A 102271-nucleotide genomic window follows, 5' to 3' on the forward strand; every position below is an offset into this window, starting at 1 on the left:
AAGGAACCCGCCCACCCCGGCACCAGCTATGTGCGGCGCGGCGGTTTCCTGCACGACGCCGCCGAATTCGACGCCGGCTTCTTCGGCATCAGCCCGCGCGAAGCGCTCGCCACCGACCCGCAGCAGCGACTGTTGCTGGAAACCACGTGGGAAGCCGTGGAACGGGCGGGGATCGATCCGGCGGCGCTGCGTGGCACGGCGACCGGCGTGTTCGCGGGCATCATGTACAACGACTACGCCTCCCGAATCCGGCGCGCGCCCAAGGATCTCGAAGGGTTCCTGGTCAGCGGCAGCGCGGGCAGTGTGGCCTCGGGCAGGATCGCCTACAGCTTCGGCTTCGAAGGCCCGGCGGTCACCGTCGACACCGCGTGCTCGTCGTCGCTGGTGAGCATGCACCTCGCCGCGCAGGCACTGCGTGCGGGGGAGTGTGAGCTGGCGGTCGCGGGCGGGGTCACGGTGATGGCCACGCCGGCGTCGTTCGTCGAGTTCAGCCGCCAGCGCGGGTTGTCCCCCGACGGCCGGTGCAAATCGTTCTCCGCGGCGGCCGACGGCGCCGCCTGGGCGGAGGGCGCCGGAATGGTCCTGCTCGAACGGTTGTCCGACGCCCGGGCGAACGGTCACCAGGTGCTCGCGGTCATCCGCGGCTCGGCGGTCAACCAGGACGGTGCCTCCAACGGGCTCACCGCCCCCAACGGCCCGGCACAGGAACGGGTGATCCGCCGCGCGCTGGCGGGCGCCGGCCTGCGTCCGTCCGAAGTGGACGTGGTCGAGGCGCACGGCACGGGCACCTCGCTCGGCGATCCGATCGAGGCGCAGGCGCTGCTGGCGACCTACGGCCAGGACCGCGGCGACCTGCCGCTGCTCATCGGCTCGATCAAAGCCAACATCGGGCACGCCCAGGCCGCCGCGGGCGTGGCCGGCGTGATCAAGATGGTCGAGGCGATGCGGCACGGGCTGGCGCCCAGGACGCTGCACACCGACGAAGTCACGCCGCACGTGGATTGGTCCGGTGGTGGGGTCCGGGTGCTGACCGAGGCCGAGGCATGGCCGGAGACCGGTCGGCCGCGGCGGGCCGCGGTCTCCTCGTTCGGCATCAGCGGCACCAACGCACATCTCGTCCTCGAAGAAGGGGACATCGCCGCCCCGCCGAGCGCGGAGCCGGAGCGTCCGGTGCCCTGGCTGCTGTCGGCCCGCGACGAGACGGGCTTGCGATCCCAGGCCGCCCGCCTGCTCGATGCGCTCGCCGATGACGTCTCCTCGGCCGACATCGGGCACTCGCTGCGGGCCCGGACCCCGATGCCGCATCGGGCCGTCGTCGTCGGCGCCGACCGCGCCGAGCTGACCGGCGGGCTGCGCGCGATCGCCGCCGGCGAGGCGACGAGGGCGGTGGTCACCGGCCACGAGGACGATCCGGGACGGATCGCGTTCGTGTTTCCGGGTCAGGGTTGGCAGTGGGCGGGGATGGCGGTGGAGTTGCTGGATTCGTCGCCGGTGTTCGCGGAGCGGTTCGCCGAGTGTGGTGTGGCGTTGAGTGGGTTTGTGGAGTGGTCGTTGGTGGATGTGGTGCGGTCGGGTGTTTTTGATCGTGTTGATGTGGTGCAGCCGGTGTTGTGGGCGGTGATGGTGTCGTTGGCGGAGTTGTGGCGGTTTTATGGTGTGGAGCCGGATGCGGTGGTGGGGCATTCGCAGGGGGAGATCGCGGCGGCGACTGTCGCGGGTGCACTGTCGCTTGAGGACGGTGCCCGGGTGGTTGCCTTGCGCAGCAAGGCTTTGGTGGAACTGGCGGACACCGGCGGAATGGTGTCCGTGCCACTCCCGGTCGCGGAGACCACCGCATTACTGTCCACTTGGGACGGACGAGTGGACGTGGCCGCGGTCAACGGGCCCGAGGCCACCGTGGTGTCGGGCGACCTGGACGCGCTCACCGAGCTGCTGGCCCAATGCGAGGAAATCGGCGTGCGCGCCAAGAGAGTCGCGACAAACTACGCCTCGCACTCGCCGCATGTCGAGCGGGTCGAAGCCGACCTCGCCGAGAAGCTCGACGGCATCACGCCACGGCAACCGCAGGTGCCCTTCTACTCCACGCTGACCGGCCGCCTGCTCGATCGTGAGCTGGACGCCCGGTACTGGTACGACAACCTGCGCAACACCGTGCGCCTGACCGACGCCCTGCACGCCCTCTCCGAGGACGGGCACCGCACCTTCCTCGAGATCAGCGCCCATCCAGTGCTGACCACCGCGGTGAGCGAGACCGTCGAAGGCGCCATCGTCGGCGGCACACTCCGCAAGCAGCAGGGCGATCTGAGCCGCTTCCTCCGTGCCGCGGCGGAGGCGTACGTCAACGGCGTCCGGATAAATTGGGCCGCGGCCTACTCCGACGTCGACGCGCACCACACGCCGTTGCCCACCTACCCCTTCGAACGACGCCGCTACTGGCTCGACGCGCCTGCCGATGCCGGCACGGGCGCCGGCCACCCGCTGCTGGGCGCCGTGGTGGAGCTGGCCGACGACCAGGGGCTGGTGCTCACCGGCAGGGTGTCGCCGGAAACCCATCCGTGGCTGGCGGACCACACCGTCGCCGGCCGGATGATCCTGCCCGGCGCGGCCTTCGCGGAGCTGGCGCTGCACGCGGCCGACCACGCCGGTTTCGCCGGTGTCGAAGAGCTGATCGTCGAGGCGCCATTGGAGGTGGCCGCGGGCGCCATGACCCAGCTGCGCCTCACCGTCGGCGCGGACGGTTCCCTCGCTCTGCACTCGCGGCTCGACGGCGACCCGGGTCCCTGGCTCCGCCACGCGGCGGGCAAGCTGGCGCGGCAGGCGCCGGACGTGCCGGCGGGCGCCCTCACGGTCTGGCCCCCGGACGGCGCCGTACCGGTGGAACTGCCCGATCCCTACGGTGAACTCGCCGGGTACGAGCTCGGCTACGGCCCCGCATTCCAAGGCCTGCGGCGGGTGTGGCACGCGGGCGAGGACACCTACGCCGAGATCGAGCTCGGCGACGGCGCCGATCCGGACGGCTTCGGCATCCACCCCGCGCTGCTCGACGCCGCGCTGCACGCCGCCGCGCTGCGAACGCTCGCGGCGGGCGGGGGCGAACTGCGGCTGCCGTTCTCGTGGGCCGGCGTCCGTCTCCACGCCACCGACGCGACCGCACTGCGCGTGCGGCTCTCCCCGGCCGGGCCGGACAGCTACACGCTGCTGCTGACCGATCCGGCCGGCAGCCCCGTCGCGTCCGTGCTGGCCATGAGCACCCGGCCGGTGGATGTCAAGCAGCTCACCGGGGCACGCCTGCCCGCGGACGCGCTGACCACGCTGCGCTGGACCGAGCGGCCCGGCCTGGCCATGCGCCAGGCGGTGGTACTCGGCGACGAGGGCCTCGACGGGCTCGCCGACGTGCCACCCTGCGTCGTGCTCCCGGTGCCCGCCGGCGCCGACCCGCACGCCGCCACCCGCCGCGTGCTCGAAACGGTCCAGCACTGGCTGTCCGAAGAGCGGTTCGCGGACGCCACTCTCGTGGTGGCCACCAGCGGCGCGGTCGCCGTGGCGGCCGAACCGATCACCGATCTCGGCGGCGCCGCCGTGTGGGGACTCGTCCGCACGGTGCAGCGCGAGGAACCGGACCGTGTCCTGCTGCTCGACACCGACCGCCTGGACCCCGGGGCCGTCCCTGCCTCGGCACCGGAGACGGCGATGCGCGGCGGAGCGTGTTACGAGCCGCGCCTCGTCCCGGTCGCCCCGGTCGTCACGGAACAGCGGACGCCGATGGGCGCCGCGCTGGTGACCGGCGCGGGTGGGGCGCTCGGGCGGCTCGTGGCCCGGCACCTGGTCACCGTCCACGGGGTGCGCGACCTGCTGTTGCTCGGCCGTCGCGTCGCGGACGACCTGGTGACCGAGCTGACCGGTCTCGGCGCGCGGGTGCGCATGCTCTCCTGCGATGTCGGCGATCGCGAGGCGCTGGCCGCCGCGCTGGCCGGAGAGCGGTTCGACATGATCGTGCATGCCGCCGGCGTCCTCGACGACGCGACGGTCGCCTCGCTCACCCCCGAACGCATCGGGAATGTGCTGCGCCCCAAGGCCGACGCGGCCCGTTACCTGCACGAGCTGACGGCGGACAGGGGAGTGCGGTCGTTCGTCCTGTTCTCGTCTGCCGCGGGCACCCTGGGCAACCCGGGGCAAGCGGGTTACGCCGCCGCCAACGCCTACCTCGACGCGCTCGCCACTGCCCGCGTCACCGCAGGACTGCCAGGGTTGTCGCTGGCTTGGGGGCTGTGGGACTCCGACAGTGCGATGACCGGCGATGCCGACCGCGACCGGATGGCGCGGGCGGGAATCACCGCGATGACCCCCGAGCAGGGGCTCGCGCTGTTCGACCGCGCGCTCGGGCTGGCCGAGCCGACCGCTGTGGCGGCGAGGTTCGATGCGGCTGCCCTGCACGCACGTGCCGCCGACGGGAGCCTGCCGCCGGTGCTGGCCGGGCTGGTGCGCGGCAACGCCCGGCGGGCCGCGAGCACCACAGGGCAGCCCGCGCCGGGGCAGTTGTCCGAGCAGCTGGCCCACCTGCCGGAGGCGGAGCGGAAGACGAAGCTGCTGACACTGGTCCGGCAGCAGGCGGCGGCCGTGCTGGCACATCCGGCACCCGAGTCGCTGGAAAGCCGGCGCGGCCTGCTGGAGCTCGGTTTCGACTCGCTCACCGCGGTCGAGCTGCGCAACCGCCTGACCAGGGCCACCGGCCTGGCGCTGCCCAACACCCTGCTGTTCGACCATCCCACGATCACCGCACTCGCCGAGCACCTTGGCGAGCGGCTCGCCGCCGGCCGGCCCGCCACGGGCGGGGCGCTCGCCGAACTCGATCGCATCGGGACGGTGCTGGCGGCCATCACCCCGGACAGTCCCGGCGCGGACGAGATCGGGCGGCGGCTGGAAGCGCTGCTGCGCACGTGGCGTGCCGCGGGAACGGGGGGCGAGGACCTGTCGGCGGCGACCGACGACGAGCTGTTCTCCGTGCTCGATGACGAGTTCGGCATCTCCTGACCGGCCAACGAGGAAGAGGCGGATCGTGACCTCCACAGAAGACAAGCTTCGCGACTACCTCAAGCGCGCCACGGCCGAGCTGCGCACCGCACACCGGCAACTGGCCAGGACGACCGAGCCGATCGCGATCCTCGGCATGGCCTGCCGCTATCCCGGCGGCGCCGACACACCCGAAGCACTCTGGCGGCTGGTCGAAAACGAGACCGACGCGATCACGTCGTTCCCGGACAACCGGGGCTGGGACCTGGCCGGCCTGCACGACCCTGACCCGGACCACCCTGGCACCACCTATGTCACCGAGGGCGGCTTCCTCCACGAAGCCGCCGGGTTCGACGCGGCCTTCTTCGGGATGAGTCCCCGTGAAGCGCTCGCCACCGACCCGCAGCAGCGGCTGCTGCTGCAGATCGGCTGGGAGGCGCTGGAACGGGCGGGGATCGATCCGGAACCCTTGCGCGGGACGGAAACCGGGGTGTTCACGGGGCTGATGTACGCGGACTATGCCGAGCAGGCCCGGCCCGCGCCCGCCGAACTCGAGGGGTTCCTCGGCATCGGCAGCGCCGGCAGCGTCGCCTCCGGGCGCATCGCCTATGTGCTCGGCCTGCAGGGGCCCACGGTCACCGTCGACACCGCCTGTTCGTCTTCGCTCGTGTCGGTGCACCTCGCGATGCGTGCCCTGCGTAATGGCGAATGCGGGCTCGCGCTGGCCGGCGGCGTCACGGTGATGGCGACGCCGCAGCCGTTCATCGAATTCAGCCGGCAGCACGGGCTGTCGCACAGTGGCCGCTGCCGGTCCTTCGCCGACGCCGCGGACGGCGCCGCCTGGGCGGAGGGCGCCGGGATGCTCGTGCTGGAACGGCTTTCCGACGCACAGGCCAACGGGCATCCGGTGCTCGCCGTGCTGCGGGGCTCCGCGGTGAACTCCGACGGCGCCAGCAGTCAGCTCACCGCGCCCAACGGGCCCTCACAGCAGCGGGTGATCCGGGCCGCGCTGGCCGACGCCCGCCTTTCCACGGCGGACGTGGGCGTCGTCGAAGCGCACGGCACCGGCACCCGGCTCGGCGACCCGATCGAGGTGCAGGCGCTGATGGCGACCTACGGCCGGGACCGGCCCGCGGACCGCCCGCTGCTGCTCGGCTCCGTCAAATCCAACCTGGGCCACACGCAGGCGGCCGCGGGTGTGGCGGGAATCATCAAGGTCGTCGAGTCGCTGCGGCACGGGGTCGTACCCGCGACCCTGCACGTCGACCGGCCCTCCACCCAGGTCGACTGGTCCGAGGGCACGGTCAGCCTGCTCACCGAGGCCCGCCCGTGGCCGGCGGGCGTGCGCCGCGCGGCGGTGTCGTCGTTCGGGCTCAGCGGCACCAATGCGCACGTGATCGTGGAAGAGGCCCCCGCGACTGCCGGTGCGCAGTCCCCGGGGGAGGCCGAACCGGACGGCCGGATCCTGCCCTGGCTGGTCACCGCACGAACCGAGACCGCACTACGGGCGCAGGCCGCGAGGCTGGCCGAGGCCGCCCCAGATGCGGACCCCGCCCAGGTCGGCCGCGCGTTGATGAAGACCCGGACCCGCTTCGAGCAGCGCGCTTTCGTGCTCGGCGCCGATCGCGCGGAGCTGCGCGCGGGCCTGCTGGCCCTGTCCCGCGGCGAGCCGGCGCCCACGGTGGTGACCGGACCGGCGGGTAGCGGTGGCAGCACGGCGTTCGTGTTCACCGGTCAGGGCGCACAGCGCGCGGGCATGGGACGCGAGCTGTACGAAACGTTCGCGGTGTTCGCCGCGGCCTTCGATGAGGTCGCCGACGAGCTCGGGCTGCCGCTGCGGGACGTGGTGTTCGGCGGTTCACCGCTGCTGGACCGCACTGAATACACCCAGCCCGCGCTGTTCACGCACGGCGTCGCGCTGTACCGGCTGCTGGAGAGCTTCGGCGTCGTCCCGGACGCCGTCGCGGGCCACTCCATCGGAGAACTGACCGCCGCGCACGTCGCCGGCGTGCTGACCCTCCAGGACGCCTGCCGGCTCGTCGCTGCCCGGGGACGGCTCATGGGGCAGCTCCCGGCCGGCGGCGCGATGATCTCCGTGCAGGCCGCCGAGGACGAGGTCATCGACCTACTCGGGGAAACCGGGCAGGCGAGCATCGCCGCCGTCAACGGGCCGTCGTCGATCGTGCTTTCCGGCGCGGAGGACGTCGTGGAGGACGTCGCCGCGCAGCTGCGCGCACGCGGCCACCGGACCAAGCGACTGACCGTGAGCCATGCTTTCCACTCGCCGCTGATGGAGCCGATGCTGGCCGAGTTCGGCGCGGTGGCCGAGACGATCCGCTACGCGGAGCCCAAGATCCCGGTCGTGTCCGCGCTCGTGTCGCCGGCCCCCGCCACGGCCGGCCACTGGGTGCGCCACGTCCGTGAAGCCGTCCGGTTCGGTGACTGCGTGGACGAGCTGATCGCACAGGGCACGGCCCAGTTCGCCGAGATCGGTCCGGACGCGGTCCTCACGGCGATGGTCGCCGAACGTGGTGGGCGCTGCGTGCCGACCGCGCGCCGCGGTGACACCGGTCCTCGGCCGCTGGTGGCCGCGCTCGCCGCCCTGCACATCCGCGGGCTCGAGGTCGACTTCACCCCGCTGCTCGGCAGCGGTGATCAGCACGTCGACCTGCCGACCTACCCGTTCGAACTGCACGACTACTGGCTCACCGGCCCGCGGCGGCCGGCCGACGCCGGCGGCCTGGGACAGAACGCGGCGCCGCATCCCCTGCTCGCCTCGTCGATCGAGGTCGCCGAGGCCGGTCCGACTGTGCTGACCGGCCGGCTCGACGCGCGTACGCACCCGTGGCTGGCCGACCACGTCGTCGCAGGCCAGGTGCTGCTGCCCGGCACCGCGTTCGCCGACATGCTGCTGTCGGTCGGCGACCGTATCGAGGACGTCATCCTCGAGGCGCCACTGGTGTTGCCGGCCGATGTGCAGGTCGTGGCTGGTTCCGCCGGCGACGACGGCAGACAGGAGATCTCGGTGTACGGGCGGACCGGCGGTAGCTGGACCCGGCACGCCGTCGCGACGGTCGGCCCGGGCGCCGCCGAGCCTGTCACGACGCCGAAGCAGTGGCCCCCGGCCGGCTCGGTCGAGCTGGACACCGGCGGCGTCTACGACTTCCTCGCCTCGCTCGGCCTCGGCTACGGCCCCGCCTTCCGCGGACTACAGGCATGCTGGCGCGAAGGCGAGTCGCTGCACGCGGAAGTCGCGTTGCCGTCCGATGTGGACACCGAGGGCTACGGGCTGCACCCCGCGTTGTTCGATGCGGCGCTGCATGCACTGATCCTTCGCGATGAGGGACACGAACTACGGGTGCCGTACGAATGGCGGGGGATCGAACTGCACTCGACGGGCGCGACCGCCGCACGCGTCACGCTGGCCCCGGCCGGCGGCCGGGACGAGTTCTCACTGACACTGTCGGATCATTCGGGCGCACTCATCGCGTCGGTGGAAACGTTGGTGCTGCGACCTTTCTCCGCGCCGGTCCGGCCGAAGACCGGCGTGCCCGTCTACCAGCCGGACTGGTCACCGGTGACCGGGCGGCCGGACGGCGAAGTGCCGGACACCGAGGTCGTGCACCTGACACCCGGCGGTGGTGAAGTGCCGGCGGACGTCCATCGCGTCGTGCGCGACCTTCTCGAGCGCGTCGCCGGCGGCGCCGGGCGGGTCGCGGTGCTGACCGAGGGTGCGGTCGCCGTGCTTCCCGGGGAAGACGTGACCGACCTGGCAGGCGCCGCGGCCTGGGGGCTGCTGCGCACAGCCCAGCTGGAACAACCGGACCGGATCGTGCTCGTGGACGGCACGACCACGGACCTGCCCGCCGCGCTGGCCAGTGGCCTGCCCCAGGTCGCGGTCCGGGAGAACCGGCTGTTCCGGCCCACGCTGGCGCCCGTGGGCGGGCACTCCGTCGTGCCATCAGCGGGGGAGTGGCGCCTCGAGACCACGACCCCCGGGAACCTGGACTCGCTCGTCGCGGTGGCGGATCCGGCGCAGGCGAGGCCGCTCGCCGACGGCGAGGTGCGGATCGAGGTGCGGGCCGCGGGACTGAATTTCCGCGATGTGCTGGTCGCTCTGGGCATGTATCCCGGTGAAGCCGTCCTGGGCGGAGAGGGCGCCGGCGTGGTCGTCGAGGCCGGGCCCGGGGTGCGGGACCTCGTCCCCGGCGACCGTGTCCTGGGATTGTTCGCGCCCGCTTTCGGGGCCACCGCCATCGCCGACCGCCGGCATGTCGCGCTGATCCCCGAAGGCTGGGATTTCGACCAGGCCGCCGCCGTGCCCACGGTCTACCTCACTGCCTGGTACGGCCTGGTGCACCTGGCCGGCCTGCGGGCAGGGGAACGGGTGCTCGTGCATGCGGCGACCGGTGGCGTCGGCACGGCGGCGGTGCAGGTGGCCCGGTATCTCGGCGCGGAGGTCTTCACCACGGCCAGCACGGGCAAACAGCCCATTCTGCGTGCGCTCGGCTTCGACGACGACCACATCGGGGACTCCCGCACATTGGAGTTCGGCGCGAAGTTCCTCGACGGCACCGGGGGCGCGGGCATGGACGTGGTGCTCAACTCACTGTCCGGTGAGTTCCTGGACGCGTCGCTGCGGCTGCTGCCCCGCGGCGGCCGGTTCGCCGAGATGGGCAAGACCGACGTGCGGGACCCTGCGCGGGTCCGCGCCGATCACCCCGGGGTCGAGTACACCGCTTTCGACCTCGCCACCATCGACCCCGCGCTGATCGCCACGATGCTCGGTGAGGTGCTGGAGCTGTTGGCGACGGGGGCGTTCGCGCCGATGCCGCTCACCGTCCGGCCGATCGAACAGGCGACGTCCGCGTTCCGGCATCTGCAGCAGGCCAAACACGTCGGCAAGGTCGTCCTGCGGTTGCCGCGCCGATGGCAGCCGTCGGGCACGGTGCTCGTCACCGGCGGGACGGGTGCGCTGGGTTCGGCCGTGGCCCGTCGTCTGGTGACGAACCACGGCATGCGCAACCTGCTGCTGCTCAGCAGGCGCGGCCCGGACGCCACCGGCGCCGATGAGCTCGTGTCGGAGCTGCGCGCTCTCGGCGCGAGCGCGACCGTGGTGGCCTGCGACGCCGCCGATCGGGAGGCCCTTGCCGCCACGCTCGCGGCCATTCCGCCCGAACGCCCGCTGACCGCGGTCGTGCACGCGGCCGGGATCACGCGGGACTCGCTGCTGGAAAGCATGTCCGCCGACGACTGCGACGCGGTGCTGCGCCCGAAGGTCGACGGCGCATGGAACCTGCACGAGCTGGCGGGCGACGTCGCCGGGTTCGTCTTGTTCTCGTCACTGGCCGGGACGGCGGGCAATCCCGGGCAGGGCAACTACTCCGCGGCCAACGCCTTCCTAGACGCGCTTGCCGTCCATCGACAGGCGGCGGGTGCCCCCGCGTCCTCGCTGGTGTGGGGTTTGTGGGAGGGCGAAAGTGCCATCACGGGATCGCTCGGCGACGCCGATCGCGCGCGCATGAGCCGCGGTGGCGTGCTCCCGTTGGCTGCCACCAGCGCGCTCGAGTTGTTCGACGACGCGGTGCGCGCCGCCCGCCCGGTGACCGTGCTGGCGCGGTTCGACGATGTCGCACTGCGGAAACGCGCGGAGGACGGGACGCTGCCGGCCCCGCTGAGCACACTGGTGACGGGCCCCCGGCGCCGCGCCGTCGCCGCCCTCGGCGGTCCGTCGCTGGCCGACCGGATCGCCCAGCTGCCGGTGTCCGAGCAGGACGAGACGCTCTCCGGCTTCATCCGCGGCGAGGTTGCTGCCGTGCTGGCCTACGGCGCCGGCGAAGACATCGACGGTGACCGGGCGTTCAAGGACCTCGGTTTCGATTCGCTGACAGCCGTCGAGCTCCGGAACCGGCTCGGCGCCGCGACCGGCCTGCGGCTGGCGCCCACCCTGGCCTTCGACCACCCCACGATCAACGAGCTGGCCCGGTTCCTGCGGGCGGAACTGGCGCCCGAGCAGATTCCCGACGGCTCGCGGCTGCTGGCCGAGTTGCGAGATCTCAAATCCAGGCTCGTGGAGGCGTCGCCGTCCGCCGACGAGTCCGCGCAGATCGGACGATTGTTGCGAGAACTGTCGTCCGAGTGGCGCACGGGTCGGGCCGCCGATGACGAGCAGGAGCTGGCGTCCGCGAGTGTCGCCGAAATATTCTCCATTATTGACAGAGAGCTCGACAGGTAATGCAAACGAGTGAATGAACAGTCCTATCGTGCCGTGTTCGATGTGTCTTCACGCATTGTTCGGGAAAGGCGAAACCTCACCGAACCTTCACCAGTAGTGTTGCTTCGAAAGCAACCTCCGAGCCACGGCGTGGTGGCACAACTCGTTGTGAGCTATAGGGGATCTGGCAGTGAGGTATGAGTTGCTCGGGTGCTTGCGGGTGATTGACGGAAACGATGTCAAGATGCTCACGGCACCCAAGGTCGAAAAACTTCTGGCCGTATTGTTAGTCAGGTCGGGGCGACCGACCTCGATAAGTCAGCTCATCGACGAAATCTGGCTCTCGGAGCCGCCCAGGCGGGCGGTTCCGGCTTTGCATGTCTACATTTCACAACTGCGAAAATTCCTGGCGCGTGCGGGAGCCGCCGAAACTCCGGTGGTGACGAGGTCGCCGGGATATCTGTTCGAGCCCGCGGACGAGGACGACAGCGATTTCCGCGAGTTCGAACGCCTGGCGGCCAAGGGAAGTGAGCTGGCGAAGGCCGGGTTCCCGGCCGGTGCCGTCGACGCCTACCGTCGTGCGCTCGCCCTGTGGCGGGGGCCCGTACTCGGTGACGCGGGGGGAGGTCCGATCCTGCGGGGTTTCGGCACGTGGCTCAACGAGCTGCGGCTGCAGTGCATCGCGACGATGGTGACCTGCGGGATGGAGTTGGGGCAGCATCTCGAACTGGTGCCGTTGCTGCGGCAGACGACGCTGGAGAACCCGCTCAACGAAATCTATTACCAGCAGCTGATGCTCGTGCTGTATCGCTGCGGCCGTCGGGCGGAAGCGCTGGAGGTGTACCGGGAACTGCACCGGACCCTTCGGATGGAACTGGGCATCGAACCCGGCCGCGCGGTGGCCGAACTCCACCAACGGATCATGCTTGCCGAGTCCGGCGAGGTTTCGCCAGACATGGACTGCGAGCTCCTGTGGACCGCGACAGCCGGAATCGGAGTCTCGATCAGCCAGTCGGCTGCGAATCCTGACCCAGCTCGACCAGGCCGCTACTGATGCAGCTGCTCGGGCCTTCAGCCGACCAAGAAACCATTCGTACTTCACGGATAAATGGTGGGCTACGGGTGCTGGCAATTGATCGAACCTTGTGGGGACACCCAACAAGTCAGTGTACGAACCCAAGCCTGCTGGTCGGTGCTTCCGATGGGACTGTCCGTGATCGGGCGCTGTCGCACTTTCGGTGGTGGTGAGGCCGTGCTGGTGACGGCAAGATCATTTGGCGCGCATGGTGAAAGTGCCTGCTGCCGTGGTGTTTCGGGGTTATCGCTGCCGTCACGGCTTCAGCACGGCCACACCGCGGCCGGACCATGCGCCGCGCAACATCTACGTTCGCGAGGAACACCTCCTTGATACCTCGGCTGGTCTGCTCCGCCAGGACGGGCAGGCGACCACCGCGTTCCGCTCCCACCCACTGCCCGAAGGCAAACGCCAGGACCTCTCGCTGGTTGACAGCATCGACACAGCGCTCGGACAACTCCAAGACCACCTCGACACCGCCAACGGCTACGTCCTGCTGGTTTCCGGCGACACTTCCCGCGCACCAGCTCCCCGGCACCGATCCACCTCGCGGCCAAGATGGACAAGGATCACCCTGACTTCGCCGAACCGTCGACCCCGACGAAGAAGCCGAACTCGGCTAGCTCAAGGGCGGGGGACTGTGTCGCGAGCGGTGTTTTCGGTCCGGCACGCTGGGCTGAGGTCCGGCGAGACGACGGCTGGGCCGGTGCCCGCTCCTACTCCTCAGACCCCGACCGCCGAACCGCACTCCGCTGCTGGCTCTACGCTCAGGTCCGCGCGGATTTTAGTTCCCGCTCGGGAATTATCGATGCGCCAGAAGGAGCGATCCGCCGCTGGCTGCTACTCGTTCAGAGGTGGTGAAGCTTCGGCAGTGAGCGCTTCGACGCCGCGGATGTAGATCTCGATCGAGATTTCGAGCTGACGCGCATCGTAGGTGTAGATCTGCGACTCCACGGCTTCACCGAGGTAGCGCGGGTGCTGCTCGGGAAGATCGCGTAGCACCTCACGAAGCCACAGATCGCGTTTCCCTGCGCCGTCTTGGGCCATGCCGACGACGCCGTGCGCGTACGCCTCGCAAATGTCGCTGAGCATCGAGAGCGCCCGGAGTCCCGTCTCGAGGTCGAAACCGGCTTGCACGTAGCGTGCGAGCACTGCCTCGGTCACGGTGAGCAAAAGCGCGTCGGCCGAAGCGCCGACCCGGACGTGTCTCGCCAGGGGGCCGAGCGCGATCACTGCCGATGCGATGCCATGTCCGTAGATGCGGCTCGCCTCGCGCCAGTCGCAGTCCGCCGGAATCGACACCGCGGCGAAACTGCGGGTGTAGGCGTCCACCGCGACCAGTCGCAGCAGGGTTTCGCGGTCGGATACATGGTGGTTGACGGCTTTGCGGTCGACGCCGAGCCGGTCGGCGACGGCCTGCATCGTGAGCTCGTCGGGAGCAATGGCCGAGGCTGCGCTGAGGATCTGCGGCAGATCCAGGCCGGCCTTGATGCCCTGCCGGCGCCGCCTGGTGTTCGGGGCGCTCGCGCTGTTGACCATGAACTTTCTTTCGCCGTTTCGATCGCGCCGGTTGACGCCTTCTTCGAACAGAGCTTACGCTCAGGGCTACCAGTTCCCGCCCGGGAACTGAGCTGGTAAGCTCAGCGAAGTCACCTAGGCGAGTCCGGCGGCCCGTGAAGGGCTCCGTCGCGGAGCCGGTTCCGGATCGAGACAGACCGGGCGGATCTGCCCACCGATAGAAGGAAGAGTTCCGATGCGCGATGTCTTGAGAATCCGGCCGGCCGGGACGGACGTCCCGTTCGGCCGGCACGGCTCCACGGTCAAGGACGTGTCGGCATGACAGCCGTGCCCACGGAGACGCTTGCGGCGGTGCTGCGAAGCGCGGACGGACAGTTCGACGTGGAGAAGGTTGCGATCGACGCGCCTGCCGCGAACGAGGTGCTCGTGCGAGTTGTCGCCGCCGGCATGTGCCACACCGACTCACTCGCTCGGGCCATCGGCAACTTTCCGATCGTTCCGGGTCACGAGGGGGCGGGTGTCGTCGAGGCGATCGGGTCGGCGGTCACCAGCTTGCGGCCGGGCGACCACGTCGTCATGAGCTTCGATTCGTGCGGCATCTGCGCGGCATGCCACAGCGGCCGGCCGTATCACTGCGCCGAGTTCGAGCTCTTGAACTTCGGCAATCGGCGGGCGGCGGCCCACCTCGCCGACGGCAAGGGTGTCGCCAATCGCTGGTTCGGTCAGTCGTCGTTCGCCGGATACGCACTGGCCGGCGAGCGGAACGCGGTGAAGATTCCGGACCACGTCGACTTACGGCTGGCCGGGCCGCTCGGTTGCGGCATCATGACCGGCGCCGGATCCGTCATGAACGTCATGCAGTTGCGCTCCGGCGACTCGATCGCGGTGTTCGGTGCCGGGGCGGTCGGTCTGGCCGCGGTCATGGCGGCCAAACTTTCCGGCGCCGGCGAGATCGTCGCCGTCGACATCCACGAGAACCGCCGGGCCCTCGCGCTCGAACTCGGCGCCGACCGTGTCGTCGATCCCGCCGCCGGGGACGAACTTGCGGTCCAGGTCGTCGGCAACGGCGCGCCTTTTGACTTTTCCCTCGATACGACGGCGCGAGCGGAGGTCATGTCCGCGGCAACCGAGGTGATCGGCCGGCCAGGGTTGGCGGTGCTGGTGGGAGCAGGCTTCGAGCCCCTGACATTGGCCCCCGCGTCACTGGCGGGAAAGGCCGTGGCCTACGCCTACCTGGGCCACGCGAACCCGCAAGTGTTTCTCCCACGGCTGATCTCGTTGTGGCAACGCGGAATGTTTCCGTTCGACCGCCTGGTCACATCGTTCCCGCTGGCCGACATCAATCAGGCGGAGGTGGCCTCGGCGGCCGGATCTGCCATCAAGCCCGTTCTCATGATGGAGGGACAGTAGTGATGACCAGCACCGATGCGGCCACCCGGGACTTACCACCCCTCGCTGCTGCGCAGGGCGCGCGCAAGGCCTTCACGTCCGGGCGCACGGCCACGATGCAATGGCGACGCGAACAGCTGCGGGCGCTCGACCGCCTGCTCGCCGAAAACGGCCCGGAGATCGAGGCCGTGCTGAAGTCGGATCTGGGTAAGCATCCGCTCGAGACCCACACCGTCGAGATCGGTTCGGTCCGGTCCGAGATCGCCCTGACCCTCAAGAAGCTCACCGCATGGACCAAGCCGCGCCGCGTGCCAGTGCCGCTGTTCCTGCGCCCCGCCCGTGCATCGGTGATCCTGCAACCACGCGGGACGGTCCTGATCATCTCGCCGTGGAACTATCCGATCCACCTGCTCCTGATGCCGCTCATCGGTGCGATCGCCGCCGGAAACGCTGTTGTCGTCAAGCCCAGCGAACTGGCGCCGCACACCTCGCACCTCATGGCGAAGCTGTTCACGGCATATCTTGACGCCGACGCCATCCGGCTGGTCGAGGGTGCGGTGGAGGAAACCACGGAGTTGCTCGAGTTCGCGTGGGACCACATCTTCTACACCGGAAACGGCACTGTCGGCAAGATCATCCTTACCGCCGCGGCGAAACATCTGACCCCGGTCACACTCGAACTCGGCGGCAAGTCACCGGTGTGGGTCGACGAATCGGCCGACCTCGACGCTGCTGCTCGCTCGCTGGTGTGGGCCAAATTCCTCAACGCGGGGCAGACCTGTATCGCGCCAGACTATGTACTCGCGCCGCCGGCCGTCGTCGACCGGCTCATCGCTGCGCTCCGGCAGCAGCTCACCGAGATGTACGGCGCCGATCCGCAAGCGTCGGCCGACTTCGGGCGCATCGTCAGTGTTCGCCATGTCGACCGCCTGGCGAATCTGCTCGGTTCGGGTGTGACCGTCGTCGGCGGACAGGTCAACCGAGAGCAGCGGTTCGTCGCCCCGACGATCCTGCGGGACGTGAGTCTCGACGATCCGGTGATGGGGGAGGAGATCTTCGGACCGATCCTGCCGATTGTCACGGTCGCGGGACCGGAGGAGGCGATCGCGATCATCAACAATCGTGACAAGCCGCTGGCCCTGTATTGCTTCACCGGTCGCGCGAACATCCGTGCCGCGTTCCTGCAGCGCACGACCTCCGGTGGGATCGCTCTCAATGCCGCCATGATGCAGCTCGCTGTTCCCGGACTGCCGTTCGGCGGGGTCGGGGCCAGCGGGATGGGGGCCTATCACGGCGAGCACGGCCTCCGCACGTTCAGCCACCAGCGATCGGTGGCCCGCAAGCTGCGTGGCCCCGACCTGACACGGCTCGGCCGGGCGCCCTACACCGCGCGGAAGGAACGCATGCTCCGGGGACGGGGCGCCGTCGCGAATTGACCCTCGATCCCCGCCCGACTTCGAAATGCCTGGAGACTCTGATGCTTTTGCATGCCAACCACCACGAGCCGACGACGGCCTACGACATCTCCAGCCGGGAGTTCTGGTCGAAGACACCGGAGGAACGCGACGAGACGTTCCGCCGGCTGCGCGCCGAGGCCCCGGTCAGCTGGCACCTGCCGATCGAATCGAACCTGCCACCGGAGGTGCACGGGCAGGCCGGATTCTGGGCGGTCACCAAGGCCGAGGACATCACCTACATCAGTCAGCACCACGACCTGTTCAGCTCGGCCCTCGCCTCGACGGCGCTGCACCCGTACCAGCCGCACAACGACCAGCTCTCGATCATTCTCGATATGGACCCGCCGGTCCACACTGCCTACCGCAAGGTCATCAGTTCGGCGTTCACGCCGAAGGCGGTCGCGAAATTGAGCGCACAGATCGAGGCCCGCGCACAGCACATCGTTGATCGTGTCGTCGGGGCGGGAGGCATTGACTTCGTCACCGAGGTCTCGGCGAAGCTGCCGATGATGACCGTCGCCGACCTCATGGGCATCCCCGAACACCAGGTCGAGGCCTTCGCCGCGGCCGGCAACCAGGTCGCGCTCCTGCAGGACTCACTCGCCCAGAATCCGGAGGCCAACTTCACCGACCTCTTCGCCGAGGTCATCGGCGCCCTCAGTGAGATCGGTTTTGCCCTGGCCGAAGAACGCCGGAAAAACCCGAAGGACGACATCATGTCGGCGATCGTCCATGCCGACGTCGACGGCGTGACCTTCGACCAGGACGCCATCCTCAGCACGATGATCCTGCTGAGCGTCGCAGGCAACGACACCACCAAGCAGACCACCACCCACACGGTCATCCAGCTCGCCAGGAACCCAGATCAAGCGGCGTGGCTGCGCGAGGACTTCGATGGCCGGATCGCCGGTGCGGTCGAGGAGTTCGTCCGTCACGCGTCACCGGTCATCTCCTTCGCGCGCACCGCAACCCAGGATCTCGACCTCGGCGGCCGGCGCATCCTCGCCGGTGACAAGGTCGGCATGTTGTACGCCTCCGGCAACCGCGACGAGTCGGTGTTCGACAACCCACACCGCTTCGACCTGTCCCGCAAGCGCAGCCCGCACGTCGGTTTCGGCGGCGGCGGCGTCCACTACTGCCTCGGCAACAGCGTCGCCAAGGCGCAACTGCGGGCCCTGTTCCGGCAAATCCTCACCAAGCTGCCCGTCATGGAGGTAGGCGAACCGGAACGGCTCACGAGCGACTTCATCAACGGATACCGGCACCTGCCGGTGGTCATCGGATAACGGAGTTCACCCCATGACGACCCTGCGTATCGATGTCGACCGGCGCCGCTGCACCGGCATCGGCATCTGCGAATCGCTTGTCCCCGAACGATTCGAAGTCGACGACGACGGCACCCTCATCGTGCACGACGACCTCGTCACCCCGGATATCCGTGACGGTATCGAGGATGCGGTGCGCTCATGCCCCGCATCCGCCCTGTCGCTGACCGAGCGGAACGAACAATGAGCACCCTGGTCGTCGTCGGAAGCTCACTCGCCGGCCTGCGCGCCGTCGAAGCCGCCCGACGAGCGAAGTTCGACGGAAACATCGTGCTCATCGGCGCGGAGAAGCACCTCGCCTACGACCGGCCCGCCCTATCGAAGGCAAGTCTCGTCGGCACCGCGCCGGTCGAACACCTGCAGTCCGTCGACGCGCTCCGCAGCGAACTGCATATCGACGTCCGCCTCGAGACGACGGCGACAGGGTTGCAACCCGAGACGAGAACGGTGCAGACGTCGACGGGCGAGGTTGCCTACGACAGCCTGATCATCGCGTCCGGAGCCGCACCGCGGATACCCTCCGGAATTCCCGCTCTCGACGGCATCGTCACGCTGCGGACCATTGAGGATTCGGCGCAGCTGCGCACACGGCTGCGGCCCGGTGCTCACGTCGTCATCCTGGGAGCGGGCTTTATCGGCGCCGAGGTCGCGTCGTCTTCCCGGCTCCTCGGAGCGATGCCGACCATCATCGACGCCGCCCCGGTCCCCCTGGTCCGAGCGGTGGGCGCGGAGATCGGGCGGGCACTGGCGTCGCTGCACGGCCGTCACGGCACGCCGCTGCACCTGGCGACGAGGGTCGAGGAATACCTCGGGCGCGACCGGGTCGAGGCGGTCAGGCTCACGACCGGTGAGGTCCTGCCGGCCGATGTGGTGGTGGTGGGCGTTGGCGCCGCGCCGGCGACCGGTTGGCTGCTGGGGTCCGGGATTTCCTTGCACCCGGATGACCAGGGCATCGTCTGCGACGAGTTTCTCCGCACCTCACTTCCCGGGGTCTTCGCGGCGGGAGACGTCGCGCATTGGCCCAACGCCGGCCTGGACGCGACGATGCGGCTGGAGAACTGGACCAACGCGGCCGACCAGGGCGTGCGAGCCGGGACCAACGCCGTCACCCCGCAGGCGATGGCGCCATACCGCACCGTCCCCTACTTCTGGAGCGACTGGTACGGCCAGCGCATCCAGTTCGTCGGAACCGCGGCAACTGAAGACGTCGAATTCGTCTCCGGCGCACCCCAGGAAGACCGGTTCGTCGCCGCTGTCTGGCAAGGCGACCGCCTGGTCGGGGCGGCCACCCTCAACGAGCCACGCAAGGTGATGAAACTACGGCGTCTCATCGCCCAGCGCGGAAGCCGGCACCATGTTCGCGACCTTCTCACACCGGTCCCGCAGCCATGACGACTCCAGCCGCCGCATTCGGACCGCACTATGGCGACCTCGTGTGGGGAGTGCTCGAAACCTTCGTCAACTACGTCCGGGCGGTACAGGGAAATGTCATCCTCATCGCCCCGGCGGCGGAAACCGTTGACGGTCGCTTCCGGTTCCCGCTGCTGGGCGTCGAGGGCCGGACCGCGAAGTTCGGCGGAGGCGTCCGCTTCGTGGCGCACGGCGGAGCACTCACGCTCGCGATCGAGCAACCCTGGATCACCACCACGCCAGGTTCACCGCACCGCAGACTGCTGTCCGTCCAAGGAACGCGCGCGACGAACTCCGAGGGCAGCCGCCTCGTTTTCGCCGACCTGCACCCCGACAACAGCGCCGTCCTCACCCCGGAAGCAACCGTCGCGTTCGACTTCCGCTACCAGGCCGGCATCGCGCTCGCGCCGGTCGATCTCGCACACAGACACGAAGACGGAAGGAACCCATGATGGAGCTGAACCTCGACCGCGACAAAATCTTCGACGACGCCTACCTCCGGGCGGACGCATTGCTCGACGCGGCTGAATTCAACAAGACCAACCCTTACAACGTCCCCGGCTACAAGCCGGTCCGTCAGGAACACCGCCATGTCCCTCTCAAGGTAGAAGGAGACCTTCCCGAGGACCTCGAGGGCGTCTATCTGCGCACCGGGACGAACTCGCAATTCGACGACGACAACGTCCGCATGCACGCTTTCAACGGCGCCGGCATGATCCACCAGGTCCAGATCAAAGACGGACAGGCTACGTACTCCAATGCGTACGTACGCACACCCAAGTTCGAAGTCGAAGAGCACCTGGGCCGACAGTTCTACATCGAGTTCGGTGAGGTCTCCACCGGAGGCCGGGATGTCGTGCCCAAAGTCGAGGTTGTCCAGTCCAAAATCGACGCAGGACTCGTTCCGTTGCCTACGCTGCTGGAGCGTGGCACCGGCGGGACTTCGGTGCGCTACCACCACGGACGGCTCTACTGCCTTACCGAGTCCGGATACGCCTTCGTGCTCAACACCCGAGAAGAGAGCGGGCTGCTCGTCATCGACGGCACCGGGCACAACGAGACCTGGGACGGTGAGTGGGATGGACCCTTCTCGGCGCACCCGACAGTCGATCCGGCCAACGACGACCTCTACAACCTCGGCGTCACCCCGGACGGCCGCATCATCGCCGCGCATATTCATGAAGGTGAACTGATCAAGCAGCACACGGTCCACCATCAAGGCAACGCGCCCGGCGAAAACATGGCCTGGCTTCACGATTTCTTCCTGACGAAGAACTACATCGTCTTTCCCGACGTCTCCATGCGAACCGACGGCACGGCGCTGTTCACCGAGCACGCCAGCGTGATCCGCTTCGACCCGGACCGGCCGCTGCGCTGGGGCGTCCTGCCCCGCGGGTTCGACGACAACACGCCCGTCACGTGGTTCGAGACATCGGTGGCCGGCACGGTCTGGCACGTGATCAACGCCTGGGAGCGGACCGGCGCCGACGAAAGTGAGGAAATCGTCCTCTACGGGCCGGTATTCGCGAGCTACCCCTCCAGCGTCCCCATCCACACGCCACTCGAGCCCGCCGCCGACGTCAAGACCTGGACCCTCAACCTCGGGACCGGCACGGTCACGGACGAGCGTCTGCTCAACGATCATGGCTACGAGCGGCCCAGCATGAACCTCGAATTCACCGGACGTGAGAACCGGTACGCCTACTTGCTCGACGAGCACGGCGACGGTTACATGGGCGTCGGCGTCTGCAAATACGACTTGCTCGACGAACGCGAGGCCGCCTATCTCCACTACGGCGGAATGTATGGCGGGGAGGCGCTCTTCGTGCCGCGCAAGGACGCGACCGCCGAGGACGACGGGTATCTCGTCGACCTGCTCATGGCCGAAGACCATGCCGAACTCGTCATCGTCGACGCCAAGGACATGCACGAGCTCGCCCGCCTCAGGCTGCCCCAGCGCGTACCTTTCGGTGTGCACGGCTGCTGGATCGGCACGAAAGAAGTCGAGGAGATCCGCTTCCGCCGCGGAAACCGCTGACCATCTTTTCGGCCGCTCACCCGGATCGTCTCAGGGAAGGGATCGATGGACAGGGCTCCATGCTCAGCTGCTGTCCATCGGTCCACGTCTCTGCCTCGGAATTGAAGGCAGGCAGTCGAATCAACCCACGGAGTGGGCGCAAAGGCGGACTGCCGCTACTTCCGCGGGGCGCGCGGGCAGGCCCCGCGAAGCGATCCCGGTTTCAGGCGGGTTTCGCGTCCAGGAGCCGGGCCAGCCATCCGATACGGGTGGCGCGGGCCGCCGCGGACAGGGCAGCGGTAGGGAACAGGGCGTCGAAGCCGTGGAAACCGCCTGCCCAGATGTGCAAGTCGGAGTGGCCGCCCGCGGCCCAAATGCGGGTGGCGTAGTCGACGCTCTCGTCGCGGAAGACCTCCTCCGAGCCGCCGTCGATGTACGTCGGCGGCAGGGCGGACAGGTCGCCGGCGAGCGACGGGGAGACATACGGGGAAATGTCGTCGTCGAGGCCGCCCAGCAGACAGCGCCAGCCGAACTCGTTCATCTCGCGGGTCCACACGCCCTGGCCGGAGAACTGGCGGCTGGACGTGGTGCTGTTGCGGTGGTCGAGCATGGGGCCGATCAGCACCTGCCCCGCGATCGGGACCGTGCCGCGGTCGCGAGCCATCAGCGTGACGCCCGCGGCCAGGCCGCCGCCCGCGCTGACGCCGGCCACGATGATGAGGGACGGGTCGATGCCCAGTTCGGCCGCGTGTTCGGCGATCCACACCAAACCGGTGTAGCAGTCGTCGACGGGAGCCGTGCCCTGAGCCTCGGGGGCCAGCCGGTACTCGACCGAGACCACGACCGCGCCGAACTTGTCGAGCCATTCCAAGGGAATGTCGATCTCCGAGAAGCGGTTGCCCATGATCATGCCGCCGCCGTGGATCCAGTAGACGCACGGCGCGTTCGCCGGGCGCGGGCCGGTGGGCCGCAGGACCGTCAACGGAACCTGACCGTCCGAGCCGTCAATGCTCAGCTCCTCCCGCTCGACCGCGCGGCCCTCGAGCAGCGGCTCGATCGTGGGGGCAGCGAACGGGCGGATCTGAGCCAGCGTTTCGACGGTGAGCGGCGGTATCGTTGGCAGGTCGGCCAGGTGTGCGTGAAGCTCAGGGTCGAGACTCATCGATCGAATTCTCCTGTCTGCGATCCTCTGAGGATGAGCTCTGAGTAGTCAGAGGGAATGAGACGCCGGTCAGCTTTTCGGACGCCTCCCACAACTGCCGCGCCGCCGAAGCATCGCGCGCCCGCGCTGCGCGGCCGGCCGGTTTGGGGGCCCCGCGAACTCCTAGGAAGCCGCCAGGGCCGGCGTAGCTGTTACCCGAAATGTCAGCGGTGGCGGCGTAAAGGGTGGGAAGAGCACCGTCTTCTGCGCCCTGCGTGATCAGGGAGAGAAGGGCCTTTTCGGTACGAAAACGAAGGTTCGGATTGTCGGACCTCATCAGATTCGTGGCCGAGAGTCCAGGATGCGCAGCTGTCGATATCACCGCCGATCCGGCCACGCTGAGCAGGCGCTGAAGCTCAGCGGTGAACAGAAGGTTGGCGAGCTTGGACTGGCCATAGGCCGGAGTTGGCCGGTACCGCCTGCGCTCCCAGTTCAGGTCGGTGAAGTCGATTGTGCCGATCACGTGAACGAGGGAGGCTACCGTGACGACGCGTTGTCTGATCTGGGGCAAGAGCAAATTGGTGAGCGCGAAGTGACCGAGGTGATTGGTCCCGAACTGCAGCTCGAATCCATCGGCGGTGCGCGAAAATGGCGGGAGCGATATTCCCGCGTTGTTGATGAGCAGGTCGATTGGCTCGGTCAGGTCGTGGGCAAAGCTGCGGATCGACGCCAGGTCGGCGAGGTCGAGCTCACGAACCTCGGTGTCACCGTCTATCGCCGTAGCGGCAGCAAGCCCTTTCTCACGGTTGCGTACCGCCAGCACAACTCGTGCGCCTCGCTCGGCGAGCACTCGGGCAGTGACATGACCGATCCCGCTGTTAGCGCCGGTGACAACGACCATGCGGCCCGACATGGGCGGAACATCCGAAGCGGCGAAACGCGACCTGGCCGCTGAAATCCTCATGCAGACATAGTGACAATATATGTATCTGATGTCAACATGTCAGAAGCGCTGGTGGAGAGCGTCACCTGTCAGCGTCGGGTGCATGCCTGCGGTAGTCGCCGAAGTGCTCGTGACCAATCTTGACCGTCATGAAATCGCCTCTTGGACTCGCTCCATCACTCAGTTCCCGGACGGGAACTTAACGCCGCGTCGACAGGAAACTGATGACAGGTATGACTGCCAACTCCTCGCCCGTAATTGACAAGATCGTGACGGAAGAGCGCCTGCTGGGCTCCGAGCGTCGATGGCGACGTTTCGGCGAACCGGCTCCCGCCGGGAAATCGCTGAACGGCGACGGAACGCCTGACTACGGGGTCTTCGGGCCGGGCAGCATGGTCTGGGAGGTCCTGCTGCATCCCGCGACCGTGGTCTTCGAGACTGTCGCCCAAGGCACCCTGCAGCTGCATGCGCCGTTATGGTTCGGTGACACGCCCACCGCGACACGAATGGCCGGTCACCTCCGCAATATCCACCGGCGCGTCAAGGGCGACGTCATCGACGTCGGCATGCCTGAGCTCGGTGGGTACGCGGCAACCGAGCCGCGTGATGCGATGTGGGCTGCCCTTACCGAATTGCACCCGGTCCTCTGGATGTATGAAAGCTTCGCCTACCACGGAGACGGCGGACCCCGGCAACTGACGGAGGAACAGCGCGACCAGTACGTGCGCGAGCTGGGTGTGTACCTGCGCCTGACGGGCGCCTCCGCGGAAGACATCCCGGGATCCATGGCTGAGCTCGACGCCCTCTACGACAAGTACTGGGACTTCTTCGGGCATAGCGACACCATGAATATCGTTCCCGAGACTGGCGAGGACAACCAAGAACTCATGGTAAAGGCGATGCAGCGGAACTGGCACCCGTCGCAGCAGCTTGCCGCAGATATGCTCCATGAGGTCTACGAGCAGTTCCGAACTCCGATCTTGGCGAGCTTCCCGGAGCGGATCCAGATCAAGGCGGGCCTCAGCCAAGTGCAGCGGACGGAAGCAGTGAAGGCGCTCGACGACGCGCAGCCCTTGATTCGCGAGCTGCAGCAGCCTGAGTCAGAGCGCCGCATCATGCGGATGATGTGGGGTCCCGATGCCATCATGCTTATCGAAAGCGCGCGGGAACTTCACCGGCGGGCGCTTCCCTGGCTTCCTACGAGCTGATGGGCGGCGCGAAGCGAGACGCGAGAAGCCGCGCCCGCCGCTCCAGCACCTCCGACGAGGGGTGGTCCGCGAACAATCCGTCAAGGGCCAGGAGGAACACTTCGGCGCTTGAATCGTCGCCCAGGACAGTGGCCACGCATTCGAACGCCACCTTGCGATACAGTGCCAGACTTTCGGGGTCAATTTGTTCGCACACGTCCAGAAACGAGTCACCCATGGGCGCGTCGACCATTTCCGCCCAAGGTTCCAGCACCAATAGCCGGCAGACGCCGACCAAGCGTTCATGGGCACTGCCGGCGCCGTTGGCCATCTCGTTCGCGGCGGGGCGCCGAGAAATCAGCCAGTCGACAAAAACGGCCCGGTAAATGTCTTCCTTGTCCTCGAAGATCCGATAGAGAAGCGTGCGCGAGAGGCCGGCCCGCTGACCGATGTCCGCGAATGTCGTCTTGGCGAAGCCAAAGTTCAGGAAGCACCAGTGCGCTGCGCTAAGGACCTTGGTGCGGCGAGCGGCCGCCTCTTCGTCGGTGATCGTTCGCACCAATGCACTGTGACAAATTCGAGTCAGAATGTCAACATGCTGCCGCTATGGCGGATCCGCCGAGCCGATCACTCACTACGGCCTTCGCCGAGACGCCGGTGTGAGCCGCGCCTGACCAACGCGACCGGGATTCTTTGGATTTCGGCAAATCGCTCGCCGCCGAGTGCCCGCATGAGCATTGCGACGGTCTCGGCAGCAAGAACCGGCAGATCACAACGGACGGTCGTCAGATTCACGAAAGGCCACGAGGACAGGGCTATGTCGTCGTACCCGATGACGGTGAGGTCGGCGGGAACAGCGATGTTCAAGCTGCGCGCGGCTGAGAGCGCTCCCATCGCCAGGACGTCGTTGCCGCAGGCGATCGCCGTCGGCCGATCGGGTCCGGTGAGCAGGTCGCGTGCGAGGTTGTAGCCGGCGTCGTGGCTGAAGACCGGAGCACGTCGAGTCCTGGTTCGTTTCAGGGGGGCGCCCAGCGACCGCAGGGCCGCTCGCAGACTGGCGGCGCGCTCGCTACCGGTGGAGGTAGTGATGGGGCCGTGAATCGCGGCAATGGATTCGTGCCCGAGATCAACGAGAAGCTGAGCGACTTGGGCTGCGCCGCTGGTGTTGTCGAAGGTGCAGCCAGGAGACTCCGCATGATCGAGCACGCGGTTCATGAGGACGTGGGGAATGCCGCGCTCGCTGAGGTCACGTGGCAGTCTGGAACCACGGATCGTCGTCGTGAGAACGACGCCGTCGTAGGAGCCGTCCGCCAGCTGTGGTAGCTGGGCGCGAGGTTCGCCCTCGCCGCGGTCGCTGACCAGGACGGTCCGCAGCCCCCGAGTGAGAAGTGCCTGCTGAAGTGGCTCGATCAGCTCGGGATAGAAGGGGTTGGTCATCTCCTCCACCACCACCGCCACCCGTCGGGTGCTGCGGGTGGACAAGACTCGCCCCGAATCGCTGGGGAGGTAGTCGAGCTCGGCGGCGGCAGCGAGTACGGCAGCGCGGGTCTCGGGGGCGGTTCCCGGAAGGTTCCGGATCGCCCGGGAGACCGTCGCTTGAGACACACCAGCCAGACGGGCCACATCGTGTCCTGTGACGACCTTTGTCATCGCACACTCCGCAGATTGACATGTATACGTATACAACCCAGAGTAGTCGGTCGACGAGAGGAGTCGGCGAATGGCGACATACCTGAAGCGCGCGTCCGAGGGCGGAACAGGCCGCGCAAGGCGAGATGACACAGTCGGCAAGATCGTCGCGGATGTCATTGCCGAGATCCGTAAGCGCGGCGACGAGGCGGTGCGCGAGTACTCCGAAAAGTTCGACAACTGGTCCCCGGAGAGCTTCCGGCTCTCGGCCGCGGAGATCGAGCGGATCGTGTCCGGTGTCCCTGCTCAGGTGATCGATGACATCCTGGCCGTTCAGCGGCGGGTGCGCACGTTCGCACAGCACCAGAAGGAGTCACTGACCGACTTCGAGGTCGAGACCGAGCCCGGTGTCTTCCTTGGGCAGAAGCACATTCCGGTGGGAAGGGCCGGCGCGTACGTGCCGGGTGGCCGCTATCCGCTGGTGGCCTCGGCGCACATGACCGTGGTCACCGCCAAGGTGGCCGGCGTCGAGCACGTCACCGCCTGCACGCCCCCGATCAGGGGCGAGATTCCGGCGGCGACGGTCGCAGCGATGCATCTGGCGGGCGCCGATGAGATTTTCCTGCTGGGAGGTACGCAGGCGGTGGCCGCGATGGCGGTGGGTACCGAGACGATCGGCAAGGTGGACATGTTGGCGGGTCCGGGTAACGCCTACGTGGCCGAGGCCAAGCGTCAGTTGTTCGGCGAGGTGGGAATTGACCTTTTCGCGGGTCCGACCGAGACGCTCGTGGTCGCCGACGATGAGGCGGACCCGTTCGTGGTCGCAGTCGATCTGCTCAGCCAGGCCGAGCACGGTCCCGATTCGCCCGCGGTGTTGGTGACGACGAGCCGTCCACTCGCCGAGCGCGTGATGTCGCTGGTCGAGGAGATCCTCGTCGAGATGCCTACGGCGGACTTCGCGGCGCCGGCCTGGCGCGATCATGGCGAGGTCGTGGTGACCGAGACGGTCGAGGAGGCGTTTGCCGTCGCCGACAGCTACGCCTCCGAGCATGTGCAGATCTTGACCCGCGAGCCGCGACTGGCGCTGCAGAAGATGCGGAACTTCGGTGCCCTTTTCCTGGGGGAGGGCACCTGCGTGTCCTATGGCGACAAGGTGATCGGCACCAATCACACACTTCCCACGCGGGGCGCGGCGCGTTACACCGGCGGTTTGTGGGTCGGGAAGTATCTGAAGACGGTCACCTATCAAGAAGTTGCCAACAGGCAGGCGAGCGCCACCCTGGGCGAGCTCTGCGGCCGGGCGGCGCGGATCGAACAGTTCGAGGGCCATGCGCGTTCGGGCGATGTCCGGGCGTGGAAATACAGTGGCGCGGAGCTGCCGTGGGCTCCGGCGAGCGTGGTCCGATGATGACCATCGACCCTCGAGACCGGCGGCAGCGCGATTACCCTGTGCTGCGCCCGATCCCATTGCGGTGGGCCGACATTGACACCTACGGGCACGTGAACAACGCCGTCAACTATGTCCTCATGGACACTCTCGTGAACGGCTGGCTCGGTGAACAGACCGGGGTCGACATCCGCACCGACTTGTCCGGATTCGCCGTCGTCGCTGAGACCAGCTGTCGTTACTTCCGCGAGATGCAGTTCACTATGACGCCCCTGCTGGGGCTCCGGCTCGAGGGCGCTTCCCGCTCGAGCGTGCGATACGAGATCGGCTTTTTCATCGACGACGCCGCGCCGGCCGCAGTCGGTCGCTTCGTGCACGTCTACATCGATCCGCAGTCCCGGCGTCCCGTGGAGATCCCCGGACGAGTACGTCAAGCACTGGAGCTGCTCGAAGACTGATCCATCACTACGAAGGGAGCTGGACCATGCGGGTGGTCGGCAAAGTCGCTCTGGTCACCGGCGGCATGGGAGGGATCGGTGCCGCCTGCGCCGCGCTCCTGGCCCGGGAGGGCGCGACCGTCTACGTTTCGGACATCTCCGCGCAGGAGGCGACCGACGACGCGGTGACGACCTTGCCGCATGATGTGACCAAGTCCGGTGATTGGGATCGGATCGTTTCGCGGATCCTCGACGAGCGCGGACGTCTCGATGTGCTCGTCAACTGCGCCGGGATCGAGGGCAGCCACCAGCGGGGCCTCGCCACGACCGAGGACGATTGGAACCGGGTGCTGGCAGTCAACCTGACCGGCACGTTCCTGGCCTGCAAGGCGGTGTTTCCCCCGATGCTCGACCAGGGGCAGGGGTCGGTGATCCTCACGTCGTCGGTGGTGTCGGGAATGGCCACTTCCGGGGCGCTGGCCTACGGGGCGAGCAAGGCCGGGGTGGCCCACCTGGCCAAGTCCTTCGCGACGATCGGCGCGGAAAGCGGTGCGCGGGTCCGGTGCAACTCGGTGCACCCCGGATCGATCGTCAGCCGGATGAGCGACAGCATGTTCACCGCCATCGCCGCGACCAATCAGGTGAGCTTTGCAGAGATCGAAGATCGGGTGAAGGCGGCGATCCCGTTCGGTGCCCGCGGGTTACCGGAGGACATCGCGAACCTGGTGCTGTACCTGGCATCGGATGAATCCAGCTACGCTACGGGCAGCGAGTTCAAGGTCGACGGCGGCTGGTCGCTCAAGAGCGCGGGCTGACCGTGGGATCGACTGCCACGGTGGCTGGAAGCTCCAAGCGGCGCTCTACCTGGATGATGTGATTGACGATGAGGAGAGTTCCGTCGCCGGATTCGCGGAGGACGTTGCGGTACACCCCGTAGGTGATACGCGTCCCGGACGCGCCAAATACCGTGGCTTCGAAGTGGGCGTGGGTGCGAATGTCCACGCCGTCCTGTTCGGCCAGTACGCCGCTGATCACGTGCCGGGTGGCTACCCGGGGGTCGTGGGCGCGGTACAGGTCCAGGAAAGCCTCGATCCCGTGGCCGTGTTTGACGACGGGGCCGGTGATGGAGAACTGCACGTCGTCGACGGCAAGCGCACGAAGGGCTTCCAGGTCGTGGTTGTCGCACGCCCGGCCGTAGCGGTGGTAGGCGTACGCGCAGCGAGCCGGCAGGAACGCCCGATTCGTCATTGCCGTCCTTGTGGGTCGAGAAGATTGTGAGACACCTGGTCCAGCCTGTCATCGATGCTGACAGAGCGGAACTCGCGTGCTCGTCATCGCAGGTATCGTTCTGATCGATGCAGCCCGCGTGGTGGGAAGGAATGGTCAGATGTCCAGTGATCGCGAGATGCTCCGGCGGCTGGATCTGAACCTGCTGTTGGCCTTCGACGTGCTCATCGCGGAGAAGAATGTGACGCGAGCGGCTGAGCGGATGTCGGTCGGGCAACCCGCGATGAGCGCTTCCCTTGCGCGGCTTCGCAAGTTCTTCGACGACCCGTTGCTGGTTCGCCAGGGACGATCCCTGGAACCGACGACCCGCGCTTTGATGCTGGTGGAACCCATCCGTGAGTCGCTGGACACCATCCAGGCCACGCTCAACGCTGGTCGTCACTTCGACCCGCAGACCAGCATCCGTACCTTCCGGTTGATGGCCAGTGACTACGTGCTCCTGCTGCTACTGGGGCCGTTGCTGGCCGAGTTGAGCACCGAAGCGCCCCACGTTCGGTTCCAGGTCCACCCGCTCGCTGCGGACTACGCCCAACGCGTCGCACGCTCTCAACTGGATCTGCTGATCTATCCCGATGAACTGATCGGCGAAGACCTACCGCTCCGGTCGGCAAACCTCTTCTCGGACCGCCTTGTCTGCGCCGTCGCCGGCGACCACCCCGACGTGGGGGAGGAGATGACCGAGGAACAGTTCCGGACGCTGCCGTGTGTGTCCTTCGGCGGCAGCCCGACCGACACCATCAGCGATCTGCGGTTCCGCGAACTCGGTATCGATCGTCCGGTCGAAATCCTCGCCCAGAGCTTCGTGGTGCAGCCGTTGCTGCTGCCGGGCACCAGGCTGATGACACCGCTGCCGGAACGTCTGGGCCGCTACCTCGCCGCCCGTATCGGTGTGCGGCTGCTCGAGCCTCCGGTGGAGTTCAGTCCGCTGCGGGAGGCAATGTTCTGGTCCCCCCGCGCCGATGCGGACCCCGCGCATCAGTGGCTACGCGCCCGCCTGACCACCGCGGCAGCACAACTCGACTGAACTATCATCTGCGGTGATGGAAATCATCGAAAACCATCGCTAACAGGCAAGTCGTTCTTCGCCATATCGTCGGCACTGGCGTGATCATCGCCAACCCACGGCACCCATCGTGTGCGGACCCGCGGAGAGGACGGCTGGAAATGAACGTCCTTGTTGTCGGCGCTGGAATTGCCGGACTGGCGACGGCCATCGCGCTGGCTGAACAGGGAATGGACGTGGAGCTCGTCGAGCGGCGGGCTCAGATCCAAGCCCTGGGCAGTGGCATCACCCTGATCGGTCCGGCCCTGCGTGCGCTGGAGCGGCTCGGTGTGGTGGAGCAGTGCGTCGCCGCCGGTTACGGAATCAGGACCTTCCAGACGCTCAACGTGGACGGCACGCCGGCGAGCAAATTCGACCTTCCGTCGCCGGCCGGGTCCGAGTTGCCGGGAATGCTCGGCATGATGCGCCCCGCCTTGCACGCTATTCTGCTGGACCGCGCAGCGGCTCTTGGCGTGACCGCCCGCGGCGGCACGGAGCTTGCCTCTGTCCACACGGGGGACCGGGCCGCCGAGGTCACACTCACCGACGGCTCCGGCGGCCGATATGACCTCGTCGTCGGCGCCGACGGCGTACGTTCCGCGACGCGCGACCAGCTTTTCGGCCCCGTGCCGCTCGTCTTCCGGGGACAGGGCTGCATTCGTGCCGTGGTCCCGCGACCTGCGCAGGTGACCGGTGAAATTCAATATCGGCCGTTCGGCGATGTCTTCATCGGCTTCACGCCCACCGGCGAGGACAGCATGTACATGTTCTGCTCCTACCCGGTCGAAGAGGACGGCTGGCCGACGCCGCCGGAGTTGGTCGACCTCGTGCTCCGGCTCACCGAGCCTTTCGGTGGCTTCGTGCCGGCCGCGCGGGCCGAGATCCTCGACCCGGATCAGGTCAACTTGGCCAAGTTCTCCACCGTCCTCGCCCCGGAGCCCTGGACAGTCGGCCGTGCGGTCATCCTCGGCGATGCTGCCCACTGCCCGACTCCGCAGCTCGCGGCTGGAGCCGCCATGTGCCTGGAGGATGCGGTCGCGCTGGCCGAGGAGCTCGACACCGGCGGGTCAGTAGAGGCGGCACTCGTCCGCTTCTCCCAGCGACGCTACGACCGATGCCGCTTCGTGGTGGAGACCTCCTGCCAGCTCGCCCACTGGCAGACCTATCCGAACAACCCCGACGCCGACCACGAGCGGGTCACCGCTGAGGCGTTCGAGCGACTTGCCCGGCCATTCTGACCACCCCCACAACCCACCCAACTCGCCGAACTGATGAGTTCGCGTCAACCGACAAGGGAGCGTCGCGGTGCCCGCAGCAGCCAGTGATCAGCAAACCCAGTTACTGCACGAGTACATCGCGTCGTGCTCGAACTGGGGCCGCTGGGGTACCGACGACGAAGTCGGCGCGCTCAACCTGGTTGGGCCCGCAGAAGTGATGCGGGCCGCAGGGCTGGTCAAGAAGGGGACACCGATATCGCTCACGCTGCCCTATGACCAGGCCGGCCCGCAGCCCGGTGGCTTCCGGAACAATCCGCAACTGCTGCTGACCGCCACCGGGACCGACCACGTCGGAGGCGCCCAAGATCCGCTCCCCGGCGGCTTCGGCCCGTCTCGTGGGTTCGGCTTTTCCGACGACGTCCTGGTCATGCCCACCCAGAGTGGCACGCAGTGGGATTCCCTTTCCCACATTTTCTGGGAAGGCCGGATGTTCAACGGCCGACCGGCAGATCAGGTCAACTCCCGCGGCGCGGCGGCCAACGGAATCGAAAACTACACGGGGCGGATTGTCATGCCCGGCGTTTTGATCGATATGCCCGCTCATCGCGGGGTCGACGCGCTCGAGCCGGGCGACGCAATCGAGGCCGCTGAGATAGCCGAATTCCTGGCCGACCACGATCTGACGGTCCAGCCCGGCGACGCGCTGCTGGTTCGGACCGGATTCATGGCGGCCCGCCGCGGGAACTGGGGAGACTACGCCGGCGGCGCCGCCCCCGGCCTGTCGCTGCACCTGGCGCCATGGCTGCACTCCCATGACATCGCCGCCGTCGCGACCGACACCTGGGGCGTCGAGGTCCGTCCCAATCAAATCGACTACTTCCAGCCCCTGCACATCGTGTCGCTCGTCCACGGCGGCATCGCCTTCGGTGAAATGTTCGACCTCGACGCGCTCGCAGCAGACTGCGCCCAGGACGGCGTCTACACGTTCATGTTCGTCGCATCCCCCTTGCCCATCACCGGCGCTTCGGGGGCTCCCGTCAGCGCTCTGGCCATCAAGTGAGGAAGTAGATCCATCGTGTTCGAACCCTTTCCTGGCAAATACGTCTGGAACATGTCCGTGTGCCTGTGCCTGGCCGTCGGCGGCCTGATCGGCGAGGTCGACCGTGCCTGCCGCTCCCTGCGCGAGCTGCCCCCCGGTTCCGAAGACGACCAGACCCAGGCCTTCTTCGATACCTGGTGCGCCTTGGCCGATGACCTCGTCGCCCTGGCCCAAGACGATGAGAAACATGACCGGCCACGCAGCGCCGGCTTCAAATATCAACGGGCATCGGTCTACTACCAGACCGCTGAGCGCATGCAGGCACACTCCTTCGAACCCCGCAAAGTCGCCTACCGCAACGCGCTGGACTACTTCTCTCGCTACCTTCACCTGACCGGCCAGCCCGCGGAACGCGTCGAGGTCCCCTACGGGTCGAGCACTCTGCCCGCGATCCTCGTTCGGCCCGAGTCGGCCGAGCCCGCTCCCTGCGTCATTTTCTGGAACGGTCTGGACAGCACCAAGGAGCAGATTTACGGCACGGGCACCGCCCAGGAACTCCGCAATCGCGGGATCGCGACGCTCATCGTCGACACTCCCGGCTCCGGTGAGGCGCTGCGGCTCCAAGGGCTGACGGCGACCCCGAACACCGAGATGTGGGCGGCGGCGTGTATCGACTTCCTCACCGATCTTCCCGACATCGACGAGAGCCTGGTCGGCATGCTGGCCTGGTCGCTCGGCGGGTACTACGGCCCCCGGGCCAACGCCTTCGAATCGCGCCTGAAATTCGGGGTCGCGTGGGGATCCAACTATGACTGGGGGCAGGTCCAGTTCGACCGGCTCAAGAACCAGGGCGACCGCCCGGTACCCCACTACTGGGAACACGTGCGGTGGGTATGGGGCTGCCGGGACCAGGCCGAGTTCCTCGAGCTGGCCCCTCACATCACCCTGCGGGGCGTCGCCGACCGCATCACCGTGCCGTTTCTGGTCGCCCACGGCGAACACGACCGCCAAATCCCGCTGCGCTACGCCTACGACCTGTACCACGACCTGATCAACAGCCCGGCTCGCGAACTCAAGATCTTCGGCGACGAGGAGGGCGGCGTCGAGCACTGCAGCGTGGACAACCAGCCTGTGGCGCGCGACTACATCTGCGAATGGATCGACCACACCGTCACGGCACTGAAACACACGCCGTGACGAACCGCGCCGCCCTCACCAGGTCGCGCCCGTGTTGGGCACGATATCTGACCTTGGAGCCAGTCATGCACAACCGACTCTTCCACAGCCTGGGATACCTGGGTGTGACATCGCCGCGGGCCGCGGAATGGCCCGAGTTCGCCACCGACGTGCTCGGCATGGAAGTCGTCACCGGCGAAGACGGAACGCAACGCATGCGCTGGGACGATCGGGCCTATCGGCTTGCGGTACACCCCGGCGACCAGGACGCGATCGCGTACGTGGGCTGGGAGGTCGCCGACTCCGCCACCCTGGCGACAGTCTGCAACGACCTCACCGGCCTCGGGGTACCAGTGCTGGTTGAATCCCGCGACGTTGCGCAGTCCCGCATGGTTCGCGAACTCGCCTCCTTCCACGATCCCTTCGGCATCCGGCACGAGGTCTACGCCGGGGCGGTCGAGTTCGACCGGACCTTCCGTGGGGCCCGCCCGACCACATCATTCCGGACCGGCGCCCAAGGCCTGGGCCATGCCGTCCTGGTCGTCCCGGATCTCGCGGTCGGCATGACGTTCTACCAGGACACCCTCGGGCTGCGCTGCACCGACATCGTCGAGCACGGCCCCGAACTCGGGACTATGGCCTTCTTGCGGTGCAACACCCGGCACCACAGCATCGCCCTGTGGGCGATGCCGGGACAGCTGCTGGGGCTGCAGCACATCATGGTCGAATCCCAGGACGTCAACGAGGTCGGTCGAGCCTACGATGTGGTGCTGCGCGGAAAATGGGAGATCAGCGCCACCCTGGGCCGTCATGTGGGCGATGAACAGATGTCGTTCTACACCCGCTCACCCAGCGGATTCGACGTCGAGCTGGGGTGCGACTCCATCGACATCGACGACACGACGTGGTCCATGCGCTACATCGACCGGACTGCCGGCGCGGCCAACGAAGTGTGGGGCCACCACTGGCAAAAGCTTGCCCCTCAGAGCTCGCTGCGACCCACCGGGAAACCGGCATGATCGACCTCCACGCCCATTTGTTCTTCGATGAACTTCTCGGCCAGGCCGGCGCCTGCGGACCCCGTATCGAGGACACCCCGGCCGGCTGCAGCCTGGTCACCGGGGGGATGAGCTGGCCACTCGCGAGCCGGTCCGCGCTCACCGTTTCGCCGGGCGAGCGCGTACACGATCTGGACCAAGCCGGGATCGACCTCCAGATCGTCACGATGTCCCCGCTCTGGCTCTTCCACCACGCGCCGGCGGAAATAGCCGTACCGTTCGCGACCCGAGCGAATGATCTCCTCGGCCAGTGGTGCGAGAAGACCGACGGCCGAACCCGGCCGCTTGTCCAGCTCCCCACCCAAGACCCGGAAGCGGCGGCAGCGGAACTGCACCGAGGCGTCGGAGAACTCGGCGCGCTCGGCGGGTTCATCGGATCAGATGCACGGCCGCACTTGGACAGTACCGACCTTGACCCCATCTACTCCGCCTGCGAACAGCTCGATGTGCCGCTATTCATCCATTCCGCCATGCCCGGTCTCGACGGCCCGCCAGGAGACCCGCGGCTGGACCGCTGGATCGGGCACGCCGTCCTCGGGTACCCGCTGGAAGACACCGTCGCCGTCAGCAGCTTTCTGCTCGGCGATGTGCTGGACCGGCATCCGGACCTTGACGTCTGCTTCAGCCACGGCGGCGGCGCAATCCCGCTGCTCTGGGGCCGGCTGACCGCCTTCGCGCAGACCGCCCGGTCCCCGGTCGATTCCGAAACGTTGCACCACCACCTGCACCGACTGTGGTTCGACCAACATCTGCACTTCGACGCCGGAGTCCGGTTGCTCCGCGAAGTGGCCAACCCCGCTCATCTCGTGTTCGGGTCGAATTTCGGTGGCTGGGACGCCGAACACGGACACTCCCATCCGGACCACGCTCTGGTCACCAACGCACGAAGGCTGCTTCGCTTATGAGCCGACCCGCCTTCCGGCTGGCCGATTTCGCCGGCTTCGCCTCCCGACGCACCAGCCTCGACCTGAACGACTACCAGCGCCTGTGGGCGTGGTCGGTCTCGGACCTCACTGCGTTCTGGGGTTCGGTCTGGGACTTTTTCGGATTGCCGGCCCGATCCCCGGGCGAACCGGTGCTGGCCGACGACCGCATGCCGGGTGCGGTCTGGTTCCCTGACACTGCCCTGAACTTCACCACCGAAGTCTTTCGGAACCGCCGGCCCACAGACGTTGCGCTGATCGCCGTCAGCGAGACCGGCCCGGACACCACGCTGACGTGGGCAGAGCTGGAAACCCAGGTCGCCGCTGCGGCCACCGGACTGGCCGAACTGGGTGTCGGGCACAACGACACGGTGGTCGCTTACCTTCCGAATGGTGTTGAGGCCGTCGTGGCGTTCCTTGCCGCGGCCAGCCTCGGGGCCATCTGGGGTCTGTGCGGTACCGACTACGCACCCGGTGCCGCCGCGGCGCGACTTGCTCAGCTGCGCCCGAAGGTCCTGATCGCCGCTACCGGGCACACCCACGCGGGGCGTGCGCACGACGACTCGGCCGGTGTGGACGAACTCCGTGCCGCGCTGCCTGGCCTGGAGCATCTCGTGCTCGTGGGTGAGACCAGCGCGGCATTCGACGGACATGTCATCACGTGGTCGGATCTCACCGCCGATCGGACCGGGACGCTCGAACCGGTCCTGCTTCCCTTCGATCATCCGCTGTGGGTGCTGTTTTCCTCCGGCACCACCGGGATCCCGAAAGGCATCATGCACGGGCACGGCGGCGTCGTGCTCGAGCATCTCAAACTCAACGCTCTGCACCTGGACCTCGGCCCCGGCGACCGCATGCTCTGGTACACGACTCCGAGCTGGATGATGTGGAACGCGCTGGTGTCCTGCCTGCTCGTCGGAGCCGCGATCATCTGTGTCGACGGAAGCCCGGCCCACCCCCGAGTAGATCAATTGTGGGCGATCGCCGCGCGGACGGAGGCGACGGTATTGGGGACCAGTCCGGCGTACCTGTCCGCGTGTCGCAGGGCAGAAGTGAATGTGCGAGGCCATCACCTCGCCGCGCTGCGGACGGTGGGGGTGACCGGCTCGACATTCTCCGCAGGGCTCTTTTCGTGGCTGGCCAACCAGATTGCCCCAGCTGCGAGGATCGCGGTGACCAGCGGCGGCACCGATGTCGTCACGGCATTCGCCGGCCCTTCGCCCTGGTTGGAAGTGCGGCCAGGTGAGCTGTCAGGGCCCTGCCTGGGCGTTGCCCTGGAAGCCGTCGACCCGGACGGTGCGCCGGTGCGCGACACAGTGGGGGAGCTGGTCGTCACGCGTCCGATGCCGTCGATGCCGCTCGGGTTCTGGGACGACCCGGGTGGCGGGCGGCTCCATGCGGCCTACTTCTCCACCTATCCAGGCATCTGGCGACACGGTGACTGGATCACGGTGACCGGGCGTGGTTCCGTGGTCATCCACGGTCGCTCCGATGCCACCTTGAACAGGCGCGGCATCCGGATCGGCAGCGCCGACATCTACGCGATCGTCGAGGCACTGCCGTATGTACGCGAGGCACTCGTCGTCGGGGTGGAAGAGCCCCATGACGGCTATTGGATGCCGATGTTCGTCGCCACCGCAGACGATGTCGAGCTGACCGATCACTGGAAGGCCGAGATCCGCTCGGCAATTGCCACGGGCGCGTCCCCCCGCCATGTTCCGGACGACATCGTTCAGGTGCCGGCCATCCCGCACACCCGGACCGGCAAGAAGCTCGAAGTGCCGATCAAACGGATCCTCGGCGGCGAATCCCCAGAGTCGGTTCTCGACCCCACCAGTGTCGACGCGGCAGAGTCGCTGACCTTCTTCCACGACCTCGGCATCGCTCGCGCCCATCATCGATCGGACTGATAGCAACCATGAAGATGGAGTGGCTTCCGCAATACCGCCAGGCCTGACACCTTGGTGACGTCGATCACGCGGTCGATATTTGTCGGTTCAACTGCAACTCACCGTGGGCGCCGGCCCGCGTTCACTATACGAAAGGAGAGCCAATGAAGGCCTCGATCTCACCGCCGCGATCGACCCGCCTCGCGCGTTCACGCGCCGGCTCCGCTGCCGCTTTGGCCGTCGCATCGCTTCTACTCCTGCCGGCCTGTGCCAGCTCCAGCGGCGGCGCCGGCAGCGATAGCGCAGCGTCGGCCGGCGGCACGGCGTCCACGACGTCCGCGGGCACCACGGCCAAGGCCGCCCTTGCCGAGCAAGCCAAGCCACTCACGACCGTCGCGGACGCCGGCAAGGCGTTCGATACGAAGGCGCTGGCCGGGAAGACGGTCTACTACGTCCCCCTCGTGCTCAAGGCCGACTACTTCCAAACCGTCAACACGCTGCTGCAGTCGATCTTCGCCTCCGTCGGCGTGCACCTGCAGTCGTGCGATGCCAACGCGAACCCTTCCGGTATCGCTTCCTGCCTCGATCAAGCCGTCGCCGGACACGCCGGCGCGATTTTGACCGACTACATCCCCTACGAGTTGGCGCCCACGTCCTTCAGCGCGGTTCAAAAGGCCGGCATACCCGTCTACATCGGAGGCGAGTCCGCACCGGCCGACGTCACGGCAACCCCGACGTTGCGGTTCGACAATCCCGACACCTACCAGTTCGCGACAATGCGCGGCATCATGAACACGGCGATCGCCGACTCCAACGGCAAGGGCCACATCCTGTTCCTCTCCACCCATGACGACCCGGCAGTGACACGGGCAGGCGAGTACGCCCAAACCTATGTCGCGACGGCCTGCCCGGACTGCGTGCTGACCACCAAACTCGTCTCGATTTCCCAGATTCGGACGCTGCCGTCACTGGTCAGCAGCGAACTGGTCAAGGATCCGTCGATCACCTATGTGATCCCGCAGTACGACTCCTACCTGGCCCCCGCGATCTCCGGAATCCAGTCCGCAGGCAAAACCGGCACCATCAAACTTGCCAGCGCAAACGCGTCCCTGGCGAATCTCCCCGCGGTCAAGACCAACCCGCAGGTGATGGCCGCGGTCGGCCATGACACGGCTTACTCCGCGTGGAGCATGGCCGACGCCGCGCTGCGGCTGCTGGCCGGCCAGACTCCGCCGGACTCCTATCCGGTGCCGGTCCGTGCGTTCGCCAAGGACAACGTCACCGGTCTCGATCTGACGACCGCGGGCGAAGCGAGCGGCAAGTGGTTCGGCGACGCCGCGGCGTACCAGGCCTCGTTCAAGAAGTTGTGGGGCTTGTCGTCATGACCGATGCTGCGCCGCTGGAAGTCGTGGGCCTGTCGAAGTCCTTCGGCTCCGTGAAAGCTCTACGCGACGTCGACCTCACCGTTCGTCGTGGCGAGGTGCACGGGCTGGTGGGCCAGAACGGATCGGGCAAGTCGACCCTGGTCAAGGTCCTCGCCGGCTATCACGCGCCCGACCGGGGGAGCGTCATCAAGGTCGAGGGCAAAGACCTGGGCGCGCAACCCAAGCTCCGGCACATGCGGGAGGCGGGCATCGCCATCGTGCACCAGGACTTCGGGCTGGTGCTGAACAAGTCGGTCGCCGAGAACATCGCGGTCGGCAGCTTCGTCCCGGCCCGGTGGAGCCGGCGGGTGAACTGGCGGCGCGAGGAGCAGGTCGCGGCCGATCTGTTGTCCCGCCTCGAATCACACATCGATCCGCGCGCGATGATCGAGGACCTGTCACCGGCAGATCGCTCGATCGTCGCGATTGCGCGGGCACTGCGCAATCAGCGTCCCGGCAGCGGGGTCATCGTGTTGGACGAGTCCACGCGGGCGCTACCGAAGGATGCGCTGGAGGACTTCTACCGCACCCTGCGGGGAGTGGTGGCCGCGGGCGGCTCGGCGCTGATGATCTCGCACAATCTCGAGGAGATCATGCAGGTCACCGACCGGGTGACGGTGCTGCGCGACGGAGCCAAGTCCGGTCCGACGATGACGACCCGCGACAGCTCCGAAGCAGAGATCGCCCTGCTGATGCTCGGCAAGATCGTCACTCAGGACGTCCATACCCGGGTCAACGAGTCACCGCGCGCACCCATCCAGGTGCGGGGCCTGTCCGGGCGTCTGCTGACGGGTGCCGATCTCACCGTCCGCCCGGGTGAGGTCCTCGGGGTGAGCGGGGTGGCCGGCTCCGGCTGGGACGAGTTGCCCTATCTGCTGACGGGGGCACGCCGAGCGTCCTCGGGGACGGTGGAGATCGACGGCCGCGTCATCGATCTGTCCACGGCAGGGCCGGCTCGCTGCATTGCCGCCGGTCTTGCATTGCTGCCCGAACACCGCATCGATCACGGCCTGGCCATGACCCTGACCGTGGCTGAGAACATCACGCTTCCCCGGGTGCGTCGCCGGGGCAGCCCGTGGCATATCGGTCGCCGGTGGCAGCGTCGGGAGACTGACGCCGTCCTGGACGGGCTCGACGTCCGGCCCCGCCGGGCCGACATCCCGGTCGGCCAGCTCAGCGGAGGAAATCAGCAGAAAGTGATGCTCGGAAAGTGGCTTGAGGGTCAACCGGAGTTGCTCGTTCTCCACGAACCCACGCAGGCGGTCGATGTCGGTGCCCGCGAGGACATCCTGAAGGCCATCGCCGCGATCGCCGGCCGGGGCGTCGCCGTTGTCGTCGCCTCGATCCAGCCGGCCGATCTCGCAGCGGTCTGTAACCGCGTCCTGATCTTTCATTCCGGTCGAGTAACCCACGAACTGTTCGCACCGGCTCCCGATGACATCGTTGATGCCGTGTATGGCGGTCATCTCGAGCTGCAGGAAGGCTGACCCATGACACAGACCCGCCGCGCCGATGAGACCACCGGCCCGGACGTCATCGAGACCGGCCAAGCCGACGCCCGCCCTCGCGTGCCGGACAGGCGTCGCGCCGTCGACCCGAGGCGTTTCGTGAGCCGCTACGCCATCGTCGGCATTTGGGCACTGATGACCCTGCTGTATGCCGGGCTCATGCCCCACACCTTCTTGCAGGTGGCTACCTTCCGGACCATCTTCTCATCCCAGCAACCGCTCGTTTTCCTTGCCGTCAGCGCCTTGCTCACGTTCGTCGTCGGGGAATTCGACCTGTCCATCGCATCGACCCTCGGTCTGTCCGCGACCATCGTGCCGGTGCTGGTAACCCAGCAGGGCTGGAGCTTGGGCCTGGCCTGCGTGGTGGCGATCTTGGCGAGCTCGCTCGTCGGCCTGATCAACGGGCTGCTCGTGGTGAAAGTCGGCGTCCAAGCGCTCATCGTGACCCTCGGCAGCTCCACCCTGTTGCTCGGCCTGGCCTCCTTGATCTCCCACCAGGCCACGGTGTCGGGCCTGCCGGTCAGTTTCGGCGACATCGCCCTGCATCAGGTGGCTGGTCTGCCCATCAGCTTCTTCTACGGCGTCGCTCTGGCCCTCGGTGTCGGGTATCTGCTCATCTTCACCCCGCTGGGCCGGCACATGACCTTCGTCGGCGCCAACCGTGAGGTTGCCCGTCTCGCCGGTGTCGGCGTCGACCGGATCCGAATCGGCGCGTTCGTCGCGGGCAGCACCGTCGCCGGGGTCGGCGGCGTGCTCCTCGTCGCGGCGGCGGGCGGGTTCGACTCGACGACCTCGCCGACCTATCTGCTGCCCGCCTTCGCCTCGGTCTTTTTGGGCACGGCGGTGATTCGTCCCGGGCGGTTCAACCCGATCGGCACCCTGGTCGCCATCTACTTCCTCGCCACCGGCATCCTCGGGCTCCAGCTGCTGGGACAAAGCGGCTGGATTGAGAACGCCTTCTACGGAGCTGCGCTGATCATCGCCGTGTCGATTGCGACGATCGTGCGCCGGCGCACCGCCTCCAGTTGAGAGAGAAGACGAGAGTAATCACATGGGTTACGTCGCACTGGAAGAAGCCTTCGCCATACCGGAACTGGCGGCGCGGCAACCGCCCACCGAGATGCGCATCCGCGCCAAGCAGGAATACGCCGGACTGTGGGCCGAGCGCCTCGCCGACTTCGAGCGGTACCGCATCCCTGACATGGATGAGCACGGAATCGACATCCAGGTGCTCTCCCTCAGCGTGCCCGGGATCCAGGCCGACACCGATCCGGCGAACGCCGTCGAGAACGCCGTCTTCGCCAATGACTACCTCGCGGAGGTGATCACGCGTTTCCCCGATCGCTTCCGGGGCTTCGCCGCGTTGCCGCTGCAGGATCCCGACGCGGCCGTCCGTGAGCTGCAGCGGTGCGTGACCGACCTCGGCTTCGTCGGAGCCTTCGTCAACGACCACACCGACGGCCGGTACCTCGACGATCCAGTCCACGACGAGCTGTGGGGTGCACTGGAAGAATTGGCCGTGCCGCTGTACTTGCATCCCGGATCGATTCCCGTCGACGACTGGGCGGTGCTCCAGGGCCGGCCCGAACTGTACGGGGCGAGCTGGAGCTGGCAGGCGGAAACCGGTGGCCATGCGATGCGGCTGGTGTACGGGGGCGTCTTCGACCGTCACCCGGCAGCGACACTGATCCTGGGTCACCTCGGCGAGTTTCTGCCGTTCCAGCGGAGCCGCTTCGACTCCAGATATCGCACATTGCAGGTCCAGACCCCGCTCGAACTGCCCCCGTCGGCGTATTTCGGCCGCAACATCGTGATCACCACGACCGGTGTTTTCGCACCCGAGGCCATCCAGGCCGCCGTGCTCAATATCGGCCCGGACGCGGTGTTGTTCTCGGTGGACTACCCCTATGAGGACACCGCGGCGGCTGTGGCCGCCGTAGCCGACGCCGACCTGCCGGAGCCGGTGAAGCAGCAGATTTTCCACGAGAACGCCCGTCGCCTACTACGTCTCCACCAGTAATCGATCAGCGACCCCGGGCAGTAGACGAAGGAGCCACGAGCCATGAACCATCCCACGCATGCCGGCCGCGTCGCAGTGGTCACCGGCGGAGCCCGCGGGTTCGGGCGCGCGATCGCAGCCGGCCTGGCCGGCCGGGGCGCCGATGTCGCGATCCTCGATCTGGTCGACGCCGCCGAGACGGTCGGTGACGTCACCGCTGCCGGCGCCAAGGCGTCGTCGGTGGTCACCGATATTTCCGATCCCGAGCAGGTCGCCCAAGCCGCGCGGGCGGTCCTGGACATGTTCGGCAAGGTCGACATCCTGGTGAACAACGCCGGTGTGATCGCCGTGAACGACTTCTGGGAGACCGACTATCCGACCTGGCGCCGGATTCACGCAATCAACCTGGATTCCCAGTTCCTGCTGGCCAAGGAGTTCGCGGGCGCCATGCGCGAAAACGGGTGGGGCCGGATCGTCAACATCGCCTCGAACACGCTCGGGGTCGTCGCCCCCCAACTCACGCCCTACATGGCGAGCAAAGGGGGCGTCGTCGGGTTCACCCGAGGTTTGGCCACCGACCTGGCCGGATACGGCATCACTGTCAACGCGGTCGCTCCCACCGCGTCCTCGACGCCCGGCGGGAAGGAGCTCATCTCCCCGGAGGCGTTGGAGTATTCCGCGCGCATGCAGGCAATCAAACGAGTCGGGACGGCCGACGACATCGTGGGCACCGTCTGCTTCCTGACCAGTGACGATGCGGCATTCATGACCGGCCAGACCCTGGTCACCGACGGCGGCTGGATGCGCGTGTGATCCGCAAGGCAACAGCGCCGCCAAGCACGAGAAATCAGGAGGACATCATCATGGCAACGACTACCCAATCACCGTTGAGCGAGGACCAGATCGACCGCCTCATCGAATCGATGGCCGATTCCTATGGACAGCAGGCCCGCTCACCGATCCTCCAATCCCCAGCCGAGCAGGGCCTGGATTTCGAAGAGATCTCCTTCCAAGCCACCGACGGGGTGCCGATCGAGGGCTGGTTCATTCCTGCCGCCGGGTCGGACAAGTTGATCATCGCCAACCACCCCCGCGGCTTCAGCCGAGCCGGAATGCCGTCGCACCTGGAACCCTGGAAGTCGGTGTGGGAACGCAGCGGTAACGGGTTCGAGATCGACTTCCTGCCGGACTACAAGATCCTGCACGACGCCGGGTACAACGTGTTGACCTACGACCTGCGCAACCACGGACACAGCAGCGCGGCCAACGGTGGCATCGTCTCCAGTGGCCTGTTCGAGTCTCGCGATGTCCTCGGCTCGCTGCGATATGCCCGCGAACGGCAGGACACCTCGGCGATGACCGTGGGCCTGTTCAGCCGTTGTCTCGGCGCGAACTCCACAATGTATGCAATGGCGCGAGAACCGCGCGCGTTCGACTCGGTGCGATGCCTGGTCGCCTGCCAGCCCCTTACTCCGTCCTCGATCGCACGACGCCTGCTGATCCTGGCCGGCGTGCCGGACGAGCGTGTCGCTGATTCCCTCGCCGAGCTCGACCGGCGGATGGTGCTCCGGACGAGTATCAGCTTCGCGCAACGGGACGTGAAGGAGTGGGCAAAAACCATCCGAACGCCGACCTTCATCTACCAGGTACGCGATGACATCCTCACCACCCGGGATGACGTCCAGACGATCTTCGACAATCTGAGCGCCGCCGACAAGGATCTGCTGTGGATCGAGAACAGTACGGCCCGCTGGGACGGATACGCCGAGTTCCAGCGCCGTCCCACACCGATGCTGCAATGGTTCGCCACTCACCTGGGCTGAGCGGGGAACGCCAATGAATACAGACGCGGACATCCTCGTCGTCGGGGCCGGACACAACTCGCTCATCGCCGCCGCCTACCTCGCCACCGCCGGCAAGAAGGTCCTGGTCCTGGAACGCAACGACTACCCCGGCGGCGGGGTGGCCAGCGCCGAGCTCGCCGAGCCCGGCTTCCTGGACGAACTCCACAGCCTCATCCATGTCCGGATCCTGCCCAACCCGGTCATCGCCGATGACGAGCTGGGACTGCTGAGCCGCTACGGCCTGGAATACATCCCCATCGAAACCCCCCACGCCGCGATATTCGAGGACGGAACGTTCATCCCCATCTGCCGCGACCGTGCGCAGACGATGGAGCGGATCCGTCAGATCTCACCGCGCGACGCCGACGCCTACGACCGGTTCATGGACCTCGCGGTAGGCATCGTCGAGCACGTCACACCGGGCTTCTTCGTCCCACCGATACCTCGAAGCCAACAGGTCGCCGGACTCGAGAAGACCCATATCGGGCAGGAAATCCTGCGCGTGACCGGCATGAGCGTCACCGACGTGCTCGCTGAATGGTTCGTTGATCATCGCGTGCGGATTGCGCTGGCCCGGATGGCGTCCGAACTCACGCTGGCCCACCCGGATGACCTGAACACCGGCATGATCACATTCCTCGCACCCGGACTGAACGAGCTGTACGGCATGGCGTTACCGCGCGGGGGCGGGTCGGCCTTCACCGCCGCTTGCGTCCGCTGCATCGAGGACCACGGCGGGGAAGTCCGCACGTCCGTGCACGTCGAGAAGGTCCTCAGCCGGGATGGCCGCGCGGTCGGCGTACGCACAGGCGAAGGTTCCGAGCTGACCGCGAAGGATGCGGTGCTGGCCTCGATCCATCCGTACCGCTTGGGTGACATGGTCGAGGGCCTGGACGTGAAGACGGCCCGCCGAGCCGCGCGGACCACCCTCGCCCCGTACAGCGCCTTCGTGGTGCATGCGTCCTTGGAAGAGCCCCTACGGTTCAAAGCCGACCCAGAGGCTGACAACGTCATCTGGAACACCGTCAGCCCGACCAGCCTGGACAGCGTCACCGAGTCGTTCGACGACATGCGCCGAGGTCGGCTACCACGTGTACCGATGCTCGAGGCGGGCTGCCCGTCCGTCGCCGACCCGAGCCGCGCCCCGGAGGGCATGGCCAACCTGCACATGCTGTCGCTGACCTCCCTGAATCTGGCCGATGGCGGTCCGGCTCGATGGCGGGCGATCCAGGAAGAATATTGCCGGCGGCTGTTCGACCGGCTCGCCGGCTTCACGAACAACCTGCGACCAGGCTTGGTGCGCGCGCAGGCGTTCATCACCCCGCTGGACCACGAACTGAACAGCCTCAGCTTCGCCGGGGGCGACTACACCGGCGTCGCCTCGTTCGGGCACCAGATGGGCGACGCCCGGCCGACACGGGAGTTGAGCGGCTACGCAGTACCGGGGGTAAAGGGTCTGTACCTGACTGGTCCGTTCATGCATCCCGGCGGCGGTGTTGTCGGCGGCGGACGGCCAACCGCTATCAGAATGTTCGCCGATCTCGACATCCCGTTCGGGCCGTTCCGGCGCTCGGCCACCGCCACCCCAAGCCCGGCCCCGGCCGGCTCAACAGCAGAAAGGTGACGACATGGAACTCACTCTGTCGCGGACCCGCGAGGCGTCGACCCAGCTCAGCCGGCAGCGTGTGTACGGGCAGTTCATCGGTGGAGAGTGGGTCGAGAGCGACAGCGGACAGACCATTCCCCTGCACAATCCCGCCACGGGAGCGGTGCTCGCCTACGTTCAGGCCGGTAACGCCAAAGACGCGGAGAGGGCCGTGGAAGCCGCGGCCACGGCGTTCTCGAAATGGGCTCTCTCCTCGTCGAGGCAGCGGCAGGCATTGCTGCTCGCCATAGCCGACCGACTCCGAGCGCGTCATTTCGAATACGCGATGATGGAAACCTTGAACAACGGCAAGCCGATCTCCGAATCGTTCCACATGGACATCAACTGGGCCATCGATCAGTTTGAATACTTCGCCGGCAGCGCCTGGCACATCCGCGGTGAAACCTTCGACTTCGAAGACGCGACCATGCTGGTACACCGAGAGCCCGTCGGGGTCGTTGCCCAGATCATTCCGTGGAACGTGCCGCTGACAATGGCCGCCATGAAGCTGGCCCCCGCACTGGCGGCCGGCTGCACAGTGGTGCTCAAACCGGCCGAAGTGGCGTGCTGGTCTGTCATGGAGTTCATCAACGACATCGCCGACCTGGTGCCCCCCGGTGTCATCAACGTGATCACCGGTTACGGCTCGGACGTCGGCGAGGCACTCGTCCAACATCGGAAGGTCCGAAAAGTAGCCTTCACCGGTTCTCGGCCCACCGCGCAGAAAATCATGACCTACGCGTCGGCGAACATCATCCCGCAGACGATGGAACTTGGCGGGAAGTCGGCGAACATCGTCTGCGACGATGCCGATATCGACGCCGCAGCCATGTCCGCTGTCATCTCGACGTACTTCAACAAGGGCGAGGTCTGCCACGCGGGAACTCGCACCTTCGTGCACGAGGCAGTCGAGGATCAATTCCTGGAGGCGTTCACCGCCAAGCTCGCCGCCATCCGGCAGGGTGACCCTCTCGATCCCGCGACCCAGCTGGGCGCGATGGCCTCCCGGGCACAGTTCGACAAGGTCAATCGCTATCTACAACTCGGTCGAGACGAGGGGGCCACAATCCACGTCGGTGGCAAGGCGGCCACCGTCGCCGGCCTGGACAACGGCTTCTTCATCGAACCGACCATCTTTACCGACGTGCGTAACGACATGCGCATCGCCCAAGACGAAATCTTCGGACCAGTCAACTGCGTCATTCGCTGGAACGACGAACAGGACATGCTGAGGCAAGTCAATGACGTCGAGTACGGACTCGGTGGAGGTATCTGGACCAATAATTTGCGCCGCGCTCACCTGCTCGTCCGCGGCATGGAAACCGGGATGATCTGGATCAACCGCTACTACAACTTCAAGCCGGGAATGCCGACGGGCGGATACAAGCAGAGTGGTTTCGGTCGTGAGCAGTGCTTGGAGACGTTGGCGCACTACACCCTCACGAAATCGGTGGTGATCAATCTGGAGGAGTGACTTGCAAATCTTGCATAGTCGGGTGGCGGCCGGGTTGGTGTGGTCCTCGGCCGGACGCATCCGTATGACATCGCTCTGGAGTGGTGTTGGGAGTTGCCGGCCGAACTGGACGCGGAACTCGCGATGGACCTGTTGGTGGCTACGGCTGGGACTTCGCATGCTGGTCATGGGTGGCCGGGCGGACGATGTTGCGCGTCAGACTTTGTGGCTCAGGGGTTAGGTAGGTTTCCGAGCAGGAGGTATGACGATGAGCCGTCCTCCGGTGTTTCCGGCGGAGGATAAGATTCGGATCGTATTGAGCGTGCTGTCCGGCGAGATGACGATCGCCGAGGCTGCTCGGCCGAATACGGTGTCTGAGCAGTCGATCGGCCGGTGGAAGCCCAGTTCTTGGAGGGCGGCCTTGCCGGGATCGCCGAGGGCGGAAAGGCCGGTCCCTCGAGGCGTGGGGTGCAGTTGCAGTCCCAGATCGACGAGCTGACCACGGCGTTGGGTGAGGCGTATGGACTCGGGCTCGCATCTCGGCACCGTGCTCGTGCCCGGCCATTCGGTCACGAACTTCACCTTCGGCGGAGGCGATCTGAAGACGTTGTTCTTCACCACCTACACCGACTTCGGCCGCATCCGGCTCCGGGTCCCGGGTGTCGCCGTCCCGCGGTCCGGCGACGCCGGGAATCCTTCCTGAACTTGCCGCCTCCAGCCTGCTCATCGTCCTGGCGTCCGAGATGTGTCGAACCATGCTGAGACGCGGTCGATTGCCGTCCGGTCAGGGGTGAGTTCGAAGACGTCGGCGCCGGGGAAGTCCACCGCGGTTCCGTCGTGGGTTCGACCATGGAGCGCCACTTCGACGTACGCCAATGAGCCGTCGACCACGACGCGAGTGATCTCGTCGCGGTGCTCGGCGAACCGATCGAACACTGCTCGCAGATGGTCGGCGATCCCCGTCGGCCCGTGCGCCACGACGACGCCGAGGTTGAGGCAGTCCGCCTGTGCGGTGAAGCACTGCGCGACCGTTGTCCAGTCTCGTGCATTGGCGGCGGCGAGGTAGCGGTCGATCACGGGAGGCATGTCCTGGTTCGTCACAACAACGAAAGTAGGAAAGGCAGATCGCTTCGCACAACGCAGGCGTTCCGCTATGCGGTACACCGAGAGTCGTGACCATGGCCGAATACTGCTATCCGATATAGGATGTAGCAAGTAGGTTCACGAGCTCGGAGAAATGGGGATTCATGTCGTTGGACATCGCGATCAGGAACGGCACCCTGGCCACGGCCGACGCGACCTTCGAGTCCGATATCGGCATCTCCGACGGCAAGGTGGTGCTCATCTCGCAGAACCTGCCGGAGGCCAAGCGCGAAATCGACGCGACCGGCCGCATCGTCGTGCCGGGCGCGATCGACGTGCACACTCATTTCGACCGGGTGCACAGCTGGCACGGCAAGAAGAACACCGACGACTACGAGACCGGCACCCGTGCGGCCGCGATCGGCGGTATCACCACCGTCGTCAACTTCGCATTCCAGGAGCCGGGCTGGGATCTGCGGCAGGGCATCGACCACGAACTCGCCCTCGCAGACGGCAACGCGCACATCGACTTCGGGCTGCACACCGTCGTCGCCGACCTGAGTGTCGACGGCACGCTGTCGGCGATCAAGTCGGTCGCCGACGAAGGCTACGCCAGCGTCAAGATCTTCACCGCGGTGCCGCATGTCGGGCTCACCGACCCCGAGATCCTCAAGGTGCTCGAGGTCTGTCGTGACGATGGCGTGCTGGTCAGTGTGCACGCCGAGGACGACCCGCTGTGCAACCACCTCGTGAACCACTACCTCGAAGCCGGCAAGACACACGTCAGGTACTTCCCGAAGGCTCGTCCGCCGGTCGCCGAGGCGCTGGCCACCGGCCGTGTTGCCGCCTACGCACGTGAGCTGGGCGCGCCGGTGTATTTCGTGCACCTGTCGTCGCGCAAGGCACTGCAGGAGGTGCGACGTTCGCGCGAGGAGGGCGGCGAAGTCTATGTCGAGACACGTCCGGTCTACCTGTATCTGGACGAGTCGCGTTACGAACTTCCCGACAACCAGGGCAATCTCTACGTGTGCCTGCCGCCGCTACGGTCCAAAATGGACCAGGAGACGCTCTGGCAGGGCATGCGCAACGGCGAGATCCAGACCTACGCCACCGACCACGCACCATGGACGTCAAGTCAGAAGCTGGACGCCCCGAACTTCTCGCGGATCCCGGCCGGCGTCGCCAATGTCCAGACCAGCATCGGCATGCTGTACTCCGACGGCGTGACGCGAGGCAAGATCTCGCTCCAGCAGTTCGTCGCCGTCACCTCCACGAACCCGGCAAAGCTGTTCGGCATGTGGCCGCGCAAGGGCACGCTCACGCCCGGTGCCGACGCCGACATCGTGCTCATCGACCCGAGACGCGCCGTCGAGCTGCAGAACGGCGGCCTGGCCTCGAATGTCGACTATGACCCGTACGCCGGCTACCAGGGCGTGGGCTGGCCGGTCATGACCATTTCTCGCGGCGAAATCGTCGCCGAGGAGGGCCGCATCCTGAGTAAGCCGGGTCGCGGCCGCGTGGTCAAACGCTCCCGGTTCCAGTCGCTGTGACGGCCGCGGACGGCGGGTCCGTCTACGACTCGCATATGCACTACGTGCCGCGCGCAGCGCTGGCGCAACTCGACGTGCCGGGCATGGAACGGCTCGGCGTGCGTTACGACGCCGAGCTGGACCGATTCGTCCGCATCGGCGAGACGCACCAGGGTATCCCGTCGTCACTCCTCGACTTGCAGGATCCGGTCGACGGCGGCGGGCATCCCGTGATTCAGGTGCTCAGCCCGTGGAGCGACCTGATCCGGGACGACGTGCCGGAACGCGAAGGCGCCGACTGGTGCCGCGTCCTGAACGACGCGGTGTGGCGCGACATCGAGCAGCGCGCCGGCTTCCGGGCCTATGCGGCGATCCCGATCTCCTCGCCCGAGGTCGCGGCCGAGGAGTTCGAGCGGGCGGTGTCGCTCGGCTTCGTCGGCGGGATGATCCCCACGCAGGTCGGCGGTCGGAACCTCGACGATTGGGGCATCGACCCGCTGCTGGAGGTGTCGGAGCGCCTGGGCGCGCCGATCTTCGTGCACCCGGCTAAGACTTTCGGCCGGGAGCGGTTCATGAAGCACTTCCTGCGGAACATGTGCGGGTACCCGTTCGAGACGACGGTCGCGGCGTTCAGCCTCTTTTTCTCCGCCGCGTTCGAGCGTTATCCCGGAGCCCGGGTGCTCCTGTCGCACTGTGGCGGCACGCTGCCGTTCCTGGCCGGCCGCGCGGTGCACGCCACCTCCGCGGTGCCCGATTTCGGCCGGGCCGGGCTGTCGGTGCGCGACATCGTCGAGCCGTTCTTTTTCGACTGCGTGGTCGCGGACCCGGACGCGCTCGCTTTCGGGCTGGCCGTGGTCGGTCCCGAGCGGATGGTGCTGGGCTCCGACGGTCCGTTCTCGATGGGGCTCGCCGACCCGGTTTCGCAGGTCCGGGAGGCGGCCCGGATCGCGGGGCTGGATCCGGAGGCGGTGTTCCGGGCGGTGGCGATCCAGACGCCGGAACGGATGTACGGGGCGGCGGGATGAACTCCGGCGTGGCCGGACTCACGGCCGGCGAGCTGGGCCGCGCCTATCGCGACGGCCAACTTTCGCCGGCGGAGGCGGTGGGTCTCCTCGCGACCAGGATCGAGGAGACCGGCCCCGTTCTCGGTGCGTTCGCGGCACTGCGTCTGGACCAGGCGATCGACGAGGCGCGGCAACGGTCGGACGAACTCGCCCGAGGCGAGGACCGCGGCCCGTTGCACGGCATTCCCCTCGGGGTCAAGGAACTCTTCGACGTCGCGGGACTGCCCACGTGCTACGGCTCGGCCGTGTTCGGCAGCCGGGTGCCGGACACCGATGCGAGCGCCGTGGCCCGGCTGCGGGCGGCCGGCGCCGTGGTCGTGGGCTCGACTCGGTCACACGAGTTCGGGTGGGGGATCACCTCCCAGCACCCGACGCTCGGAGGTGTCCGCAACCCGTGGGATCTCTCCCGCGTGCCGGGCGGGTCCAGTGGCGGCTCGGCGGCGGCCGTCGCCGCCGGGCTGGTGCCACTGGCCATCGGCACGGACACGGGCGGGTCGGTGCGCATTCCGGCGGCCTTCTGCGGCGTCATCGGCTTCAAGCCGACGTTCGGTCGGATCGGACGCCGCGGAGCGATGCCGTTGGCTCCGTCGCTCGATCATGTCGGCGTCCTCGCGCGTGACGCCAGGGATGCCGCGTTGTGCGCCGGTGCGATGACCGGCGATCCCGGCGAATGCGTGGCCGGGCAGCCGGCCGCGGTAAGGCTCCGATTCCTGCACCCGCCGGACAGCGAACTCGAAGAACTCGACAGCGATTACCGTTTCGCGCTGACCCGGACGCTGGCGGTCCTTTCGGATGCCGGCGCCACGCTGCATCCCTACCCGCCGGCGGGCGGACCAGCGCGTGCTGCGTTCGGGCCGATACAGCTGGCCGAGGCGTACCACCACCATTCCGAAATCCTGCGAACCTACCCGGTCCTGGCGGCCGCATATGGCGAGGATGTCCGGCAGCGTCTCGTGCTCGGTGCCCGCGTGACACTGCGGGAATACGTCAACGCGACTTACGAACGACAGCGCCTCACCCGCCGCATCGAAAGGAATCTGGACGGGGTGGACGCCATGATCTCGCCGGTCTCGAGCCGAGGGCCGGCCTCGGTGCGCGAACCCGATGTGGTCGTCCATCGCGGCAGGCCGGTTGCCTTGCGGGATGTCGTGCTCGGTCACACCGTGCCACAGAACCTGTCCGGGCTGCCGGCCATCGCCATCTGCGTCGGCGTTGACCGCGCCGGCTTGCCGATCGGTGTTCAGCTGACCGGGGCGAGAGGGCGTGACGAGGCGCTTGTCCTGCTCGCGCAGCGAGTGGTCGAACTGCTGGCCGCCGCGGGAGGGCAAGGATTCACGGCCCCTACCCTGCCCACAACATAGACGAAATTTTGTACATCATATATGATGGTAAGAGTTCCGTCGAAAAGAGGGTTCGTCATGGGGTACATCGACATCGACAGCCACGTTCTCGAATGTGACGACACATGGGAGTACTTCGACCCCGCCGAACGTGAGCATCGCCCGTTCCAGTTGCGGATGGACACGCAGAAGGTCGGCGGGGCCGGTACTTCGTTCGGCGCGCTTTGGCGCTTGGGCGACGCATGGTCCGGAGTTTTCCCGCCGGACGCGATGTTGCATGACGGGGCTGGTAACCGGTATGACCCCGATACGGTGACGATGCGGGACCCGTCCCGGCGAATCGCCGAACTCGACACCCTCGGCATCGACGTGCAGATGTTGTACACCACGACCTTCCTCACCGCCGGAATGCGACACCCGGTCGCCGAAGCCGCGATCAAGCGCAGCTGGAACCGGTGGATGGCCGAACGGGTCGCCGACTCCGGCGGGCGGTTCTCCTGGGCAGCGGAAATACCCGTGCGGATGCTCGACCGTGCCGTCCAGGAGGCGGAGTTCGCCGCTGAGCACGGTGCGAAGGCGGTGCATCTGCATGCCGTCGAAAGCGGTTGCTACCTCGACGATCCCTACTTCGATCACCTGTTCACGCGGCTGCAGGCCCTCGATCTCACGATCGTCGTGCACATCGCGGCGCCGTTGGCCAGCAGCCGTGCCGTGTTCTCGATAGGGACCGCGTTCCGGAGCATGGCACCGTACATGGACCACCTCGCGTCGCCTCTGTCGGCATTCTGGACGGTGCTGGCAACCGATCTCCACAAGCGGTATCCGAAGTTGCGTTTCTTCTTCAGCGAAGTCGGGGCGATGTGGACGTTCTCGCTCCTGCATCACTGGGAACGGATCAAGGCGAGCCAGTCCGCGGACTTCCGGGTCAGGCGGATCGACCCGGCGGTGCTGGAGGAGAAGAACATCTTCATCGGCTGCTTCGTCGATGAGGATCTTGCGCTCCTGACGTCGCGGCTGGGCGAGAACGTGCTCGCGTTCGGGACCGACTACGGGCACAACGATCTGTCTTCGCAGCTGGGCGGGCATACCGCGATCGTGGAGCGGGACGACATCTCCGCCGGGATCGCGCGCAAGATCGTCGATGACAACGGCCGGCGTGCCTTCGGGCTCGATTCGGCGTTCCGGCCGGCCGACTCGATCGAAGCCTCGGCCGAGCTGCCGCACACACGTGCGGTCCAGAGTGCGGCCGCCGGGGCGCTCGGCGTCGTGAGTATCGGCGTTTGACCCCGTGCCGCGAGAGCCGTGATGGAGGTGATGCATGAGCAGGGGATCAGTGCGTGACGCGGTCCGGATCACCGAGTGCGACGCGTCGGCCGGCCCGGACTTCCGGCGAGCGATGTCGCGATTCGCGTCCGGCGTCGTCCTGGTCACGGCTCGCGACGGTGAAGACCTCGTCGGGATGACGTGTCAATCGTTCACGAGCCTGTCCTTGAAACCGCCGTTGGTCACCTTTGCTGCCGGCCGCGGGTCGACGAGCTTCCCGCGCCTGTGTGACGCGGGGGAGGTGTGCATCAGCGTGCTGTCCCGGGAACAAGACTGGCTCTCCAGTCAGTTCGCGGTCAGCGGCGGCGACAAGTGGCGATCGGTCGGCTGGAGCCCCGGTCGCAACGGCGCACCCCGCGTCAGCGATGCCGTGATGTGGTGCGAGGGCCGGATCGAAATCGTACACGAGGTGGGGGATCATCTGCTCGCCATCGTGGCGGTCTCCAGCCTGGCCACCGCCGATGGACCGGTCTCGCCGCTGATCTTCCATGACGGCCGCTATACCGGTCTTCACCATGCCGCCGGATAAACCCAACGGCTACGATCCTATATTATATTTGAACAAGAGGAGGGGTCGTGGAACCCTACGTCGTTGACGACATGGAGTCTTCGCGGTTCGTCGTGCACCGCCGCACGATGACCGACGCCGAGTTGTTCGAGTGCGAGCGCCGACTGGTCTTCGATCGCTGCTGGTTGTATCTGGGCCACGAGTCGGAGATCCGCGAGCCTCACTCGTTCCAGACCCGGACCCTCGCCGGCCGACCGCTGCTCATGCTCCGCCAGGCCGACGGCCGCGTCGCCGCGTTCATCAACTCCTGCACCCACCGCGGCGCCCCTGTGTGCAAAGAGGCCTCGGGCAAGAGCAAGTTCTTCCGCTGCTTCTACCATTTGTGGACCTTCGACACGACCGGCGCGCTCGTGAACGTCCCGGACGAGGAGTCGTACGGCGACACGCTCGACAAGCGCGCACTCGGGCTCGTGCCGGTGCCGCGGCTCGAGGCGTACCGCGGGTTCGTGTTCGTGTCGTTCGACCCGGCGATCGAGCCGCTGGCCGACTACCTGGGGCCGGCCGCGGATTACCTGGACCTGGTCGCGAACTCCGCCGAGACCGAGGTCGAGGTCATCCACGGCACGCATGGCTGGGGCGCCAGGGCGAACTGGAAGATGATGGTGGAGAACAGCATGGACTCCTACCACGTGCCGTTCGGACACAAGCGCTACCTCGACGCCATCACCTCGGCCGGGGTCACGTTCAAGCCCGCGGACGCGAAGTCCTCGGGCGGGTACGCGGCGAAAGCCGGGGGCTACGTCCAGGATCTCGGGCACGGCCACACTGTCACCGCGGGCGCGGGCGGCGGTTTCGGGCGTCCGGCGAGCGAGGTGGTCGAGGCCAAGCTGCGGGCGCGCCGCGAACGACTCGAGGCACTCCACGGCGCCGACTACGTGCACAGACTGCACGCGGGCCCACGCAACTGCTTCATCTTCCCGAACCTGTTCGTCATCGATTTGGTGATGGGCACGACGGTGCGCCTGATCGACCCGGTGTCGGTGAACCAGATGCGGATCACCGGCTGGATGGTTGCGCCGCGCGACGAGGACCCCGATCTGCGCCAGTACCGTCTCGACAACTCCCTCGGGTTCTGGGGTCCGGCCGGCCTCGCCAGCCCCGACGACGTCGAGATCGTGGAGAGCTGTCAGGTCGCGTGCGAAGGTGCCGCGAACGAGCTGGGCTGGATCCAGAACTCGCGTGGGATCACCCGCGAGTCCCCGCTCGGTGTGGACGAGTACCAGATGCGCACGTTCTGGCGCCGCTGGAATCAGCTGGTCACCGGCACCGAGCCGAAGGCCGAGAAGCACACGGTGACCTCGACCTTCCAGCTCGCCCAGCCGGAGTCCACCGAGTTGCGCGCGGCGGCCTGCCGATGACAACGACGATCTCCGACGGCGTCGAGCTGCACTACCGCGTGGAGCGGTTCCTGTACGGCGAGGCCGAGCTCCTCGATGCCTGGCGGCTGCGTGACTGGCTGAAGCTTTTCACCGAGGACGCGCGGTACACGGTGCCGGCCACAGACCTCGCGGACCCCGACCCGGTCCACGATCTGTATCTGCTTAACGAGGACTACGGCCGCCTCAAGGAGCGGGTCGATTCATTGCTGGGTAAGTGGGCGCACGCCGAGAACCCGGTTTCGACCACCCGGCGAGTGGTCACCAACGTCCGGGTGCGGCCCGACGGCGAGCACCTCGACGTCCGGGCCAACTTCGTCGTCTACCGCGCCCGTCGCGGTGCGAGCGACACGTACATCGGCGAGTACCGCCATACCCTTCTTTCCCTGCCGGACGGGACTTTCCGGTTCGCATCCCGCAGCGCCGTGCTGAGCCACGAAAACCTCTGCGCCCAGGGCAAGCTCAGCATCATCCTATGACGACAAAGGGACTCGATATGCCGTCCGGCGAGCACTGCCGCGACCTGGTGGTGACGGGGCGCGTACAGACTGCCGAGCGGGTCGTCGCCCTGACCATGGAGGACCCGGCCGGCTGTCCGTTGCCGGACTGGACGCCGGGCGCGCACGTCGACCTCCTGCTCGAGGGCGGCACGCTCGTGCGGCAGTACTCCCTGTGCGGGGCACCGGATGACCGGCAGCGCTGGCGGCTGGGTGTGCTGGACGAACCCGGCGGCCGGGGCGGTTCGCGCCGCGTTCATGAGAGCGTGCACATCGGTGATCGCGTGGCCGTCCGCGGGCCGCGCAACCACTTCGAACTGGTACCGGCGGCGCGCTATCTGTTCGTGGCGGGCGGCATCGGGATCACCCCGATCCTCCCGATGATCGCGGCGGCCGAGGCGGCAGACGCGCAGTGGCGGCTGCACTATGGCGGGCGCAGCCGAGCGGCGATGGCGTTCCTCGGCGAAGTCGAACGGTACGGGGACCGGGTCAGTGTCCGGCCCATGGACGAGCAGGGGCTCCTGCCGTTGGCGGAGATACTCGGCACCCCGTCCCCCGGAACGCTGGTGTACTGCTGTGGCCCCGAAAGCCTGCTGCTCGCCGTCGAGGAGTCCTGCGCGGCGTGGCCGCCAGGCTCCCTGCACGTCGAGCGATTCGCCCCCCAACAGCCGGTCGAGCCGTCGAACGACACCGCGTTCGAGGTGGAGTGCCGCCGGTCCGGGGTCACCGTAGACGTCGGGCCGGGACAGACGATCCTGCAAGCGCTCAAGGCGGCCGGAATCGGCGTCATGACCTCGTGCGAAGAGGGCATCTGCGGCACCTGTGAGACCCGCGTCCTCGACGGTATTCCGGAGCATCGCGACTCGGTGCTGGACGAGGCGGAGCAGGCCGCGAACACCTGCATGATGATCTGTGTCGGCCGTGCGAGGACTCCGCGACTGGTGCTCGATCTCTGAGCAACCTCAGCCATGGCGGGCAGCGGTCTAGACCGCTGCGCCTTGCTGAGTCGCCTGGAGGAACCGGCCTCGCCCGGGGCTGCTCAGCAGCTGGCCGTCGGAGGCGACGACCTCACCTCCGGAGACGGTGACGACCGGCCAGCCGACGAACTCCTGCCCTTCGAAGAGATCGAAGTCGGCACGCGACGCCAGGACGTCCGACCGCACGGTGAAGCGGCGTGCCGGGTCGATGAGCACGATGTCCGCGTCGGATCCGACGGCGATCGTTCCCTTCCGCGGCCACAGCCCGAAAATCCTGGCGGGGTTGGTCGCGGTGAGCTCGACGAAGCGTGACAGCGAGATGCGGCCCTTCCGCACGCCCTCGGCGAAGAGCATCCCAACGCTCGTCTGGACGTTCGACACGCCCGCGGGGACCTCGGGGAACGGGAGCTCTTCGCGTCCTTTCTGCGCGGCCGTCCATGCCACATGGTCGGTCGCGTAAGTGTCGATGTCCCCACTCCGGAGGCCATGCCAGAGCGCCTCTTGATCGGCGGGGGTCCGCAATGGGGGGAGACACACGTAACGCTGCGCCTCGGTGACCGGCAACGAGTATCTGGTGTCGTCAAGGAACAGATACAGGGGGCGGGTCTCGATGAAGGCGCGAGTGCCCGCGCGCCGAGCCCGGAGCGCGGCACGTACGCCCGCTTCCGACGACAGGTAGATGAAGTAGACCGAAGCACCGGCGGCCCGCGCGTAGACGCCGATCTCCTCGACGGCCAGTGCTTCCGCCACCGCGGGGCGGGCTGACGCGTAATGGGCGACGGAACTACGGCCCGACTCCAGGGAACGGCTGGTCAGGTGCGTGCACAACGCGTCGTCCTCCACGTGCACATTGACGATCAACCCGGTCTCGGCCGCTACCTCGAGCACCCGCAACAGGTCCCTTTTCGGGAGGAGGTACGGCGCGAGGCTGGTGAACACCTTGATGCTCGCCTGACCGCGGGAACGGAGCCGGCGAATCTGCCCGAGTGAATCGGGAACGTCCAGGTCGGTCACGGCAACGTGGAAGCCGTAGTCGATGTGCGCCATGCGCGCCAGTTCGAGCTCCCGGCCGATGGCCGTGTCGAGGTCCTCACCCGGGCGCTGGAACGCACAGTTGAGAACGGTCGTGACCCCGCCGAGTAACGCGGCGCGGGTCCCTGCCTCGTAGTCGTCGACACTCCGCGTCCGGGAACGGGCCGAATAGATGGCGAAATGCGTGTGCGGATCGATCGCACCGGGGACGACAACGAGGCCGGACGCGTCGATGTCGGTGGTGCCCGGTGTCAGCCTGGCCGCGACCGCGGCGATCCGACCACCGTCGATGCCGATGTCGGCGCGGATCGGCCCGCCGCCGGTCACCACTGTTCCGTTGCGGACCGTCATCTCGTGGCTCACGTTCCGCTCCTGGTGGTCGCCTGATACGGAAGATCGTGTGGCACATAGGATATGGGACATGGATAAGCGTGACAAGATGTTCCTCGGGCGCCGTGTCGACCTCGGCCCGGCGGGTAACGCCCGGTAAGGTTGAGGCAGTCGAAAGTGGAGATCGAAATGCCTGACAGGGTGCGTACACGCCCGCAGTTCGCTCAGCGGCCGCGGCTGAGTGACGAGGTCGCCTCGTATGTTCGGGACCTCATCATGACCGGGGAAAGCCGGCCAGGGGACGCCGTCAACATCGACTCTCTCGCCCGTGACATCGGCGTCAGCGCGACGCCGGTGCGGGAGGCGCTGATGCGCCTCGAGAGCGAGGGATTCTTGATCGCCGAGCAGAACCGGAGCTACACCGTCGCCCCGCTCACGCGGGAAGACATCGAGGATCTTTTCGCGAATCACGCGCTGATCGGTGGCGAGCTCGCGGCACGGGCGGCGAAGCACGTAACGCCGGCGTTCCTCGCCGACCTCGAGCGGTTGCAGGCCGAGATCGAGGCGAGCCTCGGCCGTCAGGACTTCGTCGCCGCCAGTGCGGCCAACAACCAGTTCCACGATGCGATCGTCAACCGGTCGGGGTCCACCAAACTCGCCTGGTTGTTCAACATCGGGGTCAAGTTCGTGCCGCGGAGCCTGTTCTATCCGGAGAACCCCAAGCCCGCCCGCCGGGGTGGCAAGAAGCATGTGTCCGTCGACGACCACCACGGTGTCCTGGACGCGATGCGGGCAGGAGACGCCGAGAAGGCGCGCGACGCGATGAGCGCCCATGTCTCACATGTCAGCAAGATCCTCGTCGAGTACCTGGAAGGCATCGGGTTCTGGGCGGAGGACGACGACTCGCCGGCGGGCAAGACCACACCGGCGCGAAAGAAACGCTGAACCATCCCGGGGTGCCTGGCGCCCCGTCTCTTCTCGTACCGGCCGCCGAGGCAGGCTGATCAGCGACGCGCGCAGTCGCATGTGGACAGTGCTGACGACTGGGCGACGGCTTGTCGCCTGCTGTCACAGCATATATGATATGCGACATTGACGATATGACATGCGAGAAGGGAACGGGATGACCGTGCGAGTCAACGGGCCCAACAGGGCGACCAGCACCGGCCGCGCGCGTCTCCTGGCTGCTGTCGCGGGAGCGGTTGTGGCACTGTCGCTCACGATCACCGCATGCGGTTCGGACAGTACGGCGGACGACGGGAACTCCGGCCCGCTCAAGATCCGGGTCGCCTACGGGCCCGGGTTCGGGTCGCTGCCGGTGGTCATCGCCGCGGAGAAGGGATACTTCAAGGCCAACGGCCTCGACGTCACGTTGACCGAAGGACTCGACCTGGCCGCGTATCTCGGCGCGCTCGGTGCGCAATTCGACGTCGTGATGGGGCTGCCGCCCGGAATTCTCCAGGCGTCCGGTCGCGGAGTAGCGCTGACCGTTATCAGCGGGCTGAACCGGACCGACGCGGCACACGTCAACAATCCGGTTCTCACCAAGGACGCGACGATCAAGAGCGCAGCGGATCTGGCTGGAAAGACTGTGGGCGTTCCCACCCTGACCGGGATCAGTGCGGACGCCGTGCGCTATGTGGTCCGTCAACAAACGGGTAAGGACGTCAAACTGGTACAGGTTCCCCCGGACGCGATGGCGGACCAGATCACGGCCGGGCGAATCGATGCGGCGGTGTCGGCAATTCCCTACTTCACCGGCGTCGAGTCGCGCGGGATCCGTGTCCTCGACGATGTCGTGATCCAGGCCGTCAAACTCGCCACCGGCAACAAGGACGACAGTGCGTTGCTCGGCGCCTTCATAGCGACACCGTCCTATGTGGACAAACATCCCGAGGTTGCCACGGCCTGGCGAAAATCGCTGCAACAAGGCGCGGACTTCATCGCCGCGAACGAGAAGGAAGCGCGGGCCATCCTCCAGCAGCACGCGAAACTGCCCGCGGCCGTTGCCGCGAATGCGCCGTTGCCGAACTTCGTGGCCACGACGAGCGCGGCGGACTTCCAGCCCTTCGTCACGATCGGCGAGACGATCGGATCGTTGCGGAAGACGCCCGACCTCGGCACATTGATCCACCAGGAGAAGTAGTGGCTTCCGAGACCGGATCCGAGGTAGTGGACGCCCGCCGCGTGGCCGGTGTGCCGCCGTCGCACAGCAGCCTTGCGTACCGCGTCGAGAACATGAGTGTCGAGCTCATGTCCGCCGACGGGCCGCGGCAGATCCTCCGCGATGTCAACTTCACCGTGGGCGCCGGTGAGATCGTGGGAATCGTGGGCCGGTCCGGGACGGGCAAGACGACGCTGCTTCGCGTGCTGGGTGGCATGGTGCGTGCGTCCAGCGGGCTGGTCGAGCTTCACGGCCGCGCGGACAATCTGCCGGGGACCGTCGTCACGGTGTTCCAGGACTACGGGAACGCCCTGCTGCCGTGGCGCTCGGTGGCGCGCAACGTCAGTCTCGGGATCGAACGCGGGCTCGGCCGCGCGGAGCGTGAGCAGCGCGTTGCCGATGTGCTCCGGCTGGTGGGTCTCGAGGGCCGGAGCAGTGACCATCCGTGGCAGTTGTCGGGCGGTATGCAGCAGCGGGTGCAAATCGCTCGTGCTCTCGCCGTGGAGCCACGGGTTCTGCTGATGGACGAACCGTTCGGCGCGCTCGACGCGATCACCAAGGCGACATTGCAGGACGTGCTGCTTCGGATTCAGGCGCAGACCGGTGCGACAACGATCTTCATCACCCATGACATCGACGAGGCGATATACCTCAGCGACCGCGTGTTCGTGATCGCCGGCTCACCTGGCTCGCTGATCGTCCAGGAACCCGTCGACCTGCCGCGCCCCCGTACCCAACTGGAAACCCGCGAGCATCCCCGGTACCTGAGCGTGCGGCACGCGCTCGCCGAGGCGCTCAGGGAGGAGACCGCATGACGAGAACGCACTCGCTTCCCGGGGCGGCCAATCCGGTGGGAGTCGCCGTCGTGGTCGTGGCGATCGTGATGTGGCAACTGCTCGTCGCACTCAGAATCCTCGATTATTCTTTCCTGCCTTCGGCAGGCGACGTCGGCGGCGCACTGTGGCAACTCGCGCGGTCCGGTGAGTTGCTCGACAGCGTAGGACACACCCTCCTGGTCACACTTGTCGCTTCGGCGATCGCCATCGTGATCGGCGTCGCCGCGGGCCTGGCACTCGGCATGCTGCCACTGGTCCATACCTTTTCGATGGCATCGGTGGACTTCTTCCGGACCCTTCCGGTCACGGCCATGATTCCGGCCATTCTGCTCGTGTGGGGGCCCACGGCAGAGGCGGAGATCATCGCCGCGACCTATGCCGCCGCCTGGCAGATCGTCGTGAACACCACCGGGGGTGTCCGCGCCACGCATCCCCGGCTGCTCGACGTGGCGCGGACCTTCGGGCTCACCAGGGAGCAAACCGTGCGGAAGATCGTGCTTCCGGCGGCGATGCCGGCCATTCTCGTCGGCGCCCGGCTCGCGATCGTGAGCGCGCTGGTGGTGGCGATCGTGGCCGAGATGCTCATCAATCCCGCCGGCTTGGGCTGGGGTCTGGTGCAGGGGCAACAGGCGCTGCAGCCCGGAGTCACCTGGGCCTACGCCGTCACGGCCGGGATTCTCGGCTACCTGCTCAACGCCGGGCTGATGTGGGCGGCCCGGCGAATGCCAGGGGGCCGCGTGCCATCGTCTTCCGGAACGAGTGCGGCATGACCACCGCCGTGCCGCGGCGACAGTCCCGGGTGCGTGGGGCCTTCGTGTTCGGACTTCTGCCGCTCGCCGTTCTGCTCGGGTGCTGGCAATTTTTCGTGCCGGCGGACTCGCGTGCCTTCCCGCCACCCAGTACGTGGCCGGGCGCGCTGGCGGAGTTATCCGCCGAGGGGTCGTTGATCCCCGCCGTGCGAACGACGCTCGTGACGTTCCTGCTGGCGCTCGCGGTCGCGACAGTGCTCGGAACCGCGTTGGGAATGCTCATCGGGTCCTCTCGACGACTCGAGCGGCCGCTCACTCCGGTCATGGACTTCTTCCGGACTCTTCCACCGCCGGCCATGGTGCCCGTGCTTGCGCTGCTGCTCGGCACGAACACCTCGATGGCCGTGACGGTCGTGGTCCTCGCGTCGCTGTGGCCGATCCTGCTCAATACCGCGAGCGAGCGGCGGAATGTGCCACCGGTCCGGATGGAGATGGCCCGCTCCCTGGGACTCCGTTGGTCCGAGCGCGTTTTCAAGGTGCTGCTGCCCTCGCTCGCGCCAGGGATCATGCTGGGGGTGCGGGTGGCAGTGTCGATCGCGCTGATCGTGACCCTGCTGGTCGACATTCTCGGCACCGGTGAAGGCATCGGCCGCGAACTCATGCTCGGGCAGCAGTCCTTCAAACCGGCGACGGTCTGGGCCCTGCTGCTGGTGATCGGCGTCTTCGGCTACCTGCTGAACGGTGCTGTGGCCGCCGCCGAGAACCGGTTGATGCGCAAGTGGGGAAGGCGGCGCTGACCTGACGCGCCGCGATGTGAACCCGACGGAAGGAGCAGGATGGGACGGCTGGACGGCAAGATCGCTTTCATTACGGGTGCGGGTCGTGGGCAGGGGCGCTCGCATGCGGTCCGCCTCGCCGCCGAGGGGGCCGGCATCATCGCGGTCGATATCTGCGCGGATGTCGAAACAGCGCCATACGCGTTGTCGTCCTCGGACGACCTGGCCGAAACGGAACGCTTGGTGACCGCGGCGGGCGGTCGCATTGTCACCCGGCCTGCCGACGTGCGGGACTCGGCGCAGCTGGCGTCGGCACTCTCGGCGGGGCTCGACGAGTTCGGCCGGCTCGATGTGGTGTGCGCTGGGGCGGGCATTTTCACCCGGCCGAGACTGACCTGGGAGATGTCCGACGACGAATGGCAGCAGACGATCGATGTGAACCTGACCGGCGTCTGGCGCACGGTCAAGGCGACCGTGCCGTTCATGATCGAGCAAGGGACCGGCGGATCGATAGTCATCACGAGTTCCTCGGCGGGATTCCACGGCTTCCCGCACTTTTCGCAGTACGCAGCCGCCAAGCGAGGGCTGGTGGGGCTGATGCAAAGTCTGGTGCGCGAACTCAGTCCACATAGGATCCGGGTCAACACCGTCCATCCGTCCGGTGTGGACACTCCCATGATTCATTTCGAGGAGCTTTACCGGCTTTTCCTTCCCGGCGAGGACGATCCGACGCGCGAGCAGTTCGCCGAGGCCTTCCGCCGGAATCATCCGCTCGGGATTCCGTGGCTGGAGCCGATCGACATCTCGAACGCGGTGCTGTGGCTCGCGTCCGAAGAGTCCCGCTACGTGACGGGCGTCCAGCTGCCCGTCGACGCGGGGTTCGGGGAGAACTAGCACCTGGCGGAAACGCTCTCTAACGCAAGCTGGTCCGGAAAAGGTCGAGCAGAGCCGTCCAGTGCCGCTCCGCTGCGGCGGCATCGTGCACGGGCAGATCCGCGATCGTCCAGCCGTGCGACGTGCCCCGATACAGCTCGTGACGGTGGTCGACACCCGCTTCCATGAGTGCCTTGACCAGCCGAGCGGCCATCTCCGGCGGGTAGGAGCTGTCCGAGTCGGCCGCTCCGATATGGACCCGGGCACGCATCTGCGGCGCGAGCAGGTGCGGGCTGAGCTCGGAGTCGCCGGCGAGGGATCCGCCGTGGAAGCTCGCCGCCGCCGAAACCCGGTCCGGGTAGGTACCCGCGGCGGTGAGCGCCATTCCGCCGCCCATGCAATACCCGGCTACTCCGACTTTGGGCGTGGTGTCCTCGCGGCTGTCCAGATAAGCGAGGAAGGCTTCGGTGTCCTGCGCCGCCCGGGCATTGTCGGTCGACTTCATCAGTGGCGCCAGCGTGGCCCGGACTTCGCCGGTGGCGAACACCTGACGAGGATCGATTTCGTCATACCCGCCGAGCCGGTAGTACAAATCCGGGAGCAGGACGACGAGTCCCGCATCCGCGAGCCGGCGGGCCATCGAGTGCAGGACCGGACGAATACCGAATCCGTCCATGTAGACAATAGCTGCCGGCCAAGGTCCGTGATCGGCGTCGGGCGAGTAAACCGAAGCCGGGCACGCGCCGTCGCGCGTCGGAATGGTGATCTGCTCAACGGGCATTACGGTCCTCCGTTGCGATTGAATGGTCAGCAGGAAATTGCCGGTGGTGATGGCCAGCGAAGCGTGCTCCGCACCGATCGACCGAGGACCCAGGCGCGTTCTTCCCGGGTCAGCAGGCCGGTGTCGCGCAGGTAGATCAAGGTGTCTGCCCAGGTGAGGCCGTGGCGAGCCAGGGTTGTCGCGTCGCTGGCCCACATGACTCGTTCGGCGCCGTACACGTCGAGCGCGCGTCGCAGCTCTGCCTGGAGCACGGGAAAAGGGTGTTCGCCCGCTGCGAATGCGGAGTGCTCGTGACACCACTTCAGCGAGACATTCGGGTGTTCGGAAAGGCGCAGGACCTCCTCCCAAGCCGGTGCGGTGCGCGCGAAGCCGAGGTGGTCGAGGATGAAGATGCCCTCGGTGAACTCGGTGAGGTACTGCGCGAACCGGTCGTTGTGGCCGGCCGTGAAGACGAAAGTCGGCATCCCGAATTCAGTGGCCGCCGCGAATAGCCTTCGGTACCCCCCACCGGCGAAGTCCTCCGCCCATTCCGGTTCGACCCAGGCCCGAAGCGCAAGGCAATGCGGGTCGCCGGCCGCGAGCCGGACGACGGTTTCGACATCGGGGTCGAGGTGGTTCGCCCGCATGAGGTATTTGAAGCGCTCGGGATATCGCATCGATGCCATTCGGCCGCCGTCGGCCAAGGGCCGCAGGATGTTGTTGTCGAGCACCTGGTACGGCTGGACGGGCGGCGTGTTCGTCCACGCTTCGTCGACGAGTACCGACCGGATCCCGAGTGCGTCCATGGCCGACAGGCACGCTTCGGGTGTCAGTCCGTGGAAAAGATGAACCTGGGCATCGACGATGTCGAGCCGCTTCCGCACCTCGCTCACAGCCACACCTTCCCCGAGTAGACATCATGGAAGCAATATCATATTCTCAACATCATATATGAGAGAGGTGGGCCGGTGGCAACAGATCTGACGGGACGGGTAGCCCTGGTGACCGGCGCGGGCTCGGTGCCGGGTCGTGGCATGGGACGTGCCATCGCGAGTGCCCTTGCCGCTGCCGGGGCCGCGGTAGTCGCGGTCGACATCGACGCCGCGCGGGCAAAAGACACTGCCGAGGCGATCCGGAGCCAGGGCGGCAAGGCGGCTCCGTTCGCGGCGGATGTCACGCGCGGCGGCGACGTCGACGCGATGGTGGAGTTCACCCTCGAGACGTTCGCGAGTCTGGACATACTCATGAATCACGCCGGACGCGGCAGCATCGCGACCGTCGAGGAGACTACCGAAGACGACTGGCGCGCGATGGTCGAGATCGACCTCACCGCGCCCTTCCTCACGACTCGTCGCGTGCTGCCACACCTGCTCGAACGGGGCGGCGGCGTCATCGTCAACACCGCCTCGATCTGCGGGCTCGCCGCCGGGCGTGCGGGCGCCGCGTATACGGCGGCGAAGCACGGGCTCATCGGGCTGACCCGACACGTCGCCGCCACCTACGGCGAACGAGGGATCCGGTGCAATGCGCTGTGTCCCGGCCCGGTCGGCGAGGCCAGACCGAACCGGCCGCTGGATGAATACCCTCGCGCGTTTCGCGGGATCTACGCGTCGGCTCCGCGCGTCGGCCGCCCGGACGAGGTCGCACCGCTGGCGGTGTTCCTTGCCGGCGACGAAGCGTCGTTCATCAACGGCGCCGCCATCCCTGTCGACGGTGGCTGGACCGCCTGTTGACGCGAGTGACCGACAGACAGGAAAACCGATCATGACCACTACCGCTACGCCGGCTTCTCGAGTGAGCCCTGACCTCGGGCGTCGCCTCTACGGTCTCATGACGCTCGCCGCGGGAGTCGATGAACGGCTGCGCAAGGGAATCAGGAACGGCGAGTTCGGTGTGCACCTGCACTCGCCGCGCGGTCACGAGGCCGTCGCCGCGGGCCTCGGCACGGCGCTACGCTCCGACGACCGCCTCGTCGCCACCTATCGCGGTCTGCACGTCCAAATTGCGAAGGGCGTCCCACTCGCCGAAGTGATCGGCGAGATCCTCGGCCGCAGCGCCGGCGCGGCGCGTGGCAAGAGCGGTTCGATGCATGTGACGTGCCCGGAGGCTGGGCTGATGCACAGCACGGGCATCGTCGGCAGCGGAGTACCGGTGGCCGTCGGCGTTGCCCTCGCCGCTCGCCGGCAGGGCAGCAGCCGGGTCACCGCGGTGTGTTTCGGCGACGGAGCCGCGAACACGGGGTCGTTTCACGAGGGGCTCAACCTCGCCGCGGTCTGGCGACTTCCGGTGGTGTTCGTGTGCGAGAACAATCTGTGGGCCGAGATGACGCCCGTCCACGAGAGCATGCGGGTGGAGACGGTCGCCGAGCGTGCCGCTGGGTACGGCATGCCGGGTGTCCGCGTCGACGGGAACGACCCCGAGGCGGTGTACGAAGCCATTGCGACCGCGGCCAAGGTCGGGCGCGCGGGTGGTGGCCCCAGCCTGGTCGAATGCATGACCTTCCGGCTGGCCGGACATTCGACCGGCGATGCACACCACTACATGCCCGAAGCGCAGCTCGCGGCCGCTCACGCGGCCGATCCGGTGCCGGCGTACCGGCGCAGCCTGCTGGAGCGCGGTGTGCTGAACGAGAGTGAACTGGCGGCGATCGACACGAGTAGTGCGTCGCAGGTGGCGACTGCGCTGGCCGCGGTACTGGAGTCGCCGCCGCCCGGGCCCGCGGAAGTCGACCGGGATGTTTATGCGGACATGGAAGGGATTCCGTCGTGACGACGACAGCGCCGGCTCGGGCGCTGACCATGAAGGCGGCGATTCACGAGGCGCTGGACGAGGCCCTCACCGAAGACCCGCGGGTATTTCTCCTCGGGGAGGACGTCGCGGACCCGGGTGGCGGGATTTCCGGGGTGACGCTCGGATTGTCGGCGAAACATGGCGCGGACCGGGTGCTGGATACGCCCATCTCGGAGGCGGCGATCCTCGGTGCCGCCGTGGGTGCGGCGTTGGAGGGCCAGCGACCGATCGCAGAAATCATGATCATGGATTTCATCGCCATCGCGATGGATCAGATCGTGAACGCGGCGGCGAAGGCGCGCTTCATGTCGGCCGGGCGAACCACCTGCCCGCTGACGATTCGCACCATGACCATGGGCGGCAGCGGGGCGGGCGCGACACACACCCAGTCGCTCGAGGGCTGGTTCATGGGGGTGCCCGGACTGAAGGTGATCGTGCCGAGTACTCCGGCCGACGCGAAGGGCCTGCTGCGTACCGCGATCGCCGATCCTGATCCTTGTCTCTTCGTCGAATCCCGGATCCTTTACGGGGTTCGCGGCGAGGTGCCGCCCGGAGAGCACCGCGTGCCCCTCGGCAAGGCGGACGTCAAGCGGCCGGGGACGGACGCGACGATCGTGACCTACGGCCGCGGGGTGCACGAGTCGCTCGCGGCCGCCGACATCCTGCGGGAAGCCGGCATCGACGTCGAGGTACTCGACTTGCGCACGCTGGTGCCGCTGGACATGCGGACCGTGCTGGGGTCGGTGGCCCGGACCCGGCGGGCGGTGGTCGTGCACCATGCGACGCGGTTCGCGGGACCCGGTGCCGAGGTCGCGGCCCAGATCGCGGACCAGCTCTTCGGGCAACTCGCGGCGCCGGTCGCGCGAGTCGGGGGCGCCTTCCGGCCGAATGCCGCGAAGGCATTGGAAGCACGGACCAGCCCGACACCGGACCGGATCGTCGAGGCGGTCCGGGCAACGATGGAGATCTCTCGATGACGTCCGAGGTGGAGGTCCGCGTCCCCAAACTGAGCATGGATGCGGTGCAAGCGACATTCGTCGCCTGGTTGGTCGACGACGGCGCGACGGTGGAAGACGAGCAGCCGTTGTACACGGTCGAGACGGACAAAGTCGAGACCGACGTCCTGGCCCCGGCATCCGGTGTGCTCCGGCGAGGATCGGCCGTGCCGGGAACCGAATATCCGATCGGCACGGTGCTCGGGGTCATCGAGGCCGGCTGACATGTTCCACATCGCCGAACGCGCCGCTGTCCGGTGCCGTGCCTTGCACCCAGCATGAGTCTCGCCGAACGGGTTTCACGGGCTGGTTCAGCTGTCGTATTTCATATATTATGTAGGAACTAGGAAAGCGGGTAGCGATGACGGTCAGCCTTGACGACGTCCGGGCCATGGACATCGACAGTCACGAAATGGCGCCGCTCGACCGGTGGGGAAGTACCTGGGGTCCCCACTTCGGACGATTCGCCGAAATGCTCGCGCCGAGTCTGGGCCGTTTCGGGGACAGTCCGAACAACTTCGATCGGCCCGGGCTCCAGGACGAGCTGCCGATCGACGACGAGACCGTGTGGAACGAGCGCGGGCCCTCGGCGCCCAGTGCGTTCGATTTCGATCGCCGGGTCGAGGTCATGGATCTGATGGCCACCGCGCGCCAGCTGGTGTTCCCGTCCGCGGCGATGACGGCGTTCGGCTGCCTCCTCGGCGGCGAGCTGCGTCAGGCTTTCATGGCGCACCTGCCCTACGACGAATACGCATCGACACTGCAAGGCGCGGTGGACGAATACAACGCCTGGGTCGCGAAGGAGACGGCGAAGCACGGCGACCGGCTTCGCTTCGCCGGGTTCTTGCACGCCGAGAGCCCGGCCGAACTCATCCGGCGCGCGGAAACAATGCTGGAGAGCGGCATCAAGGTCTTCCACCTGCCGGTCGGTGTCGGCCCGGGTGGCACGTCGCCGGCAAATCACGACCTCAACCCGTTCTGGCAGCTGGCTTCGGAGAACAACATCCCGGTCGTCAGCCACCTGGGCGGTCAGGCCGGCTATCGGGCGTCCGATGTCTGGACCAAAGCGCCTGAATTCGCCCCGGGCAAGGTCGAAAGCACCGAGGTCGGGTACAACCCGCTGAGCGTGAGTACGGTGCACCAGGCGGCCACCAACTTCATTTCGGCGATGGTGCTGGGCGGTGTGTTCGAGCGATTCCCGTCCCTGCGTTTCGGGGCGATCGAGTTCGGCGCGTATTGGGTGGGGCCGCTGGCGGAGACGCTCGACCTCTGGGCCACGCGCGTTTTCCGGAAACGGGTGTCGGCGTACCTGTCGATGAAACCTTCGGAGTACCTCAATCGCAATGTGCGGGCGTGCCCCTTCTACTTCGAGGACCTCACCTCCTATTTCGAGCGATTCACGGAGGTCGCGGACTGCTACGCCTACGGAAGCGACTACCCGCATATCGAAGGCGGCAAGAGTCAGCTCCAGGGTTTCTACGACCAGGTTGCTCCGCTCGGCGACGACGTCGTGCGCAAGTTCTTCGTCGGCAACGGTGAGCTGCTGCTCCCGGAACTCGGCTGATCACCATGGCGGGCGGGAAAGAGGCGGCGGCGGATCCGTCGTATGTGCTCGAAGCGAAACAGGCGATCACCGAGGTGCTGCACAAATACTGCGAGGCCGCGGACCAGGCGGATCCGTCGCTGGCGGCCGAGGTCTGGCACCCGGACGCCGTGGTGAACTACGAGGGAACGTTCGAGGGCACCGCGAAGGATTTCATGGAATGGGTCGGGGCCAGGCAACGCTCGAACAAGGCGATGGTGCACTACGTCATGAATGCGGTCGTCGAAGTCGACGGTGAGCGCGCCACTAGCAGGTCCTACGTTTTCGGGTACGTCCACACGGCCGACGACCGGCACAACATCTCCTCGGGCCGCTTCTCCGACGTCTGGGTGCGGTTCGACGGCGCGTGGCGGATAGTGGAACGCCGCCACCGGCGTGACGTCTTTCTCACCCTACCCGTGGCGCCGTCCAGCTGACGGCACACGATTCCACGACATCATTCGGCAAAGCGAGGCGCAATGAGCTGGTCTGTCAGCTGGCGGGAACGCGAGTGGGACAAGGATCTGTTACTGGAGATGTACCGACTGATGGTGCGGATCAGGCACTTCGAGGACGAAGGTGAGGTCTATCTGCGCCGGGGCGATTTCAGTGGTCCATACCATGCGTCGATCGGCCAGGAGGCCGCCTGTGTCGGGCCTCTGGTGTCGTTGCGCGGCACCGACTATGTGACCGGGACGCACCGGTCGCACGGTCATCAGATCGCCAAGGGCGCACCGTTGAAGACGCTCGCCGCGGAGATCTGGGGCCGGCGTACCGGAGTGTGCAAGGGCAAGGGCGGATCGATGCACGTAGCCGACTTCTCCGTCGGTGCGCTGGGTGCGTCGGCCCTTCTCGGTGGGGCGATGGGCATTGCCACGGGCGCCGCACTCGCGCAGAAACTCGACGGCACGGACGGCGTCGTCGTCTGCTATTTCGGTGACGGCGTGGTGAACGAGGGCACGTTCCACGAGACGCTCAACTGGGCGGCGACGTGGAAGCTGCCGGTGATCTTCCTCTGCGAGAACAACCAGTACGCGGTGACCATGTGGTACGGCGACACCACCTCGGTCGACGTGCTGAGCAAGCGTGCCGTGGCTTACGACATCCCGGGGCGCACCGTCGACGGGATGAACGCGCTCCAACTTCATCATGTCTGCGAGGAGGCCATCGCGAGGGCGCGAGCCGGCGAGGGACCTTCACTGATCGAGGCGATGACCTACCGGTACAAGGAGCACAGCACCCGCCTGGTCATGCCGACGGGAGTCAAGAAGCGCGAAGGGATTCTGCGCGGATACCGGGAGTCTGCCGAGATCGAGGCCTGGCAACAGCGCGATCCGATCATTGTGCTGGCGGCGACCATCGTCGGCCAGGAACACGCGAGTGAGTCCGAACTCGACCGAATCGAGCAGGAAGAGATCGCGCAGGTACGCGACGCGTGGCAGTTCGCCGCGGATTCCGACTGGCCCGACGTCGAGGAGATCTGGACCGACACCTGGCCTGAGCCGGTGCAGGCCGACAAGCGAGTGGAGCTCATCTGATGGAACGAACGGACGGCTCGACACACAAGGTCACGTTCATCGAGGCCCGCATGGAGGCCGTCGCGGAGGAGATGCGCCGCGACCCGAAGGTGATCACGTGGGGCGAGGACATGCGTAGCGGCCTCATGGGCTTCGGCGGTGCTTCCCTGATCGACGAATTCGGCGCCCACCGGGTCTTCGATCCGCCCATCTCGGAGAACGCCATGGTCGGCGTCGCAGTCGGAGTGGCCGCGCTCGGTTACCGCCCGATCGTGAATCTCTGTGTCGCGAACTTCGCGACCTACGCGTTCGATCAGATCGTGAATCAGGCGTCGCGGGTCCGGTACCTGTTCGGCGGCCAGGCGGCGTCCCCGTTGACGGTTCACATCGGTATGAACACCGCGCTCGCCGGCGGTGCGCACCACACGGACCGGACGTATCCCATGCTGATGAACGTGCCGGGGCTCAAGATCGTCACACCCACCACGCCGCGCAACGCCCGCGGTCTGTGGAAGGCGGCGATCCGGGACGACGCACCGGTCATCGTGTACGACCGGGCGATGTTGTCCGCGCGAAAGGAGGAAGTCCCCGACGACCCGGATTTCGTCATCCCTATCGGGCAGGCGGAGATCGTCCGCGAGGGGACAGACGTCACACTCGTCTCGGTGGTCTGCCGTGACGAGACCACCCGCGCCGCGAAGAAGCTTGCCGAAGTGGGCATCTCGGCCGAGGTGATCGATCCGCTGAGCCTGGTTCCGCTCGATATCGACACCATTCTCGCGTCGGTCGAGAAGACCGGCAGGCTCGTGATCGCCGACGTCGCCAACGACACCAACAGCGCTGCCTCGCACATCGCCGCGCTTGTCGCTGACCGCGGTTACCGGTACCTGCGGGCTCCGATAAGACGGGTATGCACGCCGGACGTGCACATCCCGCACTCCCGTCCGTTGGAGTCGGTGGTGTTTCCCACGCCGGCCCGGATAGTGCGTGAAGTCCAGACCCTCGTCGAGGCGTCTGACGCGCTGGAACTCGTAGTGAGGTGACATCCCGATGACCATTCCCATCAAATTGCCGTCCTTCGGTGACATGACCGACGGAACGGTGCTGTCCTGGTTGAAACAGGTCAACGACCCGGTCACCGAGGGCGAACCTCTGGTGCTGATCGAGACAGCGAAGGCCGAGGTGGAGGTCGAAGCGCCCGCTTCGGGAATCCTGACGAAGATCGTGGCGGAACCGGGCGAAACCGTGGATATCGGAGACGACCTCGGCGCCATCACCACTCGGGAGTAACGGCTGTGGCGTTGACCGTGACCGAAATCCTTGAACCGACGTCGATACGCCGCATGATCGCCGGCAGGCTGGGCGCGAGCCACCGGGACGCGGTTCAAGTGCCGTTGCATCGGACGGTTGACGTCACGTCGGTCGTCACCGCGTCGCGGGCGGACCCTGCCGCCCCCAACCTCGTCGACACCCTGCTGATGGCCACGGCGCGAGCGCTCGTCGACCACCCGTCTTTCAACGGCGTCGTCAAGGACGGTAAGCACGCACTGGTGCGTGAGGTGAATATCGGTGTCGCCGCCGATACGCCGCACGGTCTGCTGGTGCCGGTCATCCGTGAGGTCGACCGGCTGTCGCCGGGCGAGTTGCGCTTCCGGCGCAAGGAAATCTCGGCTCGCGTTCTGGCCAGGAAGCACACGCTGGAGGACCTGTCCGACGGCACGTTCACCGTGTCGAACCTCGGTACGCTCGGCATCGACGTGTTCGATCCGATCATCAACCCGCCGCAGCTGGCGATCCTCGGGGTCGGCCGCGTGCGTGAGGAGGTCGTGGCAGACGGTGCGAGCGGGATGTGCGTCGCGGCGCGGATGACGCTTTCTCTGTGCTTCGACCATCGTTTCCATGACGGCGCACCAGCGGCACGTTTTCTCGCCTCGATCGCCTCGGGGCTCGAGGCGGGCAACGGGTGATCGGACACGGCGGCTATGGCTGTGCCGCGCGCCCCTTGGTGGCTTCGAGATGACGCAGGACCCCGAGTTCCCCGGCGGTGGGGTGCGGGGTCTCCGCGAGGTCATCCGCAATGGTGAGTTCCCAGCCGGTTGCGGCTCGTACGCGGTCGGCTGTTACTCCCGGATGCACCCGATGCAGCACGAGCTCACCGCCGGGATGGCGCTCGAACTCACCGAGGTCGGTGATGACCGTGGCGACGCGGTGCCCGAGGGACGTCCGGAAGGCGACCTGATCGACGAAGGTACGGGTCGACTGCCGTACGACCACGATGACGCGGCCACAGGATGAGGCGATCTCCGGTGCGCCACCGGCGCCGGGGAGCCGCACGTCCGGCTGGGCGTAGGACCCGATGACGGTCGAGTTGATGTTTCCGTGGCGGTCGATCTGGGCCGCGCCGAGGAATCCGACGTCGAGTCGTCCGGCCTGCAGCCAATAGTTGAAGGTCTCCGGCACCGAGACCAGCGCGTCGGCGGTCGCGGCCAGTTCACCGTCCCCAATGGACAGAGGGAGGATGGCCGGCTTGGCGCCGATGGTGCCGGACTCATAGACGAGGACGAGACCTGGGGCGTGGGTGCGGCGAGCCAGGTTGGCCGCCGTGGACGGGAGTCCGATGCCCACCAGGCACGTCTCACCGTCCGCCAGGCGGCGCGCTGCGGCCACGGTCATGATTTCGTCCGACGTCCACTCCATCATTCATCCCTTCCGGACGGTGCCCAGCACGTTTTCCCGCATCCAGGCGGTGAAGCGGTCGCGGTCGCGGCTGATCGCGTCCCAGGCTTGGTAGAACCCGTTGTCCCGGGCCGAGTAGCCCTGCGCGTAGCTCGGCGCCGCTCCGCCCGGTACCGCTACGACAGCGGTCAGGACCCAGGCGGGCAGGACCACCGCTCCCGGGCGTGGCTCGAGGTGGTCGACCACCTCCTCGACGGTGACGACGGCGCGGTCCGCGCTGAGTACGGCTTCCTTCTGCACACCGCTGATGCCCCAGAACTGCACGTTGCCGTCGCGGTCGGCCTGCTGAGCGTGGACGAAGGCCACGTCCGGGCGCAACGCCGCGACCGCGGTCAGTTCCTCGCCCGTGAACGGGCAGCGGATCGTGTCGATGTTCTTCGTGTTCGCCGGGAGGTCGGTGCCCGCGTACCCCCGCAGCACGGCGAAGGGAAGCCGGCCGGCGCCGGCGACGTAGCGATTCGCCATTCCGGCGTGACTGTGCTCCTCGAGTTCGAGGGGGCGTGGCCAGCCGTTCTGTACCGCGTCACGGAAACGGTGCAACGATCCGACGCCGGGGTTTCCACCCCACGAGAAGACGAGTTTCGCGGCCATCCCCATGCCGATCATCTGGTCGTAGAGGATGTCCGGCGTCATCCGCACGAGCGTGAGATCACGACGTTCCTGGCGGATGATCTCGTGACCCGCCGCGTACGGAATGAGGTGGGTGAAACCCTCCAACGCCACCGTATCGCCGTCCCGCACCGTGCACGCCACGGCCTCGGCAAGGCTCCCCATCAGACCGCTCATACCCGCCACTCCGTCATCAATGTAGTATAGGATATATGGTCCATGATGTCGAAGAGTGAGTTCACGCCGATGGTCGTGGTGGAAGACGCAACTTCCGACGTCGATCGTGGTTCGAGTTCGGCGGCCAAGGCTCTCGCGATCCTCGACGCTTTCTCCGGCCCGCGCGCGATTCTCGGCGTGACCGAGCTCGCGCGGGCGATCGGAGTGCCGAAATCCACGGTGCACCGGCTGCTCGCCGTCATGATCCGAAGCGGCTACATCTGTAAGGTCGAGGGCCGGTACTCCCTCACTGAACGGGTCTTCGAACTGGGCAACCGGGTCGGCTCCGGGGCGCTGCGTGCGAGCGGACTCCGGCACCACGCCATGCCGTTCATGTCCGGCCTGTATGCGAGCACCCGGGAGACGGTCCATCTGGCGACGCTGGCCGGAACCGAGGTGCTTTACCTCGAAAAGGTTTTCGGCCACGGCGGGGCGCGATGCACGACAGCGGTCGGCTCCCGGCGACCCGCCTATGCAACCGCCCTTGGCAAGGCAATCCTCGCCTACTCCAGCGACGCCGTTGTCGAGCGCACCCTGCGTGGGCCGTTTCGTCAACTCACCGGCAGGACAGTGCGTGCCCCCGCCGCGCTGCTGCGAAAACTGGCCGAGGTCCGGACCAGTGGGCTCGCGACAGACCACGGTGAGGTTCAAGCCGGTATGTGCTGCGTCGCCGCGCCCATCCGGGATCCACGGACGCGTCGTGCTGTCGCGGCGGTGTCGATCTGCTCGCTCGCCACTCGCAACCTGGAGTCGAAGTACGGCCACGCGGTGGTGGATATCGCACGCGACCTGTCCCGAGTCGCGCTCGCCGGACCCGTCCCGCTCGACTAGGCGTACCCGGCCAGGATGTTGGTAGCAGCGTGTCTGTTTGAAGTAACGAGAACCTCCGACCGGAGGTTCTCGTGTCCCACGGTAGTGCCCGGCGCAAGTGCGTGAGGACCTGGATCGACCGCTTCGCCGCCAAAGGCGATCGGCCCGAAGGTCGGCGTTGCAGCACGGACGGTGCCACGGATTCTGCGCCGTCACGGAATCCCGCATCTGCGTGAGTGCGACCCGATCACCGGCGAGCGAACTCATGGCCGTGCCGGCGGGTCGATCCAGCGCGCCCGCAACACCAAGGTCGGAAAGGGCCCGACATGCGCCGCGTTCCTTGCACGCGCGATCGACTACTTCGCCGCCCGCGGCATCACCTCGATCGAGCGATTGATGACCGACAACGCCTGGCCCACCGGTGCTCGTTGCGCGAGGTTTGCGCCACCCACCGCATCCGGCAGAAGTTCATCAGGCCCCATCGCCCCTGGCAGAACGACAAAGTGGAACGCCTCAACCGAACCGTGGCCACCGAGTGAGCCTACCGGCAAGTATTCCCCACCAACACCGAACGAACAGTCGCGCTTGTGCCCTGGCTTGAGCAGTACAACACTGAACGCCGCCACAGCGCACTCGCAGGCCGACCGCCGATCAGCCGATTACCACCAACCTGATGGCCGGGTACAACTCCAGGCGTATTGACCGTTGGACGTTCCGTGGACCAGAACGTCTTCGTGAAACCCGGCGTCGGCGCCCGCAAGGATGGAGCCGACGAAAGGACGCGCAGATGGGTTATATCAAGGGCCTCGGGTACATCGGTATCGGCGCCGAGGATATCGACGCCTGGCGTGAGTTCGGCACCACCGTGCTCGGTCTGCAGATCGGGGACGCGTCCGAGGCGGAAGACACGCTTTATCTCCGGATGGACAGCCGTACGTACCGGCTGGCGGTGCACCCGGGGGCGAACGGCGAAGTCCGCTACTTCGGTTACGAAATCGGCAGTCATCAGGACTTGGCGGCCTTCGCCGACCTGCTGCGCCAACGCGGAATCGACCTCGTCGAGGAGTCTCCGGACGTGTGTGCCGTGCGTCGTGTCGCCGCGATGCGGAGCACCACCGATCCCATGGGTAACCGGATCGAGTTCTTCGTCGGTCACGAGGAATCGACCGCGCCCTTTGTGTCCCCGACCGGAGCTTCGTTCGTCATCGGGGACATGGGCATCGGGCACGCGTTCATGACCTGTACCGACATCGACGAATTCCGGCACTTCTACCTCGACCAGCTCGGCTTCAAGCTCAGCGACACCGTGAGCCTGGTGCCGGGCAACGCGACGTATTTCCTGCACTGCAACCCACGGCATCACACCTTGGCGAGTGTGGCTGTTCCGGGTGCCCCGCCGATGCTGCATCACATCATGTTCCAGGTCGACTCACTCGACACGGTCGGCTACGCGCAGGACAACGGTAGCGCCGCCCTCGACTTGACGATCGGCCGGCACACCAACGACCACATGGTGAGCTGCTTCTTCAAGTCCCCATCGGGTGTGTGCATCGAGTACGGCATCGACGGCCGGCGCATCGACGACGACGATGCCTGGGTCGTCTCGCACTATACGGCCGCCTCCTCGTGGGGACACGCACGTCCAGCCGCGACGGCCTGAGCCACGGGAGCGACATGTCAACGATCAGGTTCGACGGCCTGACCGCGATCGTCACCGGCGCGGGCGGCAATCCGGGACTGGGCCGGGCTCACGCGATGTTGCTGGCACGCCGCGGCGCGAAGGTCGTGGTGAACGACATCGGCGTCGACCCCGAGGCGCAAGCGTTCCGCGAGGCGGCGTCGGCTGAGGCGGTGGCCGCCGAAATTCGTGCCGCCGGCGGGGACGCGGTGGCGGACACCAACTCGATCGCGACGGAGGCAGGAGCGCACGCACTGATCGAGACGGCGCTGCGTGCCTTCGGTAGCGCCGACATCCTGGTGAACAACGCCGGTACGGCTTCGCTGGCGGCCTTCGACGAGATCACGTCGCGCGACATCGTGCGACATATCGACGTGAACCTGCTCGGCACCATGTGGACCTGCCGGGTCGTGTGGCCACACATGAAGCAGCGCGGCTTCGGTCGCATCGTCAACACGGGCTCCGGTTCGATGAGTGGCGCGGCTCTGATGACCGCGTACGGTGCCACGAAGGGCGGTGTCTTCTCGTTCACCCGTGCACTCGCGGTCGAGGGGGCGCCGTGGGGGATAACCGCCAACGTGTTGCTCCCGGCGGCCCACACCCGGCTGATGGAGGCACAACAGCTCGACGATTCGCCGCTCCTGACCGACGCTCGCGAGAACCGTCCCGCCGAGCTGGTCGCACCGCTGGTGGCCTATCTCGTCCATCCCGATACGACGGTGAACGGCGAGTGCCTCGCGGTGCGTGGCAGGCACGTGAGCCGCACATATCTGGCCGAGACGCCCGGCGTCGAGCTCCTCGACCTGTCGCCCGAGACGGTCAAGGGCGCGTTCGACGCGATCACGGATGAGCGGGAATCGCGGACCGTCACAGCCGGGTTTCTCGACGTGGATTCATGGCGTGTGCGGCCCTACCACGCCACCTAGCGCTGCCCGTTCAGGCAGGCGGAACTCAGGGCCGCCGCCGGCCGGCCTGGACGCGTAGCTTCGGATCGAAGTACTGCTGCGCGCAGACAGGAGACATTCTCATGCTGAACCGGGTGTACCTCGTCATTGTCCGGGATCGACTGGAAGTCTTCGACAACAGCGCGGCCGCGGAGGCGTTCGCCGGCGAGGACCCCGGCGCCGTGATCCGGTCCTGCCCGCTGCGCCGGGGCACCGATGACGCACGCGTGGTCCACGACTGGCGGGTCGTCGTCCGGGATGGTCGCCTGGCGAGCGAGCGCAGGCGGCGGCTGATCGAATTCTACGAGGGGGAGTTCGAGCCGCCGCCTGCCGATGTCGAGGCGTACGAGCACGAGCCGGGGGAGTGGCATGTCGCCGGGCACGGCACGGACGAGATGGCGTTGAACGCCGCCATGCGGCGGGTCGTCGGCGGGATCCTCACCAGCCGGACCTGATCGGCGATGACCTAGGCATCGGCTTCGCCCGCGAGGCACGCTTCGATCACCTTCGTGAGCCTGCGTTCCAGCGCCGCGCGTTGAGGTTCACGCAATTCCTCGAACGGGCCCCCGAACAGCGCGCCGAGGCCGAACAGCCCAACACCCATCGTCAGTGACGTCACCAGCCGCACAATGACTTCGGCATCGGCGCGGCCCCGCAGCCTCTCGCGCAACGGAGAGATGATGCGGTGTTCGAGTTCGGTCTGTAACAGCGCCCCGTTGTCGAGATCGATGGATCGCACCAGTGCGACCGCCGAGGTGCGGGCCTGGACGTTGCACCAGAAAGCAATCAACCCTCTTGCCAGCTCCGGGGCGGTCTCGGGCACCGTGTTGTCGTAGCCGAATTCGGCCGCGGCGACGACCTCGAACAGTGCGCGCTTGGAACCGAAATACCGGTTGATCAATGCTGCCGTGACGTCGGCATCCGAGGCGATGTCCTGCAACGTCACGTGGGCGTAGCCTCGTGCAGCGAAATGCCGGGCGGCAGCCTTGACGATTTCCGACCGGGTCACCTCGGCGTTGCGGCCACGCGCCGGCCCGCCGCGCGCAGGGGGTGTTGTGCTCATCGGGCCAGCCTTCTCAGGACCACAGGATTGGTTGGGGCGGTAGCAGCCCGTCGAGCTCTTCGAGTTGCGGCCCGGCCAGCAAGACCTCGACCGCGGGGACGAGCTGGGCCAGCTCTTCGACCGTCTCCGGACCGACGATCGCCGTGGCGATTCCCGGCTTGGCGAGAAGCCATGCCAGCGCGGCACTCGATGACGGAATTCCCCAGCCGTGCGCGAGTTCGGCGACCTTCCCCGCGAGATCCCGTTCCTGTTCGCTGAATGCCGCACCTCCCCAACGAGCGTCGCCAGCATAAGGCCGGCCTGCGGTGCCGGCCGCGAACAGCCCACCGGCCAGCGGGCTGAATACCGCAGTCGGCACATCGAAATGCCGGGCCGCGGGAAGCACTTCTTGCTCGACCCAGCGCTTTGCCAGGCTGTACCGGGTCTGGTGGCAGACCGGCCGGCGAATTCCGTTGTTCGCCGCGACGAGCAGCGCTTCCGTCAGCTGCCAGCCGTCGTAGGTCGACAGGGCGTAATGACGGATCTTGCCCTGCCGGATGAGATCGTCGAATGTGCTCAGTAGTTCCGCGGTATCGGTGTCGGGGTCCGGATGATGGGCGTAGTAAACGTCGAGAAAATCCGTTCGAAGGCGGCGCAGGCTTCGTTCCAGCATCCGCGTTATGTGGGTGCGGCTCAGTCCCCGGTCGTTGGGGCCGGCCCCGATCGGCTCGCCCACCTTGCTCGCCAGCACGATCTCGTCCCGGCGCTTGCCCAGTGCGGCACCGACGATCTCTTCCGCGGATTCGCGCTGGCCGGCCGCCGGGAGTCCCGCCCGGTCGAAGCGCGCCTGGTTTCCGTAGCTGTTCGCGGTGTCGATGTAGTTGATGCCGGCATCGAGCGCGGCATCAACCATGCGGCGAGCGACGGTGGCGTCCGGCGCCAACCCGAAGGTGGCCGTACCCAAGCCCAGTCGCGACACGCGCAGCCCCGACCTGTCCAGGACCGTGTACTGCATATGGCTCCGTTCGTGTGAGGCCCGAAATTCATGGCAGCTGTGCTGACCCGCCGAGCGCGACCTGAGACAGCTCCCGCGCCGTTTCCAGCACCAGGTGGCCGTATTTCGCCTCGACATTGTGCGTGGTCAATGAACAGATGGATACCGCCGCAATGGCCTGGTGGGTCCACGGATCGACGACGGGTGCCGCAACACAGTGCACGGCGGGATGCATTTCCCCGTGATCGGTGGCCAGTCCGGTCGACCGGACTTCCTCGAGTCGCCGTTGCAGCCGGTCCCCATCGCGCACGGTGCTGTTGGTGAAGCGGTGGAACGGCCCCTGTACGGCACGGCTGAGCACTGCGTCGCTGGAAAATGCGAGCATGGCCTTACCGAGCGCGGTGGCGTAAACCGGCCGCCGGGTGCCCACGGCCGTCGAGCATTGCGCTTTGCTGTGGCCGAACAGCTTCTCCAGATACAGCACATCGGTTCCGCTCATCGTCGCGAGGTGAACGGTTTCGCGGGTGCCCACGAAAAGGCCGGCCAGATAGGGCATCGCGCGGTGCCGGAACCCGGTCGAGCGCACAGAGCCGACTCGGTTACCCAGCTCGAAGACTCTTTCCGTCAGCGTGTACCGCCCGCCGACCTTGCGAAGGTAACCGCTTTCGATCAGCACGGACAGCAGACGATGCGCCGTCGACTTCGGGACCCCGATGGCGCGCGCCAGCTCCGTGACGCCGAGGACGGCACGAGGTCCGGCGAAGACATCCAGGATTGCCAGCACTTTCGCTGCCGAACTCGGTCCCCATCGGCGATCCGCGTGATCTCGGTCCGGAGGTTCGCTCACCGCGGGGCCGCCGCCTGACAAAGTGGCTGTCATGGCCATCTCCTGCTCCGCTCACCTGCGACGCTCATGTAAATGGTCATTTACATACGCTGGCGACTGTAGATATCGGGGTCGAGCTGTGTCAAGCGTCACTTCGATGACGGCGTCGCCGGCTCCCGTTGAATGTCCCGCGTGACGGAACACTGACGTGCCGCCGGAGGCGGGACGCGCCGCAAGCTTGTGTCACGTGGCGGATGGTCTGCCGTGTGACTCCTGAAGGGACTGCTTCCGTGGCTTTGACCGATGAAGGGATCTTGAAGGTCGACGGCTTGCTGAGCCGGTGGGTCCGGCTGCCGGGTGGCGTCAAGGCCCACTACATGACCGCAGGTGAGGACGGCCCGGCGGTGGTACTGCTGCATGGCGGCATCATCGGCTCGTCGGGCACGGCCGGGTGGCGCTTCATGGCGCCTTTCCTGGCGAAGAACGGCTTCCGCGTGTACTGCCCGGACCAGCCCGCGTTCGGCCTGACCGAGGATCCGCAGGGTTACTACGAGCCGGGTCGCGCCGGGCACGTGGATTTCTGCCATGACTTCACCACGGCGCTCGGGATCGACCGTTTCCACCTCGCCGGCAATTCGATGGGCTGTCTCAACACGGTGAACTATGTGGTGGCGCATCCGGAGCGAGTGATCAGCTATGCACTGATCGGCGGCCGAATCGGGGATCTTCTGCCGGACGAAGAGGAACAGGCACTCCGCGAGAAGCTGAACCATGTGGTGCCGGATATCCGGATCTTCGACGGCACGAAAGAGTCGATGAAGACCATGATGGAGAGGATCATCCACCGGCCGGCGGCGATCAGCGATGATCTCCTGGAAATGCGGACCCGCGCGGCCAACAACAAGCGCGACGAGTACGCCAGGCTCACCGTCAAGACATTCGAGCCGGCCACCGGCAGCGACGTGGCGCGCTTCACCACCAAGGGGCGCCTCGACAAGCTGCCGATCCCGGCGATCTATCTCTACGGCAGGCAGGACGTGGTCTTCCCGGTGGATCTCGGCTACCTGCAGGAAGAACGCCTCCCGAACGTCCAGTTCTTCTTCCCCGACGAGTGCGGGCACCAGGGGCAGACCGACCAGCCGGACATGTTCAACCAGGTTTTCCTGGAGTTCTTCCGGGACGGGAAGGTCAGCAGGGCGACCGCCGATTGGGCGGGCGTGTCGAAGAACCGCCCGGAGATCGCCGAATACGTCGCCGCCAGGTGAGTTCGGCCGCCGGCAGATTCCGGCAGTCCCGTCGATCCGCATCGCAGCATCGGGCGGGGCTGCCGCGAAGCTGTGCCTTTATATGTCCACAGTAGACGAACTGAGCGGGTTCCATGGATCGGAACGCCGGCCTGGGGAGAGCTACGGCACAGTGCGAGCGTAATGGCCACACGTGGGGCGCAAACACGAGAAGGGGTGTCCGCATGAGCGCGGCTCTGAATGCGAATCGACTTGACGAGCTGGTGTCGTTGGAGCGCGGTGAGGTGGATCGGCGCATCTTCTCGGACGCCGAGATCTTCGAGCAGGAGATGACCCTCATCTTCGGCCGGGCCTGGCAATTTCTGTGTCATGAAAGCCAGATCCCGAAAGCGGGTGACTTCTTCGAGACACCGATGGGCCGCGACAACGTGCTGACGGTCCGTCAGCGGGACGGGTCGATCAGGGCCATGTTGAACACGTGCACGCACCGCGGCAATGCCGTGTGCCGCGCGGAGGAGGGCAACACCAAGGCGTTCATGTGCACCTATCACGGCTGGTCGTTCGACTTGGCGGGGAAGCTGATCGGCGTGCCCGACGTCGAAAAGTTCTACAAGGGTGATCTGGACAAGTCGAAGTACGGGCTGGTTCACGTCGCGCAGCTGGAGAGCTACCACGGTTTCGTCTTCGCCACGATGGACCCGGCGGCACCCGCGCTGGCGGACTACCTCGGGCCGGCCGGCCGGATCGCGATCGATCTCATTGCCGCGCGCGAGGTGGAAATCATTCCCGGGGTGCAGAAGTTCACCATCGACTGCAACTGGAAGTTCGCCGTCGACAATGTTTTCGACTGGTATCACGCGCAAGTCACCCATATGTCCGCGGTGGCGTCGGGGCTGTTCCCGCCGGCCGAAGGCGAGGTCGAGGTCGGCGGAGCGCGCAACACGCTCGGTGAATCGCTGGACATCCCGTCGGGCTTGATGGGCAATGGTGTCGACGACCTCGTGCTGGTGTCCGAGTTCGGCCATGCGGCGGCCGGCCCGTCCGTCGACGGTTTGGGTGGCATGCCGATCGACACCTCGTGGCGAAAGCGGCCTCAGGCCGTCGAGTGGCTCGGTGAGGTCGGCAGCAAGGTATGCGGCTATCCGAACATCTTCCCCAACGCCTGGCTCGCCACGGCGGGCGGGCAGCTGGCGCTGCGCGTCCCGGTCAGTCCGAACAGGACGGAGATCTGGTGGTTCAGCTTCGTCGAAAAGAATGCCACGCCCGACCAGCGCAAGATGACCGTGATGCTGGCCGGCCACATTTTCGGTCCCGCCGGAATTCTCGAGCAGGATGACGGGGAGAACTGGGCGCAGTCCACCCAGCAGACGTATGGCCACCGGAGCCGGCAGGTTCCTCAGCTGCTGAAGATGGGTCTTGGGCGGGGCAAGGTCGTGAAGGAAAACGGCTTGGCCCGTATCGAGGGATCGACGAGTGAGCATGCGCAGTTGTGGACCTACCACGCCTGGGCGCAGTGGATGAAGGGGCTGGACTGGGACGAGCTGCGCGAAGCGACCATTCCGCCGGACACGCTGTGAGCGCACGAAACCCGATTTCAGGAAAGGAATTCCCGCGATGACGGCTGTCCACGAAACCGGGGTGGCCCCGGACTTGCTGGCCGCGATGCTGCGGCAATACCAGGTGGAGAAGTTCTACCACGACGAGGCGGCGTTGCTGGATGCTCATGATTATGAGCACTGGGTGGAGCTGTTCTCCGAGGACACGCACTATTTCATGCCGATCCGGCGGACGAGGCTGCGCCGGGAGCTGCGCAAGGAGTTCACCAAACCCGGTGAGATGGCATATTTCGACGACGACAAGGCGATCTTGACAGCGCGGTGGAAGAAACTGGCCAGCGGGTCGGCCTGGGCGGAGGACCCGCCGTCACGGACCCGGCATCTCATCACCAACGTGCGTATCACCGAAGATCGCGACGACGAGCTGAGCGTGGAATCGAACTTCCACGTCTACCGCACGCGGTTGAAGTCGGACGCCGATTCCTGGGTGGGCTCGCGTCAGGATGTGTTGCGCCGCGACGGGGATTCCTTTTTGATCGCGAAGCGGCTGATTCTGCTGGAGCAGACGGTTCTGCTCGCGCGCAATCTCAGCACGATGTTTTAGAAACTGGGCTCGCCGAGCCCGTGCCGATGGGGGTCTGGGGAATGCGACCGACCTAGCTGCGAAATTCTCACCGACGAGGAGCAGGCGACGATGAAGGTATTGACATGGCGGAGGCGTAGTGGCTTGGTAGCCGCTTGCGGCCTGCTGGCTGCGGCGGCACTCGCCGCGTGTGGCGGTTCGTCCGGCGGCACCACCAGCGCGTCCGGCGGCGGTGATTTCGTTCCGACTTCGGCCTCTTGCCAAGGTGATCCGGTCAAGTTCGGGGTCATCTCGGTGCTGACCGGGGACAGTGTCATTCCGTCCGATCCCTCGGTGGTCAATGGGGCCAAGGCGGCTGCCGCGGCGTTGACCAAGTCGTGTCAACTGGGCCGCCCAGTCGCGGTGATCAGCTGCGACAGCAAGGACGACCCGAACCAGGAGGCCGCCTGCGGCCGCAGGCTCGTGAGCGAGAACGTCGTCGCGTTCATGGGATCGGACCTCGGCGCCTCGACCTGGTTCCCGATCACGTCGGCCGCCGGCATCCCCGAGATCGGCGGCAACGGCCTGTCCAGCGTCGAAGTGACCAGCCCGCTGTGGTACCCACTCGCGGGTAACGTCCATGACGCTCTCGCCTACGCGACGGTGGCCGCTTCCGCCCTCCAGGACAAGGTTCGCGCCACGGTGCTGCCGCTGGACAACCCGGGAGTTTCGTTCTTCCTCGACTTCTTCAAGCGGTACACCGAGGGCATCGGCGGCACTTATGCCGGCTCCTTCCCGGTGCCCGCGGACACGGTCGACATGAGCCAGTTCGCCGCGCAGGTGAAGGGTTCCGGTGCAAACGCGGTCTACCCGATCCTTGCCGGTGACCAGTTCCTCGGCCTGGTCCAGCAGATGGTGGCCCAGGGCAACCCGCTGACCAAGACCGTGGTCATCCAGCTCGGCAGCGGTGCCACGTGCAAGTTCCTGAAGCAGGTGGGCACGGCAGGCGAGGGTCTCTGGCTCGTCGACTCGGCGTGGCCGGTCGCCTGGAATACGAAATCCCCCGGGGCGCAGCAGTACATCGGCGAGCTCAATGCGGCCGGGTTGCCATCGGGTTCGTGCGACGTGACCGAGTTCGGCGTGCAGGGCTGGTCCGCGGTCCACATCATGGCCGACCTGCTCAAGGGATCCCCGGCGCTCGACGCCAAAACCCTGGTGCAGAAGCTGAACACGGCGGGGCCGATCACGCGGTCGGAATTGCCCGGCACGATCGACTGGAGCAGGAATCCGTTCCCCAACGACCCGGCCCTGTCGAAGCTGCGCGTCGCCTCCAACCAGTTCTACGTTTCACGCATCGTCGACGGCAAACCGGTCATGGCGTCCGACGCTCCGGTGACGATCGGGGAAAAGTTCACGCCGAAGAACTGACGTGCACGCTGCCCCCGAGTTTCTCGTTTCCCATTTCCTGGAGAAGAGCCTGTGATGACCGAGTTGGCAACGTCATTCGTCAGTCAGCAGACGGTGCAGTTCTCGCTTCTCGGTATGGCCACCGGGTCGCTCTATGCGCTCGTCGCATTGGGCATCGTGCTGGCCTACCGCTCGTCGGGCGTGCTGAATTTCTCGGCGGGGTCCGTCGGCGGCGTCGCGGCTTTCTTCTTCTACAGCATGCGCGACGATCATGGTTGGGCGACCGCACCAGCCCTGGTCACCGCGCTCGTCCTGGCCGCAGCGCTCGGTGCGGTCACCCAGATCGTCATCCTGACGTTTCTCCGTCAGGCGTCGCTGGTCGCGAAACTGATCGCGACCCTCGGCGTGATGGCGACCGCACAGGGCGCCGTGGCACTCATCTTCGGCAACGAGTCGAAGGGACTGCCGAGTTCGGTCCTGCCCGACGACACGGTCCGGATCACCGATCAGATACTGATTCCCCAGGGCCGCCTGATCATCATCGGGGTCGCGATCGTGCTCGCGGTCGTCCTGAAAGTCTTGTACTCCACCACGTTGTTCGGACTCGCCACTTCGGCCGCGGCGGAGAACCGGCGGGTCACCAGTGCCTACGGCTGGTCGCCGAGCAAGATCGAACTGCTCAACTTCACGCTCGCAGGCCTGCTGTCCGGTATCGCCGCGATCATGCTCGCGCCGATCATCGGTCTTGCCGAAAGCACGCTGGCGCTCGCCGTGTTGCCGGCGCTCGCCGCGGCGCTGGCGGGCCGCCTGTCCTCGTTCGCGCTGACCGTGATCAGTGCGCTGGCGATCGGGGTGGCCACCAGCGTCATCGGGCTCTTCCTGCCGGATATCGCGCGGACGCTCGGAGTCAGTATTCCGTCGGTCACCGGTCTGCCGAACACGATTCCGCTGCTGGTGGTCATCTTGATCACCGTGTTCGCCGGCCGGGCACGCCTGCAACGCGGTGAGGCGTCGACGAGAATGCCGTTGCCCGGCGCCGGAAAGCTCAGGCCGGGCTGGATCATCGGCTCCGGTGTGCTCGTCGTGATCATCGCGTTCACCGTCTCGGACAGCTGGGTGGACGCGATCGTCACGAGCATCGCGGGCGGCCTGCTGGTCCTCTCCGTGGTGGTACTCACCGGTTATGCGGGTCAGTTGTCCCTCGCGCAGTTCGCGCTGGCCGGATTCGGCTGCTGGGTTGCCAGCCGCCTCGTCGCGACCCGGGACCTGCCTTTCGGGGCGGCGGTGATTCTCGGCGTGATCACCACCGTCGCGGCCGGGCTCGTGGTGGCATTGTCGGCGTTGCGAGCGAGGGGAGTGAGCCTCGCTGTCGCGACTCTCGGGCTGGCGCTCATGATCAACGCGCTGATCTTCACCAACGGGGCGCTCACCGGTGGGTTCGTCGGCACCCTCGTGAAGACCCCGAGCGTGTTCGGCTACTCGCTCGACCCGATCGGCCACGCGGCCCGGTACGCCACGTTCGGCCTCGTCGTCTTCATCCTCGTCGGACTCATGGTGGCCAACCTGCGGCGCGGTCGCACGGGCCGGCGCCTGCTGGCCGTTCGCGGGAACGAGCGGGCCGCAGCGTCGCTCGGGATCGGCGTCTACAGCGCGAAGCTCTACGCATTCGGGGTGGCGTCGGCAATCGCGGCGCTGTCCGGGATCGTGCTCGGGTTCCGCCAGCCGCATATCCAGTTCAGCCAGTTCGACATTTCGGGGTCGATCAACGCTCTGCTCAACGCGGTGCTCGGTGGCGTCGGATACGCCTCCGGCAGCGTGATCGGTGGCGCTCAGACACAGGGCGGCATCACGACGCAGATTCTCAACGAGCTGTTCCCCGGCAGTTCGAACGTGGTCTTCTGGCTGGAGATCGTCTCCGGCGCCGGCGTGATCCTGTTGCTCCGTCAGTCCCCGGACGGCCTGGCGGCCCTCTACACCAAGCTGGTCGGCGACCGGCTGCCCACGTTCAAACGGCGCCGGCCCGGCGCCTCGGCGCAGCCGGTGCCGCGCCGACCGCAGGTGCCGAAGGCACTCGAGGTTCGTAACGTCACGATGCACTTCGGCGGCGTGGTCGCACTCGACGACGTCAGCTTCAACGTCCACCCCGGCGAGGTCGTGGGCCTGATCGGGCCGAACGGTGCCGGCAAGACCACCATGCTCGATGTGATGACCGGTTTCACCGGTCAGACGGCCGGTTCGGTGCTCTTCGGGGGCCAAGTGATCGACGGGTGGTCACCGGAGAAGCGGGCCCGAAGTGGTATGGCCCGTTCGTGGCAGAGCGTCGAACTGTTCGAAGAGATGACGGTCCGCGAAAACCTGCTGGTGGCCGCCGACCGGCAGCGCGCGGGGCATTACCTGCTCGACCTCGTCTGGCCAGGGCGGCAACGGCCGAGCGAAATCCTGCAGGACGTGGTGGCGGAGTTCGGCCTCGGCCCGTTTCTGGACCTGCGACCGTCGATGCTGTCCCAGGGCACGGCGCGCCTGTGTGGAATCGCGCGGGCGATGGTCGCGCAGCCTTCGGTGCTGCTGCTCGACGAGCCGGCGGCCGGTCTGGACACCCACGAGAGCGCGGAGCTGGGAAAAGTGATCCGGCGCATCGCGAAGGAGTGGGATGTCGCGGTGGTGATCGTCGAGCATGACGTCGAGCTGATCATGGGGCTGTGCGACCGGATCACGGTTCTCGATTTCGGTAAGCAGCTCGCCGACGATGTTCCGGCCGCGGTTCGCGAGAATCCGGAAGTCGTGCACGCGTATCTCGGAGATGCGCCCACGGTGGGGCGGCCGGAAAGGGCGGGCGTCGCCGGCCCGGACAGGTCCACGGCGGTGCTCGAGGTGGAAAACCTTTGTGCCGGATACGCGCGTACCACCATTGTCCGGGATCTCGATCTGCGGGTGGGCCGCGGTGAGGTGGTCGCATTGCTGGGCACGAACGGCGCGGGCAAGACGACCACGGTCCGGACCCTTGCAGGTGAGTTGCCCAAGCATGGTGGGGTCGTGCGGATCGCGGGCTGCGAGGTGGTTTCGGCGGTGCACCACCGGGTTCGGGACGGTCTGGGGCTGGTTTCGGAGGAACGAACGGTATTGATGCGGATGACGGTGGCCGAGAATCTGCGGCTCAGTCGTGGTGACCGTCAGCTCGCGCTTGATCTGTTCCCGGAGTTGGAACCGCACCTCAATCGCCGGGTCGGCATGCTTTCCGGTGGGCAGCAGCAGATGTTGTCGCTGGCGCGGGCCTTGTCACGCAAGCCGCGGCTGGTGATCGCCGATGAGTTGTCCTTCGGGTTGAGTCCGCAGGCGGCGGCGCGGCTGTTGCAGGCGATCCGGGCGGCGGCCGATACGGGTATCGGAGTGCTGCTGGTCGAGCAGCAGGTCCAGCGGGCGCTCGAGGTGGCCGACCATGCCTACATCCTGCGGCACGGCCGGGTCGAAATCAGCGGAGCCGCCCCGGATCTGCGCGAAGCGATGTCGGATATCCAGAGCTTGTATCTCACCGGAGAAGGAGTGAACAGAGTATGACCTGGATTCGCGCCTGTGAAGCCGCCGCTGTCGCCGAAGGCGAGACAGCCGTGGTGGAGCGTCCCCCGGCCGCACCGGTAGCCGTCTTCAATGTCGATGGCGACTTCTATGCCACCGACGACACCTGCACCCACGACCGGTACTCACTTGCCGATGGCTACATCGATGACGACGTCGTGGAATGCCCATTGCACATGGCGAAGTTCTGCATCCGTACCGGCAAGGCACTGTCCTTGCCGGCCACCACCGACCTGACGCCATATCCGGTGAAGGTCGAGGGCGGCGTCGTGTACGTCGACCTGTGATGGCCGAGCCGAGCTTCGTCATCGTCGGTGCGGGCCTCGCCGGGTTGCGTGCCGCCGAGACAGTGCGGGCGGAGGGTTTCGCGGGCCGGGTGGTGTTGATCGGCGATGAGCCACACCTGCCCTACGATCGTCCGCCGCTGTCGAAGGGTGTGCTCGACGGCTCGCGGAGCCCGGATTCCACGCGCCTGCGTGACGAGTCGTTCTACGTCGACAACGACATCGACGTGGTGGTCGGCCGGCGCGTCGCGGCGTTGCGCCCGCATGAAGGCACGGTGGAATTGGCGGACGGCACGATCGTGGCCGCCACGAAGGTGTTGCTGGCCACCGGCGGGCGGCCCCGCACGCTCGCTGTGCGCGGCGCTGATCTGCCTGGTGTACGGCTATTGCGCACACTGGACGACGCGGTGGCCGTGGCTTCCGAACTTGATCCGGGTGCCGCGGTGGTCGTCATTGGCGCGGGCTTCATCGGCGCCGAAGTCGCCGCATCGGCGAGAACCATCGGCTGTGAAGTGACCATGTTGGAGGCGGCACCGATTCCGCTGGGGCGGGCGCTCGGGCCCGACATCGCTGAGCGTTATGGCGCACATCATCGTGCTCGGGGCGTCAATCTGCGGTGTGCGATCGGAGTCGACGCGATCGAGGGCACGCGACGGGTCCAGGCGGTCACCACCACCGACGGCGTCAGGTATCCGGCCGAGGTCGTCGTGGTCGGCATCGGCATCGTGCCGAACACCGAGCTCGCTGACGCGGCGGGAATCACCCTCGGCAACGGGATCGTCGTCGACGAGACGTGCCGGACGAGCAATCCCGCCGTTTTCGCCGCGGGCGATGTGGCCGACTTCCACTCGACCGTCGTCGATCGCCGGGTCCGTAGAGAGAGCTGGCAGAACGCGCTCGATCAAGGTGCCGCAGCCGCGATGTCGATGCTCGGCAAGGGCTCGCGATATTGCGAGACGCCGTGGTTCTGGACTGATCAATACGACCTGAAACTGCAGATGGCCGGTACGCCGGAACCGACCGACGACGTTGTGTGGCGGGGAGATCCGGACAGCGGCGAATTCTGCGCCTTCTACCTCCGGGATGGGATACTGACGGGCGCGGTCGGCATCAACCGGCCCAAAGACGTGCGCGCGGCACTCGCGTTGATCATGGCGCACAAGGCGGTGCCGGCCGAGCTCCTCGCGGACCCGTCGATCGACCTGCGCAAGGCGACCCGGTGAGCGAGCGCATCTGGGTGATACCGGGGCGAAACGACCGCAAGCACGACCTGATCATCAGCGGCGGGGAGAACGTCTATCCGACCGAAGTGGAGTCCGTCCTGCTGGACCACCCTCAAACCTGGGCATGTCGTCACTCCGCAGGACCTCATCGAGTTCAGCAGAGCGGGTCTGGCCGACTTCAAGGTTCCCCGTTCGGTGCGATTCGTCGATGAGCTGCCGACGAGTTCAACGGGCAAGATCTTGCGCCGCCTCGTTCGTGAAGCGAGCAACGCACAACAAGGCGAGTGATCCGATCTCACCGCAAAGCCTGAGGCGTCGAATGCGGCGCGAGTGGCCTCGGGATTGTTCCAGTAGTGGTCGAGCAAAACTCCTTCGCCACGCGTCCAGATTTCGCCCGCCGTCCCGACCGGACACTCCCGGCCCTGATTGTCGCGAATGGACACCGCGCGTCCCATGGTCGGTCTCCCGACCGAGGCCTGCTTCTCGTCGGGATCACCCGGTCGCAGCGACGTGACGACGCCCGTTTCGGTGGCCCCATATCCTTCGTTGACCTTGACGTCGAGTACTCGCTCGGCCTCGCGTTTGAGGCTCAACGTGACCGGGGCCGAGCCGACGAGAACGGTGGTCAGGGACGAGGTGTCGAGCGACGCCAGTTCGTCGGGGTCGGAGGTCTCCCGGCTTTGCGCCGACCTGGACGAATCGCTTCGTTCGGGACCGTGTGTAGCGATGGCCGGCCGCCGCGAACCAGAGCCCGCTGACCGTCCTCCTTGCCGTCGCAGTGGCGACGTTGCTGGTCTGGGCGCTCGCGAGGACGGGCGTGCCGCCGCCGTGGCACGCCATCGAGGTGTGGCTCGGCCGGTGGTGGCCGGCCATGGTGAGTGCCGGCCGGCTCGTGGCCGTCCTGGTCCTTCTACGGCGGAGGCGGACCCCTGCCGATCCGGTGCGCCGCTGGACACGGCTGACGGCCTCGGTCACCGCGTTCACCGCGTTGGCCGCTTTGGTGTTCACCGCACAGTCTCTGCGGGCCACCCGCGACCAGATCGGCGTCACCGAGCAAGGCCAGCTCACGGACCGCTACACGACCCCACGGCACGCTGTCCCGCCACACCAGCGGACATTGAGGCCGCCTTCGTCGTACTGACCAGGCGCGACGTCGCCAGGGAGGCGCACGACTTGATCGTGATCGACCTCCGTGACACCTGCCTGGCCGGTATCCGGGCGACGGGTGCGGACCTCAGCGGCATCTCGCTCGTCGGATCGGACCTGCATGACGCCGACCTGCCGAAGGTCCACGGCAACCTGATCGGGCTCAGCAAGATCACGCTGACCAACGCCAACCTTTACGGCGCCGACCTGTCCGGATACGTCGCCGGGTTCACCGACGCGGACCTGACCGGCGCCACGCACGACTCCTGCACCAAGACCACCGGAGCCACCCACGACACCACGACGACGGGTGCATGGTGGTGACACGGATATGGCGACACCGGAGGCGCGAAGCGCAACCGGGACGTGTCGCGTGGGGTGTTTTCGGCCCGACATGCTGGGCTGAGGTCTGGCGGGATGGGCACGGAGAGTGATGGACTCTGACGCTGTGGGCGCGGAGAAGAAGACCGGGAGGTCGGGGTGGCAGTTGTCGCCGGAGCAGGCCGTCGCGGCGGCGATGGTGGTCGAGGCGAAGCAGCGCGGGCTGGCGTTGGCCGGGCCGGGTGGCTTGTTGGAGCTGTTCACCAAGAATGTGTTGGAAACGGCGCTGGGCGAGGAGATGATCGAGCATCTGGGCCGTGAGAAGAGTCAGGCGGAGCCGGGTCGGGGTTCCACCAGTGTGCGGAACGGTACACGACCCAAAACGGTGATTTCGGACGCGGTGGGCGAGGTGGACATCGATGTTCCTCGTGATCGGGAATCCTTGTTTGAACCGAAAATCGTGAAGAAGCGGCAGTGTCGGTTGACCGATGTCGACGAGATCGTGCTGTCGCTGTACGCCAAGGGGCTCACGACGGGAGAGATTTCGGTGCACTTCGCGGAGATTTATGGGGCCTCGGTGAGTAAGGAGACCATTTCGCGGATCACCGACAAGGTGGTCGGTGAGATGGAGGGATGGCGCAGCCGGCCGTTGGACGCGGTGTACGCCGCGGTGTTCATCGATGCGATCGTGGTCAAGGTGCGCGATGGTCAGGTGGCCAACCGGCCGTTCTACGCCGCGATCGGCGTCACCGTGGACGGCCGCCGGGACGTGCTCGGGTTGTGGGCCGGTTCCGGCGGCGAAGGCGCCAAATTTTGGATGAGCGTCCTTGTCGACCTGAAAAACCGGGGCGTGAAGGACGTGTTCTTCTTGGTCTGCGACGGGTTGAAAGGGCTACCGGAGGTGATCGAGGAAGTGTGGCCGCAAACCATTGTGCAGACGTGCGTGATCCATTTGATCCGCAACTCGTTCCGCCTCACGTCCCGGAAACATGTTGACGCGCTCAAACGTGATTTGAAAGCGATGTATGAGGCGCCCAATCCGGACGCCGCAGCTGTCGCATTAGCGGAACTGGATGAGAAGTGGGGAGCCAAATACCCGGCCCTGGTGCGCCTGTGGCGCAACGCCTGGACAGAGTTTGTTCCGTTTCTCGATTACGATGTCGAGATCAGGAGGATGATTTGCTCGACCAATGCCATTGAGTCGTTGAACGCCCGATGCCGGCGCGCGGTACGGGCGCGTGGGCATTTCCCCACAGAGCAAGCAGCGATGAAATGCCTGTACCTTGTGACCCGCAGCCTCGATCCCACCGGGACCGGAGCAGCACGATGGCTGATGCGCTGGAAGCCGATTCTCAACGCGTTTGCCATCACATTCGGTGATCGCCGGCCGGTCACCGAGACCTACTGATCAAGAACGCCGAAACACCGTTTGCGACACAGTCCCGGATATGGCGACACCGGAGGCGCGAAGCAACCTGCCCTCGTCACAACGGGCAGGCGGCCGTCGTTGGTTCAGGGGTGGGCGCGGAGTTCGACGCAGCACTCACCGGCGCGCGGGTCGAGGACGGCTTGTACGGAGGTGGCGCCGAGTCCGTCGAGGAGACCCGCGAAGAAGGCGTGGTTGACCCCGCACACCATCTCCGGTGCCTTGGCAGCGAGGGGATGGAACGGGCAGGTCCGCAGCCGCAGGCAAGTTGGTGAGATGCGGTCGGGCTCGAACCCGTGCCGGTGCAGCATCGTGGTGGCCACGGTGAGGGCGCGTTCGGCACCCAGCCGCCCCGGTTGCGGGTGTTGGCGATCGATGAATCGGCGGCTGAAGTTGTGCTACGGATCTTCGCCGAGTATCTCACCGGGAAAGGCGATCGGGCGATTGCAAATGGTCTGAACCGTGACGGTATTCCCTGTCCATCGGCGCGGCGGCCGGACCAGAACCGGCATCGGCTGGCCGATGGGTGGCAAGGCGCTTCAGTGAGGGCGATCTTGGAAAATCCTCGGTACACCGGGTACGCGTTCTTCGGCCGGTGGACCAAACATGTGACGTTGCTTGATCCCGACGACGTGTCCGCCGGTCACGTGGTGCGGTTCCGGCGGGCCGAACCCGAACGCATCGTCAGGTCCCGCCGGCCCGCGCATCCCGAGATCATTTCGGTGGAGACATTCACGGAGGTACAGCTGCTGCGCAGGTCGCGGGCGGCGGGTGGTCTGGATGCGCGCCGGAAGCTGGAGCGTGGGCCGAAGAAGACCAAGAAGGTGTATGCGCTGCGGGGGCGGGTGCGGTGCGGATACTGCACGCGGCGGATGGAGGGCACGCCGCGCGAGAGTCGGATCTACTACCGGTGTGCTGCGCGCACGATGGTACCGAACTCGCCGGCATTGGAGGGGCATCCCAAGAACGTGTACCTGCCCGAGAGCGCAGTGATCGAGCCGGTCAACGTGTGGCTCGGCGACGTGTTCGACCCGGACAACCGAGATCAGATGGTGAAAGCGCTGATTGCGTCCCAAGGTGGGGCCGCCGAGTTGGGTGCGCATGAGGCCGCGCAGAAGCGGCTCGATGCGGCGGACGCGAAACTGCGGCGCCTGCGGTCAGCGATCGAGGCAGGAGTTGATCCCGCTGCGTTGGTCGAATCGATCAATGATGCGCAAGCGCAGCGGACGACCGCGCGAGCTGAGCTGGATGGGGCACCTACGCCGAACGTGCTGGCGCCCGCCGAGGTGTACGCCATGATCGACTCACTCGGCGACGTGGGCCGCGAGCTGAACAGAGCCGAGCCGGAGAAGCTTCAACAGCTGTACGAGAAGCTCGACCTGGAGATGGTCTACCAACATGAAGAACGGGCGGTGGATGTCTCCATCTGTCCCGCCCGTAGGGTTAGTGCCGGTGTCCGAGGGGGGAGTTGCACATTATTCACCCGTCTGCGCCTGTCGTCGTGAGCGCCGCCATGTCCAGAGTCGAGAGTCGATGTCGGTTTTCCCGGGAAATGTCGGGTTTGATCGCGGCTCGTCCTACGGTCCCGAACAGTAGGAATCGACAGCGGTCGCTGCTCGCCCGGGCCAGGTTTGGGTTATCAACACCCCACGCGTCGGCAACGGCCGATAACTGCCGTCTCTGAACTCGTCCGCCAACTCGTCCAGCAGCCGGGACACCCCGTAGTCCCGCAACGCGTGAAACCGTCGCCCGGGATCAACCGTGCCCCGGTGGCAGCAGCGGGGCCGCAGGTACCTGTCGCACGCGCGGTGCACGTCGAAGCCCGCGTGCCGGACACCACGATCCAGAGGATGACGTGCTTGAGGTGGAGGCGCAGCACGAATGAGCGAAGCAGGCTTCACCGGCGAGGCTGTCATTGCCATGCACACGACCAGTGGAGGGCCCTACTGCGGACGCCGCGCGCGAGGGTCGCTTCCTTCGTGTAGTTAAGCCGTCTATAATGCAACTGCCGTTTCACTCAACGAGATGGTTGGAGCAATATGTGTTGCGACAACGAAAGCCTACCTCCCGCCGTAACCGAAATGTTGCACAAGTATCGGAAACTTTCAAGCGACAACGAATTCGACTGGGGGAAAGAGTTCGAACCAGCTGGTAGAATATTGTTACGCTTTATGGACAGATGCAACATTGACAACTGGATTCAGAACTATTTTAAATTGCGAGATGAGGGCGTACTAGTCAATCCGGTTTCTATTACATTATCGTGCTTGTTGGACCCGCTCCCGGTCGGCGTAGCGATATTAACTCCAACAGAATTCAGAGTCCGGTCCCCGCTACCGTTCTCTATCAACGACATGAGTACGACCTACGACGTCTTCGTATGCGACAAAAATGGATCCGTAAGCCTCGTTGAAGGATCAGTATCCAGCGCGCAACCAGTGCTCGAGGTTCACGACAGGACAACACTTGCCGTTGAGCCGACAAAGGCAGGCACCTTGCGACTGATCGCAGACCAGGTCTCGCGGTGGTCGGTCGTCGACGAGCGAGGCGGGGCATGGTTCCCGCGCGGATACGTCAACAGGTACGACTCCGATGGAAGACCGATATTCCATGGTAACAACCTCACGGTTGACGTACCAGTTGGCGAAGTATCGATAGAAGTAAATCGTGGTTGTGAATACGAAGCTGCTAAAACAACGATCCGGGTCAAGCGCAAGACTGAAACAGTTGTTGAGCTCTCCCCTCGTAGAATCTACGCACCGGCGGTATATGGCTGGTATGGGGGTGATCTTCATGTTCATATGAATTACTCGGGCGATTCGGTATGCACTCCGGAGATGGCCAGCCTGATGCAACAAGGTGAGGGCCTGCATCTAATGAACCTAGTTGCAGCCAATTGGTCAACCTCGTTGATTTATGATGAAGCAATGCTCGAGAGCTTCTCCGGAAGAGACCTTCCTTGGAGTGACGGGAACTGTTTGGCGAGATGTGGAGTTGAGTATCGCAATGACATTCTAGGGCATTTCCATGCATTGAACCCTGCCGCACCACCGAAGCAATACCAATCCGGTCATCCAAGGTCGAATCATCCCGATGACTGGCCGCCCAATGCCAGCGCAGCTCAAGAGCTTCGAGACCTCGGCGCTACCATTGGTTACACGCACCCCGTTCTAGTTCCCCTAGACGAAAATTGCTCTCCATCGACGGTTTTTGCGCACAGTCGTTCGCACTCGTATGAAGCACGCGAACTGGTCGCCGATGCCGCACTCGGCTTAGTGGATTCGATGGACCTCGGTGGGCCGTGCCATATCGATTCGACAGAATTCCTGTATCATCGCCTCCTGGGGTGCGGCCTGTCGTTGGCTGCAACAGCCGGAACAGATGTATTCCTCTCTCATCGCCGAATGCGGTGGTACTCGAACCCGCCGGGATGGACCCGTGCATACGCCTATCTCGGGGGATGCGAGCTGACGGTCGAAAATTGGCAGGACGCGATCAGAAAAGGACGAACGATTGTTACCAATGGGCCATGGCTAGAATTGACAGTCGACGGCAAGATTCCTGGCGATCGGGTCAATTTCATGCAATCAAGAATCATCGAGGTCACCGCTCGAACCATAGGATCGGGCGTTGAAGAAATTAACATCTTGGGGCCGGATGGGACTATTTCGGTGGAACAGGTCGGCTCCGAATGCACAAATGCGCAGCATACAATCAGTCTCAAGGTCGAGGGCGCCAGCTGGGTCGCGGCAAGCGCCCGGGGAGGAATCGAGGAAACCCCCTTCGGTTCACAGACGAGAACCTACGCACATACCAGCCCCGTCTGGTTGGACTGGAAGAAACGGAAAGTGAGTAGACCATCAGATGCGAAATGGTGTCTTGACTGGCTAGACAGAACAGAAAATCTCATTAACACCAAAGGGACTTTTTCGACCTCCGAGCACCTTCAAGACGTCTTGAAGGTGCTCAATGACGCAAAGAATTTTTACGAACGGATTCGATGACAGTGGCGGGTGATGCTGAGTGCTGTTTACAACTGAGCTCAATTCTTTCTTCGGTCAACGCAAATCGTGTCGTCAACGAAGCAGCTCTTATTGCAGCCAGCGCCTTCCGCAAAAAGACCTCTTTGCGCTCTGGATAATCCACGCACGACAGTAGTATTTCAACGGCGTCCGAGCAACAAAGGCACGCCTCAAGAACGGGGTCGGGCTTTTGACGCTTGCGGTTTGATTTCCAGATGGCCCAGGTTAGTCGCGCAGTGTTCCGATGCAAACGCAGATCAAGTTTCAACATATCCAAAAAATTGTTATCGAAAATGCGGTGATTATAGGCTTTCATCTCAAATACCCCGAGCGGCCGGACGAAAATCGAGCAAGCGCCGGTCCCATAGTGTCCGGGTCTCTTGGATGAGTTCTGAACGGTCTCCTACACTTTGGAACCTGTCTAAGATATCGTTGAGAGGTGTCCGCCCGTCAGCGCATTGCAAGATATTGTAGATTTCTTCCGAAATCTCCGAACCGGTACTTCCGCGACCTTCAGACTGCAAAAAGTATCGCCTCGAAAGTTCATCGAGACCGGCTATTCGGGTTTCGGTTGCAAGCTTCGTAGTCTTCCTCAAACTAGGACAAAGAAGAGCTAGATTAGATTCATCCGCATATCTACGTTTAACCACGTATTCACCAGCTACCAGGACATCTAGCGAGGTAGTAAGGAAGCAGCTGACAGCGTCGTCTATAGTTTGCACTATTGGCTCGAAATTATTGTTGAAAGAGGTGTTCAGTAGCACGGGCACGCCTGTCAGTTGGCCAAACCGAGTGATTAGCCGATGAAACAGCTCGTTGTAACCATCGTTGTAGACGATCTGGACGCGCGCGGTGTGGTCAATGTGCGTGGTCGCACGGAGGGTGCTTTGATATGCCTCCGCAACAGGAACGACAAAAGACATATAACGGTAATCGGCAACAGGTGTCGGCAGGTCAAAGTACTTCTTTGCTGCGTTAGACGTTACAGCCGGCGCAAACGGACGATAACTCTCGCGCTTCTTCACCATGTCGTTGATCTTGGCTTTGTTCTCGCCGGGTCGCGCATCTGCGAGGATGCTTCGATTGCCCAGAGCTCTCGGACCGAATTCCGACCGCCCTTGAACCCAACCAATTACCGCGCCTTCAGCCAGGAGGCCTGCACTCTCCTCGACAATATCGTCTGCCCGGTGGAACTCGATGACGTCAGTCCAGGAATCTAGTCGACTACTGATAGCCGCAGGAGAACCGATATCCGGCCCAAGGCTTGCAGTTGTTATCCGTAGGTGCGGCAATGACCCTTTGCTCAATTTACTTTCTACGGCCAAAGCAGCACCTTCAGCAGAGCCCGCATCGTGAGATGCGGGATGCACAAACACTTTCGGGAACATATTGGACGCTAAAATTGCGCCGTTGAGTGTACTGTTGTGCGCCACGCCCCCCGAGAAGCAGAGATTTGGATTTGAGAGCTCTTGTGACCAATATTTCAGAACATGTAAAATGATCTTCTCGAGTGTAGCCTGCAGGCCAGCGGCAAAATCTGCGTGAAGTTGTGTGAAAGGTTCATTTCTTCGACGCGGAAAGAATCCGGCATTCAAGAAGGCTGGGGCGATAAAGTTATACCCCGTGAGTCCAATATTCAGATCGCGTGTGTTTTCTAGGGTGTAGTCCCCGTTTGGCTTGAGCGTAAATAGGCTTTCGAATATTTCCCCGTATCGGCCCTTATCTCCATACGGCGCTAGTCCCATCACTTTGTATTCGTCGCCAAATGTGTATCCCAACATTTGGGTCCCGTGTAAGTAGAACGCGCCCAAAGAGTTTCTCGCCGAATGTGTAGCTAAAGGTTTTAAACCAGCCGCACTGGCGTTGAATATGGTGCCCGAGTGATCCTCGCCGGCTCCGTCGATTACGACAACGAGAGCGTCCCTAAACCCAGACCGGACAAAGGATGAAGATGCGTGCGCGACGTGATGCGGAACAAAGAACAGTTTGTCGTCGGGGAGGTCGAAGTCAAATGAACTTTTCAGGTGCTCGACTATGCGTGCCCGCGCATATTTTATTTTTTGATCCCTATTCGCGAGGTAGTTCTTGTTCAACGCGACGTCCAGGAAGGATTCCTCGAAATAGTAGCACACCGCATCGATTGACGAGAGTGTTTTCCCTGCGATATCCAGGCATTCCTGAATCGCTCTGACCGGGAAGAGGTCCGTCTTCTTCAGTCTGTTCAGTCGCTCCTCCTCGACGGCGGCCAAGGTTTGTCCCTCCTGGAGAAGGCAGGCGGATGCATCGTGCAAGTATCCCTGAGAGGCCTCGGATGAGGGTCCAGACGCTGAGATTAGACCACCATTTAAGCCGAGTAATAGCATTGCTTCCTTCCTTGTTTCGTGAGCCCTTGCTATCCCGCGAGATTACGGTAAGCTATTTTGAATAGTTGCACACGTCAGAGCTTTTTCCAGGATGTTAGTTATACCTCCAACAGTGGCGCAGCTGTTTCAGGAGCCTTCGTGAAAACACGGCACTAGCAGACGAACTGACATACGGGCCTGTGGATGGGCGTCGGTGGCGAGGGCGCGAAGTTCTGGATGAGCGTCCTGGCCGATCTGAAGAACCGCGGGATTCGCGATGTGTTCTTCCTCGTCTGCGACGGCCTCAAAGGTCTGCCGGAGACCGTTGCGAATGTGTGGCCGCAGACCATTGTTCAGACGTGCATCGTTCATTTGATCCGCAATACGTTCCGGTTGGTGGTGCGGCAGAACTGGGACGAGATCAAGCGGGATATCAAACCTATCTACACGGCACCGAATCCTGACGCCGCACTCTCCGCGCTGGACGAACTCGAGGAGAAATGGGGCAAGAAATATAGTGCGATGGTTCGACTGTGGCGCAACGCGTGGGAAGAATTCGTGCCATTCCTCGACTACGATGTTGAAATCCGAGGCATGATCTGCTCGACGAACGCAATCGAATCACTGAACGCCCGCTACCGGCGGGCGATCCGCGCGCGTGGACATTTCCCCACCGAGCAAGCAGCCATGAAGTGTCTGTACCTTGTGACTCGCAGCCTGGACCCGACCGGGACCGGCCGCGCCCGATGGACAATGCGTTGGAAGCCAGTCATCAACGCGTTCGCCATCACCTTCGGTGACCGCTGGCCGGGAGCCGAAACCTACTAACCGAACCGCCGGAAACGCCGATCACGGGATAGACTCGAGCGTTGTGGGCTAGCCCGTTCTGGTGCGGGGTGTTGGCGTTCAGGTGTCGTTGTCTGGGTGGGGGCTTGGTTTATCGGGTTGTGTGGTGTGGGCGAGGGCGGTGGCGATGTCTTCGAGGCTGGCTTTGACGTAGGTGCCGGTGGCTGTGTCGTGGTGGTTGAAGTGTCCGGCGTAGGCGTGGGCGGTGGCGAAGCCGAAGTGTCGTTCGATCCAGGTGAGGGTGGTGTGGCGGAGCCAGTGTGTGGAGATTTGCTGGGTGGCTGCCCAGGGTAGGTGGCGTTTGACGCGGTTCCAGATGTAGTCGTAGCGACGTCGGCTGATGGGGCGTCCGGTGGCGTAGTGCAGGAGTGGGCCGTCTGGGTCGGTGGCGCCGCGGGTGGTGGCGTGGTTGAGCAGGTGTTGCATCAGGGTGGGGGAGACGGGTTGCCATCGGACGGTTTCGTCTTTTTCGCGGAGGTAGATGAGGCATTGTTGTGGGTCGAGGTCGCGGGGGCGCAGTGCGAGGGCGCAGTGCGAGGGCGCCGCCGCGGCGGCAGGCGGTTTCGGTGTGTAGCCGCAGGAGCAGGGCGTCGAGTTCGGGGTCGTCGCCGGTGCTGGCCACTACGTTGATCTCGTCCAGGCGGCGGGCGGGGCGCTGCC

90 protein-coding genes and 4 pseudogenes are annotated in these 102271 nt (G+C 66.1%); 74 read left to right on the plus strand and 20 right to left on the minus strand.

What is annotated here, in order from left to right:
• The 3 genes from GKO32_RS16700 to GKO32_RS16710 all read left to right on the plus strand — a co-directional run.
• Positions 1-5031: type I polyketide synthase (locus GKO32_RS16700; protein WP_154757804.1), on the plus strand; the 5031-nt coding region annotated here is incomplete at its 5' end.
• 25 nt (positions 5032-5056) lie between these two features.
• Entirely contained in the window at positions 5057-11245 is a 6189-nt protein-coding gene (locus GKO32_RS16705; RefSeq protein ID WP_208024436.1) for a type I polyketide synthase, read from the plus strand.
• 223 nt (positions 11246-11468) lie between these two features.
• Entirely contained in the window at positions 11469-12278 is an 810-nt protein-coding gene (locus tag GKO32_RS16710; RefSeq protein ID WP_154757806.1) for an AfsR/SARP family transcriptional regulator, read from the plus strand.
• An 861-nt stretch (positions 12279-13139) separates the two neighbouring features.
• On the opposite strand, the gene GKO32_RS16715 is transcribed toward GKO32_RS16710, so the two are convergent.
• Positions 13140-13838, minus strand: coding sequence for a TetR family transcriptional regulator (locus GKO32_RS16715; protein ID WP_154757807.1), 699 nt, complete (start codon positions 13836-13838; stop codon positions 13140-13142).
• Positions 13839-14135: 297 nt separating this feature from the next.
• On the opposite strand from GKO32_RS16715, the gene GKO32_RS16720 reads away from it, so the two are divergent.
• The 7 genes from GKO32_RS16720 to GKO32_RS16750 are packed head-to-tail and all read left to right on the plus strand — an operon-like array spanning position 14136 to position 21436.
• Complete coding sequence (locus GKO32_RS16720; RefSeq protein ID WP_154757808.1) at positions 14136-15227, plus strand: NAD(P)-dependent alcohol dehydrogenase; 1092 nt, start codon at positions 14136-14138, stop codon at positions 15225-15227.
• Between the two features lie 2 nt (positions 15228-15229).
• Positions 15230-16642, plus strand: a complete 1413-nt coding sequence (locus tag GKO32_RS16725) for an aldehyde dehydrogenase family protein (protein ID WP_154757809.1) — start codon at positions 15230-15232, stop codon at positions 16640-16642.
• 41 nt (positions 16643-16683) lie between these two features.
• Positions 16684-17949, plus strand: coding sequence for a cytochrome P450 (locus tag GKO32_RS16730; protein ID WP_154757810.1), 1266 nt, complete (start codon positions 16684-16686; stop codon positions 17947-17949).
• Positions 17950-17962: 13 nt separating this feature from the next.
• Positions 17963-18175 carry a ferredoxin gene (locus GKO32_RS16735; protein ID WP_246243925.1) on the plus strand — a complete coding sequence of 71 codons (213 nt, stop codon included), beginning with the start codon at positions 17963-17965 and terminating at the stop codon, positions 18173-18175.
• On the plus strand, positions 18172-19380 hold the full coding sequence (locus tag GKO32_RS16740; RefSeq protein WP_154757811.1) for an NAD(P)/FAD-dependent oxidoreductase: 1209 nt from the start codon (positions 18172-18174) through the stop codon (positions 19378-19380). The genes GKO32_RS16735 and GKO32_RS16740 overlap by 4 nt, the downstream gene beginning before the upstream one ends.
• Positions 19377-19850 carry an HtaA domain-containing protein gene (locus GKO32_RS16745; protein WP_154757812.1) on the plus strand — a complete coding sequence of 158 codons (474 nt, stop codon included), beginning with the start codon at positions 19377-19379 and terminating at the stop codon, positions 19848-19850. Before GKO32_RS16740 ends, GKO32_RS16745 begins: the two co-directional genes overlap by 4 nt.
• Complete coding sequence (locus tag GKO32_RS16750; RefSeq protein WP_154757813.1) at positions 19847-21436, plus strand: carotenoid oxygenase family protein; 1590 nt, start codon at positions 19847-19849, stop codon at positions 21434-21436. Before GKO32_RS16745 ends, GKO32_RS16750 begins: the two co-directional genes overlap by 4 nt.
• 202 nt (positions 21437-21638) lie before the next feature.
• On the opposite strand, the gene GKO32_RS16755 is transcribed toward GKO32_RS16750, so the two are convergent.
• Entirely contained in the window at positions 21639-22577 is a 939-nt protein-coding gene (locus tag GKO32_RS16755) for an alpha/beta hydrolase (RefSeq protein ID WP_154757814.1), read from the minus strand.
• On the minus strand, positions 22561-23520 hold the full coding sequence (locus GKO32_RS16760; RefSeq protein ID WP_154757815.1) for an oxidoreductase: 960 nt from the start codon (positions 23518-23520) through the stop codon (positions 22561-22563). The genes GKO32_RS16755 and GKO32_RS16760 overlap by 17 nt, the downstream gene beginning before the upstream one ends.
• 212 nt (positions 23521-23732) lie before the next feature.
• Between GKO32_RS16760 and GKO32_RS16765 the strand changes: the two genes are divergently transcribed.
• Positions 23733-24707 (plus strand): oxygenase MpaB family protein, encoded by a 975-nt coding sequence (locus GKO32_RS16765; RefSeq protein WP_208024437.1) that lies wholly within the window; start codon positions 23733-23735, stop codon positions 24705-24707.
• Here the strand turns inward: GKO32_RS16765 and GKO32_RS16770 are convergent.
• The 3 genes and pseudogenes from GKO32_RS16770 to GKO32_RS40525 form a co-directional block, all read right to left on the minus strand.
• Positions 24697-25245: a TetR/AcrR family transcriptional regulator gene (locus GKO32_RS16770; RefSeq protein WP_208024438.1), complete on the minus strand. Its 549-nt coding sequence runs from the start codon at positions 25243-25245 to the stop codon at positions 24697-24699. The two genes, GKO32_RS16765 and GKO32_RS16770, sit on opposite strands and share 11 nt — an antisense overlap.
• Before the next feature lie 68 nt (positions 25246-25313).
• Entirely contained in the window at positions 25314-26144 is an 831-nt protein-coding gene (locus GKO32_RS16775) for a substrate-binding domain-containing protein (RefSeq protein ID WP_312868009.1), read from the minus strand.
• Positions 26145-26195: 51 nt separating this feature from the next.
• A pseudogene (locus tag GKO32_RS40525) lies at positions 26196-26495 on the minus strand (LacI family DNA-binding transcriptional regulator); the annotation flags it as partial.
• Here GKO32_RS40525 and hisD point away from each other — a divergent pair.
• The 3 genes from hisD to GKO32_RS16790 are packed head-to-tail and all read left to right on the plus strand — an operon-like array spanning position 26407 to position 28954.
• The gene (hisD, locus tag GKO32_RS16780; protein WP_154757818.1) at positions 26407-27723 is read left to right on the plus strand and encodes a histidinol dehydrogenase; all 1317 of its coding nucleotides are present in this window, start codon (positions 26407-26409) and stop codon (positions 27721-27723) included. The pseudogene GKO32_RS40525 and the gene hisD overlap by 89 nt on opposite strands.
• The gene (locus GKO32_RS16785) at positions 27720-28160 is read left to right on the plus strand and encodes an acyl-CoA thioesterase (protein WP_154757819.1); all 441 of its coding nucleotides are present in this window, start codon (positions 27720-27722) and stop codon (positions 28158-28160) included. The genes hisD and GKO32_RS16785 overlap by 4 nt, the downstream gene beginning before the upstream one ends.
• A 26-nt stretch (positions 28161-28186) precedes the next feature.
• Positions 28187-28954 (plus strand): SDR family NAD(P)-dependent oxidoreductase, encoded by a 768-nt coding sequence (locus tag GKO32_RS16790; protein ID WP_154757820.1) that lies wholly within the window; start codon positions 28187-28189, stop codon positions 28952-28954.
• Here the strand turns inward: GKO32_RS16790 and GKO32_RS16795 are convergent.
• Positions 28938-29387: a nuclear transport factor 2 family protein gene (locus GKO32_RS16795; protein WP_154757821.1), complete on the minus strand. Its 450-nt coding sequence runs from the start codon at positions 29385-29387 to the stop codon at positions 28938-28940. The two genes, GKO32_RS16790 and GKO32_RS16795, sit on opposite strands and share 17 nt — an antisense overlap.
• Before the next feature lie 139 nt (positions 29388-29526).
• Here GKO32_RS16795 and GKO32_RS16800 point away from each other — a divergent pair, with 139 nt between their 5' ends.
• The 17 genes from GKO32_RS16800 (at position 29527) to GKO32_RS16875 (ending at position 48346) form a co-directional block, all read left to right on the plus strand.
• Complete coding sequence (locus GKO32_RS16800) at positions 29527-30450, plus strand: LysR family transcriptional regulator (RefSeq protein WP_154757822.1); 924 nt, start codon at positions 29527-29529, stop codon at positions 30448-30450.
• A gap of 140 nt (positions 30451-30590) precedes the next feature.
• On the plus strand, positions 30591-31706 hold the full coding sequence (locus GKO32_RS16805; RefSeq protein WP_154757823.1) for an FAD-dependent oxidoreductase: 1116 nt from the start codon (positions 30591-30593) through the stop codon (positions 31704-31706).
• A 67-nt stretch (positions 31707-31773) separates the two neighbouring features.
• Positions 31774-32745 (plus strand): cyclase family protein, encoded by a 972-nt coding sequence (locus tag GKO32_RS16810; RefSeq protein WP_312868010.1) that lies wholly within the window; start codon positions 31774-31776, stop codon positions 32743-32745.
• Positions 32746-32760: 15 nt separating this feature from the next.
• Entirely contained in the window at positions 32761-33921 is a 1161-nt protein-coding gene (locus GKO32_RS16815) for an alpha/beta hydrolase family protein (RefSeq protein WP_312868011.1), read from the plus strand.
• Between the two features lie 65 nt (positions 33922-33986).
• A complete protein-coding gene (locus GKO32_RS16820) occupies positions 33987-34919 on the plus strand; it encodes a VOC family protein (RefSeq protein WP_166459609.1) in 933 nt (310 codons plus the stop codon).
• The gene (locus GKO32_RS16825; protein ID WP_154757825.1) at positions 34916-35863 is read left to right on the plus strand and encodes an amidohydrolase family protein; all 948 of its coding nucleotides are present in this window, start codon (positions 34916-34918) and stop codon (positions 35861-35863) included. Before GKO32_RS16820 ends, GKO32_RS16825 begins: the two co-directional genes overlap by 4 nt.
• Entirely contained in the window at positions 35860-37791 is a 1932-nt protein-coding gene (locus tag GKO32_RS16830; RefSeq protein ID WP_154757826.1) for an acetoacetate--CoA ligase, read from the plus strand. The genes GKO32_RS16825 and GKO32_RS16830 overlap by 4 nt, the downstream gene beginning before the upstream one ends.
• 143 nt (positions 37792-37934) lie before the next feature.
• Positions 37935-39155, plus strand: a complete 1221-nt coding sequence (locus GKO32_RS16835; RefSeq protein WP_154757827.1) for a sugar ABC transporter substrate-binding protein — start codon at positions 37935-37937, stop codon at positions 39153-39155.
• Positions 39152-40681 (plus strand): sugar ABC transporter ATP-binding protein, encoded by a 1530-nt coding sequence (locus tag GKO32_RS16840; protein ID WP_154757828.1) that lies wholly within the window; start codon positions 39152-39154, stop codon positions 40679-40681. Before GKO32_RS16835 ends, GKO32_RS16840 begins: the two co-directional genes overlap by 4 nt.
• 3 nt (positions 40682-40684) lie before the next feature.
• Positions 40685-41731 (plus strand): ABC transporter permease, encoded by a 1047-nt coding sequence (locus GKO32_RS16845; RefSeq protein ID WP_154757829.1) that lies wholly within the window; start codon positions 40685-40687, stop codon positions 41729-41731.
• Between the two features lie 22 nt (positions 41732-41753).
• The gene (locus GKO32_RS16850; protein WP_154757830.1) at positions 41754-42722 is read left to right on the plus strand and encodes an amidohydrolase family protein; all 969 of its coding nucleotides are present in this window, start codon (positions 41754-41756) and stop codon (positions 42720-42722) included.
• A gap of 42 nt (positions 42723-42764) precedes the next feature.
• Complete coding sequence (locus GKO32_RS16855; RefSeq protein ID WP_154757831.1) at positions 42765-43514, plus strand: SDR family NAD(P)-dependent oxidoreductase; 750 nt, start codon at positions 42765-42767, stop codon at positions 43512-43514.
• A 50-nt stretch (positions 43515-43564) separates the two neighbouring features.
• Positions 43565-44524 carry an alpha/beta hydrolase family protein gene (locus tag GKO32_RS16860; protein ID WP_154757832.1) on the plus strand — a complete coding sequence of 320 codons (960 nt, stop codon included), beginning with the start codon at positions 43565-43567 and terminating at the stop codon, positions 44522-44524.
• Positions 44525-44537: 13 nt separating this feature from the next.
• Positions 44538-46169 carry a phytoene desaturase family protein gene (locus GKO32_RS16865; RefSeq protein WP_154757833.1) on the plus strand — a complete coding sequence of 544 codons (1632 nt, stop codon included), beginning with the start codon at positions 44538-44540 and terminating at the stop codon, positions 46167-46169.
• Positions 46170-46173: 4 nt separating this feature from the next.
• Entirely contained in the window at positions 46174-47664 is a 1491-nt protein-coding gene (locus tag GKO32_RS16870; protein WP_154757834.1) for an aldehyde dehydrogenase family protein, read from the plus strand.
• 316 nt (positions 47665-47980) lie between these two features.
• A complete protein-coding gene (locus tag GKO32_RS39130) occupies positions 47981-48142 on the plus strand; it encodes a hypothetical protein (RefSeq protein WP_246243935.1) in 162 nt (53 codons plus the stop codon).
• 21 nt (positions 48143-48163) lie between these two features.
• A complete protein-coding gene (locus GKO32_RS16875; RefSeq protein ID WP_154757835.1) occupies positions 48164-48346 on the plus strand; it encodes a hypothetical protein in 183 nt (60 codons plus the stop codon).
• 20 nt (positions 48347-48366) lie between these two features.
• Here GKO32_RS16875 and GKO32_RS16880 read toward each other — a convergent pair whose 3' ends face one another.
• Positions 48367-48744 (minus strand): nuclear transport factor 2 family protein, encoded by a 378-nt coding sequence (locus tag GKO32_RS16880; protein WP_154757836.1) that lies wholly within the window; start codon positions 48742-48744, stop codon positions 48367-48369.
• 146 nt (positions 48745-48890) lie between these two features.
• On the opposite strand from GKO32_RS16880, the gene hydA reads away from it, so the two are divergent.
• Genes hydA through GKO32_RS16920 form a run of 8 tightly spaced genes read left to right on the plus strand, consistent with a single transcriptional unit; the run spans position 48891 to position 57379 of the window.
• A complete protein-coding gene (gene hydA / locus GKO32_RS16885; protein ID WP_154757837.1) occupies positions 48891-50276 on the plus strand; it encodes a dihydropyrimidinase in 1386 nt (461 codons plus the stop codon).
• Complete coding sequence (locus GKO32_RS16890) at positions 50273-51280, plus strand: amidohydrolase family protein (RefSeq protein ID WP_154757838.1); 1008 nt, start codon at positions 50273-50275, stop codon at positions 51278-51280. The genes hydA and GKO32_RS16890 overlap by 4 nt, the downstream gene beginning before the upstream one ends.
• Positions 51277-52680 carry an amidase gene (locus GKO32_RS16895; RefSeq protein ID WP_154757839.1) on the plus strand — a complete coding sequence of 468 codons (1404 nt, stop codon included), beginning with the start codon at positions 51277-51279 and terminating at the stop codon, positions 52678-52680. Before GKO32_RS16890 ends, GKO32_RS16895 begins: the two co-directional genes overlap by 4 nt.
• Before the next feature lie 57 nt (positions 52681-52737).
• On the plus strand, positions 52738-53943 hold the full coding sequence (locus GKO32_RS16900) for an amidohydrolase family protein (RefSeq protein WP_166459610.1): 1206 nt from the start codon (positions 52738-52740) through the stop codon (positions 53941-53943).
• A gap of 34 nt (positions 53944-53977) precedes the next feature.
• A complete protein-coding gene (locus GKO32_RS16905) occupies positions 53978-54511 on the plus strand; it encodes a flavin reductase family protein (RefSeq protein ID WP_154757841.1) in 534 nt (177 codons plus the stop codon).
• A gap of 47 nt (positions 54512-54558) precedes the next feature.
• Complete coding sequence (locus tag GKO32_RS16910; protein ID WP_154757842.1) at positions 54559-55908, plus strand: aromatic ring-hydroxylating oxygenase subunit alpha; 1350 nt, start codon at positions 54559-54561, stop codon at positions 55906-55908.
• A complete protein-coding gene (locus tag GKO32_RS16915; protein WP_154757843.1) occupies positions 55905-56405 on the plus strand; it encodes an aromatic-ring-hydroxylating dioxygenase subunit beta in 501 nt (166 codons plus the stop codon). Before GKO32_RS16910 ends, GKO32_RS16915 begins: the two co-directional genes overlap by 4 nt.
• Positions 56402-57379, plus strand: coding sequence for a PDR/VanB family oxidoreductase (locus GKO32_RS16920; protein ID WP_246243927.1), 978 nt, complete (start codon positions 56402-56404; stop codon positions 57377-57379). The genes GKO32_RS16915 and GKO32_RS16920 overlap by 4 nt, the downstream gene beginning before the upstream one ends.
• 27 nt (positions 57380-57406) lie before the next feature.
• Here GKO32_RS16920 and GKO32_RS16925 read toward each other — a convergent pair whose 3' ends face one another.
• Complete coding sequence (locus GKO32_RS16925) at positions 57407-58795, minus strand: amidohydrolase family protein (protein ID WP_166459611.1); 1389 nt, start codon at positions 58793-58795, stop codon at positions 57407-57409.
• A 156-nt stretch (positions 58796-58951) separates the two neighbouring features.
• Between GKO32_RS16925 and GKO32_RS16930 the strand changes: the two genes are divergently transcribed.
• The 6 genes from GKO32_RS16930 (at position 58952) to GKO32_RS16955 (ending at position 64181) form a co-directional block, all read left to right on the plus strand.
• On the plus strand, positions 58952-59707 hold the full coding sequence (locus tag GKO32_RS16930) for a GntR family transcriptional regulator (protein WP_154757845.1): 756 nt from the start codon (positions 58952-58954) through the stop codon (positions 59705-59707).
• Positions 59708-59885: 178 nt separating this feature from the next.
• Positions 59886-60908 (plus strand): ABC transporter substrate-binding protein, encoded by a 1023-nt coding sequence (locus GKO32_RS16935; RefSeq protein ID WP_166459612.1) that lies wholly within the window; start codon positions 59886-59888, stop codon positions 60906-60908.
• Positions 60908-61741, plus strand: a complete 834-nt coding sequence (locus tag GKO32_RS16940) for an ABC transporter ATP-binding protein (RefSeq protein ID WP_312868012.1) — start codon at positions 60908-60910, stop codon at positions 61739-61741. The genes GKO32_RS16935 and GKO32_RS16940 overlap by 1 nt, the downstream gene beginning before the upstream one ends.
• On the plus strand, positions 61738-62532 hold the full coding sequence (locus tag GKO32_RS16945) for an ABC transporter permease (RefSeq protein WP_154757847.1): 795 nt from the start codon (positions 61738-61740) through the stop codon (positions 62530-62532). The genes GKO32_RS16940 and GKO32_RS16945 overlap by 4 nt, the downstream gene beginning before the upstream one ends.
• Positions 62529-63308: an ABC transporter permease gene (locus GKO32_RS16950; protein ID WP_154757848.1), complete on the plus strand. Its 780-nt coding sequence runs from the start codon at positions 62529-62531 to the stop codon at positions 63306-63308. The genes GKO32_RS16945 and GKO32_RS16950 overlap by 4 nt, the downstream gene beginning before the upstream one ends.
• Positions 63309-63347: 39 nt before the next feature.
• Positions 63348-64181, plus strand: coding sequence for a mycofactocin-coupled SDR family oxidoreductase (locus GKO32_RS16955; protein ID WP_154757849.1), 834 nt, complete (start codon positions 63348-63350; stop codon positions 64179-64181).
• Between the two features lie 19 nt (positions 64182-64200).
• Here the strand turns inward: GKO32_RS16955 and GKO32_RS16960 are convergent, their stop codons facing one another.
• Both GKO32_RS16960 and GKO32_RS39135 read right to left on the minus strand, forming a co-directional pair.
• Positions 64201-64941 (minus strand): dienelactone hydrolase family protein, encoded by a 741-nt coding sequence (locus tag GKO32_RS16960; protein ID WP_154757850.1) that lies wholly within the window; start codon positions 64939-64941, stop codon positions 64201-64203.
• A gap of 26 nt (positions 64942-64967) precedes the next feature.
• Positions 64968-65813 (minus strand): amidohydrolase family protein, encoded by an 846-nt coding sequence (locus GKO32_RS39135; RefSeq protein ID WP_154757851.1) that lies wholly within the window; start codon positions 65811-65813, stop codon positions 64968-64970.
• A 75-nt stretch (positions 65814-65888) separates the two neighbouring features.
• Here GKO32_RS39135 and GKO32_RS16970 point away from each other — a divergent pair, with 75 nt between their 5' ends.
• The 10 genes from GKO32_RS16970 (at position 65889) to GKO32_RS17015 (ending at position 73771) form a co-directional block, all read left to right on the plus strand.
• Complete coding sequence (locus tag GKO32_RS16970) at positions 65889-66653, plus strand: SDR family NAD(P)-dependent oxidoreductase (protein ID WP_208024439.1); 765 nt, start codon at positions 65889-65891, stop codon at positions 66651-66653.
• A gap of 31 nt (positions 66654-66684) precedes the next feature.
• On the plus strand, positions 66685-67689 hold the full coding sequence (locus GKO32_RS16975) for a thiamine pyrophosphate-dependent dehydrogenase E1 component subunit alpha (protein ID WP_154757852.1): 1005 nt from the start codon (positions 66685-66687) through the stop codon (positions 67687-67689).
• Positions 67686-68687 (plus strand): alpha-ketoacid dehydrogenase subunit beta, encoded by a 1002-nt coding sequence (locus GKO32_RS16980; RefSeq protein WP_208024440.1) that lies wholly within the window; start codon positions 67686-67688, stop codon positions 68685-68687. The genes GKO32_RS16975 and GKO32_RS16980 overlap by 4 nt, the downstream gene beginning before the upstream one ends.
• A complete protein-coding gene (locus GKO32_RS16985; protein ID WP_154757853.1) occupies positions 68684-68929 on the plus strand; it encodes a lipoyl domain-containing protein in 246 nt (81 codons plus the stop codon). Before GKO32_RS16980 ends, GKO32_RS16985 begins: the two co-directional genes overlap by 4 nt.
• A 137-nt stretch (positions 68930-69066) precedes the next feature.
• Complete coding sequence (locus tag GKO32_RS16990; protein ID WP_154757854.1) at positions 69067-70269, plus strand: amidohydrolase family protein; 1203 nt, start codon at positions 69067-69069, stop codon at positions 70267-70269.
• 5 nt (positions 70270-70274) lie between these two features.
• Positions 70275-70724: a nuclear transport factor 2 family protein gene (locus GKO32_RS16995; protein ID WP_154757855.1), complete on the plus strand. Its 450-nt coding sequence runs from the start codon at positions 70275-70277 to the stop codon at positions 70722-70724.
• A gap of 42 nt (positions 70725-70766) precedes the next feature.
• Positions 70767-71825 carry a thiamine pyrophosphate-dependent dehydrogenase E1 component subunit alpha gene (locus GKO32_RS17000; protein ID WP_154757856.1) on the plus strand — a complete coding sequence of 353 codons (1059 nt, stop codon included), beginning with the start codon at positions 70767-70769 and terminating at the stop codon, positions 71823-71825.
• The gene (locus GKO32_RS17005; protein WP_154757857.1) at positions 71825-72847 is read left to right on the plus strand and encodes an alpha-ketoacid dehydrogenase subunit beta; all 1023 of its coding nucleotides are present in this window, start codon (positions 71825-71827) and stop codon (positions 72845-72847) included. The genes GKO32_RS17000 and GKO32_RS17005 overlap by 1 nt, the downstream gene beginning before the upstream one ends.
• Before the next feature lie 7 nt (positions 72848-72854).
• A complete protein-coding gene (locus GKO32_RS17010) occupies positions 72855-73094 on the plus strand; it encodes a biotin/lipoyl-containing protein (RefSeq protein WP_154757858.1) in 240 nt (79 codons plus the stop codon).
• 5 nt (positions 73095-73099) lie between these two features.
• Entirely contained in the window at positions 73100-73771 is a 672-nt protein-coding gene (locus GKO32_RS17015; RefSeq protein ID WP_154757859.1) for a 2-oxo acid dehydrogenase subunit E2, read from the plus strand.
• 13 nt (positions 73772-73784) lie between these two features.
• On the opposite strand, the gene GKO32_RS17020 is transcribed toward GKO32_RS17015, so the two are convergent.
• Both GKO32_RS17020 and GKO32_RS17025 read right to left on the minus strand, forming a co-directional pair.
• Entirely contained in the window at positions 73785-74504 is a 720-nt protein-coding gene (locus GKO32_RS17020) for a CoA-transferase subunit beta (RefSeq protein WP_154757860.1), read from the minus strand.
• Positions 74505-75326, minus strand: a complete 822-nt coding sequence (locus tag GKO32_RS17025; RefSeq protein WP_154757861.1) for a CoA transferase subunit A — start codon at positions 75324-75326, stop codon at positions 74505-74507.
• Between the two features lie 42 nt (positions 75327-75368).
• Here GKO32_RS17025 and GKO32_RS17030 point away from each other — a divergent pair, with 42 nt between their 5' ends.
• From GKO32_RS17030 to GKO32_RS17055, 5 genes and pseudogenes are all read left to right on the plus strand, one after another.
• Entirely contained in the window at positions 75369-76196 is an 828-nt protein-coding gene (locus GKO32_RS17030; RefSeq protein WP_154757862.1) for an IclR family transcriptional regulator, read from the plus strand.
• 129 nt (positions 76197-76325) lie between these two features.
• Positions 76326-76849 (plus strand): annotated as a pseudogene (locus GKO32_RS39140) (integrase core domain-containing protein); the annotation flags it as partial.
• A gap of 113 nt (positions 76850-76962) precedes the next feature.
• Complete coding sequence (locus tag GKO32_RS17045; protein WP_166459614.1) at positions 76963-77835, plus strand: VOC family protein; 873 nt, start codon at positions 76963-76965, stop codon at positions 77833-77835.
• Between the two features lie 14 nt (positions 77836-77849).
• On the plus strand, positions 77850-78779 hold the full coding sequence (locus GKO32_RS17050; RefSeq protein ID WP_154757865.1) for an SDR family NAD(P)-dependent oxidoreductase: 930 nt from the start codon (positions 77850-77852) through the stop codon (positions 78777-78779).
• 101 nt (positions 78780-78880) lie between these two features.
• The gene (locus GKO32_RS17055) at positions 78881-79252 is read left to right on the plus strand and encodes a hypothetical protein (RefSeq protein WP_154757866.1); all 372 of its coding nucleotides are present in this window, start codon (positions 78881-78883) and stop codon (positions 79250-79252) included.
• A gap of 11 nt (positions 79253-79263) precedes the next feature.
• On the opposite strand, the gene GKO32_RS17060 is transcribed toward GKO32_RS17055, so the two are convergent.
• From GKO32_RS17060 to GKO32_RS17070, 3 genes are read right to left on the minus strand one after another with little or no spacing between them, the layout of a single operon-like run.
• Entirely contained in the window at positions 79264-79860 is a 597-nt protein-coding gene (locus tag GKO32_RS17060) for a TetR/AcrR family transcriptional regulator (protein WP_154757867.1), read from the minus strand.
• 13 nt (positions 79861-79873) lie between these two features.
• A complete protein-coding gene (locus GKO32_RS17065; RefSeq protein ID WP_154757868.1) occupies positions 79874-80854 on the minus strand; it encodes an aldo/keto reductase in 981 nt (326 codons plus the stop codon).
• Between the two features lie 28 nt (positions 80855-80882).
• Positions 80883-81713 carry an IclR family transcriptional regulator gene (locus GKO32_RS17070; protein WP_166459615.1) on the minus strand — a complete coding sequence of 277 codons (831 nt, stop codon included), beginning with the start codon at positions 81711-81713 and terminating at the stop codon, positions 80883-80885.
• A 236-nt stretch (positions 81714-81949) separates the two neighbouring features.
• Between GKO32_RS17070 and GKO32_RS17075 the strand changes: the two genes are divergently transcribed.
• From GKO32_RS17075 to GKO32_RS40530, 8 genes are all read left to right on the plus strand, one after another.
• A complete protein-coding gene (locus GKO32_RS17075) occupies positions 81950-82924 on the plus strand; it encodes an alpha/beta fold hydrolase (RefSeq protein ID WP_312868013.1) in 975 nt (324 codons plus the stop codon).
• A 203-nt stretch (positions 82925-83127) separates the two neighbouring features.
• Entirely contained in the window at positions 83128-84480 is a 1353-nt protein-coding gene (locus tag GKO32_RS17080) for an aromatic ring-hydroxylating oxygenase subunit alpha (protein WP_166459616.1), read from the plus strand.
• Positions 84481-84517: 37 nt separating this feature from the next.
• Complete coding sequence (locus tag GKO32_RS17085) at positions 84518-85063, plus strand: aromatic-ring-hydroxylating dioxygenase subunit beta (protein ID WP_208024441.1); 546 nt, start codon at positions 84518-84520, stop codon at positions 85061-85063.
• 90 nt (positions 85064-85153) lie between these two features.
• Positions 85154-86449, plus strand: coding sequence for an ABC transporter substrate-binding protein (locus tag GKO32_RS17090; RefSeq protein ID WP_154757872.1), 1296 nt, complete (start codon positions 85154-85156; stop codon positions 86447-86449).
• A 54-nt stretch (positions 86450-86503) separates the two neighbouring features.
• Positions 86504-89983, plus strand: coding sequence for an ATP-binding cassette domain-containing protein (locus GKO32_RS17095; protein WP_154757873.1), 3480 nt, complete (start codon positions 86504-86506; stop codon positions 89981-89983).
• Entirely contained in the window at positions 89980-90288 is a 309-nt protein-coding gene (locus GKO32_RS17100; RefSeq protein ID WP_154757874.1) for a bifunctional 3-phenylpropionate/cinnamic acid dioxygenase ferredoxin subunit, read from the plus strand. Before GKO32_RS17095 ends, GKO32_RS17100 begins: the two co-directional genes overlap by 4 nt.
• Positions 90288-91508 (plus strand): NAD(P)/FAD-dependent oxidoreductase, encoded by a 1221-nt coding sequence (locus GKO32_RS17105; protein ID WP_154757875.1) that lies wholly within the window; start codon positions 90288-90290, stop codon positions 91506-91508. Before GKO32_RS17100 ends, GKO32_RS17105 begins: the two co-directional genes overlap by 1 nt.
• A gap of 75 nt (positions 91509-91583) precedes the next feature.
• Positions 91584-91796: an AMP-binding enzyme gene (locus GKO32_RS40530; protein ID WP_376765967.1), complete on the plus strand. Its 213-nt coding sequence runs from the start codon at positions 91584-91586 to the stop codon at positions 91794-91796.
• 86 nt (positions 91797-91882) lie between these two features.
• Here the strand turns inward: GKO32_RS40530 and GKO32_RS40535 are convergent.
• A pseudogene (locus GKO32_RS40535) lies at positions 91883-92287 on the minus strand (AMP-binding protein); the annotation flags it as partial.
• Here GKO32_RS40535 and GKO32_RS38035 point away from each other — a divergent pair.
• From GKO32_RS38035 to GKO32_RS17125, 3 genes are all read left to right on the plus strand, one after another.
• Entirely contained in the window at positions 92287-92649 is a 363-nt protein-coding gene (locus tag GKO32_RS38035) for a hypothetical protein (protein ID WP_166459607.1), read from the plus strand. The pseudogene GKO32_RS40535 and the gene GKO32_RS38035 overlap by 1 nt on opposite strands.
• 38 nt (positions 92650-92687) lie before the next feature.
• Positions 92688-92978: a pentapeptide repeat-containing protein gene (locus GKO32_RS38040; RefSeq protein ID WP_312868014.1), complete on the plus strand. Its 291-nt coding sequence runs from the start codon at positions 92688-92690 to the stop codon at positions 92976-92978.
• A gap of 109 nt (positions 92979-93087) precedes the next feature.
• Positions 93088-94383 carry an IS256 family transposase gene (locus tag GKO32_RS17125; protein ID WP_154757877.1) on the plus strand — a complete coding sequence of 432 codons (1296 nt, stop codon included), beginning with the start codon at positions 93088-93090 and terminating at the stop codon, positions 94381-94383.
• Positions 94384-94487: 104 nt separating this feature from the next.
• Here the strand turns inward: GKO32_RS17125 and GKO32_RS17130 are convergent, their stop codons facing one another.
• The gene (locus GKO32_RS17130; protein ID WP_154757878.1) at positions 94488-94724 is read right to left on the minus strand and encodes a helix-turn-helix domain-containing protein; all 237 of its coding nucleotides are present in this window, start codon (positions 94722-94724) and stop codon (positions 94488-94490) included.
• 42 nt (positions 94725-94766) lie between these two features.
• Here GKO32_RS17130 and GKO32_RS17135 point away from each other — a divergent pair, with 42 nt between their 5' ends.
• Together GKO32_RS17135 and GKO32_RS17140 are read left to right on the plus strand one after the other, a co-directional pair.
• On the plus strand, positions 94767-95906 hold the full coding sequence (locus tag GKO32_RS17135) for a recombinase family protein (RefSeq protein ID WP_246243929.1): 1140 nt from the start codon (positions 94767-94769) through the stop codon (positions 95904-95906).
• Between the two features lie 849 nt (positions 95907-96755).
• Positions 96756-98405 (plus strand): CehA/McbA family metallohydrolase, encoded by a 1650-nt coding sequence (locus tag GKO32_RS17140; protein ID WP_154757880.1) that lies wholly within the window; start codon positions 96756-96758, stop codon positions 98403-98405.
• Between the two features lie 335 nt (positions 98406-98740).
• Here the strand turns inward: GKO32_RS17140 and GKO32_RS17145 are convergent, their stop codons facing one another.
• Positions 98741-100786, minus strand: a complete 2046-nt coding sequence (locus GKO32_RS17145; protein WP_154757881.1) for a carbamoyltransferase family protein — start codon at positions 100784-100786, stop codon at positions 98741-98743.
• Between the two features lie 174 nt (positions 100787-100960).
• Between GKO32_RS17145 and GKO32_RS17150 the strand changes: the two are divergent.
• A pseudogene (locus GKO32_RS17150) lies at positions 100961-101593 on the plus strand (IS256 family transposase); the annotation flags it as partial.
• A 78-nt stretch (positions 101594-101671) separates the two neighbouring features.
• On the opposite strand, the gene GKO32_RS40540 reads toward GKO32_RS17150, so the two are convergent.
• Entirely contained in the window at positions 101672-102037 is a 366-nt protein-coding gene (locus GKO32_RS40540) for a site-specific integrase (RefSeq protein WP_376765966.1), read from the minus strand.
• Between the last annotated feature and the right edge of the window lie 234 nt (positions 102038-102271).

The organism is Amycolatopsis pithecellobii (assembly GCF_009707865.1).
GTDB classification, from domain to species: domain Bacteria; phylum Actinomycetota; class Actinomycetes; order Mycobacteriales; family Pseudonocardiaceae; genus Amycolatopsis_E; species Amycolatopsis_E pithecellobii.

Coding starts and splice junctions, on each gene's coding strand:
- GKO32_RS16710 (WP_154757806.1), top strand. CDS start 11,469: ATGCTCACGGCACCCAAGGTCGAAAAACTTCTGGCCGTATTGTTAGTC.
- GKO32_RS16715 (WP_154757807.1), bottom strand. CDS start 13,838: ATGGTCAACAGCGCGAGCGCCCCGAACACCAGGCGGCGCCGGCAGGGC.
- GKO32_RS16720 (WP_154757808.1), top strand. CDS start 14,136: ATGACAGCCGTGCCCACGGAGACGCTTGCGGCGGTGCTGCGAAGCGCG.
- GKO32_RS16725 (WP_154757809.1), top strand. CDS start 15,230: ATGACCAGCACCGATGCGGCCACCCGGGACTTACCACCCCTCGCTGCT.
- GKO32_RS16730 (WP_154757810.1), top strand. CDS start 16,684: ATGCTTTTGCATGCCAACCACCACGAGCCGACGACGGCCTACGACATC.
- GKO32_RS16735 (WP_246243925.1), top strand. CDS start 17,963: ATGACGACCCTGCGTATCGATGTCGACCGGCGCCGCTGCACCGGCATC.
- GKO32_RS16740 (WP_154757811.1), top strand. CDS start 18,172: ATGAGCACCCTGGTCGTCGTCGGAAGCTCACTCGCCGGCCTGCGCGCC.
- GKO32_RS16745 (WP_154757812.1), top strand. CDS start 19,377: ATGACGACTCCAGCCGCCGCATTCGGACCGCACTATGGCGACCTCGTG.
- GKO32_RS16750 (WP_154757813.1), top strand. CDS start 19,847: ATGATGGAGCTGAACCTCGACCGCGACAAAATCTTCGACGACGCCTAC.
- GKO32_RS16755 (WP_154757814.1), bottom strand. CDS start 22,577: ATGAGTCTCGACCCTGAGCTTCACGCACACCTGGCCGACCTGCCAACG.
- GKO32_RS16760 (WP_154757815.1), bottom strand. CDS start 23,520: ATGAGGATTTCAGCGGCCAGGTCGCGTTTCGCCGCTTCGGATGTTCCG.
- GKO32_RS16765 (WP_208024437.1), top strand. CDS start 23,733: ATGACTGCCAACTCCTCGCCCGTAATTGACAAGATCGTGACGGAAGAG.
- hisD (WP_154757818.1), top strand. CDS start 26,407: ATGGCGACATACCTGAAGCGCGCGTCCGAGGGCGGAACAGGCCGCGCA.
- GKO32_RS16785 (WP_154757819.1), top strand. CDS start 27,720: ATGATGACCATCGACCCTCGAGACCGGCGGCAGCGCGATTACCCTGTG.
- GKO32_RS16790 (WP_154757820.1), top strand. CDS start 28,187: ATGCGGGTGGTCGGCAAAGTCGCTCTGGTCACCGGCGGCATGGGAGGG.
- GKO32_RS16795 (WP_154757821.1), bottom strand. CDS start 29,387: ATGACGAATCGGGCGTTCCTGCCGGCTCGCTGCGCGTACGCCTACCAC.
- GKO32_RS16800 (WP_154757822.1), top strand. CDS start 29,527: ATGTCCAGTGATCGCGAGATGCTCCGGCGGCTGGATCTGAACCTGCTG.
- GKO32_RS16805 (WP_154757823.1), top strand. CDS start 30,591: ATGAACGTCCTTGTTGTCGGCGCTGGAATTGCCGGACTGGCGACGGCC.
- GKO32_RS16820 (WP_166459609.1), top strand. CDS start 33,987: ATGCACAACCGACTCTTCCACAGCCTGGGATACCTGGGTGTGACATCG.
- GKO32_RS16825 (WP_154757825.1), top strand. CDS start 34,916: ATGATCGACCTCCACGCCCATTTGTTCTTCGATGAACTTCTCGGCCAG.
- GKO32_RS16830 (WP_154757826.1), top strand. CDS start 35,860: ATGAGCCGACCCGCCTTCCGGCTGGCCGATTTCGCCGGCTTCGCCTCC.
- GKO32_RS16835 (WP_154757827.1), top strand. CDS start 37,935: ATGAAGGCCTCGATCTCACCGCCGCGATCGACCCGCCTCGCGCGTTCA.
- GKO32_RS16840 (WP_154757828.1), top strand. CDS start 39,152: ATGACCGATGCTGCGCCGCTGGAAGTCGTGGGCCTGTCGAAGTCCTTC.
- GKO32_RS16845 (WP_154757829.1), top strand. CDS start 40,685: ATGACACAGACCCGCCGCGCCGATGAGACCACCGGCCCGGACGTCATC.
- GKO32_RS16850 (WP_154757830.1), top strand. CDS start 41,754: ATGGGTTACGTCGCACTGGAAGAAGCCTTCGCCATACCGGAACTGGCG.
- GKO32_RS16855 (WP_154757831.1), top strand. CDS start 42,765: ATGAACCATCCCACGCATGCCGGCCGCGTCGCAGTGGTCACCGGCGGA.
- GKO32_RS16860 (WP_154757832.1), top strand. CDS start 43,565: ATGGCAACGACTACCCAATCACCGTTGAGCGAGGACCAGATCGACCGC.
- GKO32_RS16865 (WP_154757833.1), top strand. CDS start 44,538: ATGAATACAGACGCGGACATCCTCGTCGTCGGGGCCGGACACAACTCG.
- GKO32_RS16870 (WP_154757834.1), top strand. CDS start 46,174: ATGGAACTCACTCTGTCGCGGACCCGCGAGGCGTCGACCCAGCTCAGC.
- GKO32_RS39130 (WP_246243935.1), top strand. CDS start 47,981: ATGACGATCGCCGAGGCTGCTCGGCCGAATACGGTGTCTGAGCAGTCG.
- GKO32_RS16875 (WP_154757835.1), top strand. CDS start 48,164: ATGGACTCGGGCTCGCATCTCGGCACCGTGCTCGTGCCCGGCCATTCG.
- hydA (WP_154757837.1), top strand. CDS start 48,891: ATGTCGTTGGACATCGCGATCAGGAACGGCACCCTGGCCACGGCCGAC.
- GKO32_RS16895 (WP_154757839.1), top strand. CDS start 51,277: ATGAACTCCGGCGTGGCCGGACTCACGGCCGGCGAGCTGGGCCGCGCC.
- GKO32_RS16900 (WP_166459610.1), top strand. CDS start 52,738: ATGGGGTACATCGACATCGACAGCCACGTTCTCGAATGTGACGACACA.
- GKO32_RS16905 (WP_154757841.1), top strand. CDS start 53,978: ATGAGCAGGGGATCAGTGCGTGACGCGGTCCGGATCACCGAGTGCGAC.
- GKO32_RS16915 (WP_154757843.1), top strand. CDS start 55,905: ATGACAACGACGATCTCCGACGGCGTCGAGCTGCACTACCGCGTGGAG.
- GKO32_RS16920 (WP_246243927.1), top strand. CDS start 56,402: ATGACGACAAAGGGACTCGATATGCCGTCCGGCGAGCACTGCCGCGAC.
- GKO32_RS16930 (WP_154757845.1), top strand. CDS start 58,952: ATGCCTGACAGGGTGCGTACACGCCCGCAGTTCGCTCAGCGGCCGCGG.
- GKO32_RS16935 (WP_166459612.1), top strand. CDS start 59,886: ATGACCGTGCGAGTCAACGGGCCCAACAGGGCGACCAGCACCGGCCGC.
- GKO32_RS16945 (WP_154757847.1), top strand. CDS start 61,738: ATGACGAGAACGCACTCGCTTCCCGGGGCGGCCAATCCGGTGGGAGTC.
- GKO32_RS16950 (WP_154757848.1), top strand. CDS start 62,529: ATGACCACCGCCGTGCCGCGGCGACAGTCCCGGGTGCGTGGGGCCTTC.
- GKO32_RS16955 (WP_154757849.1), top strand. CDS start 63,348: ATGGGACGGCTGGACGGCAAGATCGCTTTCATTACGGGTGCGGGTCGT.
- GKO32_RS16960 (WP_154757850.1), bottom strand. CDS start 64,941: ATGCCCGTTGAGCAGATCACCATTCCGACGCGCGACGGCGCGTGCCCG.
- GKO32_RS16975 (WP_154757852.1), top strand. CDS start 66,685: ATGACCACTACCGCTACGCCGGCTTCTCGAGTGAGCCCTGACCTCGGG.
- GKO32_RS16985 (WP_154757853.1), top strand. CDS start 68,684: ATGACGTCCGAGGTGGAGGTCCGCGTCCCCAAACTGAGCATGGATGCG.
- GKO32_RS16990 (WP_154757854.1), top strand. CDS start 69,067: ATGACGGTCAGCCTTGACGACGTCCGGGCCATGGACATCGACAGTCAC.
- GKO32_RS16995 (WP_154757855.1), top strand. CDS start 70,275: ATGGCGGGCGGGAAAGAGGCGGCGGCGGATCCGTCGTATGTGCTCGAA.
- GKO32_RS17000 (WP_154757856.1), top strand. CDS start 70,767: ATGAGCTGGTCTGTCAGCTGGCGGGAACGCGAGTGGGACAAGGATCTG.
- GKO32_RS17005 (WP_154757857.1), top strand. CDS start 71,825: ATGGAACGAACGGACGGCTCGACACACAAGGTCACGTTCATCGAGGCC.
- GKO32_RS17010 (WP_154757858.1), top strand. CDS start 72,855: ATGACCATTCCCATCAAATTGCCGTCCTTCGGTGACATGACCGACGGA.
- GKO32_RS17020 (WP_154757860.1), bottom strand. CDS start 74,504: ATGATGGAGTGGACGTCGGACGAAATCATGACCGTGGCCGCAGCGCGC.
- GKO32_RS17025 (WP_154757861.1), bottom strand. CDS start 75,326: ATGAGCGGTCTGATGGGGAGCCTTGCCGAGGCCGTGGCGTGCACGGTG.
- GKO32_RS17030 (WP_154757862.1), top strand. CDS start 75,369: ATGATGTCGAAGAGTGAGTTCACGCCGATGGTCGTGGTGGAAGACGCA.
- GKO32_RS17045 (WP_166459614.1), top strand. CDS start 76,963: ATGGGTTATATCAAGGGCCTCGGGTACATCGGTATCGGCGCCGAGGAT.
- GKO32_RS17050 (WP_154757865.1), top strand. CDS start 77,850: ATGTCAACGATCAGGTTCGACGGCCTGACCGCGATCGTCACCGGCGCG.
- GKO32_RS17055 (WP_154757866.1), top strand. CDS start 78,881: ATGCTGAACCGGGTGTACCTCGTCATTGTCCGGGATCGACTGGAAGTC.
- GKO32_RS17060 (WP_154757867.1), bottom strand. CDS start 79,860: ATGAGCACAACACCCCCTGCGCGCGGCGGGCCGGCGCGTGGCCGCAAC.
- GKO32_RS17065 (WP_154757868.1), bottom strand. CDS start 80,854: ATGCAGTACACGGTCCTGGACAGGTCGGGGCTGCGCGTGTCGCGACTG.
- GKO32_RS17070 (WP_166459615.1), bottom strand. CDS start 81,713: ATGACAGCCACTTTGTCAGGCGGCGGCCCCGCGGTGAGCGAACCTCCG.
- GKO32_RS17080 (WP_166459616.1), top strand. CDS start 83,128: ATGAGCGCGGCTCTGAATGCGAATCGACTTGACGAGCTGGTGTCGTTG.
- GKO32_RS17085 (WP_208024441.1), top strand. CDS start 84,518: ATGACGGCTGTCCACGAAACCGGGGTGGCCCCGGACTTGCTGGCCGCG.
- GKO32_RS17090 (WP_154757872.1), top strand. CDS start 85,154: ATGAAGGTATTGACATGGCGGAGGCGTAGTGGCTTGGTAGCCGCTTGC.
- GKO32_RS17095 (WP_154757873.1), top strand. CDS start 86,504: ATGACCGAGTTGGCAACGTCATTCGTCAGTCAGCAGACGGTGCAGTTC.
- GKO32_RS17100 (WP_154757874.1), top strand. CDS start 89,980: ATGACCTGGATTCGCGCCTGTGAAGCCGCCGCTGTCGCCGAAGGCGAG.
- GKO32_RS17105 (WP_154757875.1), top strand. CDS start 90,288: ATGGCCGAGCCGAGCTTCGTCATCGTCGGTGCGGGCCTCGCCGGGTTG.
- GKO32_RS17125 (WP_154757877.1), top strand. CDS start 93,088: ATGGACTCTGACGCTGTGGGCGCGGAGAAGAAGACCGGGAGGTCGGGG.
- GKO32_RS17140 (WP_154757880.1), top strand. CDS start 96,756: ATGAGTACGACCTACGACGTCTTCGTATGCGACAAAAATGGATCCGTA.
- GKO32_RS17145 (WP_154757881.1), bottom strand. CDS start 100,786: ATGCTATTACTCGGCTTAAATGGTGGTCTAATCTCAGCGTCTGGACCC.
- GKO32_RS40540 (WP_376765966.1), bottom strand. CDS start 102,037: ATGCAACACCTGCTCAACCACGCCACCACCCGCGGCGCCACCGACCCA.